The sequence below is a fragment of the Catenuloplanes indicus genome (assembly GCF_030813715.1).
GTDB lineage: Bacteria > Actinomycetota > Actinomycetes > Mycobacteriales > Micromonosporaceae > Catenuloplanes > Catenuloplanes indicus.
The window spans coordinates 6904889-7018289 of record NZ_JAUSUZ010000001.1; the positions used below are offsets into that span (position 1 = coordinate 6904889).

Below are 113401 nucleotides of genomic sequence, written 5' to 3' on the forward strand. Positions count from 1 at the left end.
GGAGCGCACCACGCCGGCGGCCGAGTCCAGCAGCGTGAACACGGTGATCTCGTCGCTGGCGACGAACGGCAGCGGCTCGCCGCCGGGCCCGGTCAGCGGCGCCACCGTCGGCAGCACCGGCTCCAGCCCGCCCGGGTCGCCCTGCAGCACGTAGTCCGGCCCGTCCGGCGCGATCCGGGTCCGGCCGGAAAGCTCGTGGTACGCGCCCCACGTGTTGCCCACGTTCGACGTCTCCAGCCAGTTGACGCCGGCGTCGTCACGGAACCGGGCCCACACGTGCGAGTGCCCGTTCAGCACCAGGTTCACGTAGTACGCGGAGAACACCGGCGCGAGATCCCGCAGGACGTAGTCGCCGGCCAGCGGATACTCGTATCGGATCCCGTCGTCCGTGATCACCCGCACCGGGTCGGTGTAGGCCGGTACCGAGTTGAAGCCCAGCCCGTGGCTAGGGTGGTGGAACATCACCACGCGGTGGCGCGCGTCCCGCGCCTCGGCCGAGGCCAGCGCGGAGACCAGGAACGCGTACTGCGGCGACCCCTTGCCGATCGGCGCGAAGATGAACCGCCCGTGCCCCCACCGCTCCGGCGCGTCCCGGTCCGCGGGCCGCTCGGCGTAGGTGCCGCGGGTGCCGGGCCGCTCCGGACGCCAGATCTCCGTGCCGAACAGCGACACCACGTAGACGTCGCCGATCGTCCGCGCCCACCAGCGCGGCCCGCCGGTCTCGCTGGCCGGGACCGGGAACATCGCCTCGTACGTGCTCACGTCCCAGTCGCCCGGCACCGCGTCGTGGAACTGCGCGTCCAGCGTCGGTGACGGCGTCCGGCGGATCACCTCGTGGTTGCCGATCGTCGGGTAGAGCGGCGCGGACGAGATGATCGGAGCGCCGGTGAACGTGCGCCCGCCCGCGGTCCACGACGCCCGCCCGCCGAACGCGGCGAAGAACGCGCGCCCGTTCGCGTGGTCGAACCAGTCGCTGGCCCGGTCCACCACGTTCACCATGTCGCCCGCGAAGAGCACGCCGTCCAGGTCGCCCGCGGTCTCCGCGGCCAGCTCCAGGTTCGCCGGGACCATCGGGGCGAGCTGGTGGTCGCTGGTGAGCAGCAGCCGCACCGGCGTCCCGGCCGGCACCGCGCCGCGCAGCGTGTGCACCGCCGAGAACGCGGCCTCGCCGCCGGGCCGGACCGACATCACCCGGTACGCCGTGCGCCGCTCCGGCAGCGCGTCCACCACCGCGAGCTGGCGGTGCACCGGCCGCTCGACCGGCCCGCCGGGCGTGTCCTCGCGCATCCGCTCCAGCCGGCTCGTGGCCGCCGGCACCACCCGCACGTCGTGCAGCGTCGCCGGGGTGACGGCCGCGAGCACGTCCGCCGGCCCGATCAGCACCGCGTTGACCGTGCCCGGCTCCGCGGTGTGCCAGACGACGGTGACGGACCCGGGCCGGGGATCGAGCAGGTACGGCTCGCAGAGCAGGTGCATGATCCCAGGCTATGAAGTCCGCGGCGCAGCACCGGTGAATGTGGCGTGTCCGCCCGGTGAGCAGCCGCACACGAGAAAAGGGTTGACCACCCACGGGGGAAGGTGGTCAACCCTTTATGCGCTCAGCGTACGACTCCTACGCCAGGAACGCCAGGCCCGATTTCGTCTTTCGCTTCACCGCCCGGCCATCCCCGCGTCTCCTAACGGCCGGACCGCACCACCCCGGCGGCGCCGACGCCCCGCCGGACCGGTTCCGCCACGGCCGTGAGCTGCCCGTTCGGCCCGAACTCGATCGCGGTCGCGGCACCGATCTCGGCCGTGGACGTGAACGCCGGATGCCCCAGCGCGGTCAGGTCCGCGCCGTACGCGGCGATGAACGCGGGCTCGGCCTGCGGCGTCGCGGAGTTGCGCTGCGACGCCCGCGGCGCGGCCACCGCCTCCGGCAGGGTCATGCCCAGGTCGATCCGGTTGACCAGGATCTGCAGCACCGTGGTGATGATGGTGGCGCCGCCCGGCGAGCCGACCGCCACGAACGGCTTGCCGTCCTTGAGCACGATCGTCGGCGACATCGAGCTGCGCGGCCGCTTGCCCGGCGCGGGCAGGTTCGGGTCGGCCGCGGTGCCCTGGGTCGGCGTGAAGTTGAAGTCGGTCAGCTCGTTGTTGAGCAGGATGCCGCGGCCCGGCACCACGATCCCGGCACCGCCGATCTGCTCGATGGTGAACGTGAACGACACCACGTTGCCCCACCGGTCGGCCACGGTCAGGTGCGTGGTGCTCCGGCTCGCGTCCGTGTCCGCGACGCCGGCACCGGCGGGGGAGCAGCCGGTGTACGACCCGTCCGGCGTGCCCGGCGCCACCGGCTTGGGCAGCGCCGAAGCGCCGATCACGCATCGCCGCTCGGCCGCGAACCGATCGCTGAGCAGTTCGTCCAGCACACCGCGGCGGGTGTTGTCGCCGACGTATCGGTTCCGGTCCGCGAACGCCAGCGCGGACGCCTCCAGGTACCGGTGCAGCGCGTCCGCGTCGTCCAGCGCGCCCAGGTCGTACCCCTCGAGGATGTTGAGCGCCTCGCCCACCGCGGTTCCGCCGCTGGACGGCGTGGCCATGCCGTAGACGTCCAGCCCGCGGTAGCCGGACCGGGTCGGTGCCGGGAACCGCGCCTGGTAGCGCGCGAGGTCGCGGACCGTCATGCCGCCGGGCCGGATCGGGTGCGTCCAGGTGCCGATCGGCGTGTCCGACACCGGCGGCGCCTGCACGGTCGCCGCGATGTCGCGCGCGATCGCCCCTTCGTAGAACACGTCCGGGCCGCGCTTCGCGATCAGCCGGTACGTGTCCGCCAGGTCCGGGTTGCGGAACGTGGAGCCGACCGCGGGCGGCGTGCCGCCGGGCAGGAACAGCTCGGTGGACGAGCCGAACTGCCCGAAGATCGCCGCGTTCGCCGTGACCTGCGCGTTGAACGTCGCGTCCACGGTGAAGCCGCGGTCCGCCACGTCCGCGGCCGGTCGCAGCAGCTCGCCGAGCGACCGGGAGCCCCACCGGTCCGCCGCCGCCGCCCAGATCGCGAGCGTGCCCGGCACGCCGACGGAGAGGCCGCTGACCCGGGCCGCGTTGAAGTCCAGCGCCGTACCGTCGGGGTTCTGGAACGAGTTCTCCCGCATCGACGCGGGTGCGGCTTCCCGGCCGTCGATCGTGTGCACCCGCCGGGTGCGCGCGTCGTAGTAGACGAAGAACCCGCCGCCGCCGATGCCGGCCGAGAACGGCTCGGTCACACCGATCGTCGCGGCGGCCGCGATCGCGGCGTCGACCGCGTTCCCGCCGCGCCGCAGCACCTCAAGACCGACCGCGGTGACGGTCGGGTCGACCGAGGACACCGCGCCGCCGTACCCGGTGGCGGTGGGGGAGATCGGGGGTCGATAGGAAGCGGCCGCCGGAGCGGCACTGATCATGGTCGCGGAAAGCGTGGCGGCGGTGAGCGCCGCGAGAAGCTTCACAGTGGCCCCTCCGAACGGGATCGACGGATGTCAGATCAAGGCCTACCGCCCACCATCGGCGGATGCAAGCGCACACGCGACCGCGGGTAGCACTTCGGTTGCCGTCCGGTTGTATGCGCCCGGCGGACCTTCCCCGGGAAGCACCCTGTTTCCTACCGTCGACACCATGCGCGACAACGAGAAGGTGCGGTTCGACCCCACCGCTCCGGACATCCGCCCGGTCGGCTGGCAGGTGCAGATGCGGATCGACTGGGTGGTGACCCAGGTGATGGCGACGCATCGCGGCCTGCCCGAGGACCAGGTCCGCATCGAGCTCGCCCAGCGGCTGCGCGGCATGGGCGCGGCGGCCGGCCAGCGTCAGGTGGACAACTACGCGCGGGCCATCTCCGCGCTGCCGTCGCTGCCCGCGACCGGAACCGCCACGGACACCGCCGGCCGGTAACCGTACGTTTACCGATCATGAAACGGCGGCACTTCTGCCGCCATGACGACGGCCACGGAGCCCCGCGAGCCCACCGAGCTGCGCCGCGTGATCAGCCGGCCGGTGCTGACCTTCTTCATCCTCGGCGACGTGCTGGGCGCCGGCATCTACTCGCTGACCGGCGAGGTCGGCGCGGACTCCGGCGGCGCGATCTGGGCCAGCTTCCTGATCGCGTTCGCGCTGGCGTTCCTCACCGCGTTCGCCTACCTCGAACTCGTCACGAAATATCCGCAGGCGGCCGGCGCCGCGCTCTACGTCGACCGCGCGTTCGGCATCCGGGCGCTGTCGTTCATGGTCACGTTCGCCGTGATGGCGTCCGGCGTCACGTCCGCCGCGTTCGCGGCCAGCCGGGTCGGCGGACGCTACTTCACCGGCCTCACCGGCGTCGAGAACCCACCGGCCGTGCTGATCGGCATCGCCGCGATCCTGCTGGTCGCGGCCGTGAACCTGTGGGGCGTCGCGGAGTCCATGCGGGTCAACGTGGCGATCACCTGTATCGAGCTGGCCGGTCTGCTGTTCATCATCGGTGTCGGCGGCTGGGTGCTGGCCACCGGCGGCGGCGACCCGGGCGCCGCGTTCGAGTTCTCCGGCACCGGCTTCGGCGTGGTCACCGGCCTGCTGGCCGGTGCCGCCACCGCGTTCTACGCGTTCATCGGCTTCGAGGACTCCGCGAACCTGGCCGAGGAGGTCACCGAACCGCGGAAATGCTTCCCGCCCGCGCTGGTCACCGGCCTGGTGCTGGCCGGCGTCGTCTACCTGCTGGTCGCGTTCACGGCCGCGATGACGGTGCCGCTGGACACGCTGGTCGAGTCCTCCGGCCCGCTGCTGGAGGTGGTCCGGACCGGCGTGCCGGACCTGCCCGCCGACCGGGTCTTCTCGGCCGTCTCGATCATCGCGGTCAGCAACACCATGCTGATCAACATGCTGATGGCGTCCCGGCTGCTCTACGGCATGGCCAACCGCGGCGTGCTCCCGCCGATGTTCGGCCGGCTCGGCGCGCGCCGCACGCCGTGGGTGGCGATCGCGTTCACCACGGCCGCCGCGATCCTGCTGCTGATCGCGGTGGACGACCTCGGCGACCTCTCCGACACCACGGTACTGCTGCTCACCGGCGTGTTCCTGGCCGTCAACGTGTCCGCGCTGGTGCTCCGCCGGGACACCGTCGCGCACGACCACTTCCGCGCGCCGACCGTGGTGCTGGTGCTCGGCGCGCTCGTCTCCGCGATCTTCCTGCTCCCGATGGTCCGCGACGCCGGCGTCTACCTGCTGGCGTTCTGGCTACTGCTCGGCGGCGCGGCGCTCTGGGCGATCAACTGGGCGGTCACCCGGTCGACCGCACGCTGATGTCGCTGACCCGCACGGTGTAGGGCGGCGGCGGGCCGTCCTGCGCGGTGCCGGACACGCCGAGCGTCACCTTCCCGGCCGGGAGCCGCCCGGCCAGCGGGATGATCGCGACCTGTTCCGTGCCACGCCACACCGTGACCCGCTCCGCACCGGCCCGCATGGTCAGCTCGACCGGCTCGCCGAGCGCGATCGGGCTGGTCAGCGCCTTCGCACCGATCTCGGTCTTGGTGCCGGTACCGGTCGGCTGCCGGTCCAGGCGCAGCGTGTCCTGGCAGACGTGCAGCACGTAACCGTCCGGGTCGTTCACGCTGAGCCAGAACGACGCGCACGCGCCCGGCGTGATCAGCGTGGCGGTGGCAGCGATCTCCAGGTCGCCGCCGAACGCGGTGGCCGGCCCGGTGCACCGGAACCAGCCGTCCGACTGCTTGGTGATCTCCAGGGAGTCGTTCGTGAACCCGCAGATACCACCGAACTCCGTGCTTGCCGTCCAGTTCGCGCCGCCGGTCAGCGGGTCGGTGACCGCCTTGCCGCCCGCGCCGGTCGGCAGCGGGTCGGGCAGCGCGTCGCCGGTGAAGGACTCGCCGTCGGGCGCCGTCGCGCCGGGCAGCACCCCGCCCGCGCCCGCGGGCGCCGGGCCGCTCGGGCGCGTGCCGGCCTGGTTCACCTCCCCGCCCGGATCGTCGCCGCGCGTCGCCAGCGGGATCGCGATCGCGGCCCCGATCGCCGCCGCGGCCAGCACGCCCGCCACGATCGCGACCAGCCGGGCTCGCTTCCCGCCCGTGCCGCCCCGGCCGGCCCCGAGGCCCCCGGCGGCTGCCAGGCCGGCGGCCGCTGCCGGGTCGCCGGCGGCCGGGGCACCGGCGGCCGGGGTACCGGACGCGCCCGAGGCGGACGGCACCGCGGCCACCGGCTCCGCGACCGCGTCGACGGCCGGCGTCACCACCGCGACCACCTCGGCCGGCGGGAGCTCGTCCGTGGCCTCGCCGCTGCCGTCCAGCAGCATGTCGAGCAGTTTGCGCGCGGTCGGCCGGTCCTCCGGCTTCTTCGACAGCGCCGCCGCCACCACCTTGCGCAGCTCCGGCGTCAGGCCCTCCAGGTCGGGCTCGGCCGAGATGATCCGCATCGCGGTCAGCGGCATCGACGCGTCCTGGAACGGCGTGCGCCCGGTCCCCGCGTACATCACCACGGCGCCCCACGCGAAGATGTCGGCCTTCGGCGTGGTCGGCGCCGCCTTGCCGGCCGTGTCCAGGCGCTCCGGCGGCATGTAGGCGACCGTGCCCAGCATCTCGTGCGTCTTGGTGACGTTGCTGGTCGCGTCCGTCGCCCGGGCGATGCCGAAGTCGATCACCTTGGGGCTGCCCGGTGGCAGCAGCACGTTGCGCGGCTTCAGGTCCCGGTGCACCACGCCGGCGCCGTGGATCGCGACCAGCGCGGTCGCCATGCCGATCGCCAGCCCGTGCAGGTTCGCCGGGGTGAGCGGCCCCTGCTCCTTGACCACGTCCGCCAGGCTCGGCCCGTCCACGAACTCGACCACGAGGTACGGGTGCTCGTGGTCCGGGTCCGCGTCCAGCACCTCCGCGGTGCAGAACGGCGGCACCTGCTTGGCCCGGTTCACCTCGCTGCGGAACCGCCGCCGGAAGTCCGGCTCGGCCGCCAGATCGGCCCGGATCACCTTGACCGCGACCTGCCGTCCCTCCGCGTCCTCCGCGAGGTAGACCGTGCCCATGCCACCCTCGCCGAGCCGCCCCTTGATCTGGTACTTACCCAGCTCAGTAGGGTCGAGCGAGTGCAACGGCGAGATCTTGGCACCGCGCGAGACGTCCGCCGCGCCCTCGTCCGGCGCAACTCGAGGCGATTTCACTCGGCACAAGTTACTAGGTGCGCCTGATCCGCAGGATGCGCCCACCGCCCCTTTCCGACCACTATCGACAGATGCGCCACACTCGGCAACCGAACGGGTGACGAGGCGTGTCTCATACCGCCGACTTCTCGATCCTCAGCATGAGAGCGCGCCCGGACGGGTAGCTTGACCGGCGGCGAAGATCCGGTACGGCACATGGGCGGGCGTCATGGAGACTGTGGTGGCGCTGCTGATCCTGGCGGCCGTTCTCGCGTTCGCGGTGCTCCGCCCGCGCGGCCTGCCCGAGGCGGCCGCGGCCGTGCCCGCCGCGCTGCTGGTCGTGCTCACCGGCCTGACCGGCGCGCGGGAGGCGTGGGACGAGGTGGTTGGCCTCGGGCCGACCGTGGCGTTCCTGGCCGCCGTGCTGGTGCTGTCCGCGCTCGCCGACGAGGCCGGCGTCTTCACCTGGGCCGGCCGGATCGCCACCGCCCGCGGCGCCGGCTCACCGCGTCGTCTTCTCGGCATCGTCTTCGTGCTCGCGTCGCTGGTCACGGCCGTGCTCAGCCTGGACGCGACGGTGGTGCTGCTGACCCCGGTGGTGCTGCGCGCGGCCCGGGCGATGCGCGCGCCGACCACGCCGCACGTCTACGCCTGCGCCCACCTGGCCAACTCCGCGTCGCTGCTGCTGCCGGTCTCCAACCTGACCAACCTGCTCGCGTTCGCCGCCAGCGGTCTCACCTTCATCGGCTTCGCCGCCCTGATGACGCTGCCCTGGCTCACCGTGATCGCGGCCGAGTACCTGATCTTCCGGCTCTTCTTCCGCCACGACCTGCGCACACCGTCGTCACCGGCCGTGCCGGACGCCACCGGGCCATCCGCGCCGGTTGCCGCGGGGACATCCGTGTCGAGCGCCGCCGGGGCATCCGGGGCGGGCGTTCCGGCCGCGTCCGTGCCGTCACCGGCCACGGTGCCGGGCGGTGGCACGGTCCCGGTCCCGGCGGCGAACCACGGCGTACCCCGGACCGCGCTCGTGGTCCTGGCCGCGACGCTGGCCGGTTTCCCGCTCGGCGAACTGGCCGGGGTGCACCCGGCGTGGGTGGCCGCGCTCGGCGCGCTGGTGCTGGCCGTGCCGCGACTCCGGCGGGCGCCCGCCGCGGAGTCCCGGCGACTGCTCACGGCCGTACACCCGGCGTTTCTGCTGTTCGTGCCCGCGCTCGGCGTGGTGGTGCTGGCCGTGCGGGACTCCGGCTTCGGCACGCTGGTCGCTCACCTGGCGCCGGACCGGGCCACGCTGCCCGGCCTGCTCGCCGCGGCCATGCTCGCCGCGGTGCTGGCCAATCTGCTCAACAACCTGCCGGCCACGCTGATGCTGGTGCCGCTGACCGCCGGCAACCCGGGCCTCACGCTGGCTGTGCTGCTCGGCGTGAACCTCGGGCCGAACCTGACCTACGTCGGCTCGCTCGCCACGCTGCTCTGGCGGCAGGTCCTGCACGCACACGACCACGCGCCCGGCAACCGCCGGTTCACCGCGCTCGGCGCGCTCACCGTGCCGGTCACGCTGGTGACCGGCACGCTCGCGCTGTGGCTGGCGCTCCGCCTGTCCGGCTGACGCCCAGGGCTCTAGCTTAGTTCTCCTTGCCGGTCCACTCGCAGCCGGCGACGCCGCCCGACTCCGCGCCGGCCTTCGCGGTGTCCACCGACGTACCGTCGATGAAGATCTCGCAGGACAGGTCGGCCGTCTCGTCCGAGGACATCGCGATCAGCGTGACGTGGAAGACCTCGTCGTCCGGTACGACCACCTTCTGCCACGGCAGCGTCGCGGTCTTCTCCTCGGTGTTCGTCTCGCCGATCACGTACGACACGTCCGCGATGCTCTCCGCGCCGGTCACCCGGAGCGTGATGCCCTTGTTCGCCGGGACGCCGGTGGCCGAGCCACCCGCGCCGCCGGCCGTGGCGGTCGCCACCGGAGCGGTGCTGGTCCTCGGGGTGGCGGAGGTCTCCGGTGCGGCGGTGGTGGTGCCCGTGCCGGACGAGCCGCAGGCGGCGGTGGCGAGCGCGAGCAGCGCGGCGGCGGCGACGAGGGGGAGACGACGGTTGCGGTTCACGCGAGTCGCTTTCTCTGGAGGGGTCTTCGGGGTTGCCCAAAGCGTGACCGATTCGCCGACTGAATCCACATTTCTACGTATGTGTTCCCGGCCATAGTGTCGGCCGGCCGATTGACCGCTCTCCCTACCCTGCGGGTCAGAACGCTCACACGACGGGAGGAGCTCGATGCGGCGAACGGTGGCGGTCGTCCTGGCGGCAGCGGTGGTCATGCCGGTGCTGGCCGGGTGCAGCACGGTGAGCACGGAGTCGGACCAGGTGGCACTGCACTACGACGCGGGCTCGTTCTCGAGCACCACGTACCAGGAGTGCGTGACCGAGAACAACCGCACCTGGGACGGTCCCGGGGAGAAGTACTACAAGTACCCGGCCGGCCAGCGGAACTTCGACTTCATGGGCGGCGACGACGCGGAGAGCAACCCGTTCACCGTCGTCTCCAAGGACAATCAGGAGCTCACCGTCTCCGGCGGACTCACCTTCCACCTGGACACGTCGTGCGACCCGGACGGCGGCATGCTGCGCGAGTTCCACGAGGAGATCGGCCTCAAGTTCCAGCCGACGATGGACGACGACGGCCAGACCACGGACAAGTGGCTGGAGCTGCTGAGGTTCTACATCGGACAGCCGCTGAACAAGGCGCTGGCCACCGAGGCGCAGAAGTACGACTGGCTCGCGCTCTACAACGACCCGGCCACCCGCGCGCAGTTCGAGACCGCGATCAACGCGAATCTCGGGAACGCGGTGATGGCAACCACCGGTGGCAAGGCATACTTCACCCAGTTCAACCTCACGCTGCAGAAACCGGCGCCGCGCAAGGAGCTGGTCGACGGGCTGGCCGCGGTCCAGGTGGCGATCACCGAACGGCAGGCGATCAAGGAGCAGAACGCGACCGTCGACGAGAAGCTCAAGCAGATCGAGAAGCTGGTCGAGGTGCTCGGCCCGGACGGTTACGTGCTCTACGACGCGATGCAGCGCTGTCTCACCGGCGAGGCGCCCAAGGGCTGCCCGCAGTTCCTGGCGCTGCCGCAGGGTGGCAGCGTCGACGTCCCCGCGCCGGCGGCCGACTGACCGCGTTTCCCTTGAGCCGGGCCCGCCGGCGCCGATACTGCTGACGCGCCGCTCACGGACGAGCGGCGGGGCGAGCCCGGGGATCCACGGGCTCGCCCGTTCACGTCCACGCACGGAGGCGAGACCCATGGCAGGGCGGTGGAGATCCAGGCTGGCCACGGCCGCACTGGCGGTGGTCGCCGCCGCCGTCCCGGTGGTCACGCCGAAGCTGACCAGCGTGGCCACGCCGCAGTCCGCGGCCGGTGCCCGGTCCATGTGGCTGTGGAGCCGGGCCGAGGCGGCCGAGGTCGTACCGTGGGCCGCCGCGCGTGGCGTCCGCGAGATCTTCGCGTACGTGGAGACGGACGTGGCCCGGACCCCGCAGCTGGCCCGTCTGAAGGAGATCAGGAAGCGGGCCGGCGCGGTCGGCATCAAGCTCGTCGCGCTGAACGGCGACCCGGCCTGGATCGCCGACCCGGCCCAGGCCGTCGCCTGGCGCAAGGCGGTCACCGCCACCGGCCTCTTCGCCGGCCTGCACGTCGACGTCGAGCCGCACGTGCTCCCCGGCTGGGCGGCGCACCGCGCCACGCTCGGCGCCCGCTATCTGTCCATGCTGGACAAGCTCCGCGCCGGTGCCACCCTGCCGATCGAGGCGGACGTGGCGTTCTGGTACGGCGAGGTGACCGTCACCGGCGGCCACAACCTGGCGGCCGAGACGCTCAAGCGCGTCGACGCGGTCACCGTGATGAGCTACCGCGACACCGCCACCGGCCCCAACTCGATGTACGAGATCAGCCGCGACTGGCTCACCCGCGGCACGAAGGCGGGCAAGAAGGTCCGCCTCGGCGCGGAGACCGCGGTGCTGACCGACTGCGCACACTGCAGTTTCGCGGAGGAGGGCGCGACCGTGCTGGGCACCGAGCTGTCCACCCTGGACCGCGCCGCATCCCGCGACAGGTCCTACAACGGCATCTCCGTCCAGCACTACTCCACCTGGCGAAACCTCCGCAGCTGACCGCCCACGGGGGTCGCGTCAGCCCTTCACCGCTCCCGCCGTGATCCCCGCGACGAACCAGCGCTGCAGGAACGCGTACAGCAGCACCATCGGCACCGATGCGATCACCACGCCGGTGAACAGCAGCGGATAGTCGGTCAGGTACTCGCCGGAGAAGTCGAGCAGCGCCAACGGCAGCGTGCGCTTCGCCGGGTCGTCGATGAACAGCAGCGGGTACAGCAGGTCGTTCCAGTGCATGACCAGCAGGAAGATCGCGGTCGCGGCCAGCGACGGCAGGGACAGCGGCACCGCGACCCGGCGGTACGCGGCCCACGGCCCGGCGCCGTCCAGCGCTGCGGCCTCGAACAGCTCGCGCGGCAGCGTGCGCATGAAGCCGGACAGGATGAACACCGCGACCGGCAGCGTCACCACCACGTTGATCAGCATCAGGCCGAGCAGGCTGTCGCGCAGGCCGAGCCGGTCGAACTGCACGTACTGCGGGATCATCATGGCCTGTGCCGGAACCGCGAGACCGGCGGCGAACACGCCGAACAGGATCCGGGACGGCCACCGGGGGAGCCGGGCGACCGCGTAACCGACCAGGCTGGCCAGCGCGAGCGTGGCCGGCACCGAGACGATCACCACGAGCGCGCTGTTGCCGAAGACGCGCAGCAGCCCGGCGTCGCCCAGGATGACGCGATAGTTGCCGAGCGTCGGGGCCGTCGGCGGGCCGAACGGCGACGCGAACAGATCCGGCGTGGTCTTGAGAGAACCGAAGAGCACCACCATCAGCGGTACGACGATCAGCAGTGCGTAGACCGCGAGGAGCGCGCGCCTGGTCATCGTCCGGCTCCGATCCGGGCGGCCCGGTTCTGCAGCCAGGTGACGACGCCGATCGCGAGCATGAACACGACGGACTCGGCGGCGGCGTACCCGAGCTGACTGTTGGTGAACGTGGTGTAGATCCGGGTGGACAGGATGTCCAGCGAGGACCGCGGCGGGTTGCCGGCCAGGCCGAGGATCAGGTCGAACGCCTTGAACGACTGGATCGTCGTGTACGCCACGACCAGCGCGGTCGCCGGGGCCAGCATCGGCCAGGTGACGAACCGGAACCGCTGCCAGCGCCCGGCGCCGTCGACGTGCGCGGCCTCGTGGAGCTCGGCCGGGATCTGGTGCAGGCCGGCGATGAACAGCACCATCATCTGCCCGGCGTGGAACCAGATCTGTGCCACCGCGACCCAGAGGATCGCGGTGTCCTCGTCGCCGAGGAACCTGCCCGGGACGCCGAGCGAGTGCAGCAGCCCCAGGTTCGGGTCGTAGACGAAGCGCCAGACGAACGCGACCGAGATCGAGGAGAGCACGGTCGGCAGGAAGAACAGCGCGCGCAGTACGGTCGACCCGCGGGTACGGGCGGCGAGCAGCACGGCCAGCCCGAGGGCCAGCACGGTCTGCCCGCTCACCACGGCCAGCAGGAAGGTCAGGTTGTTCCGCAAAGCGTTCGCGAACTGGTCGTCGTTCGTGACGATCCGCGCGAAATTGCCCGCACCGACCTGGTTGTAGGACGGGCTGAACCCGTCCCAGTCGGTGATCGCGTACTGCAGGCCCTGTGCCGCCGGCAGCACGAAGAAGGCCAGGTAGAGCGCGAGTGCCGGGATCGGGAACAGGTAGAGACCCCAGTGTCGCCTCACCGCTTCTGGTCCACCACCCGCTGCGCGGCCTCGGCCGCCTCCTCCGGCTTCGTGCCGCCGACGACCTTCACGGCCGCCTCCTCCACGGCCGTACGGACGTCCAGGTCGTTGAACTGGAACCGCGGCGCGAGCAGCGTCCTCCGGGTGAGCCAGGGCGCGAACGCCCTGAGGTCCGGGTTCGTGTACTCGACGCCCGCGACCGTCACGTGCTGGGACGTCCCGTTCGCGTAGACCGCGGCCACGGCCGGGTCGGAGAGGTGCCGCAGCCAGGCGAGCGCGGCCGCCTTCCGCGACGAGTTCGCGTTCACGCCGAGGATGAACGTGGCGTTGAAGACGCCCTCGTAGCGCGGGTTGGCGACCGTGATCGGCGCGTACAGCCCGAGCGGGAACCGCGCGCCGAGCTTGCGGACCGGGCCGGCCGCGTAGGAGCCGGTGGCCAGGAACGCGGCCTTGCCGGTGGCGAACAGCTGCATCGCGGCCTCGTTCGCGGTGCCGGTCGCGCCGCCCTGGAAGTACGGCTTGAGCTGCTCGTACTGCCGTAGCGTGGTGAGGAACCAGTCGTCGGTGACCTTCAGCGTGCCGGCTTCGACCTGGGCGAACGCGTCGTCGGCCGGCGCGTTGTTCAGCACCATCGAGTTGATCAGCTGGCCGCCGTTGCCGCTGTCGCCGCCCGGCCAGGCGATCGGCGTGACGCCCTTGGCCTTCAGCCCGTCCAGCACGCCGAGGAAGCCGTCCCAGGTCCGCGGCAGCTCCGCGTACCCGTGCCGGGCCAGCAGGTCCTGGTTCGTCACCGGCATGTTGAAGACCAGCTGGTACGGCAGGCCGAGCTGCCGGCCGCCCTGTGCCCCGGCCGTGATCAGTGCCGGTTCGTACGCGCCGATCAGTGACTGCCCGGTCAGGTCGGACCAGACGCCGGCGGACGCGATGTTCGTGAACTGCGCGCCGCGGAACGCGGTGAACGCGTCGCCCACGCCACCGCCGCGGATCTTGGTCAGCGCCGTGCTCTGGTAGTCCGCGGACGCGGATATGTCCTGCCGGACCGTGACCTTCGGGTTCTTCTGCACGAAGCTCGCGATCACCTGGTCGAAGACGTCCTTGTCCTCGGCACGCCAGTGCGCGAACGACAGCTCGCCCTCGACCGGGCCGTCGAAGCCGCCGCTGGTGACCGGCGCGGCCTCGCCGCCGGGGCCGGCGCAGGCCGCGAGCGCGGCGGCGCCACCGGCGAGACCGGCGGCCCGGAGCAGGCTGCGGCGGGAGAAGACAGGCTGGGACATGGTTGTGCGCCTCCGTGCGGTGGACATCGTGCGCCGAAACTTCCCACATTTCCTACCGGCTTGCAAGGTTTTTGCCTTGAGAAGGTGTGTTCACGTGCACGGCAACACCATCACGACCGCGACGGTACGCGCCGACCGTCCAAGATCGACAGAGGTCAGGCGGTGTCCACCACGCAGAAGCGGTTGCCCTCGGTGTCCGCGAGCACCGCGAAGTCCGGCTCGCCCGGGCGCCGGTCCCAGCCGACGAACGCGCCGCCGATCGTGACCAGCCGGGTGATCTCCGCGGCCTGCTCGGCCGGGCCGTCGGTGAACAGATCCAGGTGCACGCGCGGCCGCTCCTCGGCCGTCGACGAGTTCAGCGTGAGCACCAGCGGCGTGCCCGGCCCGTCCTCCGGCACCAGCACCACCCAGTCCGCGCGCTCCTCCGCCTCGCTGATCAGATAGCCGAGCGCCCCGGCCCAGAAGCGGACCGCCCGGGGCAGGTCGGAGACGCCGAGCACGATCGCACCAATCCGAAGCATGATCGGGATCGTTCCAGTCCCGCCCGGACAAGTCCTGCTCAGCGTCGTGTTTCGGTCAGCCCTCGAACGATGTGGTGTACGCCTCGTGCCGTGCGCGCTGCGCCTCCACGAGCGGTGACCCGTGCGCGTACACGTGGTCGAAGATCGCCGACGGGACCGGCGCCGGCAGGTGCAGCACGCGCTCGCGCACCTCCACCGCGAGCCGCTGGACCTCGTCCTCGATCTTCAGGAACAGGTCGTCGTCCGCGATCCCCGCGCGGCGCAGGAACGCGGCCAGCCGGGTGATCGGGTCGCGCGCCGCCCACGCCCGCTCCTCCGCGCTCGCCCGGTACCGGGTCGGGTCGTCCGAGGTGGTGTGCGCGCCCATCCGGTACGTGTACGCCTCGATCAGCATCGGGCCCTCGCCGCGCCTCGCCCGGTCCAGCGCGTACCGCGTCACCGCGTAGCTGGCCAGCACGTCGTTGCCGTCCACCCGTACGCCCGGGAAGCCGAAGCCGGCCGCGCGCCGGTAGAGCGGCGCCCGGGACTGCCGCGCCGGGGGCACGCTGATCGCGTACTGGTTGTTCTGGCAGAAGAAGACGACCGGGGCCTGGTGTACGCCGGCCCAGACGAACGCCTCGTTGACATCACCCTGCGAGGTTGCACCGTCACCGAAGTAGACGATCGCGGCCTCGCCGTCGTCGCCGAGCTTCCCGTCCAGCGTGATGCCCATCGCGTACCCGGTGGCGTGCAGCGTCTGGGCGCCGACGACCAGCGTGTACATCTGCGTCCGGTGCACCGCCGGGTCCCAGGCACCCTGATCGAGGCCGCGGAACAGGGAGAACGGGAGCAGCGGGTCCAGGCCGCGGGCGTGGAGCACGCCGTGCTCCCGGTAGCTCGGGAACATCATGTCCTGCGGCCGCAGCGCCCGTCCGGAACCGACCTGCGCCGCCTCCTGCCCGGCCAGGCTCGCCCACAGCGCCATCTCACCCTGCCGTTGCAGCGCCACGCCCTCGGCGTCCAGCCGCCGCGCCACGACCATGTCCCGGTAGAGGTTCAGTAACTCCTCGTCGCTCAGCTCGACGGAATACTCCACGCCGTCCTGGCCGGCCGACCGCGCGATCCGTTCGCCGTCCGGCGTCAAGAGCTGTACGAAGTCCGGTTGCTCCATGCTGATTCCCTCCGCTGGGAGGATCATCCTCCGCTGGATGTCTGAGGCGCCACAGATCGTCGCACCGGTGACCGTGCACACAACGAATTCACATGCCTGCGGATGCCGAACCGTGTCCTCCGGCGGGTACTCCGGTCGAGAAGACCGAACACCAGGAGGCGACCATGTCCGATACCGACCCCGGCAGACCGATTCCGCCCGGCCCGGCCGGTGCCGTGCCCGCACCGGCCGGCCCCGACACCGGCACCACCGTCACGGTGGCGAGCTTCCCCGACTACCCGTCCGCGCAGCGCGCGGTCGACTACCTCTCCGACAACCAGTTCCCGGTGGAACGGACCGCGATCATCGGCACCGACCTGCGCCTGGTGGAGAACGTACTCGGCCGGCTCACCGTCGGCCGCGCCGCACTCGCCGGCCTGGCCAGCGGCGCCTACTTCGGCTTCTTCATCGGCCTGCTGCTCGGCCTGTTCACCACCGGCTCCTGGCTCGGCATCATGCTCTCCGCCGTGCTGATCGGCGCGCTCTGGGGCGCGGTGTTCGGCGCGCTCGCGCACGCGCTCACCGGCGGACGCCGCGACTTCACCTCGCGCAGCTCGCTCCAGGCCGGTCAGTACGCGGTGACCGCCACGCCGGACGTCGCCGAGCAGGCCCGCCAGCTTCTCGTCCGCCTCAACTGGCAGGCCAGCGGCGCGTCCTGAATCACTCATGGTCGATTCCGTGGTTCGGCGCCACCCGATGGGTATGTCGGTGCGGGGAGCTGACATGCGAGGGAGGGGTACGGGCCACGGAATGACCAAGGACCAACACCACGAGGACGAGAAGAAACGGCGCGTCTGGTCGAAGATCGACCTGGTGAAGCTCGCGGCCGGCACGCTCGCCGCGATCTCCTCCGCCGTGTGCGCGTCCTGGCTGGGCGTCACCGGCACGATCGTCGGCGCCGCGCTGGCCAGCGTGATCGCCACGGTCGGCCAGGAACTCTACGCACACTCGCTCAAACACACCTACCAAAGACTTCGCGGGGTACGCCTGGAGCAGGCGCTCGCGGTCGTCGGCGCCACCTCGCGCCTGGCGGTCCCGGCCGGTGTCACCGCACCCGCACCGCGCGCGAGCGGCGACACCGCCCTCCCGGCCGACGCGCCCGGCACCCGGCCCGGCGAACGTCTCGCCCCGGACCACCCGGTCCCGGCCCGCACGGCCGCCGGGAACACGGACACCGCCTCCGGCGCCGGTCCGGCCGCGAACTCCGATGCGGCGCCCGGCGCCACCGCGGCTGCCGCTACCGGTTCGGCTTCCGGTTCGGGTTCGACTGCTGAGTCCGGTTCGTCCGCTGGGTCCGGATCCGCTGCCGGGCTCGGTGCGGCTGCCGGGGCCGCTGCGGCTTTCGCGTCCGGCGCGGCTTTCGGGGCCAGTGCGGCTTTCGGGGCCAGTGGGGCTTTCGGGGCCGGTGCGGCCTTCGCGTCCGGCGCGGACGGCGGCGGACGGGACTCCGCCGAACGCGACGACGAGGCACCGGCCCGGTCCCGGTTCACGGACCGGCCGGACCGGGACGACGACCGCGCCGGCCGCCGCGCGCACTGGGTGCGGCTCGGCCTGGCCACGGTCGCGATGTTCGTTTTCGCCATGCTCGCGATCACCGCGTTCGAGCTGATCGCCGGCAACTCCCTGGCCGGCCTCTTCGGCGACGGCTCGGCCGGTGCCACCACGGTGCCGTTCCTGCCCGGCGACGGCGACCCGGCCCCGGTCTACACTCCGGAGCCGCCCGTCCCCACCGTGCCGGCCGATCCGGCCACCACGGCCACCGCGCCCGCCGAGGTCCCGCAGACCACGGCCCCGGCGGACACCCCGGCCACGGCCGACCCGGCACCGACCTCCGGCACCGGCCCGCAGCCCGACCCGGCCACCGACCCGGTCACCCCGCCGGACACCGGCGGTACCGGCGACACCCCGGCCGGCGACACTCCGGCCGGGGAGGCCCCGGCCGCCGAGGGCTGATCCCGGCACACCACCCCGATCAGGGCGTCCCACCACGGGACGCCCTGATCGTCGTGCGTACGCCGGTCATCCGGCCTCGGCGGCCGGTCACCAGGTCAGGTCGGGAACCGTGGTGGTGACCGTGGCGTAGCGGCCGGAGCGGATGGCGCGGCCGAGCTCGACCAGCGCGCCGGCCACCGGCGGCGGGGTGCCACCGCCGATCAGATGGGCGCGGTAGCCGTCGTCCGGCGCGTCCGGAGCAGGTCCGCCAGCTGCGCCCGCTGGTCCGCGGTGAGCGCGGCAGCAGGCCGGACTCGCCCCGGTTCTCCGCGGCCGCATGCCGTTCGAACGCCGCCGCACCCGCCTCGGTCAGTCGGACGTGCACGCGACGCCGGCCGGCCGGCTCCGTGCTTCGGATGATCAAACCGGCTCCCTCCAGCGGGCGCGGCCGGGTGGAGAGGGCGCCCCGGGTGAGACCGGGCACTTCCACGCTCGTCGCAGCGTCAGCAGCACCGTGAACTTCCCCCTGCCGCAGCCCACCGGCGTCCAGCGCGTCCCGGCGGCCGCCGGCCAGCGGTGACCTGATGCTGACGGATCGTCACAACTGAACCCCTGGCCGCTGCGGTGCGTGATCGACGGTGATGACCGCCGCAGCGGTCCGGCGGGAGCGCCGCCGGCCGCCCGAACGATCAGGGGTGCGTGTGAGGCGTCGGAGCAGGAGGCAGCGCGGCTGGGGACGGCGGCGCGGCTGGGGTGGGCGGCGTACCCCGTGGGGCAAGATCCTCGCCGCCACGGCCGCGACCGCGCTGGTGCTGGGCGGCGGTGCGGTCGTCGGCGGCCGGATGCTGCTGACCGCCGCCACCGGCACCGTGACCCGCCAGGATCTGCTCGGCGACGCCGGCAAGGAGCGCGAGCGCGTCGACGTCGACGGCGCGAAGAACATCCTGCTGGTCGGCCTGGACACCCGTCCGGGCCAGGGCGGCGGGGAGCTGACCCGGTCCGATTCGATCATCGTGTTGCACATCCCGGCCACGCACGACCACGCCTACTTGGTGTCGCTGCCGCGGGACACGCTGGTGGAGATCCCGGAGTACGACAACGGCGCGGTGCCGTTCGCCGGTGGCCTTAACAAGATCAATGCGGCGTTCGCGTTCGGCAGTCAGGGGCTGACCGGCGCGGACGCGCTGTCCGGCGGATTCGAGCTGCTGGCCATGACGGTGCGGGACACCACCGGCATCACGCCGGACGCGGGCGCGATCATCGACTTCGACGGCTTCACCGAGGTGGTGGAGGCGCTCGGTGAGGTCTGCATGTACGTGGACGGCGAGGTCACCTCGATCCACGTCGGCACGAACGACCGCACCGGCGAACCGGCCCCACCGTTCATCGTGAACCCGGACGGCACGATCCGCAGCCGGGTGCCGGGCGTGACGCCGAACGTGTACGAGAAGGGCGACCGCTGCTTCACGCCGGACGAGGCGCTGGACTTCGTCCGGCAGCGCGACCTGCTGGAGACGAACGACTTCGACTACGGCCGGCAGCGGCACCAGCAGCAGTTCATGAAGGCGGTGCTGAGCGGCGTGCTGGAGGGCGAGGCGACCGAGTTGCCGTCCCTGCTGGCCGCCGTCGGCAGGACCATGACGGTTGACGACGGCGGCATTCCGCTGGAGGACTGGATCTTCGCGATGCGCGGGATCCGTTCCGGCGCGCTGACCACGCTCCGGGTGAACGACGGCGAATTCAACACCGAGACGATCGACGGGGTGGGCAGCGCGGAGATTCTCGACGAGACGTCGGTGGAAATGTTCGACGCGATGGCCGAGGACCGGATGAAAGAGTTTCTCACCGAGAATCCGGACGTCGTGAATAGCGATTAGGGGGCGGTGTACCACTGCTGGTTGAGATTGTCCGTACCGTTCCAGTCGTCCCAGAGCTGCACCTCGGTGCCGTTCTGGAACAGCACGTTGCGGTCCGCGTCCAGCCCGCGCCCGGTCGCCACGCTGCGGATCATGGTGTTGCCGTTCTCCATCGGTTCCATCCGCCACTCCTGCTGTTCGGTGCCGGAGCAGTCCCAGAGCCGCACGCGGGTGCCGGTCATGCCGGCGGTCTGGGTGTCCGCGTCCAGGCAGCGCCCGCTCGCCTTGTTGCGGATGGTGTCGCCGTCCGCGTACCAGAGCTGGTTCTCGCCGGTGTGGCAGTCCCACAACTGCAGCCGCGTGCCGTTCTTGACGATCATGCCCTTGTCCGCGTCCATGCACTTGTCGTTGTACACGTTCCGGATCTGGAAGTAGGCGGTGTCATCCGCGTACGCGGGTGAGGAGAGCGCGAGAGAGAGCCCGGCGAGCGAGACGGATGCGGCGATGAGAAGGGTAGAATTCGCAATTCTCGTCATGCCGGAAAGGCTACCGGCGATGGTGCGCACACAATTGCCGTATCGACGAACAAGTCTATGATGGACGCGCTAAACGGGGCAATTTCAGGAGCGGGTCAGCGGCCGCCACTCCAGCGGCGTGGAGAGGATCATCGTGCTGGACGGCGGCCCGTACCGCCCGAGCCGGTCGATCACCCGCTCGAACGCGACCATCGACGCGGCCGCGACGCGCAGCATGCAGCACGTGTCCCCGGTGACGCGGTGGATCTGCAGGATCTCCGGCCAGGTCGCCACGTCCGGGTCGCGCAGCACGCAGAGCGAGCCGTAGCAGGACATCCGGATCAGCGCGAGCACGCTGCGCCCGGCCCGTGCCGGGTCGATGTGCGCGTGGTAGCCGCTGATCACGCCGGACTCCTCGAGCCGCCGTACCCGCTCGGCCACGGCCGGTGCGGACAGGTGCACCCGCCGGGACAGCTCGGAGTAGGACAGCCGCGCGTCCGCCTGCAGCTCGCCGAGGATCGCCCAGTCCATGTCGTCCATGCACACTTTCCGTTCGGGAGGTCAAACCCAAGATCACGTCACGAACTCAAGGTAGACCGGCCCGAGACCCAGCGACAAGACATTCCGGAAAGGCGAAGCGCGGGGGAATCATGGACCGCGTGATCGAAACCCTGACCGCGGCCCAGCGTGACGCCAAAGCCACCGCGAACGCGGGCGAGCCGACGACCGCGTTCGCCGGCCGCGTCCCGTACGACACCTACGTGCATGCCACCACGCTGCACTCGTTGCAGCGCACGCTCAGCGGCGAGCCGGGCGAGATGTCGTTCCTGATGGTCAGCCAGATCATGGAGCTGTACTTCGGCCTCACCCGGTTCGAGCTGGCCGGTGCGCGCGAGCTGATCCGGCGGGACGACGCCTGGGGCGCACTCGCCCCGCTGCGCCGCGCCACGCTGGACCTGGAGGGCCTGAACGCGGCGTGGAAGGCGCTGAGCTGGATGACGCCGTCCGACTTCAACCGGTTCCGCGATCTGCTCGGCGAGGGTTCCGGCTTCCAGTCGGCCGCGTACCGGAAGCTGGAGTTCCTGCTCGGCCTCAAGAGCGAGTCGCTGATCCGGCCGTTCCGGCGCTCCGAGGCGTACCCCCGGCTGGCCGCGGCCCTGGCGGAGCCGAGCCTGTGGGACGAGGCGATGGCGTTGACCGGCCGGCACGGCAAGGGCTGGGTCGAGATCTACGCGGACGACGGCCCGCACAACCACCTGCGTATGCTCGGCGAGGCGCTGACCGGGGTGGCGGTCGCGTTCGGCGAGTGGCGGCACCAGCACCTGCTCGCGGTGCGGCGCACGATGGGCGCGAAATCCGGCTCCGGCGGCTCGGCCGGCATCGCCTGGCTGGAGCGCTCCGCGGCCCGCGTCGTCTTCCCCGAGCTGTGGGACGCCCGCACCCACATGTGACCCGGCACCCGGCAGGAGAGAAGAGATTCGATGAGCCTGGACGAGACCGGCGCGCGCCGCCGGGACGCCGAGGATCCTGGCCACCGGCCCATGTTCCTGGTCCCGCCCGCGTCCGGCGGCCGGTACCCGGAGTCGGCCTACCTGGTCGGCAACTCGCTCGGCCTGCAGCCGCGCGCGGCCCGCGACGCGCTGGCCGTGCACCTGGACGACTGGGCCACGCTCGGCGTCGAGGGCTTCTGGGAGGCGCGTGAGCCCTGGCTGACGCTGCCGCAGCGGCTGGCCGTGCCGTCCGCGCGGATCGTCGGCGCGCACCCGGAGGAGACGGTGGTGATGAACTCGCTCACCGTCAACCTGCACCTGCTGATGATCTCGTTCTACCGCCCGGCCGGTGCCCGGACCCGGATCGTGATCGAGGACGCCGCGTTCCCGTCGGACGGTTACGCGGTGCGCAGCCAGGCCGCGCTGCACGGTCTGGACCCGGACACCACCGTGGTACGCCTGCGCCCGCGCCCCGGCGAGGACGTGCTGCGCACCGAGGACGTCACCGCGTTCCTCCGCGACGAGGGCGACACCGTCGCGCTGCTACTGCTAGGCGGCGTCAACTACCTGACCGGCGAGCTGGCCGACATTCCGGCGCTGACCGAGGCCGGGCGCGCGGCCGGTGCGATCGTCGGCTGGGACCTGGCGCACGCGGCCGGCAGCGTGGAACTGCGGCTGCACGACTGGGGTGCCGACTTCGCGGCCTGGTGCAACTACAAGTACCTCAACTCCGGTCCGGGCGCGCCCGGCAGCGCGTTCGTGCACGCCCGGCACCTCGGCGACCCGGCGATCCGGCGGCTGGACGGCTGGTGGGGCAACGACGAGCGCACCCGGTTCGAGATGGCGCCGGTCAGCCGTCCACCGGCGAGCGCGGACGCGTGGCAGCTCTCCACGCCGCAGACGCTCGCGCTCGCGCCGATGACCAGCGCGCTCGCGCTGTTCGACGAGGTCGGCATGCCCGCGCTGCGGGCCCGCAGCCTCCGCCTGACCGGCTACCTGATGGACGCGCTGGACTCGGTCACGCCCGGCCGCCCGCTGGAGGTGATCACGCCCCGGGCCGCGGAGCGCCGCGGTGGTCAGGTCTCCGTGCGCGTCGCCGGGCAGGGCGCCGGTGAGCTGGCCAAACGCCTCAGGTTCGAGCACGGCGTGCTGGTCGACTCGCGGGAACCGGACGTGATCCGGCTGGCCCCGGCTGCGCTCTACTCCAGCTACCACGACTGCTGGCGTGCCGCGGTCGCGCTGGCCGCGCTCACCTGATGCCGGGCGAGGACGAGTCGGTGCTGTCCCGGCCCGCGCCGGAGCCGGACCGTACGGTCGCCTACGGCGACGACCAGGACCAGATCGCGGGGGTACGCCTCGGCGACGCGACCCGGCCGCTGCTGGTGATCCTGCACGGCGGCTTCTGGCGCCCCCGGTTCGACCGCACGCACACCGGCCCGATGGCCGAGGCGCTGCGCTCGGCCGGCTGGACCACGGCCGCGGTCGAGTACCGCCGGATTCCCGGCGACCCGGCCGCGACCACGTCCGACGTGCGGGCCGCGCTGGACGCGCTGCCGTCGCTGGTAACCGCGCACGACGGCCGCATGATCGTGATCGGTCACTCGGCCGGTGGTCACCTCGCGCTGCACGCGGCCGCACATGATCACTCGCTGTGGACGGTCGCGCTCTCCCCGGTCGCGGATCTGCGCCGGGCCGAGCGGCTGGGGCTCGGCGGCGGCGCGGTGCGCGCGTTCCTCGGCGCGCACGAGGGCGCGGCGCTCGATCCGATGCGGCTGCCACCCGTACCCGCGGAACGGGTGGTGCTCCTGCACGGCCGCCGGGACGAGACGGTGCCGGCCGAGATCTCCGCGGCGTACGCGGCACGCGGCGGCGGCGAGCTGATCGCGCCCGCGGACGCGCACCACTACTCGTTCATCGACCCGGACGACCCGCACTGGCCGCTGCTGACGGACACGCTCTCCGGCCTGAGCCGGAGAGCGTGACCCCTCACGCGCGGGTGCCGGAGACCTTCGACGTGCCGAACGCGCCGAGCTTGACGTCGCCGGACAGCTCGTCGCCGCTGGCGGTCACGTTGAACGCCAGCCTCACCGGGATCGGCTTGGTCAGGTCGAGCGTGAACGTGGCGTTGTCGCCGGACGCGGTGCCGTCCTGGATCGGGGCGGTCTCGCCGCCCTGCTTGGCGGTGCCGGTGAGCACGTCACCGTCCGTGGCCAGGTCGAGAATCGCCGTCTGCTTGCCCATCGGCGTGCTGATCTCTACGTTCCAGGTTCCCGAGATGCTCATGTTCGCGAGGCTACCCTACTGGTGGGTAGGTAAAAAGCGTTCACCTGTTTTCCGGTGACCGGAAGAGCGATAGCGTGCGATCCATGCGGACACAGGTCGGGATCATCGGCGCCGGCCCGGCCGGCCTGCTCCTGTCGCACCTGCTGCACCTCGAGGGCGTCGACTCCGTGGTCCTGGAGCTGCGCGACCGGGCGTACGTGGAGGCCCGCGTCCGGGCCGGCGTGCTGGAGCAGCCCACGGTCGACCTGCTGCGCGAGGCCGGCGTGGGGGAGCGGATGGACGCGCAGGGGCTGCCGCACGACGGCATCTCGCTGCGCTTCGACGGCGCGGACCACCGCATCGACTTCGCGGCGCTGACCGGGCGGCGGATCACCGTCTACGGCCAGCAGGAGGTGGTCAAGGACCTGATCGCGCGACGCCTCGCGGACGGCGGCGACCTGCGCTTCGGCGTGTCGGACGTGGCGGTGGACCCGCGCGGGACGATCACCTATGCCGACGCGGCCGGCGCGCGCCGGACGCTGGACTGCGACGTGATCGCCGGGTGCGACGGCTTCCACGGCATCACCCGCGACGCGATCCCGGCCGGTGCGCTGGCCGTGCACCAGCACACGTACCCGTTCGCCTGGCTCGGCGTGCTCGCCGAGGCGCCGCCGTCGCACCACGAGCTGATCTACACGTACCATCCGCGCGGTTTCGCGCTGCACAGCATGCGTTCGCCGCGCATCACCCGGCTCTACCTCCAGGTGCCGCCGGAGGAGCGGATCGAGGACTGGTCCGACCGGCGGATCTGGGACGAGCTGCACACCCGGCTCGCCGCGGACGGGTTCACGCTGGCCGAGGGGCCGATCCTGGAGAAGAGCGTGACCGGCATGCGCAGCTTCGTGGCCGCGCCGATGCGCCACGAGCGGCTGTTCCTGGCCGGCGACGCCGCGCACATCGTGCCGCCGACCGGCGCGAAGGGGATGAACCTGGCGATCGCGGACGTCCGCCGGCTCAGCGTCGCGCTCACCGCGCTGCTGCGGAACAAGGACCCGGAACCCGCCCGGCGGTACGGCGCGGAGTGCCTCAGCCGGGTCTGGCGCGCGCAGCACTTCTCCTGGTGGATGACCTCGATGCTGCATACGTTCCCGGACCACGACCCGTTCCAGCGCGAGCTGCAACTGGCCCAGCTGCGCTACACCGCGACCTCGCAGGCCGCTGCCACCTCGTTGGCCGAGAACTACGTCGGCCTGCCGTACGCGCGCTGATCCGACACAATGGATCGATGCTGGACGAGGCGTGGCTCACCGCGGCCGACGAGTTGTTGCGCATCCCGAGCACCGCGGACCGGCCGGGCGAGCTGGCCCGCGCGCTGGACTGGATGATCGACCGGGCCGGCCCCGGCTTCACGGCCGAGCGGTTCGAGTCGCGCGGCAAGCCCAGCGCGCTGATCTACCGCGGTGACGTGCGGCCCGGCCGGTTCCGGATCATCCTGAACGGCCATCTGGACGTGGTGCCGGCGCCGGACGAGCTGTTCACACCGCGCCGCTCCGGCGACCGGCTCTACGCCCGCGGCGCGCAGGACATGAAGCTCTCCGCGCTCGTCATGACGGACGTTTTCCGCGAACTCGCGCCGGTGCTGCCGTACCCGCTGGGCCTGCAGCTGGTGCTGGACGAGGAGGTCGGCGGCCGGGACGGCACCGGCCACCAGATCGAGGCCGGCGTGACCACGGACTTCGCGGTGATCGGCGAGATGAGCCGGCTGGACATCACGGTCGAGTCCAAGGGACTGATCGACGTCACACTCACCGCGGAGGGGCGGGCCGCGCACGGTGCCTACCCCTGGCTCGGCGACAACGCGCTGCTCACCGTGGTCGGCGCGGTCCGGGCGTTGCTGGACCGCTACCCGGTGCCGGATTCCGAGGTGTGGCGCACGACCATCAACGTTGCGAAGATCGACACGCCGAACATCGCGTTCAACCAGGTCCCCGCGGCCGCGTCGGCCTGGCTGAACCTGCGTTTCCCGCCCACCGACCCGGACTTCACCGGGCGGGGCGTCGCCGAGGTGACGACACACCTGTCCGAGATCGCCGGCCCGGGCGTCGCGGTCGGCGTCGCGCACGTCGACGCGCCGCACCTCGCCCAGCGGGACCATCCGGATGTGACCGCGCTCCGCCGCGCCGCGCGGGCCCAAGGGTACGACGGCGCGTTCCTGCGCCGGCACGGTGCGGGCGACGGCCGGTTCTACTTCCAGGCCGGGATGGCCGCGGTCGCGTTCGGCATCGGCGGCGACGGCCAGCACGGGCCGGACGAACACGCCGATCTGCGCACGATCATGCCGTACCGGGACGCGCTGCGGGAGTTCCTGCTGAGCGTGCGTTCGTAAAGTTCGCACCGCCACGGCCGATGGGACAGGCACGGCGGCCGGGGACGGTGGGGATGAACGGTAAGGCGGGGCACGGCGAAGTCGACGCCGGCTCGCTTCAGCAACGACGCACGGTCGAGCTGGTCTCGCTCGGCGTGCGCGTCTCCGGCGCCGTCGCCCTGCTGGCCGTCTTCGTGCTGATCGCGCCCGGCCCCGAGCTGCACGGCCTCCCGGAGATGACCTGGGTGCTGTCCGCCGTGCTGCTGTTCGCCGTCGGCGGCATGCTGTCGTTGATCGCGCTGCGCTGCCGGGCCGGGCGTGCCTACCGCGCGCTGAGTCTCGCGCAGATCCCGATCGACCTGATCAGCGTGCTGCTGCTGGTCTACGGCACGTCCGGCGACCCGCGCGCGGGCCAGGTCTGGGCGCTGCTGCTGGTGCCGATCCACGGCGCCGCCTACCGTGCCGACCTGCGCGGCGCGTTCGCCAGCGGCGCCGGTGCGATCGCCGGGCTGCTCGGCATCGTCTCGCTCCAGGAACCGGACTGGCTCTCGCCCGGCGACGGGCTCGGCCTTCCGGTCATCATCGGCGTGCTGCTAGCGCTGACGCTGCTCACCGGCCTGCCGGCCAGCAACGCCAACAAGCGCATCCAGGCCATGCGGGACGCCAAGGCCGCGCTCAGCTACCAGGTGCACCACGACGCGCTCACCGGTCTGGCGAACCGCACCCGGCTGCACGACTTCGCCCGGCAGGCGATGGCCGACCGGCGCGAGATGGCCGTGCTGGCGCTCGACCTGGACGGGTTCAAGCAGGTCAACGACACGCTCGGGCACGCGGCCGGCGACGAGCTGCTGAAGGTGGTCGCGGCCCGGCTGCTGGCCCAGGCCCGCGACGACGACATCGTGGCCCGGCTCGGCGGCGACGAGTTCGTGATCGTGCTCTCCGGCGCGGACGCGGGCGTGGCGGCCGAGGTGGCCCGGCGCTGCATGGACGCGGTCGCGCAGCCGATCCAGCTGATGGGCGAGACCGTCTACGTCGGCACCAGCATCGGCTTCGCGACCACGGTCGGCGACGGCATGGTCGGCGTGCCCGGCACCGCGAGCTTCGGCCGGCGCGACTTCGACGGCGTGCTGCGCGCGGCGGACGCGCACATGTACACGGTCAAGGCGAACCGGAAGCAGGATCCGGCCGCCCGCGCGATGCAGGCCCGCGCGTTGCCGGCCGGCCCGTCCGCGGAGTCCGAGGCCGCGCGTCGCGGCCGCCACCGCGCCTCCCCGCCGGCGTACCCGCCCGCGTACCCGCACTCGTGACGCGTGATCGAGGCGTCATCCGTGGCCCGGACGACGCCTCGATCGCGGGCATCAGGCCTTGAGTCCGGCGGCGACCGCGTCGGCCAGCGACGTGGTGGGCCGGCCGCTCAGCCGGGACAGGTCACCCGTGCCGGTGTGCAGCGCGCCGCGCGCGATGTTCGCGTCCACGTCCGCGAAGAGCGCGGCCACCGGGGCCGGCATGCCGAACCCGGCCAGCGTCTTCTCGAACTCCGCCACCGGCAGGTCCCGGTAGACGACCTGGGTGCCGGACTGCGCGGTCACCTCCGCGGCCAGCTCGGCCAGCGTGATCGCGACATCGCCGCCCAGCTCGTACGCGACGCCGGTCGGCCCGTCCGTGGTCAGCACCGCGGCGGCCGCCGCCGCGTAGTCGGCGCGCGAGGCCGCGGAGATCCGGCCCTCGCCGGCCGCGCCGAGGATCGCGCCGTTCTGCAGCGTCTGCGCGAACTGGCCGGTGTAGTTCTCGAAGTACCAGCTGTTCCGCAGGAACACGTACGGCAGCCCGGACTCCCTGATCGCGGACTCCGTCGCCTTGTGGTCCGCGGCCAGGTCCATCCGGGTGGTGTCCGCGTTCACGATGCTGGTGTAGGCGAACAAGCCCACGCCCGCGGCCTTCGCGGCGTCGACGACGGCCCGGTGCTGCGCGACGCGGTTGCCCGGCTCGCTGGAGACCAGCAGCGCCTTCGTCGCGCCGGCGAACGCGGTGGCCAGCGTCTCCGGCCGGTCGTAGTCCGCCTCGCGCACCTGCACGCCGCGCGCGGCCAGGTCCGCGGCCTTCGCCGGCGTGCGCGCGGCCGCGACGATCTCGCCGGCGGGCACGCCGCGCTCCAGCAGGTCCTCCACCACGAGTCGGCCCAGGTGTCCGGTGGCGCCGGTAACGACGATCATGTCTGCTCCCAGATGGTTGTCTCAGTGCTGTATCCGAGGTTGTACTAACTTTTCGAAAGTGCCAACGGATAGTGAGCACTGACACGAAACAGGGTGCCCCGGAACCGGATACCGTAGGCGGCGTGACCGACGTCGACCAGCTCTCCGCCAGCGTCTTCGCGCGCAACTGCACCTCCCGCGGCATCTTGGAGAACGTCGCCGGCAAGTGGGGCGTGCTCGCGCTCGCCGCGCTGCACGACGGCACGTACCGGTTCAACGCGCTGCGCCGCCGGGTCGACGGCGTCAGCGAGAAGATGCTGGCCCAGACGTTGCAGGCGCTGGAGCGCGACGGCCTGGTCCGCCGCGACGTGCAGGCCACCATCCCGCCGCGGGTGGAGTACAGCCTGACCCCGTTCGGCGCGACGGTCGCGGGAAAAGTGGTCGAGCTGGTCGAGCTGATCCAGGCCGAGGTCGATCAGCGGTCATAAGATCATCCAATGACCGTACGATTTGGCGTGTTCGTTCCCCAGGGCTGGCGGATGGATCTCACCGAGATCACCGACCCCGTCGAGCAGTTCGAGGCGATGACCGCGGTCGCGAAGACCGCCGACGCCGGCCCGTGGGACTCGATCTGGGTATACGACCACTTCCATACCACGCCCGAGCCGACCGTGAACACCACGTTCGAAGCCTGGACGATCACGGCCACGCTGGCCCGGGACACCTCGCGGATCAACGTCGGCCAGATGGTCGGCTGCAACGGCTACCGGCACCCGGCGCTCTACGCCAAGATGGCTTCCACCGTGGACGTGGCCAGCCACGGCCGCCTCTACGCCGGCCTCGGCGCCGGCTGGTACGAGCACGAGTGGAAGGCCTACGGCTACGAGTGGCCCGAGCTCAAGGACCGGATGGGCGCGTTCCGCGAGGCCGTCGAGATCGTCACGAAGATGTGGACCGAGGACGCCCCGGTCCTCAACGGCAAGTACTACTCGATCGACAAGCCGATCAACGAGCCCAAGGGCGTCCGCCGCCCCCACCCGTCCTTCTGGATCGGCGGCGGCGGCGAGAACGTGACGCTCAAGCTGGTCGCCAAGTACGCCGACGGCGCCAACTTCGGCAACGGCAACCCCGGCGTGATCCGCGAGAAGCTGGCCATCCTCCGCCGCCACTGCGACACGGTCGGCCGCGATTACGCCACCATCGCCAAGTCCACCTCGGTCAACGTCGACCTCGCCTGGTCCCGGACCGAACTCCAGTCCCGCATCGACGCCGTCCTCGAGGCCGGCGCCGACTACCCCATCCTCTACTTTCCGCGCGTCGCCTACGACCACACCCCACTGCTCAGCTTCGCCGCCGACATCATCCCGCAGTACTCCTGACCCACCGGTCCAGGGCGACCCCGTGGCACCTCGCCCTGGACCACCCGAACCCCTTCCAAGAGCAGATCTTCGGCCGGGAAGATCCGGGTTCGAGGCCGCCGCGGCGGGGCGGGAGAATAGGCGAATGGCGAAACGGAAGCGGCAGGGCGGCGGCGAGGTCTGCCCGTGTGGGAGCGGCGGGGCGTACGACGCGTGCTGCGGGCGGCTGCATCGTGGTGAGGCGGTGGCCGCGACCGCGGAGGAGTTGATGCGCTCGCGCTTCAGCGCGTTCGCCCGCGGGGATGCCGGTTACCTGCTCGAGACGTGGCACCCGAGCACCCGGCCGGGTGATCTGACGCTGGACGACGCGCAGCGCTGGCTGCGGCTGGATCTGGTGGACAGCACCGGCGGCTCGCTGTTCGAGGCGGCCGGTGAGGTGGAGTTCAAGGCGCATTACCGCGCCGGTGGGCGCACCGGGACCGTGCACGAGCGCAGCCGTTTCACGCGTGAGGGCGGGCGCTGGTTCTACGTCGCCGAGACGTGATCGAACGTATCTGTGTTGGAACGTCGTGCCCGGCCTGGCTAGCCTCCCTACAGGGGGTGAACGACCGTGCACGGTGCGATGTTCGGCGTCACGTTCGTGCTGGCGAGCGTGTCCGCGACCGTTTTCCTGCTGCTCCGCTGCGAGGGTAAGGGCAGGCCGTTCGGGCCGAGCGCGCGCCGCTGGGCGTTCGCGGTGATCGGGGTGACCAGCGCGCTCTCCACCGCGACCGCGGGGCTGGCCGTGCTGATCGTCGCGCAGTTACCCACCGCGCTGCTCGGGCTCGGCGTCGCCGCGCCCAGCATGCTGTGGCTCAGCGAGCTCGGCAAACGCACCGCCGACCGGCGGGACCTGCGCCGTGACCTGTCGTCGGTGTGGCTGACCCGGCTGCTCACCCGGTTGCAGGAGGGGATGGCGGACGACCGGCAGAACTGGTGCGAGGCGCGTGTCGACGACGAGTGGTCGACGGACGAGCTGAGCATGGCGGCGCGCTACTACCACGAGTACCTGATGGAACGGCTGACCGTGGAGGAACGCCGCCGCGGCCGCATCCACGCGCAGCTCAACGCGATCCAGTCGCGGCTGGACGTGGTGCATCTGATCGAGGCGAGCGCGAGCCGCGCCAAGGTCGTCGCCGCGATGCAGGGCAGCAGGATCACCAAGGAGCCACGGTACGCCAAAGCGGTCGACGATCTGGGCCGGATGGCCGGTATCCTGCGGCACGACGCGTACCGTGATCTGATCCGGCTTCTGGGTCTGGCCTACAACGCGGGGCACCACAAGATGGCGCCGTACCGGCCACCGATGTTGCTCGGCCCGGCGCCGGCGCCACGCGTGCGCACGGCCTAGGCCAGGGCCTCGTTCATCGGGCGGAGCGTGAACTCGACCTGTGCGCCGAGTGCCTCGATCACCGAGGCCAGCGTCCGGAGCGTGAGGTTCTCGTCGCCGGAGAGGATCTGGCTGACCCGTCCGGGCGATACGCCCATGGCCTGTGCGAGCTCACCGCGGGTCACCTTGTTCTCCCGCATGTACCACGTGACCTCGTCGACGACGGTGCGGCCGAGGTCGCCGCCGGCGGGCTCTGGATCGCGGAACGGGTGTCGCATGACGGCCTCCTCGGGGACTCGTTCCCTGCCTTCGATGTTAGGCAGAACTAAAACCTTTAGGCAAGACTAAACCGGTACGTCAAGAGTGCGCGGCCCGATCGGACCGCGCACTCGGTACTCAGGCGACCGTGGTGCAGCTCAGCAGCGGCGCGGTGTTCGTGCCGGTGGACGAGCCGATGAAGCCGAACGAGGCGCTGCCGTTCGCGGCCAGCGCACCGTTGTAGCCGGCGTTCCGGGCGACCGTGACGCCGTTGCCGAGCGTGGAGATCGTCGCTCCCCAGCTCTGCGTCACCTGCTGCCCGTTCTGCCAGGTCCACGCGACCGACCAGCCGCTGGCCGCGGAGCCGCCGTTGGTGACCCGCACGTCCGCCTGGAAGCCGCCGTTCCACTGGCTCGTCACGGCGTACGTCGCGGTGCACGCGCCACCCGGGTTCGGCGTGCTCGGCCCGGGGCTCGGCGTCGACGGTGGCGTCGGGTTCACGCTCGGGCTCAGCGTGATCGACGGCGTCGGTGCCGGGTTCGAACCGGTCCCGCCGAAGATCACGTCACTGCAGAAGTAGTAGACCTGGTCCGCGTGGCTGGCCTTCCAGATCGTGTAGAGCACGGCCCGGCCGGTGCGCCCCGGCGCGCTGACGTTCACCGTGTAGGTCTTGCCGTTCAGCGCCGGGTCGGACTCGGTCTGCCCGCCGCCGGGCGGGATCACCCCGGTCTGCCCGGCCAGTTGCAGGTCACCCCAGCCGAGCCGCTGGGTGAGCGGGTCGAACCCGGGCTTCGTCACGTAGGTCAGCAGGTAGTCCGCGCCGTGCTGCGCCTGGTCGTGCATGCGCAGCGTGAAGCTGGCCGGCACGGTCTGCGCGATCCAGGCGCCCGGCGTGTCCAGCGCGGAGTAGCGGGTGCCGCCGGTGTTGCCCGCGCTGCACAGCGTGCCGTCCGGGATCGCGGCTTGGTGGTTGCCCTGCACGTTCTCCCGGTAGAGGCCGTTCCAGTTCCACATCGCGGTGGAGTCGGCGTTCCAGGCCTGCCAGCACATCGGGTCCTGGGTGGCCATGGCCGGGTTCTGGAAGTCGCTGCCCCAGCGCTTCCAGCAGCCGTAGTTACGGGACGGCGGGTTGACGGCGGAGCCGTGCGCGGACGCGGGATCGACCAGTCCGGTGGTGAGCAGGAGGGTGGCCGCCGCGGTCGCCAGCAGCAGGCGGCGCAGCGTTCTGAGGTTGGGCATGAGGACTCCAAGCACTCTCGTCGAGGGTGGTTGCCGAAAGTGCCCGAGCGCAGGTCGCGTGGGTGGGCCGGAGCTGGTGAGCGCCGCACGTAATGCGCGCCGGGGCGGGCGCGGTGAGCTGCCCGGCTCGCCGCGCCGATGCTGCGTGGATCGTCGGCTCCCGCAGGAGCCGAGCGTCACACAGCCGAGAGATTGTTGTCAATGAATGCTTGTCGGTCCGGCGCGGTGGCCAGCTCGGACATCACCCGGGCGAGGTAGGCGGGTTCCACGTCGAGATGTTCGACCGGCACCGGAACCGGCCTGGCGCCGGTCGGTGACAGCGAAACCCGCACGACCGTGCCGGTGTCGATGAACGTCCCGTTTGCGGTCCGCACCGGCGCAGCGGGGTTCAGGTCGCCCCAGAGCATGCGGACCGGCCGCTGGAGGTACCAGGGCCGGATCGTGACGCCTGAGGCATCAAGGATCAGCCGCGGGCGCGGCCGGACGAAGATCGCGACGCCGAGCGCGAGGACGGCGGCGGCCAGCAGTGGTTGGAAGAAGTATCTGTCGTCGATCAGAATCGTGTGCACGGCCAGCCAGGCGCCTAGGATCAGCTGGAGGCCCGGCGTCAGCAGACGGGCCGGTGCGAGCAACGTCCCCGGCTGATCGCCGGCTCGTAGCGTCGCCGGTCGACGCCGCAGCCGTCCTGCTACGAACAGATAGCACGCGATCGGGGCCAGGAAGCTTACGAGCAGGGGCGCAGCGAACAGCACCCAGTCCATCGCCGACCTCGCGACGGTCGGCATGATCGGGGTGGCGGCGAGACGAAGGGCGGCAGCGACCAGCGCGGCCAGCACGGCGAGGATTCGTACCTGACGCTCGGACACGCCCGCATCGTAGGTCGCCTATGCCACCGCGATCGTCAGCAATCCCGCCGCGATCAGCACCCCGCCCACAGCCGGTCCAGGTTGAACCACGCCGTCCGCAGGCTCCGCAGCCCGGCCACCTCGTAGACGACCACCGCCACCACCCCCGCCGCCCCGGCCGCTCGGGCGGCGCGGTCGCGGCGTCGCGGGGCGAGGCGTAGAAGCTCGGGTCGGGTCTCCGCCATGGCCACCTCCAGGTCGGGAGTCAAGCCTAGTATTCATGTAGGAAATATGGGTAAGCTCCGTGCAGATTTCCGGCCGTAGAGTGAGGGTGCCGCATGACCGGGGCGCATGTCATCGCCGACGGGACCGAAGCGCTGGAGGTGGCACGGCGGCTCGCCGCGAAGTTCGCCAAGGAGGCGGCCGCGCGCGACGCCGAGCGCCGGCTGCCCCGCGCCGAGCTGGACCGGCTGTCCGCCGCCGGCCTGCTCGCGATCACGGTCCCGGCCACGCACGGCGGCGCCGACGTCGACGCGGTCACGCTGGCCGAGGTGCTGCGCCTCCTCGCGGCCGCGGACCCGAACATCGCGCAGATCCCGCAGAGCCACTTCGTGTACGTCAACGTGATCCGCGCCCAGGGCACGCCCGCACAGCAGGCGTTCTTCTACCGGGAGCTGCTGGCCGGCAAGCGGTTCGGCAACGCCCAGTCCGAGGCCGGCACCAAGCACGTGCAGGACTACCGCACCCGCCTGCAGCGGACCGGCGACGGTTTCCGGCTGGACGGGACGAAGCACTACAGCACCGGCGCGCTGTTCGCCCACTGGATCCCGGTGCTGGCCCGCGGCGACGACGAGAAGCTGTACGTCGCGTACGTCGCGGAGGACACGCCCGGCCTCACCGTGATCGACGACTGGGACGGCATGGGCCAGCGCACCACGGCCAGCGGCACGGTCCGGCTGGACGGCGTGCACGTGCCCGCGGACCGGGTGCTGCCGCACCACCTGACGTTCACCGGCCCGCAGTTGCACGGCGCGGTCGCCCAGCTGCTGCACGCCGCGATCGACGCCGGTATCGCGGACGGCGCGCTGGCCGAGGCGGTCGAGTTCGTCCGCACGAAGTCCCGGCCGTACTTCGAGAGCGGTTTCGCGCAGGCCTCCGACGACCCGCTGCTCATCCAGCGCTTCGGCGAGCTGGCGATCGAGGTCCGGGCCGCGCACGCGCTGCTCGCCGACGCCGCCCGCACCGTGGACGCAGCCCGCGCCGACCTCACCGACGACAGCGCGGCCGCGGCCTCGGTCGCGGTGGCGACCGCCAAGGCGTACGCGGACCGGGCCGCGCTCACGGTCACGAACGCGCTGTTCGAGGTGTCCGGCACCCGGTCCAGCCGCGACCCGCTCAACCTGCACCGGCACTGGCGCAACGCGCGCACGCACACGCTGCACGACCCGGTCCGCTGGAAGGTCCAGCACATCGGCCGGTACGTGCTCAACGGCACCCGGCCGCCCCGGCACGGGCTGCTCTGACCCGAGCGACACAGGGGAGTTCCACCATGAGCCTCACGTTCCACTGGTTCCTGCCGACCTCCGGCGACAGCCGGGACATCGTCGGCGGCGGGCACGGCGTCGCACCCGGCGGCGCCGCGCAGGCCCGGCCGGCCACCACTGCATACCTGGGCCAGATCGCGCGCTCGGCGGAGCAGCTCGGCTTCGAGGGCGTGCTCACCCCAACCGGTGCGTGGTGCGAGGACGCCTGGATCACCACCGCGATGCTCACCGAGGTCACCGAGCGGCTGAAGTTCCTGGTCGCCTTCCGGCCCGGCCTGCTCTCGCCGACGCTGGCCGCGCACATGGCGACCACCTACCAGCGCCTGTCCCAGGGCCGGGTGCTGCTCAACGTGGTCACCGGCGGGGAGAGCGCGGAGCAGCGCGCGTACGGCGACTTCCTGGACAAGGAGGCGCGGTACGCCCGTACCGACGAGTTCCTGCACGTGGTCCGGTCACTGTGGCGCGGCGAGAGCGTGACGTTCGACGGCGAGCACGTGCGCGTCGAGCGGGCGCGGCTCAACCGGCTGCCCGACCCGGTCCCGCAGGTCTACTTCGGCGGCTCCTCCGCGGCCGCCGGCCCGGTCTCCGCCCGCCACTCCGACGTCTACCTCACCTGGGGTGAACCGCCCGCGCAGGTCGCCCGGAAGCTGGAGTGGATCCGCGGGCTCACCGCCGCCGAGGGCCGCATCCAGCGGTACGGCATCCGCCTGCACACCATCACCCGGGACACCGCCGAGGAGGCGTGGGCCGAGGCCGGCCGTCTGCTGCGCGGCATCTCCGACGCCGAGATCGCGAAGGTCCAGGCCGGCCTGCACCGCAGCGAGTCCGAGGGCCAGCGCCGCATGCTCGCGCTCAACGGCGGCACTCGCGACGGCCTGGAGATCTCCCCGAACCTGTGGGCCGGCGTCGGCCTGATCCGCGGCGGCGCGGGCACGGCGCTGGTCGGCAGCCACACCGAGGTCGCCGACCGGATCGAGGAGTACGCGAACCTCGGCCTCAGCGAGTTCATCCTCTCCGGCTACCCGCACCTGGAGGAGGCCTACTGGTTCGGCGAGGGCGTCCTGCCCATCCTGCGCGAGCGCGGCCTGTGGCAGCACCCGGCCGGCGAGCCCACCCTGCGCGACACCGTGACCGTCCCGTTCACCCCCGAGCCGGTTCGATCCAGCTGACCGCCGTACCCGGCCATGGCTGATCGCGCCGGTTACGGCGTGGTGCTACTCCGTGCTGTTCATCGGGAGGCGGATCTGGAACGCGGTGCCGGAGTCCGGGTTGAGCAGCGCGATCGTGCCGTGGTGGCGTTCGATGATGGCACGGCTGATCGCCAGGCCGAGACCGCTGCCCGGGATCGCCCGGTCGCGCGTTCGGGAGCTGCGGTAGAAGCGGGAGAACAGCCGGTCGCGCTCGTCCGGTGGGATGCCGATCCCGCGGTCCGCCACGACCAGCTCGGCCACGTAGTCGCCGTCCGCGGCGAGCGTGACCGTGACCTCGCCGCCGTCCGGGCTGTACTTGATGCCGTTGCCGATCAGGTTGTCCAGCACGCGCCGCAGCCGCATCCGGTCGCCCGGCAGGACCAGCGACTCGGGTGCGTCCACGCGCAGCGTGATCGAGTCGCCGGTCAGCGAGGCGCGGGCCGCGTCGGCCGCCTCACGGACCACCTCGGCCAGGTCGCACGGGGTGAGCTGCACGGTGGCGTGGCCGGTGTCCAGCGCGGCCAGGTCCAGCAGGTCGTCGATGATGCCGCGGAGCAGCGTGGTGTTGCGGTCGATCACCTCCAGCAGCGCCGGGCCGTCCGCGGTCAGCTGCGCCGGTGTGGCCTCGCGGAGCAGGCTGGTGTACGCGCTGATCGAGGTCAGCGGCGTCCGCATCTCGTGCCCGATCAGCGCGAGATACTCGTCCTTGCTGCGGGCCAGCTGCAGCTCCAGGTCCTCGGCCCGGCGGCGCTCCAGGAACTGGCCGACGTGCGCGGCGATCCCGGCCAGCAGCGCGACCAGCGCGTCCTCCGGGTCCTCGACGACCTCGGCGAAGAACGCGAGCACGCCGAGCGTGTCGTCGCCGGACCGGACCGGGATGGCCAGGGCGGCGTGCAGTTGCGACGTCTCGATCGTGTCCGCGGGCAGCAGCGCCTCACCGTCGGCCAGGTCGCGGATCCAGACCGGCTCGCCGGTCAGCCACGCCTTGCCGGAGATCCCCTGGCCGTACGCGAGCTGATCCGGCACGTGCATCGCGGCCACGCTGCCCGGCGCGCTCCAGTGCGCGGCGGCCCGCAGCACGCCGCCGGGGCCGTCGACCAGCCACAGTTCCGCGTGCGCCCAGCCGAGCGTGCGGACCACGGCCTCGAGCACCCGTGGCCCGGCCTCGGTCGCGCTCGCGGCCTCGGCCAGCGCGGACGCGACCGCCAGCTCACAGTCGCGGAACCGTTCGGTGCGCTTCAGCTCGGTGACGTCCTGGAGCGCGATCACGGCGCCGAGCCGCTCACCGGACGCGTCCGCGATCGGCTGGCCGTCCACCAGCAGCACGCGCGGGCGCTGCATCGGCGAGTCCGCCAGCACCTCCAGCCCGTGCAGTTCCTCACCGGCGAACGCGCGGGACAGCGGCGTGTCGTCCGGCGCCATCGGCCGCCCGTCCGCGTGCCGGAGCCCGAAGTCGAGCGGGTGGCCGCCGGACGCGAACGGCTCCGGCGTACGCCCGGTGAACCGCAGCATCGGCGCGTTGATCAGCACCCGGCGGCCGGCCGCGTCGCAGGCGACCACGCCGTCGTGCAGGTTGTCCAGCACCGCGTCCAGGAAGCGCCGGTGCCGGTCCGCGTTCTCCAGCGCCTCCCGCTCGGCCACGAACGTGCCGCACACCTCGGCCGCGTGCCCGACCACGGACTGCTCCGCCGCGGTCCAGTCGCGCGGCGTGTAGTCGACCACCGCGCAGACGCCGACCACCGCGCCGGTCCGGGACCGGACCGGATAGCCGAGGTAGGCCCGCGCGTCCGCCTGCCGCACCGGCGCGTCCGGCGGTACCCGCGCGTCGTCGAGCACGTCGTGCACGACCAGCGGGCAGCCGGAGTCCAGGATCACCCCGGCGAGCGTGGACGCGGCCGGGATCGCGCCCAGGTCGGCCCAGGCGGCGGGCAGGTGGTAGCCGCCGCTCATCAGCATGCGGCGCCCTTCCAGCAGCTGGACCAGGCCGGTCGGCGCGCCGGTCGCCCGCGCGGCCAGTTCCGCGAGCCGGTCCGCGGCGTCCTGTGAGAGCGAGCGGCGCGAGACGTGCACCCAGTCCGCGTCCGTGCCGGTCACGGCGGTGCTGCCCGTCGTCGCCACCGGCCCGTTCCTCTCGTCGCGCCTGCTCTTCTCCTGTCAGGTTAAAGCGGCGAGCTGCCTCAAAACCGGCAAATCACGGACCGGCGCGTACGACGTCCGCGCCCCACCGCCCGATTCCGCACCGCTCGGCGCCATGCCGGAGCGGCACGCACGGCCGCCGCCCGGAGCAGCGGGCGGCGGCCTGGTGGGTCAAGCCGCGGTCGCGGCCACGTCCGGGCGGACCGCCCTCGGCGACCGTGGAGTGAGCAGCAGGCCCAGCGTGGCGCCCATCGTCGCCCACATCGCGGCCAGCTCGGCCAGCGACGCGACCCGGAAGTCCCAGATCAGCTGCGGCGGCACGTCCGCCGGGAGCTCTCCGCCGGTGGCCGGCCAGATCAGCATGAGCACCGTGTAGCCGGCGATCCCGGTCAGCACGCCGGCGGTCACCGCGAGTGGCGCCGACTGCCCGCGGGCCACCAGCACCTGCCGGACCAGCACGGCCAGCCAGGAGATCGCCGCCGCGGCCGCGATCAGTGACAGGTACTGCGCGGTGCGTGCGCCCACCGTGTCCGGGTCGCCGACCGCGGGCGGGTTCGCCGGGTACTTCAGCGCCGGGACCAGTGCGAACGACACGAACCCGAGGAACGCCAGCAGCGTCGCCCGGCCGAAGTCGGTGCGCCCGGGCAGCCGGTGCCGCACCCGCGCGAACACCACGGCCAGCACCAGCGCGAGGCAGACCGCGACCGCGAGCGCGGCCACCATGCCGCCGGCGATCTGCGTGGCGCGGCCGACGAGCGCCTCCTCCGCGGGCTCACCCGCGGTGCGCGCCTCCTCCACGGCGAGCGCGCGCTCGATGACCGGCTCGACGACGACGAAGGCGACCAGCGAGGCGGCCACCCCGGCCGCGACGCCGGCGAGCGCGCCCCGCCGCAGCACGCCGCCCAGCGTGACCGCGCCCATCAGTGACACGGAACGCCGAGCGCGTGCCGGCCGTCGTGGGTGAACTCGTGCAGGTACTCCGCGACCGCGCCGGTCGTGACCAGCCCGTTCTCCTGCAGCAGCAGGTAGAACACGACGAGCGCGACGACGGCCAGCAGCCAGGCGAGCAGCGGCACCCGGATCGGGGCGACGGCGGGGTCGACGGCCGGTGCGGAAACGTGGGACGGCATGATGAATGATCCTCTCGTCCATGCCTCGTGGCGATGTGATGCGTCGCCATGGCCGGTCTCCTGGCTCCCGGATCATCACGCCCGCCCCGGCCTTCCCAGACCCGCGAGGATCCGGTGGCGAGGGTGGAGCGGGCACTCCCCGGTCACAGTGGCGAGGACCGCGCCGGAATCACACCGGCTTCCCGAGCACCATGGCCCGCGCAGCGTACCGCCGCCCGAATTCCGCGGACAAGAGCTGGTGATCGATGCCCCACATGATCGAGGCGCCGTGCACAGCGTGCACGGCGCCTCGATGACCGGCTCTAGACCTGCTCGTCCTCGGTGGGGGAGCGGTGGAAGATCACGTCGTAGATGCGGCGGTGGGCCGCGATGCCACGGCGCTCGAACTTCGTCATCGGACGGTGCTCCGGCCGCGGCGCGAACCGGTCGAACGCGTTGGTCAGGCCCGGTTCCGCGGTCAGCGTCTCCAGCATGGCCTCCGCGTACTCCGCCCAGTCGGTGGCGCAGTGCAGCGTGCCGCCCGGGCGCAGCCGCGAGCGGAGCAGCCCGACGTGCGCGGGCTGGATCAGCCGGCGCTTGTGGTGCCGCGCCTTCGGCCACGGGTCCGGGAAGAAGACGTGGATCGCGTCCAGCGAGCCGGGCGCGAGCTGGTGACCGACCAGCGTCAGCGCGTCGCCGAGCGCGACCCGCACGTTCGTTAGGCCGCGGCGCTCGCTCATGCTCAGCAGGTTGCCGACGCCGGGCGTGTGCACCTCGACCGCCAGGTAATCGCGCTCCGGGTCGGCCGCGGCCATCGCCACGGTCGCCTCACCCATGCCGGAACCGATCTCCAGCACCGTGGGCGCCTCGCGGCCGAAGAGCGCGGCGAGGTCGAGCGGCAGCGCCGTGGCCGGGTCGAGCGGCACGTCGACGCCGTGGCTCTCCCACAGCCGCTCCATCGCGTCGTGGTGCTTCGGACTCATCCGCCCCCGGCGGGGATGGAACGTCCGCACCCGGGCGGGAGGCAGCGCGTTGATCTGATCGGCCAGCGCCTCCATGTCCGCGGACAGCTGGAGCGCTTCGTCAAGATCAGTGTTCGTCTCGATACTCATCAGACCCAAGACAATACCCAGCGGGTACGACAGAAGCGCAGCTCCCGCCGTACCCGTGCTGGGGTTTAGTGGTTGTTTGCGGGTGTTTATCCGAAAGTGCAGGTAGTGGCAGGAGTCGGATTACTCCCCGTCCACGACGCGATGAACCCGGCCGTGGTGGAGGCGCCCGGCGCGAGCACGCCGTTCCAGGACGCGTTGCTCACCGTGACATCGACACCCGATTGGGTGACATTCCCACCCCACGCCTGCGACACGGTCTGCCCGGCGCCGAACGCGAACCGCGCGGTCCACGACCGGCTGGCCGCGCTACCGCCGTTGGCGATCACCACCTCGCCCTGGAAGCCGCCCTGCCACTGACCGACGATCGTGTACGTGGCGGTGCAGCCCCCGCCGGAGCCGCCGGTGGGCGTGGGGCTGCCGGTCGGTCCGGGCGTCGGGCCGGCCGTCGGCGACGGGCTGCCGGTGCCGGTCGGCGTCGGCGTGGGCTGGGTGCCGTTGATGGCCGCGACCAGCGGCGCATACCACCTGTTCGCGATCTTCGCGTCGCCGGCCGCGTTCGGGTGCACGCCGTCGCCGGTGTCGGTCGCCGGTACGAAACCGGTCCACTGATCCACCACCGTGATCGGCGACGCGGCCGTGCTCCTCGACGCGGCCCACGCCGGGATCGCCGCGTTGAACGCCACGGTCCGCGCCGCGCACTCGGTGCAGCTCGGCGGGTCAACCGGGATGATCTGCGCGACCAGGATGCGCATGCCGGGATTACCGGCACGCATCTGGTCGACCAGCGTGGAGAACGCGGCCAGGATCGTGGCCGGTGCGATGTTGCTCCACACGTCGTTCGTGCCGAGGTGCATCATCACGACGTCCGGGTCGGTCGCGGCCAGCCAGCCCGGCAGCAGCGACTGGCCGGCGATGTTCGTGGCCAGGTAGCCGCCGTGGCCCTCGTTCTCGCCGTCGTAGGCGAAGCCGCAGCCCTGCGGCGGCAGCGTGCCCACGAAGTCGGTGTTCGTGACGCCGGCGGCCTGCAGCTTCTGCCAGAGCAGCGCGCGCCAGCAGCCGGGCGAGCCGGTGATCGAGTCGCCCAGCGCCATGATCCGTACCGGATCGGCCTGGGCCTCGAGGTCGTTGCCGGCCAGCGCGGGCCGGATGGTGATCAGCGCGAGGACGACCGCGGTGATCGTCACGATGGTGGCGAGGATGCCGGGAAGACGGGGGCGCCGTCGGCGGTTCACGGGCATGATTCATCTCCGAACGGGTTCGCTGCGGTGGAGAACTGCAGCGTGGCGAGGCTCCCGGCCGGCTGGTGAGGGGGAGGCTCTGCCCTGCCTCCCGCGCGGCGGGCCCGTACGGCTCCGCGGCTATCTTAGGTCAAAGTTCGTCTATGGACGGGGCTCCGGCTGCGATCCCTGGCGCAGCGCGGTCCGCGTGCTGCCGGACGTGTCCAGCTGGAAGATCCACGAGCGTCCGTCGCGCTCCCCGGTGAGGTACGCGGTGCGCGCGGTCCGGTAGCTCAGCTCCCGGTCACCGGGCACGCCGAGGGTGCGCTTGGCGCCGGTCGCCGGGTCGTACTCGATCACGGTCAACTTTGCGGACGTGCTCGCGGTCCAGGTCAGGCGTGCCCCGTCCGGCCGCCACGACGGCACGGTCGCGGACCCGCTCTTCTGGCCCCCACCGCCGAACGTGGCCACCGCGCGCTCACCCGCGTCCGCCACGGTCCCGATCGTCAGGCACGCGTCGTAGATCGACTCGCACATCCCGCCCCGGAAGGCGATCCGCTTGCCGTCCGGCGCCCAGGAGACCGTGTCGTCCACCGCGATCCGCTCACTCAGCGTGCCGCCGCGGGCGGGCTCCGGCTTCTCCGCTGGCAGCGGCTGCCCCTTGCACTCCGCCGGGAACAGCACCTCCGGCGTGGTCTTCCCGCTGGTCGCGACCCGGTAGACGACCGGACCGCCGGTGCACCCGGGCGCCGCGAACGCCAGCCACTTCCCGTCCGGCGACCAGTCCGCACCGCCGGACGCGTGCGCACCCAGATCGCGCCGCCCGCTGCCGTCCGCGTTCATGACCCAGATGCGGTTCTTCAACAGGTACGCGATGCGCTTGCCGTCCGGCGACCACCGCGGCCGCGCCGCGCCCCCACCGGTGGTGAGCCGCTTCTCCACGGCTCCCCGCAGCAGCATGACGTTCCCGTCCCGCACGAACACCAGCTCGTGCCCGGCCGCCTTGACGTTGACGGCTGCCTTGACGTTGACGGCCGCCTTGCCCGCGGCCGGTGCGGGCTGCGCGTGGGCGACGGCGGGCAGTGCGGTCAGAGCCGCGATCGAGAGTGCGGCCGTGAATCCGGCCCGGCCGGCCCTGCGTGCGGCGTGCCGGCAACGGCTGATGGTCCTGCGCATCACGGTCCCCCGAGCTCGTGATTCCGCGATCCTGCGGCGATCGCTGCCGTGCTTCACGGGACACGATCGTCGCAACCGAACGGCACCTGAGTGCTTCCCGGTCAGCACCTTAGACGGCTTCGCCCGCAAAAACCGGATTTACCGCAAATCGGGCGCGTCCGAGTGACGCGCGGCCCGGCAACCCGCAGCAAGCGGGCCGCCGGGCCGCGCGGTCGGCGGGCTCGTTCAGCCGGCGATGCCGTTCAGCCGGCGATGCCGGCCACGTGACAGGGTCGGCCAGGTGGCGCGATGTCGGCCAGGTGGCGCGATGTCGGCCAGGTGGCGCGATGTCGGCCAGGTGGCGCGATGTCGGCCAGACGGCCGGGGCGGCCAGCTGGCAGGGGGCGGGTGGCGGGGTCGGTCAGGCGGCGGGGGTGGTCGGGCCGGAGTGGTCAGGCAGCGGTGGACCACATCGCGGCGAACGCGGCGGCCTCGCCGGTGAGCCAGCGGTGGATGTCGGCGGGCTTGGTGGCCGGGTTGGCGCGGAAGACGTCGCCGCGGCGCACGTCGACCAGCACCGGCTCCGCGTGCGGCAGGATCTGGTCCATGTGGGCGGCCATCAGGTGCAGCGTGGCCACCACGGCCTCGTCACCGGGCGGCGCCTCGTCGAAGTGCAGGCGGACGGCCTCGGCGCGGCCCCCCTCGTACCGCAGGCCGAGGTGGGGGTTGATCTTGACGGGCAGTCCGCCGATCACCGCGAGCGCGTCCCGCGTCTGTGCGAGCCACACCTTGTCCAGGTCGCCGAGCGTCTCCACGTAACGCGTCGCACCCGCGGCCGACACCTCGTAGAGCGGTTGCCAGCGCGGCTTGACCGCCTTGACCACGGCCGCGAGATGCGTGCCCGGCGTGCGGAACTGGATGTCGGCCTTGAGCGCCTTGACGAGCTGACCGTGTGGGTTGAAGCCCGATTTGGCCTGCCGCGCCCGGCGGAGCCCGCTGACGAAGGAGGCCTTTTTCGGCCCGGTCCGGCCGACGTAGCGGGTGAACGAGAGCATCGTCGCGTACGGCGTGAGATCGGTCTCGAGAGTGGGCACGGTTGAAGATCCTCCCTGGTGGGGTGGTGTCTTTCGAACACACATACTAATCGACGGGTACGACATTTCCCACCCGCGGTGGCCGTACGGTGATGTCCCGTCCGTCGATAGATGGCCAGTCCGCTCGAAGTTGGCCATCGGCGTGGCCGCGTCCGCTTGAAGGTGGCCACTGACGCGGTGCCTGTTGGAGCCCCGCGCTTCCGGGGTGTCGGCGGCGAAGCTTACGATCATGCGCTCGGGGACGGGGGCAGACATGGACATCGACGGGTTTTGGGCGATCATCGAAGGCTCGGGGCGGGGTACCGAGCCCGTCGAGCGGGGAAAGTGGATCGAGAGGGCGCTGGCCGGGCTGAGCGTGGAGGATCTGGTCGACTTCCAGGATCACCTCGACGAGCAGATGAGCCGGGTATGCGGCGACTTGATGGGCGAGGCTGCCACCTTGATCCTGTGCGGCTGCGGCGACGACAGTTTCTGTCGGTTCCAAGCGTGGCTTGTCGGTCTGGGGCGGGAGACCCTGGACCGGGTGGCCGACGACCCGGACCTGCTCGCTGACGAGCCCGAGGTGCGACGGCTGGCTGAACGGCATCCGCGAGACTGGACGAACGAGGAGTACCCCTGGTTCGAGGAACTCGAGTTCGTCGCCGTTCACGAATACGAGCGGCGTGAACTCGATACGGACAGCATCTACGACGCACTCAGGGCCCGCGATGACGCAGACACCACGCCACGCCGAGACCGCGAGGCGGACGACCGCGACCCGGATGAGGCGCTGCCCAGGCTGACCGCCATGTTCGGGGGCCGGATGTGGGATTGACCCGGCTGTTGTCGGCACTCACTGACATCAACCAACCTGTCGGCAGTGGTCGGGGTATCGCGTCCCAGCCGTTCTAGCTGTTCCGGGACGAACAGGGTCGCCCCCGATCGCACGCTCCCGACTATTTCGCTCGTCTGATCGATGGCAGCGCGGTCGTGGTCGACTGCCGTCCCGCGAATCGGACAAGCCACGCGACGCTGCGGCTGTCGCGGCGACTCAGCGAGCCCGTGAGCTGGTCGGATGGGGATATCGGCTCACCGGCGAGCCTAATCCGGTTCTGAGAACCAACGTGCGATGGCCGGCAGGATATCGACATCCGCGTTACCGCGTTCCCGGCGTCTTCGCGGGGCCGCTCGCCGATACCTCGGAGCTATCCCTGGCCACGCTGCCAGTCTGTGACGCAACATCGCATCGAGCGCGATGACCGCCTCGGTCCGGTCCGGGTGGCGCCCGAGATCGAATGCCGTCCGCCCCGGCGTCGTCACCGGCACCCCCGCTCAGCACGACCATGTCCTCGGCCGGCAGCGTCGCGTGCGTGATCGTCAGTCTCGGCGACCCGCGGAGCCGGCTCGCGGGTGGAATCGTCACGTGCGCCGGCGGCCTCCCGAGCGGCAGCAGGTCCACCTTCCACAGCCAGGCCGCGGACACGCCACTGATCGCGCTCCCCGGCGGTACGAGCAGCGACGCCGCCTCGCACCACGCCCGATGACCTACGTCGCCGCCGCCGGCCGCACAACTCAGGACGCCGCCGCAGCGCGTTCCTCGGCGAGGACCTTGGAGAGTTCCTCCGGCGGGATCGGGCTGGAGAAGAAGAAGCCCTGGCCGAACGCGCACTGCAACCCTCGCAACCGGTCCAGCTGGTCGGGCGTCTCCACCCCTTCGGCGATCTGCGAGATCCCGAGCGTCTCCGCCAGGTTGACCAGTGCCTGCGTGACCGCCGAACTCGTCGAGTCGTCCCCGAGCCGCTGTACGAACGAGCGATCGATCTTGATCGCGTGGATCGGCAGGTTCTGCAGGTAACTGAGCGACGCGTACCCCGTGCCGAAGTCGTCCAGCGCCACCCGCACCCCCATCTCCGCCAGCTCGGTCAGTGTCACCGCGGCCCCCGCGAGGTCGTGCAGCAGCGACGTCTCGGTCAGCTCGAGCAGCAGCCGTTCCGCCGGCAGCCCGGACGCGAACAGCGCCTCCCGCACGTCGTGCACCAGCCGCCCGGACAGCACGTGCCCGGCCGTCACGTTGACGCTGACCGAGAACCCGCTCTCGCCCTGCCATTCGCACGCCTGCCGCGCCGCCTGGTGCAGCACCCAGCGGTCGATCTCCGGCAGCAGCCCGTTCGCCTCCGCCGCCGGCAGGAACATGGCCGGTGGGAGCAGTCCGCGCTGCGGGTGCTGCCAGCGCAGCAGTGCCTCCGCGCCGGTGACCCGGCCCGATTCCAGGTCCACCACCGGCTGGTAGTGGATCTTCAACTCGCCGCGGACCAGCGCGTTGCGCAGCTCGCCGTCCAGTTCGAGCCGGTTGAGCGACTCCGTGATCAGCGCGTCGTCGGCGAACCGGTAGCGGCCCTTGCCGTCCGCCTTCGCCGCGTAGAGCGCCAGGTCCGCGTCCCGCAGCATGCGGCCCGGGTCGTCCGGGTAGGCGTCGGCGCCGAGCGTGATCCCGATGCTGGCGCCGACCGCGGCGTCGCCGTTGGGCACGCGTACCGGCCTGGTCAGGTCGGCCAGCAGGCGTTCCGCGAGGCCGGCCGCGGCGGTCGCGTCCGCGTCCGCGAGCAGCACCGCGAACTCGTCGCCGCCGAGCCGCGCGACCGTGTCGCCGGTCCGGGTGAGCGCGGCGAGCCGGGCGGAGATCTCCATCAGCAACGTGTCGCCGGCGCCGTGCCCGAGCGTGTCGTTGACCGCCTTGAACCCGTCCAGGTCGACCATGAGCAGCGCCGGGTTCCCGGCCGCGCCGGGCATCAGCGCGGCCGCGAGCCGTTCGGCGAACACCGACCGGTTCGCCAGCCCGGTCAGCGGGTCGTGCGCGGCCTGGTGCGCGAGGCGCTGCCGCTGCTCGGTGAGTTCCGCGGTCAGCCGCGCGGTCATCCACAGGCTCAGCCCCTGCCGGGCCAGGATCGCGATCACCATCAGCCCGGCCAGCGCGAACACCATCAGATCGAGGTCGCGGGTACCGATCACGTGCACCGCGCTGATGACCAGACCGGTGACGGCCGGGAAGTACGGCATCAGCCAGCCGCCGACCAGTGGCCGCGGCGTCCAGGCCGTGCCGGTGCCCGCGCCGAGCGGCAGCCGGGTGGTGCCCGCGATCAGCAGGATCACCAGCAGTATCAGGCCGTCGAGGTACCGGTCGGTGGGCAGTGACGTGTTCATCGTCAGGTACGTGCCGGCCAGGTTGTACAGCGCGGCCAGCGCCATCGCGCCGCTGAGCACGCCGAGCGCGGGCTGTCCCTGCGCGCCGGAGAACAGCAGCAGCGCCACGGCCAGCACCGCGAGCGAGCCGACCGTGTACGAGATGCTGACCCACTGGAAGTCACCGCGGGGCCGCAGCGCCGGTTCGACCGCGAGGATCCAGCCCGGCAGCAGCAGCGCGGTGCTGATCTGCACGCCGTCCAGCGTCATCCGCAGCTTGCCGGCCCAGCCGTCCGGCGCGGTCGGCAGCATCAGCAGCGCGATCAGCGCGCAGCCGAACGTGATCAGCGTGGGCAGCGCGATCAGCGTGCCCGGCACCAGGTCCCGCCCGGTGATCTCGTTCGCGAGCATCACCAGGTTGGCGCCGCACCACAGCACCAGGCCGAGGCCGGCGATCGCCCACATCCAGAACCGGCCGTACCGGCGGGTGGCGGCGGCGCGCAGGTAGGCGACGACGGCATAGCCGAGCGCGCCGCACAGCGCGGCCTGGCTGATCGTGGTGGCCCAGGCGGACGGCCAGGCCAGCAGCAGTGTTTGGACGAACGCGGCGACGGCCACGGCCGTGACCGTGAACCGCGCACCGGGCCTATTGAGCAGCGACGTCACCGGAGCGCGCCTCCCAGACGAAGTCGACCTGTGCCGGCGTGGGCGTGGCCGCCTCCGCCTCGTACATGAAGCCGTACGGGTGCGACGTCTCGGCACCGGCCGGCCGCCAGGTGCCGACGCCGGTGCCGTACGCGGTCCGGGTCGCCGCGAAGTCCGCGACCGTGCCGGAGTAGACCGTGACCGCCTCGCCGAACGCGGTGCACGACGGCCCACTGCCCGCGGTGATGGTCAGCCGCACCTGGGCGTCGGCAGGGTCGTAGTTCGCGCCGTACAGCCGGACCGCCGCGCCGGCGTCGCCGGTGTAGTGCACGGTCGCGCAGTGCTCCCGGTCCGCGCCGGGCGTCATGCCGGTGATCTCCAGCCGGGCCGCGCCGGCCTGCCGCGCGGTGACCGAGACCGCGCCGCGCTGCCAGGCCGCGACCGGCTCCGGCATCGAGGACACGTGTCCGTGCCAGACCAGCCCGCCGGTGGCCAGCAGCCCGAGCACGAGCGTCGCGCCGATCAGGTTGAGCCGGGCACTGCCCTCGCTGCTGCCGGCCTCGGTCCGGGCCATCGTCGGTACTCCTCGCCGCCACCGGCGCGGCGGGGGAGGGCCGCGCTCGGCAGGTTGTATCGGCGTTGCGGACCGGTACCTGAGCGGTGCCGGAATCCCTCAGCTCGCCGGTGAGCGGGCCGAAGTTGCGGCCAGCCCGGCCCCCCGTGCCGTCGATCGGGGCCGGCCCCCGGAAGGAGCACGTGCATGCGCATCACTCGAAGGGCACTGCTGTTACTCACGGTGGCACTCGGCGTCACGGCCGTCCCGGTACCGGCGTCCGCCGCCACGGCCGGGACGCAGCGGCTCCCGCACGTGGCCGGCGGGTACGTGCAGAGCCCGCACCTGAAGAAGGCCGCGGCCCGCGCGAACGCGGCGGACCTGCCGGTCAGCGTCGACCTGCGCGGGTACGCACCGTCCCCGGGCGACCAGGGCCAGGTCGGCTCGTGCGTCTCCTGGTCGATCGCCTACCAGATCATGGGTTACTACGCACAGCGCCAGGGCGGTGCCGGTGCGCCGTACGCGCCGCTCTTCCTCTACATGCGCACGGTCGCGGCCGGCGGCGCCCCGAGCGCCGGCACGAACCCGGACTACGCGCTGTCCCGCGCGCAGGCCGGTGGAGTGGACACGCAGGCGCACTACTGGCAGGGCACGACCGGCTGGCAGACGCCGCCGACCGCGGACCAGATCGCGAACGCGGAGAACTACCGGATCACCGGCTGGCAGCGGCTCTGGGTCGGCCCGAACCAGGGCGTGAACGCGCAGGCGATGGTCAAGGCGGCGCTCGCCTCCGGCCAGCCGGTCGCGCTCGGCTTCCCGGTCTTCAAGGACTTCATGTACCTGCGGAGCCACACCAACTACACCACCACCAGCGGTACGAACCTGGGCGGCCACATGGTCGCGGCGCTCGGCTACGACGCGGCCGGTGTGTGGATCCGCAACTCCTGGGGCACCGGCTGGGGCAACGCCGGTGACGCGCACCTGTCCTGGTCGTTCGTGCAGTCCGCGGTGAACGGCGCCTACACGGTCAGCGGCATCGACACCCCGGCCGCCGAGGCCGAGCTGGCGCCGGCCGTGGCGTCGCTGTCCGCGAAGAGCGGCCCGGCCGCGGGCGGCAGCGCCGTCACCATCACCGGCTCCGGGCTGGCCACCGCGACCGGGGTCCGGTTCGGTGACGCGTCCGCGGCGTTCTCGGCCACCACCTCGGGTGGCGTGACGAAGCTGGTCGCGACCGCACCGGCCGGCACGTCCGGGTCCACGGTGGACGTCACCGTCACCAACGGCGCCGGGACCAGCGCGGCCGGCACCGGCACGAAGTTCACCTACACGCCGAACGGGCCGGCCGTCACCGCGATCTCACCGTCCTCGGCCGTGCTCTACGGCGGCACCACGGTCACGCTGACCGGCACCGATCTGACCGGCGTCAAGTCGGTCACCGTCGGCACCCGGACCGTCGGCTTCAAAGCGGTCCCGGGTGGCGTCTCGCTCACGTTCGTCACGCCGGCGCTGGCCGCGGGCAGCTACCCGGTGACGGTCACCACGGCGTACGGCAAGAGCACCCCGGTCACGCTCATCGTCACGCCGCCGGGCGTGCCGTCCGTCGCCGTGGCGTCGGCCACCGGGTCCACGGTCAAGGCCACGCCGCTCGTCATCGCCGGCACGAACCTGCTGAAGGCGACCATGACGCTGGGCGGGAAGACGGTCGGCGGCAGCGTCACCGACACGAAGATCACGCTGACGCTGCCGGCCCGCCCGGCCGGTGACCTGCCGCTGGTGATCAAGACGCCGGGCGGCACCACCACGGTCACGGTCACCTACGTGGCGCCGCCCCGGCCGGTTCTCGCGCAGCTGAGCGTGACCAGCGGCCCGGCGGGCAAGGCCAACTCGGTGATCATCACGGGTACGTCACTGGGCGACCTGACCGCGCTCACGGTCGCTGGCACACGGGTGGGGTTCACGAAGGTCTCCGCCACGCAGATCAAGGCGACGTTGCCGGCCCGGGCCGCGGGCGTCTACGAGGTGCGGGTGACCGGGCCGGGCGGCGTCAGCGACGCGCTGTCCTTCACCTACACGAAGTGACCTGCCTGACGAGGGTGAGGTAGCGAAGCGGGGCCGTGCCACGGATGGCACGGCCCCGCTTCCCGGTGCGCGTCCTACTTCTCGTCGTCGCGAGCCTGCTCGGCCAGGTAGCGCTCCAGCTCGGCGCCCAGCTCGTCCGCGGTGGGCAGCTCCACGGCCGGGCTGGCCAGCAGGCTGTTCGAGGCGCGGCCGCGGACGAACGCGTCGTACTGCTGCTCCAGCGCGCCGACCAGGTTGCGCCCCTGGTCGTCCTCCGCGATCTGCTGGTCGACCGCGGCCCGCACCTCGGCCGCGGACGCGCGCAGGCCGTCCAGCGGCAGCAGCAGGCCGGTCGAGTGCGACACGGAGCTGAGCAGCGTCTCGGCCGCGGCCGGGTACTCCGTCTGCGCCAGGTAGTGCGGTACGTGCACCGCGTACCCCATGGCGTCCTTGCCCTGCTCGCCCAGGCGCAGCTCGAGCAGGTTGCCGATCGCCGCCGGCACCTGCACCTTCTGCATGAACGACTCCTGGTCGCCGAGCAGCGCGGGCCGGGTGGCGTGCCCGGTGACGCTGGCCGGGCGGGTGTGCGGCACCGCCATCGGGATCGCGGTCATCCCGATCGTCAGCCGCACCCGGAACCGGTCGATGAGCTGGATCACCGCCGCGATGTACCGCTCCCACTGCAGGTCCGGCTCCGGGCCCGCGAGCAGCAGGAACGGCGCGGACACCGTGTCGTGCACCAGGTGCAGCGCGAGCTTCGGCGTCTCGTAGCTGACCCAGTGGTCACGGTCGAAGATCATCGAGGGCCGGCGCGAGCGGTAGTCCATCAGCTGGTCGACGTCGAACGTCGCCAGTTCGGTGCTGTCCAGCGTGCTGAGCAGGTGGTCCACCGCGAGCTGGCTGGCGCTGCCCGCGTCCACGAAGCCCGTCATCGCGTGCACCAGCACCGGTTCGTCGAGCTCGGCGAGCGTCGGCAGGTCGTCGGTGAGCCGGTAGAGCCCCTCCGGATCGAGCACGGGTCTCTCCCCCTCCTGGAAAGAACAAACCGCTTCGGCCAACATCCCGGTTCCGCGGCTCATTCCCGCGTCACCGGGTGTTCCCGGTGAAATTCTCTCAAATTCCCCCTGTGACGTGTACGGCAGGCACCTCATCTCCCCGGCCGCGCCGCCGATGGGACACGAGTCGGAATCACCGACGGCAGGAGGACCATGCGACGGTCGACGGCGGCGTTCTACGGCGTGACGGGCGGTGCGGTGGCGACCGCCGCCGCGCTGGCACTGGCCGCGCCACTGCCGGCCGGGGTCCGTACGGTCGTCGTCCCGCAGACCGCGATGCTGCTGGCGGACCTGCTGGCGATCGGGTTCGCGGTGCGGGCGGCCCGGCGCCCCGGTACGGATCCCGCGGTGCGCCGTGCCTGGAAGCTGCTGGCCGGTGCGCTGATCGCGCTGTGCGCCGCGTCCGTGCTGTTCGCCGCGTTCCCGAACTCGACCGCGTTCCCGGTCCCGGGTCACTGGATGCGCCTCGGCGTGTTCCTGCCGCTGATGCTGGCCGGGCTGCTCTCGATGCCGCAGCGCGCCGGGGGACAGTACACGCGCTGGAAGACGGCCCTGGACGTGAGCGCCGTGGTGGCCGGTGGCGCGATGCTGTTGTGGTACCTGGTCACCGGTCCGGCGCTGGAGGCCGGTGCGTCGCTGGGCCGGAACACGGTCGCGTTCGCGCTGGCGTACCCGATCGCCGACCTGGTTCTGCTCTTCGGCGTGACGCTGGTGCTGGTCCGCGGCGTGGACACCGCCACCCGGCTGCCGATGGTGCTGCTCGGCACCGCGCTGCTGTTCGAGATCGTCGGCAACACGTACCTGGGTTACCTCGCCGTGCACCCGGGCGGCCCGGCCGTGGTCCAGTGGCTGTTCTTCGCCTGGATGGCCGCGCACGCGCTGATCGCGGCCGCCGCGTTCGAGGCGTCCCGTGCGGCCGGCACCTCGCTGGCCCGCGAGCCGGGCGCCGCGGTGAGCCGGCTGCCGTACCTGGGTATCGCGGCCGGGCTGGCGCTGCTGGTGGTGGCCGCGCTGCGGGAGGGCCGGATCTACCCGTGGACCGGGCTGGTGCTCGGCGCGCTGCTGCTGGTCGGCATCGTGGTGCTGCGCCAGGTCGCCACGCTGCGGGAGAACCACGAGCTGGCGATCACGGACGGGCTGACCGGCCTGGCGAACCGGTCCCGGCTGCACGACGCGCTCGGCCGCGCGCTGGTCCGCGCGCAGCGCTCCGGGCAGTCGACCGCGGTGCTGCTCGCCGACCTGAACGGGTTCAAGCAGATCAACGACGGTCTCGGGCACGCGGCCGGCGACCGGATGCTGGTCGAGTTCGCCGGCATGCTGCGCCGTGCCGTGCTCGGCTCGGACGTGGTCGGCCGGCTCGGCGGAGACGAGTTCGCGGTGGTGCTGCACGACATCGGCTCGGCGGAGAACGCGCAGGCGGTGGTGCGGCGGCTGCGCCAGGAGATGGAACTGCCGATCCTGATCGGCGACGTGGTGGTGCAGGTGCGGGCCGCGATCGGTTGCGCGGTGACCGGCCCCGGCGAGCACGACGCGGACACGCTGCTGCGGCTGGCCGACGAGTCGATGTACCGGGCGAAACGCGCGCAGCGCGACGGCACCGACCCGGAGATGGAGTCGCTGGCCGCGGACCTCGGCGACGCGGTCCGCAAGGATCAGCTGCGCGTGCACTACCAGCCGATCGCGACGCTGCCGGACGGCAAGATCGTGGGCGTGGAGGCGCTGGTCCGCTGGGAGCACCCGGAGCGCGGCACGGTGCCGCCGCTGTCGTTCGTGCCGCTCGCGGAGGAGTCCGGCGCGATCCGGCAGATCGGCGCGTGGGTGCTGGAGCAGGCGTGCCGGCAGGTGGCGGCCTGGCACGGCGAGGGCCACCGGCTGCACCTGGCCGTGAACGTGTCGCCGCGCCAGCTCGAACCGGGGCTCGCCGAGCGGGTGTTCGCGGTGCTGGACGCGGCCGGCCTGCCGTACCGGGACCTGATCGTCGAGGTGACCGAGAGCGTGCCGGTGGAGGACCCGGTCGCCGTCGAGCAGCTGCGCAAGCTGCATGAACGCGGCGTTCGGATCGCGCTGGACGACTTCGGCACCGGCTATTCCACGCTGCGCTACCTGACCGCGCTGCCGGTGGACATCCTGAAGATCGACCGCTCGTTCGTGGCGAAGCTGGACGGTACGCCGGAGGGCGCGGCCGTGGCCGAGACCGTGCTGCGGCTGAGCCGGATGATGCACCTGGAGACGGTCGCGGAAGGCGTCGAGTCGTCCGGGCAGGCCGCGGAACTGGCCGGACTCGGGTGCGTGAACGCGCAGGGCTTCCACTTCGCCCGCCCGATGCCCGCGGCCGCGGTCTCCGATCTCCTCGCCGAACAGGACCCGGCCAGCGTCTAATTTCCCCGTTTATCTGGTTATTCCCAGCATATCGTGTGGGAGTGACGAGGGCGGCGAGCGTGGGCGTGCCGGTCGGCGATCTGCTGGTGGAGGCCGGGTTGCTGACCCGGCAGCAGATGTCCGACGCGGTGAAGACCCGGGTGCGCACCGGCGCGCGTCTGGAGACGATCCTGATCAACTCCGGCGTGGTGCGCCGGCTGGACATCTACCGGGTGCTGGCGCGCGGCTGGGACATCCCGTACATGGAGGACCTCGACCAGTACCCGGTCGACGACCGGCTGCTGGCCGGGCTGGAGCCGACCGAACTGGTGGCCGGCGCGTGGTTCCCGGTGCAGCGTCGCGACGACGGCACGGTGCTGGTCGCGACCGCGGAGGCGCCGAGCGAGCGCCGCCGCACCGAGATCTCCCGGCGGCTCGGCGACGCGCCGGTCGAGTTCGCCGCGGTCACCGGTCTGGACATCGACGTGGCCGTGATGCGCGGCTTCCGCGGCCTGGTGCTGGAGGAGGCGAGCCTCGGCCTGTGGCGCCGCGACGAGAACCGCTCCGCGCGCACCGTGCTCAGCCGCGGTCAGCGCTGGTTCTTCGGCATCACCGCGGTCGTGCTGGTGGCGCTCTCCGTCCTGTTCCCGCGCTCGGTTCTGGTCGCACTGTCCGCCACCGTCGGCGCCGCGTTCCTGGTCAGCGTGTGGTTCAAGTTCGCCATCTGCCTGTCCGGCGCGCGGTTCGAGCGGTTCGAGACCGTCACCGCGGCGGACGTGGCCGCGCTGCGCGACGTGGACCTGCCGGTCTACACCGTCCTGGTCCCGGTCTACCGCGAGGCGAACGTGGTCGGCGACCTGGTGGCGAACCTCGGCGCGCTCGACTACCCGCCGTCCAAGCTGCAGATCCTGCTGTTGCTGGAGGAGGAGGACGACGAGACCCGGGACGCGGCCAAGGCGGCCCGGCCACCGCAGACCATCACGTTCGTCACCATCCCGGCCGGGCAGCCGCAGACCAAGCCGAAAGCGTGCAACGTCGGGCTGTTCCTGGCGAAGGGCGAGTTCCTGGTCATCTACGACGCGGAGGACAAGCCGGACCCGGACCAGCTGAAGAAGGCCGTGGTCGCGTTCCGCCGGGGCGGGCGCAGCCTGGCCTGCGTGCAGGCGGCGCTGAACTACTGGAACGCGGACGAGAACGCGCTCACCCGGATGTTCACCCTCGAATACTCGTTCTGGTTCGACTACATGCTGCCCGGGCTGGACGCGAGCCGGATGCCGATCCCGCTCGGCGGCACGTCCAACCACTTCCGGACGGACGCGCTGCGCCGGCTCGGCGGCTGGGACCCGTTCAACGTCACCGAGGACGCGGACATCGGCATCCGCGCGGCCGCGCTCGGGCGCACGGTCAGCGTGATCAACTCGACCACGTTCGAGGAGGCGAACCGGGCGTACGGCAACTTCATCCGCCAGCGGTCCCGGTGGATCAAGGGGTACCTCCAGACCACGCTCGTGCACCTGCGGCAGCCGGTCACGCTGCTGCGGATGATCGGCCCGCGGTCCGCGTTCGGGTTCGCGCTGCTGGTCGGCGGCACCCCGCTGATGTTCCTGTGCGTACCGCCGCTGTACGTGCTGTTCGCCGTCTCGCTGTTGTTGCCGCCGGACGCGCTCTCCCCGTACTTCCCCGGCTGGGTGCTGTGGAGCGGCCTGGTCAACCTGCTGCTCGGCAACTCTCTGATGATCTACGTGTCGATGATGGGGGCGTTCAAACGACGCCGGTACCGGCTCGTCGCCTGGGGCCTGGTGAACCCGCTCTACTGGCTGATGCACTCGATCTCCGCGTACAAGGCGCTCTGGCAGCTGATCACCCGACCGCACTACTGGGAGAAGACCACCCATGGCCTCAGTACCGTCGCGGGGCACACACCCGCAGACGGCCCCGTTCACGCCTGAGTGGCCGCCCCGGGCGCCGTCCACCACCACGCAGCGGCCGCAGCGGGCCAGAACGGCACAGAGCGAGAGACGCGCGGGGACGGTCCGGCACTGGGCGTTCCGGTTCCTGCTCAGCGTGCCGTACCTCGCGCTGGCCGTGCTGTGGACCGGCGACGTCTCCGCGAACGAGGCGATCGAGCGGGACGGCGCGATCATCGACTGGGGTTCCGACCGGCTGAACTTCGTCAGCGAGCTGTTCCCGCCGCTGCCCGCGGCCGTGGCCGGGCTGGCGCCGTACGGCACCCGCGGCCTCGGCGTGGCCGGTGCGCTGCTGGCCGGGGTGACGCTCGGCGTGCTGTGGGACCGCCTGCGCCGCTACGGGCTGCCGGTCTGGCTGGTCGTCGTGCTGCTGGCCGGACTCGGCGCGATGCCCGGCTTCGGCGCGCTCGCGGTCAGCGATTTCCGCGGCTTCGCCATGGTGGCGCTGTTCGCCGTGGCGCTGGCCGGGATGGTCCGGTTCGCGGCGGACGGTGACACCGGCGGCGGCTTCACCTGCGGGCTGGCCATGGGCGCGGCCGTGATGTGCGACGTCTCGGCCGTGCTGTTCACCGTGATGCTGGCCGTCACCTGCGCGGTGATCATCCGCCGGCGTGGCTTCGGCGGCACCGCGGCGGCGCCCGGGCTGCTCGGCGCGACCGCGCTGGTGATCACGTTCCCGGCCGCGTCCGCGCTGTGCGGCTGGGCGTTCCTGGAGTGGCGGTTCGCCGGCACGGTCTTCCAGGGGCTGCGCGAGGCCGGCTGGGGGCCCGACATCATCACCGGCGGGTGGGCCGCGCTGGCCGGGCAACCGTGGCGCGAGCTGGGCGAGGCGGTGCTGCGTACCCCCGTGTTCGTGGCGGTTCTGGTTCTGGCCCTCGGCACCGGGCGCTGGCTGCTGGCGCTGCTGCTGGTCGGGCTGGCCGTCGCGCTCGGCATGCCGCTCACGCCCGGCGAGGCGCTGCTCGTGCTCGGCGCGGCCGCGCTGGTCACCCCGATGCCGTCCGGGAGGGTCGCGGTCGCGGTGCTGACGGTCGCGGCTTTATGTCAAGTGGGCCTCGGATGGCTTTGGTGAGGTGGCACGTGGGTATCACCATATGAACCGTCAACAGGAGGCAGTCATGGCACGCATCGTCGACCGGATCCAGCACTTCCTGCGCTCGCCCGCGGGCCGTAAGGCCACCGAGCGGGTCCAGCGTGAGCTCGCGAAGCCGCAGACCCAGCAGAAGCTGCGCGGCCTCGTGACCCGCCTGTCCGGCAAGCGCCGATAATCTCACCCCGTCCCACCACCGCACCTCTCCCGGAGCGCACACGTGACCGTACCGCCGGATGAATTCGACAGCCCCGCCGCCGACGACCCGATCGCCGAGGACGAGACGGTCGCCGCGCCGCCCGGCACGCTGTGGGACCGGATGAAGAGCGACCCGCAGTACGCGCCGGAGCACCTCGCGCTGGAGGCGGTGCGCCGCCTCGGCCCGCAGGCGCGCGACTGGGCCGAGCGGTCGCGCGCGTTCCAGCCGGACGTCCCGGCGGACGTGCTGGCGCAGCGCGCCGTCAAGCGCTTCCGCAACCACGCCCGGCTGTCCGGCGCGGTGTCCGGCGCGGCCGGCCTGCCCGGCGCGGTGGTCGACGTGGGCGTGCTCGCCTGGACCCAGGCGCGGATGGTGCTGCACATCGCGGCCGCGTACGGCATCGACCCCACGCACCCGGACCGCGCGACCGACCTGCTGGTCCTGCAGAAGGTGCACAAGGTCGCGGAGACCGCGCGGATCGCGCTCGGCGTGGCCGCCGGCCGGGAGCGGGCCAGTGCGCTGTTCGCCCGCTCCGGCGGCAAGCCGCTGGCCGGTGTGATGCTTCGGCTCGGCGTCCGGCTGGCGCAGATGGCCGGCGTCCGCGCGGCCAAGCGGATGGTCGCCAAGGTCATCCCGGGCGCGTCGATCGCGCTCGGCACCTGGGCCAACTCCAGCGCCACCACCGCGCTCGCCCGGCGCGCAGTGGAGATCTTCCGCGACACGCCGAGCTCGCTGCCGTCCGCCTCCTAGAAGGCGTAGGTCTCCTCCGCGATAGCGGCCTGACCGGCCACGTTCGGGTGGAAGAAGTCGAGGTGATTGACGAGGTCGAGGGTGAACCGGACCCGGTGCACGGCGCCCTCGTCATCCCGGCAGCGCTCGCCGAACTCGCGGCAGGCCCGGCGCAGCTCCCGGTTGTAGTCCTCGATCCGCCCGTCCACCGCGCGGCGGCGGTCCTGGTCCGCGTCCGCGAGCGACGTGGGGTTGCCCAGCATGCTCTGGCAGATACCCCGGTTCCAGACCGCGACCGCCCGCTCGTCGGTGTGCCCGAGTTCCCACAGCCGGTAGACGTCCGGCACGCTCGCGACCAGCACCTCCGCCTCCGGCAGCCCGTCTGCGATGGTGGCGAGCGCGGCGTCGACCTGGGCGCGGAAGTCGTCCACCGGCGTCATCGCCCCCGGGTTCGCGCGGCAGGCGTCGTTCGCCCCGATCATGATCGTTACGTACGCCGCGCCGGTCCGTACGGCCGCGTCCGCCTGGCCCGCCAGGTCGGCCGCGCGCGCCCCCGCCTTGGCGAAGTTGTGCGCCCGATCGGTGATCTTCGGGTTGCCCGCGCGAATCCGCAGATAGTGGCTGTCCACGTCCGGGTCGAAACCGGTCGACCAGGAGTTCCGGACGCAGACGACGAGCGTGGCGCAGGTGCCGTAGCCCGCGGTGATCGAATCGCCGAGCGCGGCCATCGACGCGGGGAGGTCGTCGTTCGTCGGTGGGTCCGCCCCGGGCGTGCCGCCTCCGCCGGCCTCTCCCTCGCAGGCGAGCGCGAGCACGCTGAGTGCGGTCAGAACCGCGACCTGCCAGCGTCGTACGACCATCAACTTCCTCCGATGCAGTGGACGGCGACGGTCTTGTGACTCTACGTTGTTGGGGTGCCGGGAAGCATGCCACGTTATCGTTCAGGTGACCCCTGAAAACCGAGCGATCGGCTGTTATTTTGAGCCCTCACCCGCCGGATCGGAGGGCCGTCCATGATTGATCGCGGGCGTCTCGCCACGCTGCTGGCTCGCGAACGCGCCACCTACGCCGACCGCAACCCACGCTCCGCGGCTGCCTACGCCCGCGCCGAGCACCTCTTCGGCCGCACGCCGATGACCTGGACGAACCGCACCGCCGCCGGCTTCCCGCTCTACCTGGCCACCGCCCGCGGCGCGCACGTCACCGACCTCGACGGCCATGACCACGCCGACTTCAGCCTCGGCGACACCGCCGCCATGGCCGGTCACTCACCCGCGCCGGTCGTCGACGCCGTACGCCGCCGGACCGCCGACCTCGGCGGCCTGACCGCGATGCTCCCGACCGAGGACGCGGAAGTGGTCGGCGCCGAACTCTCCCGCCGGTTCGGACTCCCGCTGTGGAGCTTCGCGCTCACCGCGACCGACGCGAACCGGTGGGCGATCCGCCTGCTCCGCGCCGTCACCGGCCGCCCACGCATCCTGGTCAACAGCCACTGCTACCACGGCTCGGTCGACGAGACCCTGATCGTGATCGGCCCGGACGGCCGCCCGCGCCACCGCGCCGGCAACGTCGGCGCGCCGGCCGACGTGCTCACCACCAGCCGCGTCGCCGAATTCAACGACGTGGACGGTCTCGCCCGCGAACTCGCGCACGGGGACGTGGCGGCCGTGCTGATGGAACCCGCGCTCACCCATGCCGGCATCGTCACACCCGAGATCGGCTACCTGGCCAAGGTGCGCGAACTGACCCAGCGGCACGGCACCTACCTGATCAACGACGAGACGCACACGTTCTCCGAGGGCCCCGGCGGCGCCACCCGCGCCTGGGAACTCCAGCCCGACGTGGTCACCATCGGCAAATCGATCGGCGGCGGCGTCCCGGCCGCCGCGTACGGCATCACCACCGAACTCGCGGACGCGCTCGCCACCCGCTCCGACCTCGACCTCTCCGACGCCGGCGGCATCGGCGGCACGCTCGCCGGCGGCGCCCTCTCCATGGCCGCGACCCGCGCCACACTGACGTCGGTGCTGACCGACGCGGCCTTCGAGCACATGATCTCCATGGCCCGGGCGTTCGCGGCCGGCGTCCGGCTCGTGCTGGACCGGCACGGGCTGTCCTGGTCGGTGTGCCAGCTGGGCGCACGCGTGGACTACCGCTTCACCTCACCGGCACCCCGGAACGGCACGCAGTCAGTCGCGGCGGCCGACCCGGAGCTGGAGGAGTACCTGCACGTGTACCTGGCGAACCGGGGGGTGCTGTTGACGCCGGGCCAGAACATGGCGCTGATGTGCCCGGACACGACGCTGGACGACGTGGCGCGGCACCAGGAAGCCTTCCACGCGGCCATCAAGGAACTGGTCGATTAGCGCCGCGGGTCGCGTGGAGGGGTGATCGGGCCACTGCGCGCCCGATATTTCATCGAGCAGCGGCTCCTCAGGACCAGGACTGCTTCGGCAGCACCACGATCTGCCCGAAGAACTCGTCGATGTTGCGCACCACGTTCTCGAACTCGTCCAGGTCGATCGGCTTGGTCACGTACGCGTTGGCCTGGAGCGTGTAGCTGGACAGGATGTCCGTGTCCGCCTTCGACGTGGTCAGGACCACGATCGGGATCAGGCGGAGCCGTTCGTCGGACTTGACCTCGGCCAGCACCTGGCGGCCGTCGACGCGGGGCATGTTCAGATCGAGCAGGATCAGGTCGGGGCGGGTTGCCTCGGCGTGCTTGCCCTCGCGGCGGAGGAACTGGAGCGCCTCCTGGCCGTCGCTGACCACGTCGACGTGCTTGGGGCTGCCGGAGGCCTCCAGGGCCTCTTCGATCATGAGCACGTCGCCCGGGTCGTCGTCCACCACGAGGATGCGGACCGGCTGGGTGGAGGTGGACATCATCACCGGGGATTCCTCGATTCGGGGTGGCGTGCGGGAGAGCAGTCTACGGCACCACCCGGGTGCCTACCGGGATCCGGGGCGGCCGGAACCGCGTGAAAAAAACGTGAAAAGCGCATGAAAAAGCGCGCCGGCCAGGCACGGGGGAACCTGGCCGGCGCGCGGTCCGGTGTGTTGCGGTGAAGTCAGTAGCCGTCCGGGCCGAAGTGGCCGCGGAGCTTGGTGAGCGCACGGGCCAGCAGGCGGGAGACGTGCATCTGCGAGACGCCGATCTGGTCCGCGATCTGCGACTGGGTGAGGTTGCCGTAGAAGCGGAGCGTCAGGATCTTCTGCTCGCGCTCGTCCAGCGTCGCCAGCGCCGGGCCCAGGGCCACGCGCAGCTCGGCCAGCTCGTACTCCCGGTCGACGCCGCCGAGCGTGTCGCCCAGTTCGGTCGAGCCGTCCGCGGTGGCCGGGGTGGAGAGCGAGGTGGCCGTGTAGGCGCGGGCGCCCTCGAGGCCCTCCAGCACCTCCTCCTCGGTGACCTTCAGGTGCGCGGCGATGTCCGCGACCGTCGGCGAGCGGCCCAGCGACTGCAGCAGCGTGCTGTTCGCCTCGGAGATGGCCAGCCGCAGCTCCTGCAGCCGGCGCGGGACCCGCACGTCCCAGGTCCGGTCGCGGAAGTAGCGCTTGATCTCGCCGATGATGGTCGGGATCGCGTAGCCGGCGAAGTCGACGCCACGCTCGGGGTCGAACTTGTCGATCGCCTTGATCAGGCCGATCGTCGCGGTCTGCTCCAGGTCGTCCATCGGCTCGCCGCGGCCGGAGAAGCGCAGCGCCAGGTGACGGGCGAGCGGCAGCCACGCCTCGATCGCCCTGTCGCGGAGCGCCTCGCGGGACGGATGCCCGGCCGGCATCGCGCACAGCGTCTGAAGAAGCTCGGTCGCCTTGTCCGCCTGGGCGGCACGGGCGATCGGCTGCGGCTTGACGTCGGCCGCTGCCGTGTCCTGCGTCGTCGTCGTGGTCATGGTGGTCCTCCCGGCACCTCGATGTCCTCCGTGCCCCGGGGGCGCGAGTCGATGGTTGGTGCACGACATCGACCGGGGGCTCGGCGCACCCTTGATAGCCGCTGGCTCTCCGGCTCAAACCACTTTTCTTCAAGAATATTTGCCGTCCACCAATCGAGTTCGCGTACCATGTCGCTCCGTAGTGAATCAACTACCTTAAGTGACGCACTTCCGACTCCACGGTGGAGCGATGGTTGTCTATGATGTGGACCGTGGCACGGATACTTCTCGTACCCGGGCGCAGCGCCGCCGCACCCGACCACTGGCAGTCCCGCTGGGCCGCCGCCAACCCCGACTACCAGTGGGTGCCCCGTCCCAGCGGCCCGCTCTTCGACCTCGAGCTGCGCGTCGCCGCGCTGCACCGGGCGATCACCGCCGCGCGCACGCCGGCGGTACTGGTCGCGCACAGCGCCGGCTGCATCACCACCGTCGTCTGGGCCAGCCGGCACGCCGGGCCGGTGCGCGGCGCACTGCTGGTCGCCCCGCCGTACATCGATCCCGAGTGGCGGCCCGGCCCGGACGATCCCGACGAGCCGGCCATCGACGTGCCGCGCACCGCGCTGCCGTTCCCGGCGATCGTGGTCGCCAGCCGCACCGACCCCTACGCGGAGTTCGAGGAGTCCCGCGACTACGCGCTGGACTGGGGTGCCCAGCTGATCGACGCGGGTGACGCCGGGCACCTGCACAGCGCGGCCGGTTACGGTCCCTGGCCGGCCGGCGAACAACTGCTGAAAAACCTTCTATGACATGTACCCGCTTCCGGCGCCGGCACGTTCCGCATGCTCCCGCGGGCACCGGTCGGCCGCGGGCGGCCTCCCTGCACGATCCGAGGGTGGTGGCGAAAACCCGTCGGCGTCTCCTTGGCCGTCCGTGACCTCGGTTGGCTAGGGTCGGTGAATGATCACGGTACGGCGGGCGGGCCCATCGGACGCGGCGGAACTGGTGCGGCTGCGGGCCGTGATGATCCGGGACGCGTTCGACGGCGAGGAGCCGCCGCCGGGGGAGTGGCGGGAGATCGCGGAGCGGCAGTTCCGCGCCCGGCTCGCCGACTCGGCCGGGCTGCTGGCCGCGTTCGTGGTCGACCGGCCGGACGACCCGCAGCGGCTGGCCGCGTGCGCGGTCGGCAGCGTGGACACCCGGATCGCCAGCCCGCACTCACTGAGCGGCGAGTCCGGCTACATCTTCAACGTGGCGACCGATCCGGCGTACCGGCGCCGGGGTTTCTCCCGCGCGTGCATGGAGGACCTGATCGAGTGGTTCGCCAAGCGGGGCGTGGCCCGGGTCACGCTGCACGCGTCGCCGGACGGCGAGCCCGGCTACCGCGCGCTCGGCTTCACCGCGCCCCGGCACACCGCACTCCAGCTCGACCTGTGGGACCGTTCGGCTCAGGACGGCTGAGGCCCGGCCGATCCGTGAGTCACGACCGCCACGGACGGCGGTGTGCCGACCACGGAAGGGCCGGACGATGAACCTCACCCCACGCGCCACCGGCCTCGGCATCGCCGGGATCGCGCTGCTGCTGGCGCTGTCCGGCTGCAGTCTGCTCGGGCTCACCACGGAGAGCACCACGTCCGGCTCGGGTGCGGACTCCGGCGCGGCCGCGGGCGAGTGGACCACGCGCGTGCTGGACGGGCCGCGCGCCGCCAGCCCGACCCCGGGCGCGCCGATCACCAGTCCCACGCCGTCCGGCGTGCTCACGCTCGACCCGCTGCCGTCGGTGTCGGTCAGCCCGCTCCCGCCGGAGTGCCGGGGCAACCTGCGGCCGAACGTACTGAACGGGCTCACCGTCACGCCCGGCGCCGGGCAGGCCACGGTCACCTGGGTCAACGTGGGCGACCCGGCCGTGCAGTCGTACCGGCTGGCCGCGATCCCGCAGACCATCTACTACGGCGAGCAGGCGCCGGCGAACTGGATGGACGTCCCGGCCGGCGACGGATGCACCACCATCACCCGGACCGTGACCGGGCTGACGAAGGGCGAGCCGTACATCTTCTGGCTGGATGCGATCGTCAACTCGTACGAGTACGGCCAGGGCCGCGACATCCAGATCGCCCGCTCCACGCCGATCATCATTCGGTGACCGGCGCCGCCACGGTCGTCGTGCGGGTCCGCGGTACCCGCTGACCGGGCACCAGAACCAGCAGCGCCGCGTTCGCCGCCGCGTGCGCCAGTGCGAACTCGGGCTCGCCCAGGATCAGCTCGCGCATGACCGGAGGCCGGGACGGCAGGCCGCGCACGGCCCGTTCGATCGCGTCCGCCTGGGCGCGCTGCAGCCGCTCCCGTTCGGCCGGCAGTGTCCCGGCCGCCCGCGCCGCGTCCCGGTCCCGGGCCGGCCAGGCGGTCACCACCCGCAGTGCGCCGCGCTGCCGGGCCGCCGTCCGCGCCGCCCACCGCAGCGCCGCCTCCGACTCCGGTGTGCCGTCGTAACCGATCGCGATCCGTTCCATCGCAGCCTCCTCGGGCTCGAACCGAGTCTTGCAACCGCGCGTGTCTGGGTAACAGGGCCGTTGGTCCCGGGACGGACCTGGACCGCCGGCAAAACCGCTGGCAAGGTGAGGAACGGGGCGCCGCCGCGCGGGTCGACGGTCCGGAGGAGGGTGGTGCCGATGGCGGCGGACGACGACTTCGGTGCGCTGCTGCGGGCGACCGCCCCGGACCGCCTGGTCGAGGCCGCCGACGCATACCTCCGCGAGTGGTACGGCGTCGAGCGCGTGGACGTGCTGCTGGCCGACTACCGCATCTCCGGGCTCTGGCCGGTGCTGGACGGTCACCAGGACCCGGTGGGCGGCGTGCTGCGCGACCGCGGCGCCTCCGCCCGCTGCTTCGCCGGCCAGCAGCTGATCATCGAGGACGGCCGGGTGTTCCTGCCGCTCACGGTCTGGGGCGAGCGGGTCGGCGTGCTCGTGCTGGACGGTGACGACCTCGATCTGGACCGGCTCGCCGAGACCGCGGACGAGCTGGCGATCGCGATCCGTGCCGCGGACCGGGACACCGACCGCTACCGCCTGGCCCGCCGCCGGGACCGGCTCACCATGGCCGCGGAGATGCAGTGGGACCTGCTGCCCGGCCGCAGCCTCAGCCACCCGCGCTTCGAGCTGGCCGGCCAGCTGGAACCGGCCTACCAGGTGGCCGGCGACCACTTCGACTGGGCGGTCACCGGCGAGAAGCTGACGATCACGGTCCTCAACGGGTACGGCGGCGGCCTGGCCGCGTCCGCGCTGTCCGGGCTCGCGATCAACGCGATGCGCAACGCGCGCCGGTCCGGTGGCGACATCGTCGAGCAGGCCGAGCTGGCCTCGGACACGGTCTTCGCACACCACGGCGGCGAGAAGCACGTGGCCACGCTGCTGCTCGAGGCCGACCTCAACACCGGGCGGGTCCGGGCCGTCGACGCCGGGTCACCGCGCGCGTTCCGGATCCGCGGCCCGAAGCTGTCCCCGATCACGCTGGACCAGCAGCTGCCGCTCGGCATGTTCGGCGAGGCGCGCTACGCCACCCAGTCGTTCCTGCTGGAGCCCGGCGACCGGCTGTTCATCGTCAGCGACGGCGTGCACGCGGCCGCGCCCGGCGAGCGGGAGCCGTTCGGCGAGGCGGCGATGCTGGCCGCGGTGCGCGCCACCCGGCTGCAGCCACCGGCCGAGGCGGTCGGCTCCGTGATGCGCGGACTGCAGGACTACCACGACGACGCGGACCCGGACGACGACGCCGTGATCGTCTGTCTTGATTGGCACGGTACGGACTGATTCGTTTTCACCGGGTTGAATCCGTGGGACCTGGGTATGCGCTCGGGTTATGAAGAGCGTGGCTGACTTGGCCGTCGCCGTGGAGGCGGCCGTGGGGCCGTTGCTCGACGTGCTCGACTCCGCCCGGAACGACCCGCGGCTGCCGGTCTCGGCCACCCAGTTCCGGGTGCTGACCATTCTCGCCCGGCACCCCGGTCTCAACCTCGGCGGGCTCGCCGAGGCGCTGGACGTGGTGCCGTCCTCGGCCAGCCGGCTGTGCGACCGGCTCGCCGCGACCGGCCTGCTCACCCGCGCGCCCGACCGGCACGACCGGCGTGAGGTGCATCTTACGCTGACGTCCACCGCGGTGAACCTGCTGGAGGAGTTGCGGCAGCAGCGGGTGGTGGCGATAGAGGCGGTGCTGACCAGGATGCCGGCCGGTTCCCGGCGTGCGCTGCTGCGCTCGCTCACCGCGTTCGCGCTGGCCTCCGAGGGCATGATGGCCGAGGCCGCGAAGGCGATCGAGGCCATCCCCCAGGAACCCGCACCGACCTCGGCGGACGGTCTCGGCGTCGCGTAGTCCCGCGGGCGGCCGTCAGCGTGGACCGGCGCCGGCCCCGCCCAGGAAGTCGCCGAGGTGGCGTGCCGGCTCCCAGCCGCGTGCCCGCGCCCGTCCGATGTCCAGCACCAGGCCGTGGGCCAGTTGTTCCACCGCGTAGCGGGTGACGCCGCGGGCCCGAAGCGCCGCCGCGGCCAGCGCGACCGGCAGCGGGATCTCGTGCACCCGTACGCCGGGCAGCACGCGGGCGACCGTCTCGTTCCGCGGGTACGGACGCGAGTCCGCGATGTTGTACGGCCCGGCCGGCCACGCGTGCGCCCGCAGGCACGCGTCCGCCAGGTTCTCCACCGCGGTGAGGCTCAGCAGCGTGTCCGGTCCGGGCAGCCGGATCACGCCCCGCCGGACCGCGCGCCGCAGCCGGGGCAGCAGATGCGGGTCGCCGTGCCCGTAGACCGCCCGCGGCCGCAGCACCACCGCGCCCGCGTTCAGCGCCAGCCGCTCACCGGCCGCCTTCGTCCGGCCGTACGCGGTGCGCTGCCCGTCCACCGGATGGTCCTCGGTGACCACGCCGTCGTGCGCCCGGTAGACGCTGCCGCTGCTCACCCACACCACCGGCCGCGCTCCGGCCGCGTCCAGCAGCCACCGCGTACCGTCCACGTTGACCGCGTGGAACGCCCGCTCGGCCCGCCGCCCGGGCGCCGGATCGCCGACCGCAGCCGCGAGGTGGACGACGAGGTCGGCGCCGCTCAGGTCGGGCGGCCCGGCCGCCGCGTCCCACCGCACGTGCCGGGTCCCGTCCGGCCCGGGCCGGCGCCCGAGGCACACCACGTCGGCACCCAGCGCCCGCGCGCCCCGCGCCACGTAGCCACCGCAGAACCCGCTGGCCCCGGTCACCGCGACCCGCACACCTGGCCCGATCACGCGCCGGCCTCGGGGGTGGCGCCGCTTGCACCGGGCGGGTGGCTTGCACCGGTCCGAATGGTCGCGGCGGGCACGCCGCGGGTGGTCGCCTCGATCGTGAGGACACGCCAGCCGGGGAGGGCGGCGCCGCGGTCCGGGCGGGCGGTGACGACCGCCGGGTGCAGCGGGGCGAGGGCCGCGAGCACGTCGCGCAGTTGTGCGCGGGCCAGCGCGGCGCCCGGGCAGGCGTGCGGGCCGGTGCCGAAGACCAGCTGCGCCACGTGCGGTGGCGCCGGGTCCGCCGGGTCCGGGTCGCGGTGGTGCGCGCCGGTGGCGTGCCGGGTCACCAGGATCAGGCGGTCGCCGTGCGCCACCGGGCAGCCGCCGATCACCCCGTCGCCGCCCGCGGCCCGGGGCAGCAGCGGCGTCGGTACGACGACCCGCAGCAGCTCCGAGACCAGCGCGTCCAGCCGCTCCCCGCCCGCGGCGGCGTGCTCCCACAGCCGGTCGTCGGCACACCAGGCCACCGCCCGCGGTATCGCCGCGACCGTCGTGTTGATCGCCGCCACCGCCAGCATCGAGGCCAGCCCGGTCCCCGTCTCCGGCCCGGCGTCCGCGCGCGCCACCGGACATCCGCTCCCCGGCCGGCCGGCGCCCGGCCGCGCCACCCGGGGTGCGTTCGCGAGCAGCGTGGTGAGCGCCCGCGCCGCGGTGGCCGGGTCGTGGCCGCGCCGGGCCGGCAGCCGGATTCCCGGCAGGTGCGCCCGGGCCGCCGCCGCGGCCGCGGTGCGCGCGGCCCGGGACAGCTCTCGGGGGTCGGCGTCGATGCCGAGCAGCGCTGCCGCCGTGCTGCCGGCCAGTTCCGCGGTCATGTCGACCAGGTCGGCCCGCCCGCCGTCGCGCAGCGCGCCGAGCCGCCGGTCCAGCACGGATCGCCACACCGGCCGGAGCCGCTCCACCCCCGCGCTGCTCAGCCGCGCTGCGAGGTCGCGCCGCGCGTTCCGGTGTGCCGCGCCGTCCTGGTCGAAGAGCAGGTCCGCGTCGGCCAGGTCGCGGGCGATCGCGCCGGTCGTGCCGTCCGCCCGCCGGTCGAGTGGCACCCGCGTCATCGCCTCGACGAACGCGTCGGTGCCGTTGACCAGCAGCGTACCGCCGAGCCGTGTCACCGCACGGTGGCGCACCGCCGCCAGCAGCGCGAACAGCACCGGATGCCCGCTCAGGTACACCCGGCGGTCCCGGGCCCGCGCCCTCATCGGGGTGACAGCGCGCGGGCCGCCAGCGCGGACGCGGCGGCACGGTCGGGTTTGCGGGAGCGCCCGGAGACCGGGACCGGGGCGAAGACCAGGTGGTCCGGGCGGGCCGCGCCCATCCGGGCGAGCGGGCCGCGCAGCGCGACCCGGACCGCGGACTCGGACGCGCCCGGCTCCAGCTCGATGACCGCGGCCACGGTCTCGTCCTCGTCGAACGCCGGTACGCCGACGATCAGCGCCAGTGCCACGCCCGGCACGTGCAGCGACGGTTCGTACAGGCCGGGGTAGATGTTCTCGGCCGCGCGCAGGATCATGTCCTTCGCCCGCCCGGAGAGCACCACCCGCCCGGCCTCCAGTCGCGCGAGGTCGCCGGTGGAGACCCAGCCGTGCGGAGGCTGCCCGAGGTAGCGATGGCACATCTGTGGCCCCCGCAGCTCCAGCACGCCGCCCGCGTCCTTGCGCGCGGAGATCCCCGGCAGCAGCGCGCCGACCAGATCACCGCCGTCCGCCGAAGCGGACGCGAAGGGGATCTTCTCCCGGGACTCGACCGCCGCGGCCGGGAAGACCTCGGTCAGCGCGTACACCCCCCACGCCTCGTCCGCGCCCGCCTGCCGGACCCGGGACATCAGCGCGGCCGACACCGGCGCGGAGCCGCTGTAGACCCGCCCGGTGAACCGCGCGCCCGCGTTCAGCGCCGCCCGCAGCTCCGGCGGCGTCAGGTAGGTGGCCTGCGGCGCCAGCCGGGCGAGCTGCCGGGCCAGCGTGGCCGGCCGGCCCGCGGGCATGGCGACCGGTGCGCCCTCGGCCAGCGCCGGTGCGAGCACGAAGAACGTGCCACCGGCGACCGGCGTGCCCGGCACCGGCCGGACCAGCTCGGTGACCGCGCGCATGCCCGCGTCCAGGCCGGCCCGGCCGTGCACGACCGCGCGCGGGCTGCTGGTGGTGCCGGACGTGAACACGATGACCGCGTCGCCGTCCCCGTCGAAGACCGGCGGCGTACCCCCGGCTGGTATCTCCAGGGACGGTGCGGAGCCGGGCCAGCGGCGGCCGAGCGTGACCACCGGTGCCAGATCGCCGAGCGTGGGCAGCGCCAGCCGGGCGCGGCGGGCCAGCGGCGCGGCCCAGGACGCGAGCGCCTGCGCGGCGCCGTCCGCCACGATCAGCGCAGGTGCCGCGAGCCGGAGGCGGGCGAGCAGCACGTCCGGCCCGGCGGCCGGGTCGAGGATCGCGGTGCACACGCCGAGGCGGTGCGCGGCCAGCATCAGCGCGAGCGCGGCCGGGCCGGGGATGACGGCGACGCCGAGCGTGTCACCGGCGCGCAGGCCGCGGTGGTGCAGCGCCCGCGCGTACCCCTCGGTCAGGTCGTGCAGGTGCCCGCGCGTGGCCCGGACGCGGGGCCGGCCGGTGACCGTGGTGCCGAGCACGGCCGGGCAGTCGGTGTCGCGGGCCAGCGCGACGCGCAGCCGGTCCAGCATCAGGCCTTCTCCCAGACCATGGTCATCATGCTGATGCCGCCGCCGAGACCGGCCAGCAGCACCCGGTCGCCGGTGCGAAGACCGGGAAAGACCCGGGTCAGCTGTACGCCGAGGCTGGCGCTGGCCAGGTTGCCCAGGGTCGGCAGCGTCGGCACCAGCTTCGCCTCGGGTACGCCGGTGATCTCCACGAACCGCTCCAGGTACGGCCCGGTGACCTGGTGCACGAGCACGTGCCGGTAGTCGTCCCAGTCCAGCCCGGTGCGGGCGGCCACCCGCTCGAAGATGCCGGCGCCGACCTTCTCGAAGACCGCGCGCAGCGTGTGCCCCTCGCCGCTGAAGTACGTGTGCTCGTCGCCGCGCGGCAGCCGGGAGCCGCCGCCCGGGATGCCGCCGACCTGCCAGTGCTCGGAGTGCGTCTCCGTGTCGACGTCCAGGATGCCGCCGCGCGGCACCGCCTCGACCAGCACCGCCGCGCCGCCGTCGCCGAACGTGTACCCGGCGAACGCGTCCCGCAGCTCCTGCATGCCGGTGAGCGCGGGCCGCATCGCGCGGGTCGGCGTCTCGCCGGTGGCCACCAGCACGCGCCCGGCCCGCCCCGCGATGATCAGTGACCGGGCCAGGTCGATGCCGTTGATGAAGCTGTTGCATGCGTTCGTCACGTCCAGCGCGTGCGCCCGCGAGCCGAGCGCGGCCTGCACGATGTGCGCGGTGGCCGGCTCGGCCATGTCCCGGCTGGCGGACGCGAAGAGCAGCACGTCGACGTCGAGCGGGTCGAGGCCGGCGTCGTCCAGCACGCGCCGGGCGGCCGCGGCCGCGAGCGTGGAAGCGTACTCGCCGTCGCCCGCGATCCGGCGTCGCCGTACGCCGGTGAGCTGCTCGAACATGCCGTCCGGCAGGCGCAGTCCGCTGGCCTCGGAGACCTGCCGCTGCAGGTCGGCGGTTTCCACCTCGCGCTCCGGCAGCGCGGCGGCCGCGGCCGTGATGCCCACCCGAGTCATGATCATGCGCCGTAGCCTCTCGCAGCCCGCGCCCCCGCCGGATGAGTAGGGGCACTCAAATATCGGCCGCCGGGCCACGCCGCGAAACCGGGGATCGGACAGATCGAGGCGCCGTCCGGCTGACCGGACGGCGCCCCGTGAGCGCAGGTCAGAGACGGTGGCGAATGCGGTTCAGCTCGGCGACCGAGCGGGCCGAGAACGGGCAGCCGGTGGCCGCGTGCGGTGCGTCACCCTCCGCGGTCTCGCTGACCGACCCGAGCCCCCACTCGCCCAGGTGCGCCTCCAGGCCGGTGAGCACGCCGTCGGTGGGCAGCCCGGCCGCGATGCACGCGTCCAGGTAGGGGCCGACCAGCCAGGGCCAGACCACACCCTGGTGGTACGCGGCGTCCCGGACGATCCGGTTGCCCCGGTGGGTGCCCATGTACCCGTACTCGGACGGCGCCAGCGAACGCACGCCCATCGGGGTGAGCAGCGCGGACCCGGCCACGTTGATCGGCCGGGGCTCTGCCTCGCCGCGCAGCGGCGCGTGCGGCAGGCTGAACGCGAGCAGCTGGTTGGGCCGCAAGCAGACGTCGTCGTGCGCGGTGCCGCCGAGCGGGTAGAGCGCGGGCGGCGCGTCCACCACGTCGTACAGCCAGCCCTCCTCCGCGACGAACCGCCGCTGGAACGAGGCCAGCGCGGTCTCGTGCGCCTTCGTCAGGTCCGGGTTCTCCCGGCCGGCCGCGCGCAGCAGCCCGGTCAGGCCGGCCAGCGCGTTGATCCAGAGCGCGTTTACCTCGACCGGCTTGCCGGTGCGCGGCGTCACCGCGACGCCGTTCAGCCGCGCGTTCATCCAGGTCAGGGCGTTGCGCTCGGAGTCGTGCCGGAGCAGGCCGTCGCTTTCGTTGACCAGCAGCACCGGTGCCTGCCGCTGGGCCGGCGTTATCGGCGTGAGCGCCTGGGTCGGCGTCTGCAGCATCGCGGCCAGCGCGGACCGCGCCTCCGCCGGCTTCTGCTCGCGCGGTGCCGGCCGGGTGGCCTGGCCCAGGCCGACGTGCCGGAGCAGCAGGTCGGTGAGCGGGTCGGCGAGCGCGGCGGCCAGGTCGGTGTCACCGAGCCGGGTCACGTGCCGCTCGACCGCGTGCACCAGCCAGAGCGGCCCGTCCACCGGGTCGTGCAGCAGGCCGGCGTCCGCGGCCTCGACCGCGGCGTTGACCCGCGCCTGGAGCAGCGCGGCGCCCTCCGAGCCGCGGCCGGTGTCCAGGAACAGTCCCTCGTACGCGGTCATGGTGTCGCCGAGGTAGGCGGTGAACCAGGGGTAGCCGGCGACCACGTCCGGCCCGCTCGCGGTGTCCACGATGAACGCGTCCGCGGCGAGCGCGAGCGTGGCCGCGGTGGAGTCGGCCGGGTCCGCGCCGGTGACCAGCTTGTGCGCGCGGTCGTGCGCGGCCGCGACGATGGTGGCCGCCGGCGGCGGGCGCTCGCCGAGGTCACCGGCCCAGGCCGACACCTCCAGCGCCCGGCCGACCTCGAGCGTGGCGGTGAACGAGCCGGCGTGCCAGAGGTCCTCGACCGGGTTCAGCCCGCGCTCCGCCTCGGCGCGCGCGAACGCGTCCAGGTGCCACTGGCCCGCGGCCGTCCACCCGGGACCGGCCAGCCGGTACGCGTTCTCCACCACGACGCCGTCCGCGACCGTCTCCACGGTCAGCGGCGTGCCGTCCGCCCGGCGCTCGCCGTGCGCGTCGCGCCAGGTGCACATCGCGGCCAGCGAGAGGTGCACCGGGCCGGGCGCGGAGATCAGGCGGTGCACCACGCCGAGCGACGGCTGGCCGTGCGCCATCGCCAGCTCGCGCTCCAGCACCACGTCGCCGATCCGCCAGCGCCAGCGCGGCAGCCCGTCGGCGAGCTCGAACAGCTCCAGGTACGCGTGGCCGTCCGGCGCGACCGCGCCGGACGCCCACTCGTGCGTGTAGAGCTGGACCCGGGCTCCGGAGGGGAGCGTCACGGTGGCGTCCAGCGAGGCCAGTGCGACGTGGCGTTCGGTGAGCGCGGCGTCGGCCACCGCCAGCAGGGCGTGGTATCGCCGGGTGCGCAGGCCGGATACGGTGCCCATGGCGTAACCCCCGACGCCGTCCGGCACCAGCCATTCGCGGGACGCGCCGGCTCCCTCCGACAGGGAGGCGCACACCTGGGGACCGAAGATCAGCGGTGCGTTCAACAGCACGAGCCCTCTGTGATCGATTGGATCGCGACACGACCCATCGGGGTCTTCACTGGCAGGTGAGGACCCAACGTTGGCAGGCGATGCGCTCGACGTTATCAGCTTCTCGGCAAGATTTTGGCTCCCGTCCATGAGGAACTTCAGGGGTACGGCGAGCGAAATCCACTCGTTGCAACTGGGTGGATTAGCGCGGTGACTCTCGGGGCATAAGCGCCTCGCCCTTCGGCATGCGCACACGTGCGACCCGGGGGTACGGGTGTCCGGGATCACCGTCGCGTGGCGTGGCGGCGGTGCGGGTCCGATCCGGCGAGGATGGGTTCGCGGGCGTCCGCGACGGCGAGGGGGAGCAGCACACATGCAGACATGGCCAGGACGTCGTTATCCCCTGGGTGCGACGTACGACGGCACCGGGACCAACTTCGCGATCTTCTCGGAGGTCGCGGAGTCGGTGGAGCTGTGCCTGTTCGACGAGTGGGACATCGGGGCGGAGCAGCGGATCGAGCTGCAGGAGGTGGACGCGTTCGTCTGGCACGCCTACCTGCCGGGCGTGCAGCCGGGCCAGCGGTACGGCTACCGCGTCTACGGCCCCTACGACCCGTCCGGCAGCGGCGCCCGCTGCAACCCGCACAAGCTGCTGCTCGACCCGTACGCGAAGGCGGTCGACGGCGACGTGCAGTGGCACCCGGCGCTGTACGGCTACCAGCTGGACGACCCGAGCCGGATGTCGGAGATCAACTCGGCGCCGTACATGCCCAAGGGCGTCGTGGTGAACCCGTACTTCGACTGGGGCAACGACCGGCCGCCGCGCACGCCGTACCACCACTCGGTGATCTACGAGGCGCACGTGAAGGGCCTGACCAAGCGGCACCCGGACATCCCGGTGGAGTTGCGCGGCACGTACGCCGGCATCGCGCACCCGGCCATGATCGACCACCTGCAGAAGCTCGGCATCACCGCGATCGAGCTGATGCCGGTGCACCAGTTCGTGCACGACCACCGGCTGCACGACCTGAACCTGCGCAACTACTGGGGCTACAACACGATCAGCTTCTTCGCCCCGTACCACGGGTACTCCGCCCTGGGCTATCTCGGCCAGCAGGTGCAGGAGTTCCGCGGCATGGTCAAGGCGCTGCACACCGCGGGCATCGAGGTCATCCTGGACGTGGTCTACAACCACACCGCGGAGGGCAACCACCTCGGCCCGACCATGTCCATGAAGGGCGTGGACAACGCGGCCTACTACCGGCTCTCCGAGGAGGACCGGCAGTACTACGTCGACTTCACCGGCACCGGCAACAGCATGAACATGCGCGGCCCGCAGACGCTGCAACTGATCATGGACTCACTGCGCTACTGGGTGCAGGAGATGCACGTGGACGGCTTCCGCTTCGACCTCGCGGCCACGCTCGCCCGCGAGTTCTACGAGGTGGACCGGCTCTCCACGTTCTTCGAGGTGGTGCAGCAGGACCCGATCATCAGCCAGGTCAAGCTGATCGCCGAGCCATGGGACGTCGGCCCGGGCGGCTATCAGGTGGGCAACTTCCCGCCGGTGTGGACCGAGTGGAACGGCAAGTTCCGGGACACCGCGCGCGACTTCTGGCGCGGTGAGCCCGCCACGCTGGCCGAGTTCGCGTCCCGGCTGTCCGGCTCCGCCGACCTCTACCAGGACGACGGCCGCCGTCCGTTCCACAGCATCAACTTCGTCACCTGCCACGACGGGTTCACGCTGAACGACCTGGTGTCGTACAACGACAAGCACAACGAGGCGAACGGCGAGGACAACCGGGACGGCGAGAGCCACAACCGGTCGTGGAACTGCGGCACCGAGGGCCCGACCGACGACCCGGGCGTGCTGGAGCTGCGCGCGAAGCAGCGGCGTAACTTCCTGGCCACGCTGATGCTGTCGCAGGGCGTGCCGATGATCGGGCACGGCGACGAGCTGGGCCGCACCCAGCAGGGCAACAACAACGCGTACTGCCAGGACAGCGAGATCGCCTGGATCGACTGGGAGAACGTCGACGAGCAACTGCTCGACTTCACCCGTACGCTGGTCGCCTTCCGGAAGAAGCACCAGGTCTTCCGGCGCCGGCGGTTCTTCACCGGCCTGCCGGTCGGCGGCCGTGGCAGCGGTGAGGCGCTGCCGGACCTGGCCTGGTTCACGCCGGACGGGCGCGAGATGAACGACGGCGACTGGGGCAACGACTTCGGCCGCGCGGTCGCGCTGTTCGTCAACGGCGAGGGCATCAAGGAACGCGGCCAGTACGGCCAGCGGCACTCCGACCAGTCCTTCCTCCTCTGCTTCAACGCGCACGACGCACCCCTGGAATTCACGCTTCCGCCCACCGAGTACGGGCAGAAGTGGGAGAAGGTCATAGAGACCGCCGACCCGTCACCCGACAACCCCGTCGTCGCCGAGGCCGGCGGCCGGTTCTGGGTGCCGGATCGTTCGATCGTCGTGCTGGACAGGACGGTGTGAGATGACGACGCCCGCAGCCACGTACCGGGTCCAGGTCAGACCCGGATTCGACCTTTACGCCACCGCTGACATCGCCGGTTACCTCGCCGATCTCGGGGTTACGCACTGCTACACCGCGCCGCTGCTGGCCGCCGTGCCCGGCTCGGCGCACGGCTACGACGTCGCCGACCACACCCGGGTCAACCCGGAGCTGGGCGGCGAGGAGGGCCGGCGGCGGCTGGTCGGCGCGCTGCGCGAGGCCGGTCTCGGGCTGGTCGTCGACATCGTCCCGAACCACGCCGGCATCGCCGACCCGCCGAGCAACCCGGCCTGGTGGGACGTGCTCCGGCTGGGCCGCGACTCGCCGTACGCGAGCTGGTTCGACATCGACTGGACCCGCGGCCGCCTGGTCGTGCCGGTGCTGGCCGACCACGGCGAGCCGCTGGACGACCTGGAGTTCAAGGACGGCGACCTGCACTACTTCGAGCACCGGTTCCCGGTCGCGCCGGGCACCGGCGAGGGCACGCCGCGGGAGATCCACGACCGGCAGCACTACGAGCTGGTCGACTGGCGGCGCGGCGACACCGACCTGAACTACCGCCGGTTCTTCGCGATCACCACGCTGGCCGGGCTGCGCGTGGAGGAGCCGGCCGTCTTCGACGCCACGCACGCGGAGATCCTGCGCTGGTACAACGACGGCGAGCTGGACGGCATCCGGGTCGACCACCCGGACGGCCTGCGCGACCCGGCCGACTACCTGCGCCGCCTGCGCCGGGCCGCGCCGGACGCGTGGATCGTGATCGAGAAGATCCTGGAGACCGGCGAGAAGCTGCCCGGCTGGCCGATCGGCGGCACCACCGGCTACGACGCGATGCGCGAGGTCTGCGGCCTGTTCATCGACACGGCCGCCGCGCCCGCGTTCACCGGCCTGGACCACCACCTGACCGGCAAGCGCATCTCCTGGGCCGAGCTGACCCACGCCACCAAGTACGCGGCCGCGACCAGGATGCTCGCGGCGGAGCTGAACCGGCTGACCCGGCTGGCCGGTGAGGTGGCCGGTGCCCGCGAGGGCCTGGCCGAGCTGGCCGCGGACTTCCCGGTCTACCGCTCCTACCTGCCGGACGGTGCCCGGCACCTGGCCAAGGCGCGCTCCGAGGCCGGCCGCCGCCGCCCCGGCATGGGCCGGAGCCTGGACGCGCTCACCGCGCGGCTGCGCAACCCGGTGGACGAGCTGGCCGTGCGGTTCCAGCAGTTCACCGGCGCGGTGATGGCGAAGGGCGTGGAGGACACCGCGTACTACCGGTGGACCCGGTTCGTCGCGCTGAACGAGGTCGGCGGCGACCCGGAGCGGTTCGGCGTACGCCCGTCGGAGTTCCACGCGGCCGCGGCGGCGCGCGCGCCGGAGAGCATGACGTCGCTCTCCACGCACGACACCAAGCGCTCCGAGGACGTACGTGCGCGGCTGGCCGTGCTGTCCGAGGTGCCGCGCGAGTGGACCGCGATGGCGACGCGGTGGACCGAGGCGTCCGGGTTCGGCGACCCCTCGCTGGCGCACCTGCTGTGGCAGACCGCGGTCGGCGCGTGGCCGATCGAGCGGGAACGACTGAAGGCGTACGTGGAGAAGGCGGCCCGTGAGGCTGGAACTTCCACGAGCTGGACCGATCCGAACGCCGATTTCGAACGCGCACTGGCGAATCTGGTCGACCGGGTGTACGACGATTCCGAACTGTGCCGGGAGATCTCCGAGTTCGCCGAATCGATCACATTCTCCGGATGGGTCAACTCGCTCGGCCAGAAGGTCGTGCAGCTGGCGATGCCCGGGATTCCCGACGTCTACCAGGGCACCGAGCTGTGGGACAACTCGCTGGTCGATCCGGACAACCGCCGGCCGGTCGACTTCGCGGCCCGGCGCGCGATGCTGGAGCGCATCGACGGCGGCGAACTGCCCGGAATCGACCCGTCAGGCGCCGCGAAACTGCTGGTCACCAGCCGTACGCTGCGCGCCCGCCGGGACCGCCCCGAACTGTTCACCGGCTACACCCCGCTGCACGTGGAGGGCCCGGCCGCGGCACACGCGATCGCGTTCGACCGCGGCGGAGCATGCGTCGTCGCGACCCGGCTCCCGATGGGACTCGCGCGTCAAGGCGGCTGGGGTGAAACATCGCTGAAACTTCCGGACCGCGAATACATCGATTCGTTCACGGGACGCGACTACAGTGGTTCTCGGCTGACGCTCGCCGAGGTGCTGGACACATATCCCGTGGCTCTCCTGATCAGGCGCGGATAAGCGGCCGGAAAGCGTGTTGATTCGATGACGAATTTCGCCGTGTGGGCCCCTGACTCACGCGTCCGGCTCCGCCTCGGCGGCAGCGACGTCCGGGAGATGAAGCGCTCCGACGACGGCTGGTGGCAGCTCGAGGTGCCGGAGGCCGGGCCCGGCACCGACTACACGTTCCTGCTCGACGACAACGACGACCAGCCGCTGCCCGACCCGCGCTCGGAGTGGCAGCCGGCCGGTGTGCACGGCCCCAGCCGGGTCTACGATCAGGCCGCGTTCGGCTGGACCGACCGCACCTGGACCGGCCGGCAGCTGCCCGGCAGCATCCTCTACGAGCTGCACGTCGGCACGTTCACGCCGGAGGGCACGTTCGACGCCGCGATCGCCCGCCTCGACCACCTGGTCGAGCTGGGCGTCGACATGGTCGAGCTGCTCCCGGTGGCCGCGTTCAACGGCGATCACAACTGGGGTTACGACGGCGTCTGCTGGTTCGCCCCGCAGGAGAGCTACGGCGGGCCGGACGGTCTGAAGCGGTTCGTCGACGCCGCCCACGCACGCGGTCTGGGGGTGGTCCTGGACGTCGTGTACAACCATTTCGGCCCGTCCGGGGCGTACGCGCCGATGTTCGCGCCGTACCTGCTGGAGGGCACGCAGACGCCGTGGGGCAGCTCGGTCAACATCGACGGCCCGCGCTCCGGCGAGGTCCGACGCTACATCATCGACAGCGTGCTGATGTGGCTGCGCGACTACCACGTCGACGGCCTGCGGCTGGACGCCGTGCACGCGCTCGCCGACCGCGGCGCCGTGCACCTGCTGGAGGAGATGGCCACCGAGGTGGAGGCGCTCGCCACCCACCTCGGCCGCCCGCTCTCGCTGATCGCCGAGTCCGACCTCAACGACCCGCGCCTGATCACACCGCGCGAGGCCGGGGGCTACGGGCTGCACGCCCAGTGGGACGACGACGTGCACCACGCGCTGCACACGCTGCTCACCGGCGAGCGGCAGGGCTACTACGCGGACTTCGGCTCGCTGGACTGTCTGGCCACCGTGCTCACCGGCGCGTTCTTCCACGCGGGCACGTTCTCCAGCTTCCGGCAGCGGCGGCACGGGCGGCAGATCGACCGCTCGCTCGTGCCCGGTCACCGGTTCGTGGCGTACCTGCAGAACCACGACCAGATCGGCAACCGGGCGATCGGCGACCGGCTCTCCAGCACGCTCTCACCGGGGCTGCTCAAGGTCGGCGCGACGCTGTTGCTCACCTCGCCGTACACGCCGATGCTCTTCATGGGTGAGGAGTGGGCCGCGACCGCGCCCTGGCAGTACTTCACCAGCCACCCCGAGCCGGAGCTGGCCGCGGCGGTGAAGAACGGCCGGCGGCGGGAGTTCGCCAGTCACGGCTGGGCGGAGAGCGACGTGCCGGACCCGCAGGACCCGGAGACGTTCCAGCGCTCCAAGCTCGACTGGGCCGAGCCGGGCAAGCCCGCGCACGCGGCCATGCTGGAGACCTACCGCAAGCTGATCGCGCTGCGGAAGTCGCGGGCCGACCTGTCCGAGCCGCGGCTCGACCGGGTGCAGGTGTGGCACGGCAACCAGTACGTCGTGATGCGCCGCGGCGACTGCGTGGTCGCGGCCAACCTGGCGCCGGTCCAGCAGCGGATCAGCCTGCGGGCAGTGCCCCGGTCCGTGCTGCTGGCGACCGAGCCGGGCACGGTCCTCACCCGCGACGTGGTCGAGCTGCCGCCGGAGAGCGCGGTCGTCGTCTCGATGTGAGCACCCCGTACGACAGAACGGCCGCCCGGATGTCCCGGGCGGCCGTTCTCGTCGTGTGCTCCGATCCGGATGGCCTCAGCGTGATGCCAGCACGGTGACCGTGCTGTTCGTCGGGTCGTCGTCGTCCGCATCGGAGCCGGCGGCCGGCTCGTCCTTCTGGCTCGCGCCGACCACCGCGACCACGCGCGGCGTGACCACGGCGGCGCGGCCGGCCACGACCGCGCCCGGCGCGGTCACCGCGGCCCGCGCGGACACGGTCGGTGCGTCGCCGGTGCGCTCGTCCGCGGTGCGAGGCACCGGGATGCCCGGCACCGTGCGCAGCGGCACCCGGGCGATGCCCATCACCGGCAGCGACGCCGGCGCGAGCGCGGCCGCGTCCTCCGGCGAGGCGTCCTCGGTGCGGGACGCGGCCGCTTCGATCTCGGCCTGCGCGGCCGCGACGACCGCGCTCGCCTCGATCTCCCACTCCACGGTCGCGTCCAGGTCCGGGGTGGTGGCGGACACGGCCTCCGCCTTCTCCGCGCCGGCCCCGGTCTCCGCGGCAGCCGTCGCGTCCGCGACCGCCGTGGCCGGGCTGGTCTCCACGACCTCCGTGACGTCCGTCGTGGACGACACGGACGTGGTGGACGCGGCCACCTCGGCCGCGATCGCGGTCAGGTCGCCGGTCGCCTCGACGTCCTCGCCGGACCGCGCCGCGCCGGTGAGCGCCGACAGGTCCGTGGTCGACTCGACGTCCTCGGCCACCACCGGCTGCGCGGCCGGCAGTACGGTCTCCACCGTCTCCACGGTCTTCACCGGCTCGGCCGGGATCACCATGCGGCGGATCCGGCCGTCGCCACCCGGCCGCGGCAGGCGCACCGCGCCGACCTTGGCCAGCATTGCCGCGAGCCCCTTGGGCGCGGCGGCCTCGGCGGCGGCCAGCGACGCGGTCAGCTCCGCCTCCGTCGCCTCCTGCGCCAGGCTGGTCTTGGCGGCGGACGCGGTCGCGGCCACCTCCCACGCGCGGCGCTCGACCCGGGTCGCCTCCTGGTAGGCCGCGGACAGCCGCTCCTGCGCGAGGCGCAGCAGCGACCGCTCGTGCTCCAGGGGGGACAGACTCGGCGACCACTCACCCTCGAACGAGAGCACCGCGCTCAGCTGGTCGTAGCGGATCTCTCCACGGTGGAACGCCCGGGTCGCCGCGCGCCGTAGGTGCCGGCGGCGCTCCTCCAGCTCGTCCGCGCTCGGTTCCGCACTGGACTGTTCGATCTCGTCCACCACGGACGGGAACATCGACGCCTTGTTCGCCCGCTCGGCCGCCTCGGTGGCCAGCTGGAGCGCACGCCAGGCCGACTGCTGGATGCGCTCGGCCGCCTCCCACTCGGTGCGGCAGCGGGCCGCGGTCTGCTCCGCGTGCAGCGCCGCGGTGGCGACCTCGTTCGCGTACCGCTGGAGTTCTGCGAGCGTCGACACCCGCGTCTCGCCGGGCAGCGGCTTGGAGACCACGGCCTCGGTCGGGACACCGGTGCGCGCCGCGACGGCACGCGCGGCACGCAGACGCTGGCGGTGCCGGCGGCGGTGCCGCCGGTACGCGCGTTGTTCCGCGACCGCTTCCCGGTCGCGGCTGAGCAGGGACAGGCCGAAGAGCGCGAGCATCGCGAACGCGAAGAAGGCCAGCCAGGTCAGCGAGGCCGTGCGACCGAGCCCGAGGACCTCGTCGATGTTGGCCTGCTGGAAGAAGCCGTCCATGTCATGAACCTCATCAGTGAGGAATGGCGGTGGAGCCCGGGGGGACCGGGAAGGCAGGGTGGCATCACCGCACGGCGGCGACACAGTCATGTGAGAGTGCAGAGCTGATCACGCGGGGTGACCTCAGCGAGGGGTCAAGCCAGACACAACGGAGGCGCCCGGTCGCCGCGCGGCCCGTCGAGGGCGGTGCGGGCGGCGGTGCCGCGACACTCCGGAAGCGTGACCAGCAGCAGTGCCGCGACCGCGAACAGCGGTAACGAGCCCGGCAGTGCCGGTTGCCGGTCGGCCGGCAGCGGTGCCTGAACGAGGTCGACGGCGGAGCCGGCCGGGGTGATGCCCCCGGTCCTGACGGCTCCGGCCGGCACCAGGTCGATGCCGCCCGCCGGGGCGGTGGCGGCGACCCGAGGGGCCGCGGATGCATCCGTGGTACTGGATGGCCACCCGCCGGCGAAGGCGAGCACGAACAGTGCGAACGCCCCGGCCAGACGCAGCGTGCGCCGGGTCACCCAGGTGAGGCGTCCGGAGCGGCTGGCAACTGGCACGAAACAACGGTACCGCCGGTTCCCGCCGCTCGCAGAGTTCGTGACCGCCGGGGTGACGACCAGCACTCCGGCGTGTTGCTCTTGGCACCCCGCCGGGCGGCTGATAAGGGCGAAACGCACAAGCATGATCAAAAACCTTCGCGGGTACGGAGGGGAGCGTGACGGTATACGGCATCCACAACTCGCACGAGCAGATCGGCCCGGCCGCGCTGCTCGACTTCGTGACCAGGGCGGAGTCCGCCGGTTTCGCGGCCGCCATGTCCTCCGACCATTTCTCCCCGTGGAGCGCCCGCCAAGGGCAATCCGCGTTCGCCTGGACGTGGCTCGGCGCCGCGATGCAGGCCACCTCGCTGCCGTTCGGCATCGTGAACGCGCCCGGCCAGCGCTACCACCCGGCGATCATCGCGCAGGCGATCGGCACGCTGGGCGCGATGTACCCCGGCCGGTTCTGGGCCGCGCTGGGCAGTGGCGAGGCCAGCAACGAGCACATCACCGGCGACCCGTGGCCGCGCAAGGACGTGCGTACCGCCCGGCTGCGCGAGTGCGTGGACGTGATCCGCGCGCTGCTGGCCGGCGAGGAGGTCAGCCACGACGGCCTGGTCAAGGTGGACCGGGCCCGGCTGTGGTCGCGCCCGGAGATCACGCCGCAGCTGGTGGGCGCCGCGGTCAGCGTGGAGACCGCGCGCTGGTGCGCCGAGTGGGCGGACGGCCTGATCACCGTGAACGCGCCGGCTGAGCACCTGCGCCGCATGATCGACGCCTACCGGGAGGCCGGTGGCCGCGGGAAACTGCACCTGCAGGTGCACCTCTCCTGGGACCCGTCGCTGGAGAAGGCCGAGGCGATCGCGCTCGACCAGTGGCGCAGCAACGTGTTCCAGCCGCCGGTCTGCTGGGACCTGGACACCGCGGAGGCGTTCGACGTCGTCTCCGAGAAGGTCGGCATCGGCCAGGTGCGCGAGGTGGTCAACGTCTCCGCCGACCTCGGCGAACACCTCGACCTCATCCGGGGGTACGCGGACCTGGGCTTCGACGAGATCTACCTGCACCACGTGGGGCAGGATCTGCGCGAGTTCATCGATACGTTCGGCGCGAAGGTGCTGCCCCAGCTCGATTAGTCGCGTTTGCGACTTCGGATTCACCGGTATGGGGCTACTTGGCGATATGCCCCGATGTGTCGGTTGCATGGTGCTTTCCCATTGGTTAGGAATACCGGGCGCAATGACGCGACTCCACTCCGCGTCTTCCCCTCATGCGAAGGAACCCGCCGATGAGCCGCTCCGACTCGCCAGCCACCGACCCGGCCGGGGTGCCGCCGCCCCGCCGGATCGGTGGCGCCTACGCGCTGCAGGAGGAGATCGGCGGCGGCGCCACCGGCACGGTCTGGCGTGCCCTCGACTCCTCCACCGGCGAACAGGTCGCGATCAAGCTGCTGCGCGACGACCTGGCCGGCGAGCCGAAGATCGTCATGCGGTTCGTGCAGGAACGCGCGATCCTGCGCATGCTCCGCCACCCGCACATCGTCGGCGTCCGCGAGCTGCTCACCGTCGGCTCCTCGCTCGGCCTGGTGATGGACCTGATCCCGGGCGGCAGCCTGCGCCGTCGGCTCCGCGCCGCCGGCACGCTCCCACCCGCGGAGGCCGCCGTCATCCTCGGCCAGACCGCCGCCGCGCTCAGCCACGCGCACCGCCGCGGCGTCGTCCACCGCGACCTGAAGCCGGACAACATCCTGCTCACCAGCCCCGGCGCGGCCGACCCGACGGTCCGGCTCACCGACTTCGGCGTGGCCCGGGTGCTCGACGGCGCCCGGCTCACGACGACCGGCGCCGTGATCGGCACGGCCGGATACCTCGCCCCCGAGGTGATCGCGGGCGGACGCCCGATGCCGGCCGCCGACGTCTACGCGCTCGGCATCGTGCTGTTCGAACTCCTGCTGGGCCGGCCCCCGTTCGCCGGCGCCACCCCGTACGCCGCCCTCCACGGCTTCACGCTCCCGCGCCCCGCACCGGTCCCGCTCCCGGCCTGGCAGATCATCGAATCCTGCCTCGCCTCCGACCCAACCCACCGCCCCACCGCCGCCGAATTGATCGACCGCCTCCGCGCACTCGCCGACGCCACCGCCGGCCTCCCCGCCCTCGACCCGCTCCACGACTCCCTCACCGACAGCCCTCTCCCCGTCCTGCCTCGCCAGAAGCCCGTCCCGCCGCTTCCGGGCGGGGCCACCGGCCATCCGGCCACGCCGGGTCACGACGCGGTGATCTCCTCCGCGGCGCCGGGTGAGGAGGCCGCGTTCGCGGCTCTGCCGGGTCAGGGTGCCACGGTCCCGGCCGCGCTCGCGGCCCTACCCGGCCAGGATGCCGTGGTCCGGGCCGCGCCGGATCAGGACGCGGTGGTCGCCTCCGCGGCGCCGGGCCAGGAGGCCGCGCTTGCGGCCCTGCCCGGCCAGGATGCCGCGATCCCGGCCGCGCCGGGCCGGATCGCCGAGCCGCCGGTCTCGCCGGGTGCCGGGGGGAGGACGGTCGGCGGGGGAGATGCCGAGATTCCGCTGCGCGGCGGAAGTCCCCATTCACCCGAGCCGCAACCGGCCGCTGTCGCGTCGGCCTCGGACACGAGAGCCGATCCGTCTCGTGCCGGCGGTGACGGCGAGGGCCGTGTCGGTGGCGACGGCCACGGTGACAGCGGCGAGGGCCGCGTCGGTGGCGGTGCCGGTGGCGATGGCGGTGCGGGTGGCGATGGCGGTGCGGGTGGCGATGGCGGTGCCGGTGGCGATGGCGGTGCGGGTGGCGATGGCGGTGCCGGTGGAGACGGCCGGAACGGCGACGGTGGCAGCACACCGCGCCGGGCGCGTGGGCGTCGCCGAAGCACGACGTCCGGGGCCGGCGGGACGCTGCGGCGGCGGGTGGCGACGCCGCTGGCCGGGCTGGCCGCGATCGCGGTGATGGGTGGTGCGGTCGCGCTCGCGATCCGGCACAACGCCGCCGAGCACCACGCGGCCGCGGCGCCGCACTCGACCACGCCCGCACCGGTCCCGGTCATCGTGCCGGAGCGCAGCTCGGCACCGGCCGTGCACGCACCGAAACCGCAGCCCGCCACGGCCGGCGCGTCCCCCGCGCCGACCGGTGCGCCGACCAGCGTGCCGGCCCGGCCGATCGCGCGCACCTCCGCGCCGCCCGTCGCCACCAGTGCGGCCGCCACGCCGGAGGCGGTCAGTTACACCTGGGGCCCGACCCGCTGCGACTCCGTGATGCAGTGGGCGACCAGCCGCCCGGCCGTGATCCAGACCTGTTACGCGGTCGGCCCGGCCGTCCGCCTCAGCGGCGTGATCTCCGCGCTCCCGGGCACGTCCGTCGTCGCCTCGCTGCACCTGGTGGAGGAGTCCTCCGGTCGTACCGTGGCCGGTCCCTTCACCTGCCCGACGGCGACCTTCAGCCGTGAGGACATCCAGCAGGCGTGCGGCGGTTTCGACGCGACCGTGCCACGCGGCCGCCGCTACGCGGTGGTCCAGACCTGGCGTCCGACCTCGCAGTCCCCGTCCCAGCTCGCCCCCGGCACCGCCCGCACTCAGTTCTTCACCGTGCCGGGCTGATCCGGCCGCGCGGCCGGCCGCTGTCTCGCGCATGTTCGGGCGCGCAGCGCCCGTGCCCGGGATCGGGGTGGATGACCGGCCCGATCAGGCGGAGTCGCGGATGATCAGGCTGGGCTGGAAGATGACCGAGCGGGGAAGACGGCCGGGGTCGTCGATCGTGGCGAGCAGCAGGCGAGCCATCTCCGCGGACATCTCCTCGACCGGCTGCCGGACCGTGGTCAGGCGCGGGCGGCAGGCCAGGGCCGCGCTGCTGTCGTCGAAGCCGACCACCGCGATGTCGTCCGGCACCCGGCGCCCGTGCTCGTGCAGCGTGGCCAGCACACCCTCGGCCATCACGTCGCTGGCCACGAACAGGCCGTCCAGGTCCGGGTGCCCGGCCAGCAGGTCGTGCGTGACGCGTTCGGCCTGGGCGCGGGTGAAGTCGCCCTCCACGAACGGCGCGCCCGGTCCGGCCGCGGCCAGGAAGCCGTCGTGCCGGTCGTGGCCGGCCTGCGTGTCGAGCGGGCCGCTGACCGTGCCGATCCGGGTCCGGCCGAGCGACCGCAGGTGCGCGACCGCGAGCCGCGCCCCGGCCCGCTGATCGACGTCGGTGTGGCTGAGCGGCACCGGGTAGCCCGGCCGGGCGGACATCACGGTCGGGATGGACAGGTCGGAGAGCTGCCGCGGGATGGGGTCCTCGCTGTGACTGGAGATCAGCAGGACGCCGTCCACGTGGCCCTGCCGCAGGTAGCGCACGACCAGGTGATGCGCGGGCGGGTCAGCCGGGATGATCACCAGGTGGATGCCACGCGGGCGGAGCACCTCCTGCGCGCCCGCGGTCACCCGGCCGAAGAACGGGTCCGTGAAGACCCGGTTCAGGAACGGCGCCTCGTACTCCCGGTCCGGCTCGGAGATGACCAGCGCGATCGAGTTCGTGCTGCGGGTGACCAGCGAGCGCGCGGCCAGGTTCGGCACGTACCCGATCTCGTTGATCGCGCGCTCGACCGCGGCCCGGATCCGCGGGTCGACCGTGGGCACCGCGTTGATCACCCGCGACACCGTGGCCCGGGAGACACCGGCGACCTCGGCTACCTCCTCCAGTGTGGGCGGACGGGACTCGGGCGAGGACCGGCGCGACATGAACGTCTTTATACACCGGGCGAGCGCTCCGCTCCGTACCGTCGAAGGTCTTTCAAAAGATCTTCCGACGGTACGGAGCGGAGCGCGGAACGACCGTCAGGGACGCCCGTCGGCACCGCACTTGATGATCGGGCGGATGCAGTCGTTGACCCGCCGGGCCATCTCCGCCTCCGGCCAGGCGTTGAAGAAGTCGCCGTGCATCGTGAACCCGCCGCCGGACGCGAGCCGCAGCCGCGCCGGGTCACCGTTCACCGGGTAGCGCAGCACCTGCCGCAGCTTCGGCACCGCGACCGGGTGCGTCGCCGGGCAGGCCTGGTTCACCGGGTACGCCATGTGCGACTTGTGGTCCGGCGAGTCCAGGTCCCGGCCGTTCCAGCACTGCGGGAAGTCCAGGTAGGACTCCAGCATCGTGCCGGACGGGCAGTTCACGAAGTCGTGCGACGCGCCCACGTGCCCGGCGTGCAGGCAGGACCAGCGCGAGATCGTGTTGTCGCCCGGCCCGGTCGCGCGCGCGTTCCCGGCCACGATCCGCAGGCCCAGCGGGATCGGCTGGGTGTTCGCGATGATGTCGTCCCGGACGCCCTCGCCCAGGTAGTAGAACGTGACGATGGTCGGCTCGACCGGCACGTCGTCCTGGTACAGCGTCGGCACCCAGTACGAGCTCTTGTCCTCCCGCGGGTTGCAGGTGGTCTGCGAGTTGAGCAGGTCGGCCAGGTTCGTCATCGCGTTCGTGACCGTGGCGCCGAAGAAGCTGTGCATGTGCGACGCGCCGGGCAGCCCGGGGAAGATGATCGGGTCGTCCGGCAGCCGGTGCGAGTACGGGCAGTCGGCCAGGAACTCCGCGACCCGCACCACGTTCGGCGGCAGCGACGTGGCCGGTGCCCCGCCCGCGCCGAAGACCTCGAACTCCCAGAGCGAGACGCCGTACGCGGTGCCCCGCGCGGTGGTGTACACCCGCACGTACCGCCCGGTGCCGTTGATCGTGATGTTCTGGCTGCCGCCGGTCGCGTTCGCGGCCGTGTGCACCGTGGTCCAGGCGTTGCCGTCGTTCGACACCTGGAGCTGGAAGCCGCGCGCGTACGCCGCCTCCCAGCTCAGCGCGACCCGGGTGATCGTGGCGGACGCGCCCAGGTCGACGCGCAGCCACTGCGGGTCGGCCGCGGCGGACGACCAGCGGGTGCCGCCGTTGCCGTCCACGGCCGCGCTCGCCGGGAACGCCCCGGACTCGACGGACGAGGCCGCCGCGGTACGCCCCCGGGAGAGCAGCGCCTCGGCCGCGCTCGCGGTGGCGGAGGTGACGATCAGGTAGGTGCTCAGCAGGCCCAGCAGCGCGACCCCGAGCGTGAGCAGACGTTTCATGTGCGGTGCCCTCCCTTACTGGTAGACGCGGACGTAGTCGACGTACATCCGGGACGGGAACGGCGTGGTGGCGTCCACCGGGCCGGGGAAGTCACCGCCGACCGCGAGGTTGAGGATCAGGTAGAACTGGTGGTCGAAGACCCACGGGCCACGCGTGGACTCGACCGTCGCCTTGTCGGCCGTGAAGACCAGCCGTCCGTCCAGGAAGAAGCGGATGCCCTTGCTGTCCCACTCCGCGGCCCAGACGTGGAAGTCCTGCGACAGGTCCACGGTGGCGTATTTCTGCCCGTACCCGGCGGCACCGTTGTAGGCCGGTGCGTGCAGCGTGGAGTACGCCTCGGAGGTGTTGCGGCCGAGGACCTCCATGATGTCGATCTCGCCGTTGTACGGCCACGGCCGCCCGGTGAGGAAGTCCGCGCCCATCATCCAGAACGCCGGCCACAGCCCGTTGCCCTTCGGCACCTTGACCCGCGCCTCGATCCGGCCGTACTGCACATGGAACGTGTTGCTGGTGTTCATCCGGTGCGAGGTGTAGTCACGGCCGCCCGCGGTCTGCCGCCGCGCCTCCAGGACCAGCACGCCGGTGCCGTCCAGCGACGCGTTCTCGTTGTTCGTGTAGAACTGGACCTCGTTGTTCTGCCCGGTGCCCGGGTCGATCGTCCACTTCGCCGGGTCCGGCTTGCCGCCCGCGGCGCCGGTGAACTCGTCCGACCAGACCAGCCGGGTCGCCGGGAAGACCGGGTCGGCCGGCTGCGGCGGGAGCGGTACCGGGTCGCCGCCGGTGCCGTACACCTGGAACTCGTGGAGCGAGTAGCCGTAACCGTTCGACCGCGCGGTGCCGTAGACCCGCACGTACCGCCCGGTGCCGCTGACGGTCAGCGTCTCCTTGAAGCCGCGCCCGGCCGTGGTCGAGTAGACGCTGGTCCACGCGGTGCCGTCGGCGCTGGTCTGGATCTGGTACGCGGTGGCGTACGCCGGGTCCCACTGCAGCACCACCCGCTGGATCTGCGCGGTGGCACCCAGGTCGACCGCGATCCAGCCCGGGTCGACCCAGCCGTTCGCCGCGCTGGTCGCCCACCGGCTCGCCGGGTCGTTGTCGAAGGCCTTGTCCGGCGTGCACTCCCAGCAGCTGCCGTCGCTCTGGCTGGTCGACGCGGTGCCCGGCTTCCGGTACGACAGCAGCGTGGACGTGCCCGCCGTGCCGCCGTCGCCGAACGCCTGGAACTCCCACAGCGAGACGCCCCACTGCGTGGCCCGGGCCGTGGCGAGCAGCCGCAGGTAACGTCCGGTGCCGGTGACCGCGATGCTCTGATCCCCGCCGGCCTGCTGACTCGCGCCGTGGATCGTGGTCCAGGCGTTGCCGTCCGCGCTGGTCTGGAGCTGGAACGCGGACGCGTACGCCGCCTCCCAGCGCAGCGCGACCCGGCTGATCGTGACGGACGCGCCCAGGTCGACGCGCAGCCATTGCGGGTCCGCGGCCGCGGACGACCAGCGGGTGCCGGCGTCCCCGTCCACGGCCGCACTCGCCGGGAACGCGCCGGACTCGGTGGACGAGGCGGTGACCGGCCGGCCCTGGGACAGCAGCGTCTCCGCTCGGGCGGGCACGCCGGCCCGGGCGGCCGGGCCGGCGACGACGAGGTAGCCGCCGAGCAGGGCGGCGACGGCAGCGGCGATCCCGGCCGCGCGCCATCGGGGTGGGGGCATGAGAACTCCTCCGGGGTGCGGATGTCGGCGGTGTTTCTGGGATGTGTCGGAGAGCGCTCTCTTGTCCAGTACTGTGACGGTGCGCACCGGGCATGTCAATAGCTATGAGTCGATATCGGGGAGCGCTCTCCTGGGTGCCTGATCCGGATCCCGCTGCCGCCGGCCCGCCGGGCGGGCATGATTGCGGGCATGGCTACCGAGTCGCAGCAGGGCGTCTACGTCAACCCCACCGGCGAGTTCGACCGCGACCAGCGGTACATCACCACCCGGATCACCCGCGACGGCGCCGAGGGCTGGCCGGTCGAACCCGGTCGTTACCGCCTGATCGTCAGCCGCGCGTGCCCGTGGGCCAACCGGTCGATCATCGTCCGCCGCCTCCTCGGTCTCGAGGACGTCATCTCGATGGGCATCGCCGGCCCGACCCACGACGCCCGCAGCTGGACGTTCGACCTCGACCCCGGCGGCGTCGACCCGGTCCTCAAGATCGAGCGCCTCCAGGAGGCGTTCTTCAAGCGCGTCCCGGACTACCCCCGCGGCATCACGGTGCCGGCCATCGTCGACGTCCCCACCGGCCAGGTCGTGACGAACGACTTCCCCCAGATCACGCTGGACATGTCGCTGGAGTGGGCGCAGTTCCACCGCCCCGGCGCACCGATGCTCTACCCCGAGGACCTGCGCACCGAGATCGACGAGGTCAATCGCCGGGTGTTCAAGGAGGTGAACAACGGCGTCTACCGCTGCGGTTTCGCCGGCACCCAGGAGGCCTACGAGTCCGCCTACACCCGTCTCTTCGACACGCTGGACTGGCTGTCGTCCCGGCTGGAGTCACAGCGCTACCTGGTCGGCGACACCATCACCGAGGCCGACGTGCGCCTGTTCACCACGCTGGCCCGCTTCGACGCGGTCTACCACGGTCACTTCAAGTGCAACCGCAGCAAACTCTCCGAGATGCCGGTGCTGTGGGCCTATGCCCGCGACCTCTTCCAGACCCCCGGCTTCGGCGACACCACCGACTTCGTCCACATCAAGCGCCACTACTACGAGGTCCACCGCGACATCAACCCCACCGGCATCGTCCCGGCCGGTCCCGACCTCTCCAACTGGCTCACCCCGCACGGCCGCGAGTCACTCGGCGGCCGCCCCTTCGGCGACGGCACCCCTCCCGGGCCGCCCTCGGCCGCGGAGACCGTCCCCGCCGGACACAACCCACTGTCCGCCTGACGGTCCCGGACACCCGTGGTTCCCTTGCCGCTGCCCGGCCGGCAAGGGAACCACCCTCCACGCCGGATCCAGCGGGGGAGGAGCGACCCGGCGACGACCGGTGCCCACAGGAGCGACTCTGCTGCGCGTTCCGCGGCTCACCCTCGCCGTTCTGGCTGACCCTTGCCGTTCTCCGCCTAGCCCTTGCCGTTCTGCGGCTGACCCTTGCCGTTCCGCGGCTCACCCTCGCCGTTCCGGCTCACCCTCGCCGTTCCGCGGGTGACCCTTGCCGTTCCGCCGCTCACCCTTGCGCGCCTGACCTTGCTGGCCGTGGTCGTGCTGCCCGTGGTTGTGCTGCCCGCGGTTGTGCTTGCCGCACTCGTGCTGCCCGCGGTCGTGTTGCCCGTGGTCGTGCTGCCCGTGGTCGTGCTGCCCGTGGTCGTGCTGGTCGCGGTCGTGCTGCGGCCATCGGGCGCTCCGCGCCCGAAATTTCGCGATATCTCACCCGGGTCGGGGGCGCCACCGCCCACGAACGACGCCGCTCAGCCCTGTGTGATCAATCAGTGGAGCGATAGGGATATCAACTTCGCTAGATGACCTCCGTTTCGCTCCACTGATTGATCACACAGGCTGCGAACCCACGGCGGATGCGATCACCAGGGGCGGCGCTGAGGACTTTATCCGGAAAATTCGGGCGGGTAGCGCACACGGCCGCTACGCGGGCCGGGCCGGCACCGCCGGATGCGCGGCCCACGCGCGCCGCGCATCCGGCGATGCGCGGCCGGCGCCTCAGCGGGAATGGGCGGCAGGGGTCGGAACTTGCGGAAACCCGGACGCCGGCTCCGGTCCTGGCTCCGCGACGCCCCCCACGAACGTCACGCCGGACGCGGGAAACGGTCCCCGGCGCTCACAGCCGGGCCATCAGCAACGCCGAGACCAGCAGGCAGGCCCAGTGCAGCGACTGGTCGGCGACGTACATCCCGCACACCGGCGTGGTCTGGTCGGCGAACTCGCGGGAGCCGGTGTGCTGCAGGACCAGCCGGACCACCGCCCGTCGATCGAGAACCGCGTGCGTGACCAGGCTGAACAGCAGCCCCGCGGTGACCCCGAGCCAGGTGAGCTGGAGGTGCAGCGCCCACGCGGTCACGAACAGCACCGTGCCGACCGTGACGTGGTACGCGGCCAGGTGGCCGAGCATGGCCGTGACCGCGGCCCGCCCCCGGCCCGCCTTGTTGGACGCCTGGTGATCGGTCTGCATCACGTGATCGCCGAGCTGGTGACCCACGATCAGCGCCAGCAACGTGACCACGAACGTCAGCTGCTGCGCGGCTAGCGGGTACTCGATCATGAAAGGGGGCCTTTCCGCCGGGTCAGCACATCGTCCGCGCTCCGGCTCGGTAGCGCTGCGCACCATCCGACACTCGTGACAAATGTGGCGAACATCGCGTAATGCCCGAGATCAAGACACCGCTGCGTTTCGGCCGGATTTCGTCGAGGGTATAGAGGGCGACCCATTCCCGCAGCGCGAAAGGGACCGCCGTGACCCAGACCGCAGCCGATCGTTTCCCGGCTCGCCACCTGCCCCCGGTCGTCGTCAGGGAGCTGCCGCCACCACCCTCGTCGGCCCGGCGGGTGATCGGGCCCGGTGTGGTGGCCGCGGGCGTCGGCCTCGCCTCGGGCGAGTTCGTGCTCTTCCCATATATAGCCTCGCAGGTCGGGCTCGTGTTCCTGTGGGCCGCCGCTGTCGGCATCGTGACGCAGTGGTTCCTCAACATGGAGATCGAGCGGTACACGCTGGCTACCGGCGAGACCGCCCTCACCGGATTCTCCCGCTTCTGGCGGCACTGGGGCCTGGTCTTCGCGATCATGGTGTACTTCGCGAACCTCTGGCCCGGCTGGGCGACCAGCTCCGCCACGATGATCACGTACCTGTTCGGCGGCCGGGCCAGCTGGATCGCGATCGGCATGCTGGTGCTGATCGGCGTCACGCTCACACTCGCCCCGGTCATCTACACGGTGCTGGAGCGGATCGAAGGCGTCAAGGTCATCCTGGTCGGACTGTTCATCGTGGTCGCGATCGGGTTCGCGATCACCGCGGACGCCTGGGCCGAGCTGCCGTCCACCGTCACCGCCCCGGAGTTCCCGACCGAGCTGGGCTTCGCGCTGATGCTGTCCGCGCTGGTCTTCGCCGGTGCCGGTGGCGGCCAGAACCTGTGCCAGTCGAACTGGATCCGGGACAAGCGCTACGGCATGGGCTCCTACGTCCCGCGCCTGGTCAGCCCGGTCACCGGCGCCGAGGAGGCCGCGCCGTCCACCGGGTTCATCTTCGAGCCCACCGGCGAGAACATGACCCGCTGGCGCCGCTGGTGGAAGCTGGCCAACCAGGAGCAGGCGCTCACGTTCGGCCTCATCTCGTTCGTCACGATCACGCTGATGTCGCTGCTGGCGTACTCGACCGTCTACGGCACGCCCGGCCTCGCCAACAGCGTCGAGTTCCTCCGGATCGAGGGCGAGGCGCTCAAGTCCACGGTCGGCGGCTGGTTCGGCACGCTGTTCTGGGCGATCGGCGCGCTGTCACTGTTCGCCGCGGCCCTGGGCATCGTCGACTACACCAGCCGGCTCGCCGCCGACGTGCTGAAGACCTCCTACCTGCGCGGCCGGTCGGAGAACCGGATCTACTTCGCGCTGGTCTGGGGCCTGGTAGCGATCGGCGTCATCATCCTGCTCGCCGGCCTCGACCAGCCGCTGCCGCTCCTGGTGATCGCCGCGTGCGTCGGCGGCCTGATGATGTTCATCTACTCGATCCTGCTGCTCCTGCTCAACCGCCGTGTCCTGCCGCCGGAGATCCGCCCCCGTGCGGTGCGCATCGCGGCACTGATCTGGTCGGTCCTGCTCTTCGGCATCTTCTCCGCGTTGACGCTCTGGCAGCAGGGCAGCCGCCTCATCGCGTGGCTCTCCTGAAACCAATTCACCCACCCGCTCCCGGCGGCCCCGGTCCCGCATGCTCCCGCGGGCCCCGGTCGTCGCTGGCGCTCCTCCCTTCCGGTCCCGGCGTGGCCCGCGGTCCCCTTGCCGCCCTCGAACAGCGGCAAGGGTGCCGCGCGCCGAACACTCCTGCTTCTCCACACGCGACATCCGCCGTGGCCCCCGTTCCCTGAACCACCCCGGACAGCGGCGAAGCCCAGAAAGCGCGACCGTCGCGGTCCGCGGTGTGCCATCCGCCGGGCCCGCTCTCCTCACCGCCCATGCGGCGAAAGCGCGCCCGGCCGGGTGTCGCCGCCTTCCGCGGCGCGGCCTCCGCCGTGAATCCCGCTTACCCTCGCCGACCGGTTCAGCGGCGAGGAAGCGGGCCGGGTGCGGTCGCATTCCGCGGTGCGGCGTTTGCTGTGAATCCTGCCTTCCCTGCCGGCCGGGCAGCGCCAAAGGCCGGAACACGCGTGTCGCGGCGGGGCCCGCCGCGCTTCGCGCTCGACAAGCGGTCCACGGGCGTGACGTGCTCGCGCTTCGCTCACGGGCGGGTGAGGGGCGTGCAGCGGGCGCGCTTCGCGCGCAACGGGCCGGCCAAGCACGTCAAGCGCCCGCGCTTCGTGCGCGACGGGCGCGTCAAGGGCGTGAAACGCCCGTGCTTCGCGCTCGACGGCCGGGCCGGGCATGAAAAGGGCCCGGGGCGGAGCTGGGGCTCCGCCCCGGGCTTACCCAACCCCGGGGAACGACTGTCAGATGATCGCCTGGAGCAGGACGACGACGGCGAAGACCACGATGAAGGACAGGTCGATGCCGACGGCGCCGAAGCGGACCGGCGGGAGGAGCTTGCGAACCGGGGCCAGGACCGGTTCGGTGACCGCGTGCGCGACGCGGGTGGCGCGGTCGCGGAAGGAACCAGGCATCGACGGTCCGGCCAGCACGGCGCTCCAGTCGAGCAGGGCCCGTGCGATGAGCAGGAACTGGAACAGCAGCAGGACGGCGCTGATCAGGGCGAGCATGGTGACCTCCTGGGTACGTCACCCAAGAGTGCGGTAATTTCCTGAACGTCGGCTGTGCGCGGGACTGAAGAAGTGCTGTGAGCCGCTCAGCCCCAGTTGTACGTGTGCCGGAGCACGCCGGCGATCCGGTCGAAGCGCTGCCGGTCCAGGACCGCGCCCTCACGCCGGATGCCGTCCTCGCGGACCTGGATCACCCGGTCCAGGCGCACGAAGCTGGGCCGCCGGTCGCGGTCCCACTCGCCGGGGCCGAGCGCGAGCCAGTGCCGCTGGCCCTGACGCTCGCTCTGGCTGGAGAGCATCAGCCCGAGCAGCACCCGGCCGTCCCGCCCGACGACCAGCACCGGGCGGTCCTTGCCCTGCGACGCGTCCTCCTCGTAGGCGACCCAGGTCCAGACGATCTCGCCCGGGTCGGCCTGGCCGTCCAGCTCCGGCGCGTACGCGAGCTGGCGGCCGCGGCGGATGCGCGCGGTGGCGGGCGTGGGCCGGGCGGGGCGGCCCGCACTGCCGGTGCCGGGCCGCGCGGTCGGCCGGCCGGTGAGGCGCCGGCCCAGGTGCGCCGCGCCCTCCCGCAGGCCGCCGGTGCGCTGCGCCGGTACGGGCGTGGACGACCGGCCGGTGAGCTTGTCCGCGATGCCCCTCAGGATTCCCGCCATGCCGGGCACACTACGGCCCGCTGGCAAGATCCGCGCGGCGCGGTCCGGCCTACTTCGCGGAGTAACCGGTGACGGACGGCGTGTAGGTGGCGATCGAGGTCTGCCCGTACGCGTCGGTGACCCGGTACCGGATCGGCGGCACCGGCCCGGTCGCGGCGCCGCGCGCGGGCGTGAAGATCACGAAGCCGGCCGCGGAGATCAGCGTCGGGTCGAACGGCCGGCCCTCCTCGGCCGCCACGCCGGAGATCGCGGCCATCGAGAACTCGCCCTGCGGGACCACCGCGCCCGGCGGCAGCTCGGTGCCGTCCGGGGCCACGTAGCCGATCCCGCCCCCGGCCGGCAGCGGCACCTGTACGCGCTGCTCCTCACCCGCGCGCCCGGAGCTGTGCAGGTCGTCGACGGCCGGTGGCGCCGGGCGGGTCACGGTCGGCGTGTACGTGGTGGTGTGCCTCTCCCCGGCCGGGTCGGTGAGCTCGATCGTGACCGGGTCCGCGGTGCCGAGGAAGCCGAGCGTGGGCGTGTAGCTGATCGTGGTCGCGGACTCGCGCGCGTAGAAGCCGTTCGGCACGACCACGCAGTCGGTGTAGTCCGGGTGCCGGTTCGCCAGCTGCATCGACCAGCCGGCCGGGAGCGCCAGCGTGACCTGCTGTTTGACCAGGCCGGCCGCGGAGGAGGTGAGCGGTGCCCAGACCGGTGCCAGCTCGGGGGCCTCGGCGGTCCCGGCGGCCGGTGCGGCGGCCGCGGGGGAGGCGGCGAGCAGCGGCAGCGCGAGTGCGGGCGCGGCGAGCACGGCGGCGGTGGCGAACGTCAGCGATCTTGGAGTCGGCACAGGCCCAGGATAAACGCCCATAAGCCGCCTACCCGGGCAAACACCAGGGGAGCAGGCCCATAAAACCCGTCCGGGGGTACGCCGTAGCACGGCGTACCCCCGGACGGGTCGTGATCTTCGAAGTTGTCAGCGCGGGCGGTTGTTGTTGTTCCCGCGCCCGCTGCCCGGCCGGGCCGACGACTGCGGCGCCGGTGCCTGCTCGGGGCGCGCGGCCGACCCGGAGCGGAACGCGATCTTCTCGCTCGGTGCCGGGAAGTTGGCGACCTTCTGGCCCTTGAGCGTGTCGCGCAGCGTGCGGGCGACCGCGGCGATGATCTCCTTCTGCACCGGCTCGCCGACCGCGTCGCGCGGGTTGTCCGGGTTCACCGCGATGCCGGCGATGGCCAGCTTCGTGGTCACACCGATGAACGACTCGGTCTCGTTGCCGGAGGAGCTACCGGTCTTGCCGGTCACCGGGATGTTGCCGACGATGTCGGCCACCTGGATCGACGTGCCGTTGCTGCAGGTGCCCTGCTGCGGGCGCTGGCCGACCGGGCAGCGGCCCGCGTCCGCGGCGGCCCGGGCCACGTCCTTGTCGATCGCCTGGGTGCAGTCCGGCTGGGAGACCTTCGCGGCCGCCTCGCTGGACGTGCCGGTGGTGTCCGTGATCGAGACGACCGGCGTGGGCTTGCAGAACTTGCCGTCGGCCGCGATGGTCGCGTACGCGTTCGCCATGTCCAGCGGCGTGGTGCTGGTGACGCCGAGCGTGAACGTGCCCCAGCTCTTCGCCGCCTCGGGCTCCGCGTACTGCGCGTCGTTGCCGCGGAACTTGATGCCGAGCCGCTTCGCCATCTCCACGGCCTTGTCCGCGCCGACCGTCTCCTCCAGCTTCACGAAGTACGTGTTGGAGGACTTGCCGAAGCCGGTCCACATGTTCTGGTAGCCGTCCTGGTAGCTCGGCGCCGCGTTGACCGGGCACCAGAAGCCGCCGCAGTTCGGCGTGCCGCTGATCGGGTAGATCGACTTGTACGGCGTCTTCGTGGTGAAGCCCCGGTCCAGCGCGATGCCGTTCTCCAGCGCGGCCAGCATGACGAACATCTTGAACGTCGAGCCGAACTGGTAGCCGGCCGAGTCCTCGCTGCCCGCGATCAGCTGGTTCACCGTGTTCGGGTACTTCCTGCCGCCCGGGTTGTCCTCGATGCTGTAGTGCCGGTTGATCGCCAGCGCCTTGACCTTGCCGGTGCCCGGCTCGATCGCGGCGAACGGCGCCGCCTTCGGGTTGTCGAAGCCGTAGATGTTCTTCGACTCGTCGGCCAGCTTGTTCTGCACGGCCGGGTCCATCGAGGTGACGATCCGGAAGCCGCCGGTCTTCAGCGCGGCCAGGCGAGCGGACGGCGTGGAGCCGAACTCCTCCTGCTCGGACCACCACTGCGTGAAGTAGTCGCAGAAGAAGCCCCAGCTGTTGTGCGCCTCGGAGACCGCGGTGCAGTTGCCCGGCGCCCGGCTCGGCTTGAGACCGAGCGGTTCGGCCATCGTCTTGTCCGCGTCCGCCTGGGTGATCGCGCCGGTGCCGACCATCGCGCCGAGCACGTAGTTGCGCCGGTTGATCGCCTCGGTCTCGTCGTTGTTGACCGGGTCGTACAGGTCCGGCGACTGCACCAGACCGGCGATCATGGCGGCCTGGCCGAGCGTCAGCTTGTCCGCCGTGGTGGAGAAGTACGCGTTCGCGGCCGCGGAGATGCCGTACGCCTGGTTGCCGAAGTATGCGATGTTCAGGTAACGGCGGAGGATCTCCTCCTTGTCCAGCGAGTCCTCGATCGTGACCGCGTACCGGATCTCCTGGAGCTTGCGGCCGGTGGTCTGCTCGGTCGCGGCGAGGCGCTCCTCCTGGGTGATCGTCGGGTCGTTCTTCAGCACGTTCCGGACGTACTGCATGGTCAGCGTGGACGCGCCCTGGGAGACCTCACCGCCCTGCGCGTTGGACACGAACGCGCGCACCAGGCCCTTGACGTCGACGCCGCCGTGCACGTAGAACCGCGTGTCCTCGGCCGCGACGATCGCGTCCTTCATCGTCTTGGCGATGTCCTCGCTCTCGACGTCGGTCCGGTTCTCCTCGTAGAACTGGGTGATCTGCGTCTTGCCGTCGTTCGCGTACAGGTACGACGTCTGCGCGGTCGGGGGCGTCTGCAACGCGCTCGGCAGGTCCTCGAACGAGTCGCTGGCCAGCTTCGCCGCGAGACCGGCCGTGGCGCTGGCCGGCAGCGCCGCACCCGCGACCACGGCGCCACCCACCAGGCCGAGCATGCCGAGGGTGAGGACCTTGCGGGCTATGGAGAGCGTCGTGCGCACCTTGCCGGGGCCCGTGGTGGTTATCGCCACGGTCTCCTCGCCGGGGGCGGGCGTTCTTGCCGGTACCTGCATTGCGGGAAGGATCCCCTCGTACGTCGAAGTGGGCCGTCTTCAAGAGTCGCGCCGTGAAGCGTAGAAGGCCACTCCACGGGCGGAAGTCACAGGCTGCTACCGGTGACTGATCGCTTCACGGCACGTACATTCCTGTATGCGTGCCGTGATCATTCCTGTCCTTGGTGATCCGGTGCGGGGACACTCGTCCGAATTGTGGTCTGTCCTCGTGCGGTGTCTTAGGAGAACATGAACGCTCCCGTGATTCAGCACGGGGATCGGTGCTCTGCGGGGGTGGGGTTGCGTGCCGGACGAGGAAGACTCCGGGGAGATCGCCGAGGTTCCGGTGCCCGCTGACGGCAAGCCGACAGTGACCTCGCATCCGTTCTGGATGCGTTTTCGTTTCGTGACGCTGGTGGGACTGTGCGTACTCGCGGTGGTCATCGCGGTGAGTCTGGTCTTCTTCGGTCGTACCCCGTCCGTGGACGAATTACGCGAGCAGGCCGGCCTCAACGGCAAACAGTCCCTCCGGATCGGCGTGAAGTTCGACCAGCCCGGGATCGCCGAGCACGAGTCGGACGGCACGTTCAGCGGATTCGACATCGAGATCGCATACATGGTGGCGGAAGATCTCGGATTCCGCCGCAATGAGATCGAGTTCTACCAGATACAGAGTGAAGATCGCGAGCGCATGCAGGCGGCGACGCCCGACGGGGCGACCGTGGTCATCGTCGACCTGGTGATCGCCAGCTTCAGCATCACCGAGGAACGGCGGAAGACACCCGGCGTCGCGTTCTCCGCGCCGTACCTGTTCACCGAGCAGTCCGTGCTCACCCGCGGTGATCACCCGCCGGTCGCCACGCTGGAGGACCTGCGCGGCAAGCGGGTGTGCAGCCTGGCCACGGCCACCAGCGCGACCGCCGCCGCGGCGGCCGGCAACATCGTGCAGTCCGAGCTGACCATCAGCAGCTGCGTCGAGGCGCTGCGCGCCGGCCGGGTCGAGGCGATCAGCACGGACGCGGCGATCCTCGGCGGCATCAAGGCGCGCAACCCGGACCTGCTGCACTGGGACATCGGCCTGACCGCCACCGAGGCGTACGGGATCAACGTCGGCGAGAACGAGGCGCTGCTCAAGCTGGTCAACCTCAGCCTCTGGCACTCCCTCGAGGACCCGGACGACGCCCGCTGGGAGGACGCGTTCGACCGCAACATCCGGGTGAACGAGCCGGCGAACCGCGGCGTGCCGCTGGCCCGGCCGGACCAGCCGCACGTGGACAAGCCGGAGGTCCGCGAGTGGTTCTCCGGGGGCCTCGGGTGACCGTACCGGCGGCCGGCTCGGTGCGGCTGCCGGCCGGCACGCGCGCGCAACAGCAGTGGCTGCTGACGCTGCTGCCCGCGTTCCCGCTGGTGCTCCTCGTGCTGCGGCTGTGGTACCTCAGCCGGCAGGACCTGGCCACCATGCTGCTGCTGGTGCAGTACGTCAGCCCGCTCGGCCTGCTCACCTCGCTGACCATCACGCTGGTCTGGGTGCTGCCCGCGGTGGTGCTGCTGATCCGGCTGTTCGGCACGCTGCTGCTGATCAGCGCGCCCAGCCAGGACGACGCCTGCCGCTCGCTGCTCGCCGTCGTCACGCTGCGCATGCCGGACTGGACCGTGGTGATCGCGGTGCTGCTCGCCGCGATCACCTGGCAGATGCGTTTCCTGCCCACGCTGCTGATGCTGACCCTGATGATCGTCGGGCTGACCACCTGGCTGCGCCGCGGCGACGACCGCGCCGTGCTGATCATCATGGGCGTGGCCGTGCCGGTCGCGGTGGGCGTCCTGGCGTACCTGTGGCTCGGCCCGGCGATCATGGCGGCGCTCCGGGCCGGCGAGACGGTCAACGCGCTGCTGCTCGCCGTGCCGCCCGCGGTCGCGCCGGTGCTGACCGGCCCGATCCCGGCCGGCGTCGCGCGGCTCGGCACGCACTGGGTCGCGGTCGCGGTGTCGATCGTGGCGCCGTTCGCGGTCGGCGTGCTCTTCATGCGCGCGCCGATCCTGCCGGACACCGCGATCGAGGCGAAGGCCGGCGCGGTGTTCGTCCCGGACCCGGAGGAGCCGGCCGGGGAGATCGACGTGTGGCGTGGCCGGCTGATCACGGTCGACGACAGCATGGTCACGCTGATGGACGCGGACGGCCGGGTGCGCTTCATCCCGTCGTCGGAAGTGCTGTCCCGTACGCTGTGTCCCGAGGCGGAGCAGGTGCCATCCAGCGTGGTCTACGTGCAGGGGTGGTACGCCGAGGACACCGCGCTGGAGTGGATGGCACCGAAACAGCGACTGACCGAGCCCGACCCGCGGTGTCAGGGGAGACCCGTGCGGGCCGAGTGATTCTCCCGCCGAACCCGGCGCACGACGTGACCGGTTGGCGGACCATGATGGGATACCACCGCCTGGAGACAGGCCGACGACGATTTGGCAGGCTTCCGCCATGACCTTGCAGCTGCGATCCGCGGCCATGACCGACCGCGGCCTCATCCGGAGCGGTAACCAGGACTGTGCCTACGCCGGGCGCTACCTGGCGGCCGTCGCCGACGGCATGGGTGGCATGGCCGCCGGCGAGGTGGCCAGCCAGCTGACCATCGAGGCAGTGCAACCCTTCGACGCGCTCATCGCCGACGAGCAGCAGGTCGAGGCGCTGCACGCGATGGTGGAGGCGGCGAACGCGCGCATCCACGAGCACGTCTCGGCGAACCCGACGCTCCAGGGCATGGGCACCACGCTCACCGCGCTGCTCTTCTCCGGCACCCAGTTCGCGCTGGTGCACGTCGGTGACTCCCGGGCGTACCTGCTGCGCGACGGCAAGCTGGTGCAGCTCACCCGCGACGACACGTACGTGCAGATGCTGGTGGACGAGGGCGTGATCACCGAGGACGAGGCGACCGTGCACCCGCGCCGGTCCGTCGTCACCCAGGCGCTGCAGGGCGAGGCGGTCGCACCGGCGTACGCGAAGATCCCGCCGCAGGCCGGCGACCGCTGGCTGCTCTGCTCCGACGGCCTGTCCGGCGTGGTGTCCGCGGAGACCATGGCGCAGACCATGTCCGACTACCCGGACATGCAGGAGTGCGCGAAGCGGCTCATCGATCTCGCGCTGCGCGCCGGCGGGCCGGACAACATCACCGTGGTACTGGCCGAACTGGTCGACGACACGGCCGACCCGGACCCGCAGGGAGCCACCTGCGCGTCCGAGCCGGCGACCCCCGCGGAAGCGGTGAGCTGAGACAACCCCGGCCGAATCGCGCGGGCGCGCGACCTGCGGTAGGTTCTGACCGGTCGCGGAAAACCCCGCGCTGCCCCCGGTGAGTGGTGATGACCTCTACGCGCCTCGCGACGGCGATGCTGCCCCTCGGCGACGCCGCACCCACCCGCCCCCGGGCCCGGTTCGGCGCCGTCGCCGCCGGCACGCTCCTCGCCGTCGCGCTCGTCGTCGCGGTGAACAGTCTCGGCGTGCTGCCCGGCCGGGCCGGCGTCGCGCTGGACAATCTGGCGCAGCTCGCGGCCGGTACCGCCGCCGCGTTCTGCTGCCTGATCACCGCGCGCGGCCTGACCGGACCCGGCCGCGCCTGGCGCCGGCTGATCGGCGCCGGCATGATCGGCTGGTCGCTCGGCCAGGTCGTCTGGACCGTGCACCAGCTCTTCGGCGGCGCCTACCTGCCCGGCCCGGCCCCGGCCGAGCTCGGCTACATGGCGCTGCCGGTCTTCGCGCTCTGGGCGCTGCTGACCGTCACCGCGGTCTCACCGCGCCGCGTGCTCGGCCACTCCCGGCACACCCGCGTGGTCGCGATGCTGGACGTGGTGGTCGTGCTCGGGTCCGTGGTCATGCTGTCCTGGGCGCCGATCCGCGCGGTGCTGCAGGGTGAGGGCCCGCCCGGCGCGATGGTCGCCGGCGTCGCCCACCTGGTGGTGGACGCGCTGCTCGGCGCGCTGCTCGGCCTGCTCCTGGTGCTTCGCCGGCCACCCCGCGCGCTGCGGGCACAACTGCTGCTGCTCGGCGGCGGCCTGCTCGCGCTGACCGTCTCGGACGGCTTCTACGCCTACCTGGTGGCCACGGACGCGCACCGGATGACGCCGCTGCACAGCGCGGGCTGGGTGCTCGGCCCGGCGCTGATCGCACTGGCCGCGCTGGCCCGCGCACCCGAGGAACCGGCGGCCGAACAGGACGACCTCGACCCGGTCCTGCTGCTGCTGCCGATCCTGCCGGTGGTCGCGACCGGCGTGACCATCGCGATCCGCACGCTGATCGGCCACCCGCTGACCTGGCCGGAGGTGGCGCTCGGCTGGCTCGGGCTGTTCCTGGTGATCGTTCGCCAGCTGGTGACCATCGTGGACAACCGCGCGCTGCTGCTGTCCGTCGCGGAGGCCCGGCGCCGGCTCGCCCACCAGGCCACGCACGACCCGCTGACCGGCCTGGCCAACCGCGAGCTGTTCGGCCGGCGGCTGAGCGCGGCCGTGGACGCGCACCGAGAGGAGGGCCGCCCGGTCGCGCTGCTCTTCGTCGACCTGGACGACTTCAAGTTCGTCAACGACAGCTTCGGGCACGCGGCCGGCGACCGGATGCTGCAGGAGATCGCGGCCCGGCTGCAGCGCTGCGTGCGCTGCGACGACATGGTGGCCCGGCTCGGCGGCGACGAGTTCGCGGTGCTGCTGGAGGCCGACCCGGGCGCGCCCGGCCTGGTCGGGGAGCGGATCCTGGCCGCCGTCCGGGAACCGGTGCTGATCGACGGCAAGCCGGTGTCGGTCGCGGCCAGCGTCGGCGTGGTCGCGCCCGAACCGTACGACATCGGCCTCACCGGCGACGCGCTGCTGCGACGTGCCGACGCGGCCATGTACGCCGGCAAGCGACGCGGCAAGAACATCATGGTCCGGTACGCCGGCACGCGCGACGGCGGCGGCGACGCCGACCTGCCCGGCCTGCTCGCCGAGGCGCTGGCCGCCGGTCCCGCCGCCTCCGGTTTCACGGTCCACTACCAGCCGATCGTGGACCTGCACGGCGACGCCGTCCTGGCCGTCGAGGCACTCGCCCGCTGGACCCACCCCGACCTCGGCGTGATCGGCCCGGACGTCTTCGTCGCGGTCGCCGAACGCGCCGGCCTGGTCGCCGCGCTGGACGACTTCGTCCTCGACACCGCCGCCCGCGACGCCCGCGCTCTGGCCGCGCTGCACGGCCGCGACGTCGCCCTGCACGTGAACGTCTCCGCCGGCCGCCTCGGCCGCCCCGAGCTGGAGATCGCGGTCGCGGACGCGCTCCGCCGCCACCGGCTCCCCCCGGAACTGCTCATCCTGGAGATCACCGAAACCCGCCGGATCGCCGACCTGGACGCCGCCGTAGCCGCCGCCGCCCGCCTGGCCGCGATGGGCGTCCGCCTCGCCCTCGACGACTTCGGCACCGGCTTCAACTCCCTCGCCCAGCTGCACGCCCTCCCGATCGCCATCGTCAAACTCGACGCCACCCTGACGACCGCGGACGACCGCTCCCGCGCCCTGGTCAGCTCCGTCCTGTCGATCTGCCGCGACATGGGCGCCTCGGTGATAGCCGAGGGCATCGAGGACACCCCCCAGGCCGCCACGCTGGCCGCCCTCGGCTGCCCCCTCGGCCAGGGCTACCTCTACGGCGCCCCGGCCCCCCTCCCGGCCTAGGTCCTGTATCGAAGTGGATGGCCGGGCTGCGGCGAGGCCCGGGCGCCGCCTGGCCGCACGTCGCAAAAGCCCACATACAACACCGGTATGAGGGCTTCCGCGCCGCACACCCGGACGACACCTGGACCACGCCTCGCTCCGACCCCACGTGCCACGCCACCGTCACTTCCGCGGCCGCCGGCCTTCCGGCGAAGGGATCTGCGCGGAGCGGCCCGCTGCGCGGAAAAGTCCGCTGTGCGCAAAGGCCCGCTGCGCGGGAAGATCCGCGCTGCATCGAAAAATGTTCGCTGCGCGTTGAAGCGTCCGGCGACGATGCCACCGGGGCCGCGGAAGAGCCCGTCACCGGGCACGTCGTGCCCGAGATATCACGATGAAGAACGCGGGGAAAGCCGCGTGTCAGACGTGGATGATCTCGACCGGGATGTTGCCGCGGACTGCGTTGGAGTAGGGGCAGACCTGCTCGGCGGCGTCGGTGAGGGCCTTGGCGGCGGTGGCGTCGAGCGTGGGCAGCGAGACCTCGAGCGTGACCGTCAGGTTCAGGGCCGGGCGGTCGGTCGCGCGGACCAGGCCGACCTTCGCGTTGACCGTGGATGCGCCCAGGTCGAGCTTGTCCTTGCGGGCGACCGTCCGCATCGCGGAGTGGAAGCAGGCCGCGAAACCGGCCGCGAACAGCTGCTCCGGGTTGGTCGCGCCGCCGGCGCCGCCGAGTTCCTTCGGGGCGGCGACCGGGAAGTCGATCAGGCCGTCGCTGGACGCGACCGCGCCGTTGCGCCCGTCGCCGGACGACGTCACCTCGGCGGTGTAGATGGCCGACATGTGCCTCACTCCTTCGTACCGTTGATGGTGTTGGTGATTTTTTCCAGGGTTCGGTGCAGCTGGACGTATTCGTCGAGCGAGATGCCGAGGCCGCCGGCGATCGTCATCGGGACGGCCGCGCACTCGGTGCGCAGCTCGCGGCCCGCGTCGGTGAGCCGGATCTCGACCACGCGCTCGTCGGACGCGCGCCGCGCCCGGTGGATCAGCCCGGCCGTCTCGACGCGCTTGAGCATCGGCGAGAGCGTGCCGGAGTCGAGCCGCAGCGCCTCGCCCAGCTCCTTGACCGTGACGGCGTCGTCCGGCCGCTCCCAGAGCACCAGCAGCACCAGGTATTGCGGGTAGGTCAGGCCGACGCGGTCGAGCAGTGGCCGGTAGAGGTCGGTCACCGCGCGCGACGCCGAATAGAGCGCGAAGCAGAGCTGGTAGCGCAGGCCCATGCCGATCGCCGGATCATCCGTCACCGGACAGAGGCTAGTGCCCAATTAAATTGTGCACAACCTAAAACCCCTTCGCGGGTACGCTGAGGCGGGTGAGCCACGTCGCAGGACTCCTGCTCGCCGCCGGCGCCGGCCGCCGCTACGGCATGCCGAAGGCGCTCGTCCCGCTGGACGGCGAGCTGCTGGTCGATCGCGCCGCTCGCACGCTCACCGCCGGCGGCTGCGACTCCGTGCTGGTCGTGCTCGGTGCGGCCGCGGCCGAGGTGCGCGCCCGGGCCGCGCTGACCGGCGCGGACGTGGTCGTCAACGACGACTGGCCGTCCGGCATGGGCTCGTCGCTGCGCGCCGGCCTGTCCGCGCTGGCCACCCGGCCCGAGGTGGACGCGGCGCTGGTGCTGCTGGTCGACCTGCCCGGCATGACCGCGGCCGGCGTGGCCCGGCTGGTCGCCGCGGGCGGCCGGGACGCGCTGGCGATGGGCGGCTACGGCGATCGGCGCGGCCACCCGGTGCTGCTCGGCCGTGACCACTGGGCCGGTGTGGCCGCGCTCGCGGACGGCGACGTCGGCGCCCGGCCCTACCTGCGCGCGCACCGGGACGCCGTGCGCGTGGTGCCGGTCGGCGACGTGGCGTCCGACGAGGACCTGGACGTCCCGGCGGTTTCCGGCACGCAAAATGAGGATCAAAGTGCTTCATGATCGATGCCCGGGCTGATTGACTGTCCCGGTGACGCTCGCCGAACTCAACGCACTGCCGGAGGACCGGGCGCGCGCGGAGCTGCGCACCTGCTGCGCCTCGACCCGGTGGGCGACCGAGGTGGCCGCGCGCCGCCCGTACCCGCGGCTCGAGGATCTCTTGAAGGTCGGCGACGCCGCGCTGGCCGTGCTGAGCTGGGACGACGTGCTGGAGGCGCTGGCCGCGCACCCGCGGATCGGGCAGCGCGTGACCGGTGCCGGCCGGGAGAGCGCCTGGTCGCGGCGGGAGCAGTCCGGCATGGACGCCGCGACCGACGACGTGCGCGCCGCGCTGGCCGAGGCGAACGCGGCGTACGAGGAACGGTTCGGGCACGTGTTCCTGATCTTCGCGAGCGGGCGGTCCGACGTGGAGATGCTGGCCGCGGCGCGGGAACGGCTCGGCAACGACGAGGCGGCCGAGCGGCGCGTGGTGCACGGCGAACTCACGAAGATCGTGCGGCTGCGGCTGGAGAGGCTGTTCGGATGATCGAGTACGCGAGCATCTCCACGCACATCCTGGACACCGTCTCCGGTGAGCCGGCCCGCGGCGTCTACGTGCGGCTGGAGCGGCGCGACGCGGACGGCTGGTCGATGATCGCGGAGGGGCACACCGACGACGACGGGCGGCTGCGCGAGTGGGCGCCGATCAACGCGTGGCAGGCGGGCGGCTACCGGCTGGTCTTCTACGTGGAGCCGTACCTGGGCGGGAACGCGTTCTTCCCGGAGATCACGGTCGCGTTCCACGTCCACGACCCGAAGCGGCACTACCACGTACCACTGCTGCTCAGCCCGTACGGATACACCACCTATCGAGGGAGCTGACGTGGGGATCGTGCTCGGGCCGAACCGATACGGCAAGGCGGAGACCCGGGTGGTGCGGGTGTCCCGGGGCGCGGACGGCACGCACGCGCTCACCGACCTGAACGTGAGCGTGGCGCTCTCCGGCGACCTCGAGGACACGCACCTGACCGGCGACAACGCGCACGTGCTGCCGACCGACACGCAGAAGAACACGGTGTACGCGTTCGCGAAGCAGCACGGCATCGCGTCGCCGGAGGCGTTCGGGCTGCTGCTGGCGCGGCACTTCACGGCGTCCCAGGAGACGATCACGGGCGCGCGGGTGGAGATCGAGGAGTACCCGTGGAACCGGCTCGGGCCGCACTCGTTCTCCCGGGACGGTTCGCTGGTCCGTACCGCGTCGGTGGAGGTCTCGGGTGCCACGGAAACCGTCTTCGGCGGGCTGGCCGGACTGACGCTGCTCAACTCGACGGACTCGGAGTTCTCCGGCTTCATCCGGGACGGCTACACCACGCTGGCCGAGACGTCGGACCGGATCCTGGCTACGGCGGTGGACGCGCGGTGGCGGTTCGCCGCTCCCGAGGCCGAGTTCAACGCGGTCTTCTCCGCTGCCCGGGACGCCATGATCGACGCGTTCACCGGGACCTACAGCTACTCGCTGCAACAGACGCTGTTCGCGATGGGCGAGGCCGTGCTGGAGGCCTGCCCGGATCTCACCGAGGTGCGGCTGCGGCTGCCGAACAAGCACCACTTCGTGGTCGACTGCACGCCGTTCGGGCTGGACGCCACGCCCGAGGTGTTCCACGCGGACGACCGCCCGTACGGCCTGATCGAGGGCACCGTCGTCCGGGAGGACTGATCCGGGGTCTCCCTGAGTCTGCGTCGGGGCCGGGCGGTGCGACGTGCGTCGCGTCCGGTGCCGTACAGCGGTGATATGACGCTCATGTGATGCGTTTTCCCTGTTCAGAGCGGGAATGAGCAGCATCTGAGGAATCGACGCGAGACTATTGCGTGCCGGGCGGGGTGTGGGGAGCCTCGCGGGAGCGCCCGCCGGATCACGGCGGGCGGCCCGCGTTCCCGACACCCCCGGGGAGATCCTCTTGCTGCACCTTCGACGAAGCCGGCGGCGCACCACGCTCGCGAGCCTCGCCGCTACGCTGCTGGTCCTGCCGATCACGGCCTCGGCCCACGCCGCACCGCCGGCCACCGGCGCGGCCCGGCCGGCCGCGCACGGCGCCGCGGACCGCGTCCTGGCCGCGCCGGACATCAGCGTCGCCGCCGTGAAGGCCCACCTGGCCCAGCTGCAGTCGATCGCGACCGCGAACGGCGGGAATCGCGCGCACGGCCGGCCGGGCTACCTGGCCTCGGTCAACTACGTACGGGGCCACCTGGACGCGGCCGGGTTCAGCACGACCGTGCAGTCGTTCACCTACGGCGGTGCCACCGGGTACAACCTGATCGCGGACTGGCCCGGCGGCGACGCGAACGACGTGCTGATGGTCGGCGCGCACCTGGACAGCGTGACCGCGGGCGCGGGCATCAACGACAACGGCAGCGGCTCGGCCGCGATCCTGGAGACCGCGCTGGCGGTTGCGCGGACCGGCCTCGTACCCGATCGGCATCTGCGTTTTGCCTGGTGGGGCGCTGAGGAGCAGGGATTGCGCGGCTCGACGTACTACGTGAACAACCTGTCCGCGGCGGCCCGCGCGCAGATCACCGGCCACCTCAACTTCGACATGGTGGGCTCGCCGAACGCGGGCTACTTCGTCTACGACGGCGACAACTCGGACGGTACCGGCGCCGGCCCCGGCCCGGCCGGCAGCGCGGAGATCGAGTCGGTGATCGAGGACTACTTCGCCGGCATCGGCGTGCCGACCCGCGGCACGGACTTCGACGGGCGCAGCGACTACGGGCCGTTCATCGCGCGCGGCATTCCCGCCGGCGGCACGTTCACCGGCGCGGAGGGGACGAAGACCAGCGCGCAGGCCACGCTCTGGGGCGGCACGGCCGGTGCCCGCTTCGACCCGTGCTACCACGCGGCCTGCGACACCACCGGCAACATCAACGACACCGCGCTGGACCGGAACTCGGACGCGATCGCGTACGCGGTCTGGACGCTCGCCGCCGCGCCGGCCCCGGGCACGCCGGTCTGGTCGGACGGCTTCGAGACCGCGACCGGGTGGACCCCGAACCCGTCCACGGCCGACACCGCCACGTCCGGCGCGTGGGAGCGCGGCACGCCCGGCGCGACCAGCTCCGGCGTCGCCACCCAGCTGACCGCGCGGACCGGCGCGTACGACCTGGTCACCGGCGCGGCCGCGGGCAGCAGCGCGGGCGCGGGCGACGTGGACGGCGGCATCACCAGCGTCCGGTCACCGGCGATCGCGCTGCCCTCCTCCGGCACGCTCACGCTGTCGTTCGCGTACTACCTGGCGCACCTGAACAACGCGTCCAGCGCCGACTACCTGCGGGTCCGCGTCGTGGGCAGCACGACCAGCACGGTGCTGACCGTGACCGGCACCGCCGCGAACCGGGCCGCGTCCTGGGCCGTGACCAGCGCGGACGTCTCCGCGTTCGCCGGGCAGTCGGTGCGCATCCTGGTCGACGCCGCGGACGCGTCCACCGCCAGCCTGGTCGAGGCCGCCATCGACGATGTGCTGATCACGCAAAGTTGAGGCGATTTCCCGGTACGGTCGGAAGTCGTGCACGACCTCGTGGACTGGCTCTCGACGCTGCCGCCGCTCGCCGTCGCCGCCGTCGTCATGCTCATCATCGGCGGGGAGAGCATGGGCATCCCGCTGCCCGGCGAGATCGCCATGGTCTCCGCCGCGCTCCTGTCCGTCAGCGCCGGTTTCAGCCCCTGGTACATCGCGGTCGGCGCCGCGGTCGGCGCGATCGTCGGCGACTCCATCGGATACGCCATCGGCCGTCGCGGCGGCCGGCCGCTGCTGATCCGGCTCGGCCGCCGCTTCCCCCGGCATCTCGGCCCGCCCCACCTGGCTCGCGCGGAAAGCGTGTTCGCCACGTGGGGCGTCTGGGCCGTCTTCTTCGGCCGCTTCGTCGCGCTGCTGCGCATCCTGGCCGGCCCACTCGCCGGCGCGCTGCACGTCCCGTACGGCAAATTCCTGGTCGCCAACGCCGCCGGCGGCCTCCTCTGGGCCTTCGGCACGGTATTTCTCATCGTCTGGATCGGCGAGGCCGCCGAACGCTACCTCCAGGACTTCGCCTGGGCCGCCCTCCTCTCGGGCCTGATCATCACGCTCGCCACCACAGCGTGGATCCGCCACCGCACCGAACGCGAACCCGCCTGACCCTTTGTCTCACCCGCCACCCCGGCCTCGCTCCGGCACTTGATCTCGGTGCCTGGTTCTTGGTTCCGGCGCCTGGCCCTGGCCGACGACGACAATATGGTGAAATCTCGGGCACGGAGTGCCCGCTTCGCGGAGCAGGCAGCACCGAGCCGGTACGCGCAGCCGTGCGACACGGTTTCCGCGCATCATCGGCGCCGATTCGCGGTCGCGACGCTACGCGAACGTGTAGCGCGTCTGGGAATACGGTGCCTTCGTGAAGGCGAGAATCTTGGTCGGCGTGAGTTCGTAGACCGGGGCGGTGTTGCCGTGGCCGGGGTCGGTGAAGGCGCCGTCGCGGACGATGAAGGTCCAGTCCAGTTTCGACTGCCAGAGCGTGGTCAGGTGGGTGAGGAGGGGCTCGTCGCGGGTGACGGTGGCGGTGCCCTCGATGATGACGTCGATGCCGGAGCGGTAGAGGCTGGTGCCGGTGGTGAGGGCGCACGCGGGGTTCGCGGCCAGGTTGACGGCCTTCTGTTCGCGGGCGCCGGTGCAGAAGTAGGCGCGGCCGTGCAGCCACATCGCGGGGAGCGGGGCCACGTGCGGGCGGCCGTCGGTACGGACCGTGGAGAGCCAGAACATCTCGGCGCCGGTGAGCACGCGCTCGGCGTCGGGCCAGGGGAGCGGGGCGGAGCCGGGCTCGCTGAATTCCGTGATGTGAGTGCCGGTGAGCGTCATGCCTACCGTCCTACCGCCCGGGTACGACATTCTCGCGCCGAAAGGGTGGTTGCGACGCCAAGATCGGGGTAGACAGGACGCAGCCGAGCGAACCGGGAGGTGAGTGCCGTGGGCGTGAAGACCTTCATCGAGGGCTGGCCCGTGTGGCGGCAGCTCACCGGCACCGACCCGCTCGGGCGCGGGCTCGCGGCACAGTCGCGGCGGTCCAGGGAGCTGACCGCGCGCACCGAGACCGCAGACTCCGTGGCCAAGTCGGTCTGTCCCTACTGCGCGGTCGGTTGCGGCCAGCGCGTGTTCGTCAAGGACGGCCGGGTCACCCAGATCGAGGGCGACCCGGACAGCCCGATCTCCCGCGGCCGCCTCTGCCCGAAGGGGTCGGCCAGCAAGAGCCTGGTCACGAACCCGGACCGGCAGCGCACCGTGCTCTACCGCCGGCCGTTCGGCACGGACTGGGAAGAGCTGAGCCTGGACACGGCGATGGAGATGATCGCCGACCGGGTGGTGGCCGCGCGCGAGCAGACCTGGGAGGACCGGGACTCCGACGGCCGCCCGCTGAACCGCACGCTCGGCATCGCGAGCCTGGGCGGCGCCACGCTGGACAACGAAGAGAACTATCTGATCAAGAAGCTCTTCACCGCGATGGGCGCGATCCAGATCGAGAACCAGGCGCGCATTTGACACTCCGCCACCGTTCCCGGTCTGGGAACTTCTTTCGGCCGTGGCGGGGCCACCGGGTTCCAGCAGGACCTGGCCAACGCTGACTGCATCGTCATCCAGGGTTCGAACATGGCCGAGGCACACCCGGTCGGGTTCCAGTGGGTGATGGAGGCGAAGAAGCGCGGTGCGACGATCATCCACGTCGACCCGCGGTTCACCCGGACCAGCGCGATGGCGCACAAGCACGTGCCGATCCGGGCCGGTGCGGACATCGCGTTCCTCGGCGGCGTCGTGCGCTACATCCTGGACAACGAGCTCGACTTCCGGGAGTACGTGCTGGCGTACACGAACGCGGCCACCATCGTGTCCGGCGACTTCCAGGACACCGAGGACCTGGACGGGTTCTTCTCCGGTTACGACCCGGAGCACAACGTCTACGACCAGACCAGCTGGGCGTACGAGGGGCAGCGCGGCCAGGCGGACAGCGAGCACGAGGAGCACACGGAGCGGGAGACCGCGTCCGGGCTGCAGCAGGAGTCGCACGGCGATCCGATCCCGGGTGGGACGCGCCGGGACGAGACGCTGCAGGACCCGCGGTGCGTCTACCAGATCCTGAAGCGGCACTTCGCGCGCTACACGCCGGAGGTGGTGGAGAGCCTCACCGGCGTACCCCGGGCTGATTTCCTGAAGGTCTGCGAGGCGTGGACCCGGAACTCCGGCCGGGAGCGGACCACGGCGCTGGTCTACTCGGTCGGCTGGACGCAGCACAGCGTGGGCGTGCAGTACATCCGGACCGGCGCGATCATCCAGCTGCTGCTCGGCAACATGGGCCGGCCCGGCGGCGGGATCATGGCGCTCCGTGGGCACGCCAGCATCCAGGGGTCGACCGACATCCCGACGCTGTTCAACCTACTGCCCGGCTACCTGCCGATGCCGGTCGCGGGCAAGCACGACACGTTCGACGAGTGGATCGACAGCATCCGGCACCCGGGGCAGAAGGGCTTCTGGGCGAACGCGCGCGCGTACGCGGTCAACCTGCTCAAGGCGTACTGGGGCGACGCGGCCACCGCGGAGAACGACTACGGGTTCGGCTGGATGCCCCGGCTGACCGGCGATCACGGTACGTACCAGCAGGTCCTGAACATGATCGACGGCAAGGTGAAGGGCTACTTCCTGCTCGGGCAGAACCCGGCGGTCGGCTCCGCGCACGGCAAGGCGCAGCGGCTCGGCATGGCGAACCTGGACTGGCTGGTCGTCCGCGACCTGTACGAGATCGAGAGCGCAACGTTCTGGAAGAACGGGCCCGAGGCCGAGACCGGGGAGATCACGCCGGAGACCTGCCGGACCGAGGTGTTTCTCATGCCGGCCGCCAGCCACGTGGAGAAGGAGGGCACGTTCACCCAGACGCAGCGCCTGCTCCAGTGGCGGGAGAAGGCGGTCGACCCACCGCAGGACTGCCGCTCCGAGCTGTGGTTCTTCTACCACCTGGGCCGGCTGGTCCGCTCACGCCTGGCGGGTTCCACGTTGCCCAGGGACCGCGGTCTGCTGGAGATGGCCTGGGACTACCCGGTGCACGGCGACGAGGCCGAGCCGAGCGCGGCCGACGTGCTCAAGGAGATCAACGGGTACGAGGTGGCGAGCGGCCGC

At 72.2% G+C, this 113401-nt stretch carries 101 protein-coding genes, 1 pseudogene and 1 riboswitch (2 of these 103 cut by a window edge); of the genes and pseudogenes, 53 read left to right on the top strand and 49 right to left on the bottom strand.

Translation table 11 applies throughout. From position 1 onward, the window contains the following. Positions 1–1476, bottom strand: partial view of a metallophosphoesterase family protein gene (locus J2S42_RS31360; RefSeq protein WP_307244934.1) — the 5' portion only. 60 nt of this gene lie to the left of the window's left edge; the window shows 1476 of its 1536 coding nt (coding positions 1–1476); its start codon is at positions 1474–1476; its stop codon lies off the left edge, out of view. 200 nt (positions 1477–1676) lie between these two features. After that, entirely contained in the window at positions 1677–3422 is a 1746-nt protein-coding gene (gene ggt / locus J2S42_RS31365; RefSeq protein ID WP_307249144.1) for a gamma-glutamyltransferase, read from the bottom strand. Between the two features lie 211 nt (positions 3423–3633). On the opposite strand from ggt, the gene J2S42_RS31370 reads away from it, so the two are divergent. Further along, entirely contained in the window at positions 3634–3909 is a 276-nt protein-coding gene (locus tag J2S42_RS31370; RefSeq protein WP_307244935.1) for a hypothetical protein, read from the top strand. Positions 3910–3951: 42 nt separating this feature from the next. Continuing rightward, complete coding sequence (locus J2S42_RS31375; protein ID WP_307244937.1) at positions 3952–5292, top strand: APC family permease; 1341 nt, start codon at positions 3952–3954, stop codon at positions 5290–5292. On the opposite strand, the gene J2S42_RS31380 is transcribed toward J2S42_RS31375, so the two are convergent. Next, on the bottom strand, positions 5270–7153 hold the full coding sequence (locus J2S42_RS31380) for a serine/threonine protein kinase (protein WP_307244939.1): 1884 nt from the start codon (positions 7151–7153) through the stop codon (positions 5270–5272). The genes J2S42_RS31375 and J2S42_RS31380 overlap by 23 nt on opposite strands. 208 nt (positions 7154–7361) lie before the next feature. Between J2S42_RS31380 and J2S42_RS31385 the strand changes: the two genes are divergently transcribed. After that, positions 7362–8741, top strand: a complete 1380-nt coding sequence (locus J2S42_RS31385) for an SLC13 family permease (protein ID WP_307244941.1) — start codon at positions 7362–7364, stop codon at positions 8739–8741. A 16-nt stretch (positions 8742–8757) separates the two neighbouring features. On the opposite strand, the gene J2S42_RS31390 is transcribed toward J2S42_RS31385, so the two are convergent. After that, positions 8758–9237 carry a hypothetical protein gene (locus J2S42_RS31390; RefSeq protein ID WP_307244942.1) on the bottom strand — a complete coding sequence of 160 codons (480 nt, stop codon included), beginning with the start codon at positions 9235–9237 and terminating at the stop codon, positions 8758–8760. 166 nt (positions 9238–9403) lie between these two features. Between J2S42_RS31390 and J2S42_RS31395 the strand changes: the two genes are divergently transcribed. Beyond that, a complete protein-coding gene (locus tag J2S42_RS31395) occupies positions 9404–10303 on the top strand; it encodes an SPFH domain-containing protein (RefSeq protein WP_307244944.1) in 900 nt (299 codons plus the stop codon). A 127-nt stretch (positions 10304–10430) separates the two neighbouring features. Then, positions 10431–11297 (top strand): hypothetical protein, encoded by an 867-nt coding sequence (locus J2S42_RS31400; RefSeq protein ID WP_307244946.1) that lies wholly within the window; start codon positions 10431–10433, stop codon positions 11295–11297. Positions 11298–11315: 18 nt separating this feature from the next. Here the strand turns inward: J2S42_RS31400 and J2S42_RS31405 are convergent, their stop codons facing one another. The 5 genes from J2S42_RS31405 to pdhA all read right to left on the bottom strand — a co-directional run bounded on the left by J2S42_RS31405 (position 11316) and on the right by pdhA (position 15909). Continuing rightward, entirely contained in the window at positions 11316–12119 is an 804-nt protein-coding gene (locus tag J2S42_RS31405) for a carbohydrate ABC transporter permease (protein WP_307244949.1), read from the bottom strand. Beyond that, on the bottom strand, positions 12116–12964 hold the full coding sequence (locus J2S42_RS31410; protein ID WP_307244951.1) for a carbohydrate ABC transporter permease: 849 nt from the start codon (positions 12962–12964) through the stop codon (positions 12116–12118). The genes J2S42_RS31405 and J2S42_RS31410 overlap by 4 nt, the downstream gene beginning before the upstream one ends. Continuing rightward, entirely contained in the window at positions 12961–14238 is a 1278-nt protein-coding gene (locus J2S42_RS31415) for an ABC transporter substrate-binding protein (RefSeq protein ID WP_307244953.1), read from the bottom strand. The genes J2S42_RS31410 and J2S42_RS31415 overlap by 4 nt, the downstream gene beginning before the upstream one ends. A 155-nt stretch (positions 14239–14393) precedes the next feature. Further along, complete coding sequence (locus J2S42_RS31420) at positions 14394–14759, bottom strand: VOC family protein (protein WP_307244955.1); 366 nt, start codon at positions 14757–14759, stop codon at positions 14394–14396. Positions 14760–14814: 55 nt separating this feature from the next. Continuing rightward, entirely contained in the window at positions 14815–15909 is a 1095-nt protein-coding gene (gene pdhA, locus J2S42_RS31425; RefSeq protein ID WP_307244957.1) for a pyruvate dehydrogenase (acetyl-transferring) E1 component subunit alpha, read from the bottom strand. Positions 15910–16073: 164 nt separating this feature from the next. On the opposite strand from pdhA, the gene J2S42_RS31430 reads away from it, so the two are divergent. The 3 genes from J2S42_RS31430 to J2S42_RS31440 all read left to right on the top strand — a co-directional run bounded on the left by J2S42_RS31430 (position 16074) and on the right by J2S42_RS31440 (position 19757). Next, positions 16074–16607 (top strand): YflT domain-containing protein, encoded by a 534-nt coding sequence (locus J2S42_RS31430; RefSeq protein ID WP_307244959.1) that lies wholly within the window; start codon positions 16074–16076, stop codon positions 16605–16607. A gap of 91 nt (positions 16608–16698) precedes the next feature. Next, a complete protein-coding gene (locus J2S42_RS31435) occupies positions 16699–17901 on the top strand; it encodes a hypothetical protein (protein WP_307244960.1) in 1203 nt (400 codons plus the stop codon). 680 nt (positions 17902–18581) lie between these two features. Then, positions 18582–19757, top strand: a complete 1176-nt coding sequence (locus J2S42_RS31440; protein WP_307244962.1) for an LCP family protein — start codon at positions 18582–18584, stop codon at positions 19755–19757. Here J2S42_RS31440 and J2S42_RS31445 read toward each other — a convergent pair. Continuing rightward, a complete protein-coding gene (locus J2S42_RS31445; RefSeq protein WP_307244964.1) occupies positions 19754–20272 on the bottom strand; it encodes an RICIN domain-containing protein in 519 nt (172 codons plus the stop codon). The two genes, J2S42_RS31440 and J2S42_RS31445, sit on opposite strands and share 4 nt — an antisense overlap. A gap of 84 nt (positions 20273–20356) precedes the next feature. Continuing rightward, the gene (locus tag J2S42_RS31450) at positions 20357–20791 is read right to left on the bottom strand and encodes an Lrp/AsnC family transcriptional regulator (RefSeq protein ID WP_307244966.1); all 435 of its coding nucleotides are present in this window, start codon (positions 20789–20791) and stop codon (positions 20357–20359) included. Between the two features lie 110 nt (positions 20792–20901). Between J2S42_RS31450 and J2S42_RS31455 the strand changes: the two genes are divergently transcribed. The 3 genes from J2S42_RS31455 to J2S42_RS31465 are packed head-to-tail and all read left to right on the top strand — an operon-like array spanning position 20902 to position 23723. Next, positions 20902–21702 (top strand): tryptophan 2,3-dioxygenase, encoded by an 801-nt coding sequence (locus J2S42_RS31455; protein ID WP_307244968.1) that lies wholly within the window; start codon positions 20902–20904, stop codon positions 21700–21702. Positions 21703–21732: 30 nt separating this feature from the next. Next, positions 21733–22998, top strand: coding sequence for a kynureninase (gene kynU / locus J2S42_RS31460; RefSeq protein ID WP_307244970.1), 1266 nt, complete (start codon positions 21733–21735; stop codon positions 22996–22998). Continuing rightward, positions 22998–23723: an alpha/beta hydrolase family protein gene (locus J2S42_RS31465; protein WP_307244972.1), complete on the top strand. Its 726-nt coding sequence runs from the start codon at positions 22998–23000 to the stop codon at positions 23721–23723. Before kynU ends, J2S42_RS31465 begins: the two co-directional genes overlap by 1 nt. Before the next feature lie 4 nt (positions 23724–23727). On the opposite strand, the gene J2S42_RS31470 is transcribed toward J2S42_RS31465, so the two are convergent. Beyond that, positions 23728–24024 carry a hypothetical protein gene (locus J2S42_RS31470; protein WP_307244975.1) on the bottom strand — a complete coding sequence of 99 codons (297 nt, stop codon included), beginning with the start codon at positions 24022–24024 and terminating at the stop codon, positions 23728–23730. An 83-nt stretch (positions 24025–24107) separates the two neighbouring features. Between J2S42_RS31470 and J2S42_RS31475 the strand changes: the two genes are divergently transcribed. Genes J2S42_RS31475 through J2S42_RS31485 form a run of 3 tightly spaced genes read left to right on the top strand, consistent with a single transcriptional unit; the run spans position 24108 to position 27675 of the window. Next, a complete protein-coding gene (locus J2S42_RS31475) occupies positions 24108–25271 on the top strand; it encodes a 4-hydroxybenzoate 3-monooxygenase (protein ID WP_307244977.1) in 1164 nt (387 codons plus the stop codon). Positions 25272–25288: 17 nt separating this feature from the next. After that, positions 25289–26389: a M20 family metallopeptidase gene (locus J2S42_RS31480; RefSeq protein WP_307244978.1), complete on the top strand. Its 1101-nt coding sequence runs from the start codon at positions 25289–25291 to the stop codon at positions 26387–26389. Positions 26390–26442: 53 nt separating this feature from the next. Then, positions 26443–27675, top strand: coding sequence for a GGDEF domain-containing protein (locus J2S42_RS31485; RefSeq protein WP_307244980.1), 1233 nt, complete (start codon positions 26443–26445; stop codon positions 27673–27675). A gap of 51 nt (positions 27676–27726) precedes the next feature. On the opposite strand, the gene J2S42_RS31490 is transcribed toward J2S42_RS31485, so the two are convergent. Next, entirely contained in the window at positions 27727–28581 is an 855-nt protein-coding gene (locus J2S42_RS31490; protein WP_307244981.1) for an SDR family oxidoreductase, read from the bottom strand. A gap of 122 nt (positions 28582–28703) precedes the next feature. Between J2S42_RS31490 and J2S42_RS31495 the strand changes: the two genes are divergently transcribed. The 4 genes from J2S42_RS31495 to J2S42_RS31510 all read left to right on the top strand — a co-directional run bounded on the left by J2S42_RS31495 (position 28704) and on the right by J2S42_RS31510 (position 31308). Then, positions 28704–29048, top strand: coding sequence for a winged helix-turn-helix transcriptional regulator (locus tag J2S42_RS31495; RefSeq protein ID WP_307244983.1), 345 nt, complete (start codon positions 28704–28706; stop codon positions 29046–29048). 9 nt (positions 29049–29057) lie between these two features. Then, on the top strand, positions 29058–29939 hold the full coding sequence (locus J2S42_RS31500; protein WP_307244985.1) for an LLM class F420-dependent oxidoreductase: 882 nt from the start codon (positions 29058–29060) through the stop codon (positions 29937–29939). 124 nt (positions 29940–30063) lie between these two features. Continuing rightward, complete coding sequence (locus J2S42_RS31505) at positions 30064–30462, top strand: YchJ family protein (protein ID WP_307244987.1); 399 nt, start codon at positions 30064–30066, stop codon at positions 30460–30462. A gap of 66 nt (positions 30463–30528) precedes the next feature. Next, a complete protein-coding gene (locus J2S42_RS31510) occupies positions 30529–31308 on the top strand; it encodes a hypothetical protein (protein ID WP_307244989.1) in 780 nt (259 codons plus the stop codon). Here the strand turns inward: J2S42_RS31510 and J2S42_RS31515 are convergent. The 4 genes from J2S42_RS31515 to J2S42_RS31530 form a co-directional block, all read right to left on the bottom strand. Next, positions 31305–31565: a helix-turn-helix domain-containing protein gene (locus tag J2S42_RS31515; protein WP_307244991.1), complete on the bottom strand. Its 261-nt coding sequence runs from the start codon at positions 31563–31565 to the stop codon at positions 31305–31307. The genes J2S42_RS31510 and J2S42_RS31515 overlap by 4 nt on opposite strands. A 118-nt stretch (positions 31566–31683) precedes the next feature. Continuing rightward, complete coding sequence (locus J2S42_RS31520) at positions 31684–32784, bottom strand: lytic polysaccharide monooxygenase auxiliary activity family 9 protein (RefSeq protein ID WP_307244992.1); 1101 nt, start codon at positions 32782–32784, stop codon at positions 31684–31686. 176 nt (positions 32785–32960) lie between these two features. Next, positions 32961–33650 carry a hypothetical protein gene (locus J2S42_RS31525; protein ID WP_307244994.1) on the bottom strand — a complete coding sequence of 230 codons (690 nt, stop codon included), beginning with the start codon at positions 33648–33650 and terminating at the stop codon, positions 32961–32963. Between the two features lie 53 nt (positions 33651–33703). Beyond that, complete coding sequence (locus J2S42_RS31530; protein WP_307244996.1) at positions 33704–33874, bottom strand: hypothetical protein; 171 nt, start codon at positions 33872–33874, stop codon at positions 33704–33706. Positions 33875–33967: 93 nt separating this feature from the next. Between J2S42_RS31530 and J2S42_RS31535 the strand changes: the two genes are divergently transcribed. Beyond that, entirely contained in the window at positions 33968–35152 is a 1185-nt protein-coding gene (locus J2S42_RS31535; protein WP_307244998.1) for an SfnB family sulfur acquisition oxidoreductase, read from the top strand. Positions 35153–35178: 26 nt separating this feature from the next. Beyond that, positions 35179–36342, top strand: coding sequence for an LLM class flavin-dependent oxidoreductase (locus tag J2S42_RS31540; RefSeq protein WP_307244999.1), 1164 nt, complete (start codon positions 35179–35181; stop codon positions 36340–36342). 45 nt (positions 36343–36387) lie between these two features. Here the strand turns inward: J2S42_RS31540 and J2S42_RS31545 are convergent, their stop codons facing one another. The 7 genes from J2S42_RS31545 to J2S42_RS31575 form a co-directional block, all read right to left on the bottom strand. Continuing rightward, the gene (locus J2S42_RS31545) at positions 36388–38481 is read right to left on the bottom strand and encodes a sensor histidine kinase (protein WP_307245001.1); all 2094 of its coding nucleotides are present in this window, start codon (positions 38479–38481) and stop codon (positions 36388–36390) included. Between the two features lie 189 nt (positions 38482–38670). Beyond that, positions 38671–39420 (bottom strand): CbtA family protein, encoded by a 750-nt coding sequence (locus tag J2S42_RS31550; RefSeq protein ID WP_307245003.1) that lies wholly within the window; start codon positions 39418–39420, stop codon positions 38671–38673. Continuing rightward, positions 39420–39629, bottom strand: coding sequence for a CbtB domain-containing protein (locus J2S42_RS31555; protein WP_307245005.1), 210 nt, complete (start codon positions 39627–39629; stop codon positions 39420–39422). The genes J2S42_RS31550 and J2S42_RS31555 overlap by 1 nt, the downstream gene beginning before the upstream one ends. A gap of 33 nt (positions 39630–39662) precedes the next feature. Beyond that, positions 39663–39837, bottom strand: a riboswitch (cobalamin riboswitch). A gap of 94 nt (positions 39838–39931) precedes the next feature. Then, complete coding sequence (gene trmB, locus J2S42_RS31560; RefSeq protein ID WP_307249147.1) at positions 39932–40666, bottom strand: tRNA (guanosine(46)-N7)-methyltransferase TrmB; 735 nt, start codon at positions 40664–40666, stop codon at positions 39932–39934. A gap of 140 nt (positions 40667–40806) precedes the next feature. Further along, positions 40807–41958 carry a cellulose binding domain-containing protein gene (locus J2S42_RS31565; protein ID WP_307245007.1) on the bottom strand — a complete coding sequence of 384 codons (1152 nt, stop codon included), beginning with the start codon at positions 41956–41958 and terminating at the stop codon, positions 40807–40809. Positions 41959–42099: 141 nt separating this feature from the next. Further along, the gene (locus J2S42_RS31570; protein ID WP_307245009.1) at positions 42100–43113 is read right to left on the bottom strand and encodes a TolB family protein; all 1014 of its coding nucleotides are present in this window, start codon (positions 43111–43113) and stop codon (positions 42100–42102) included. Between the two features lie 431 nt (positions 43114–43544). Continuing rightward, positions 43545–44231, bottom strand: coding sequence for a hypothetical protein (locus tag J2S42_RS31575; RefSeq protein WP_307245011.1), 687 nt, complete (start codon positions 44229–44231; stop codon positions 43545–43547). A gap of 208 nt (positions 44232–44439) precedes the next feature. Here J2S42_RS31575 and J2S42_RS31580 point away from each other — a divergent pair, with 208 nt between their 5' ends. Both J2S42_RS31580 and J2S42_RS31585 read left to right on the top strand, forming a co-directional pair. Then, complete coding sequence (locus J2S42_RS31580) at positions 44440–45000, top strand: DUF4240 domain-containing protein (RefSeq protein WP_307245012.1); 561 nt, start codon at positions 44440–44442, stop codon at positions 44998–45000. Between the two features lie 535 nt (positions 45001–45535). Next, positions 45536–45709: a hypothetical protein gene (locus tag J2S42_RS31585; protein WP_307245014.1), complete on the top strand. Its 174-nt coding sequence runs from the start codon at positions 45536–45538 to the stop codon at positions 45707–45709. A 28-nt stretch (positions 45710–45737) separates the two neighbouring features. On the opposite strand, the gene J2S42_RS31590 is transcribed toward J2S42_RS31585, so the two are convergent. Together J2S42_RS31590 and J2S42_RS31595 are read right to left on the bottom strand one after the other, a co-directional pair. Beyond that, the gene (locus J2S42_RS31590) at positions 45738–48011 is read right to left on the bottom strand and encodes a putative bifunctional diguanylate cyclase/phosphodiesterase (RefSeq protein WP_307245016.1); all 2274 of its coding nucleotides are present in this window, start codon (positions 48009–48011) and stop codon (positions 45738–45740) included. Further along, the gene (locus J2S42_RS31595; RefSeq protein WP_307245017.1) at positions 47992–48564 is read right to left on the bottom strand and encodes a hypothetical protein; all 573 of its coding nucleotides are present in this window, start codon (positions 48562–48564) and stop codon (positions 47992–47994) included. The genes J2S42_RS31590 and J2S42_RS31595 overlap by 20 nt, the downstream gene beginning before the upstream one ends. 186 nt (positions 48565–48750) lie before the next feature. Here J2S42_RS31595 and J2S42_RS31600 point away from each other — a divergent pair, with 186 nt between their 5' ends. Beyond that, positions 48751–50622: an IPT/TIG domain-containing protein gene (locus J2S42_RS31600; protein WP_307245019.1), complete on the top strand. Its 1872-nt coding sequence runs from the start codon at positions 48751–48753 to the stop codon at positions 50620–50622. 74 nt (positions 50623–50696) lie between these two features. On the opposite strand, the gene J2S42_RS31605 is transcribed toward J2S42_RS31600, so the two are convergent. Beyond that, a complete protein-coding gene (locus J2S42_RS31605; protein WP_307245021.1) occupies positions 50697–51617 on the bottom strand; it encodes a proteasome assembly chaperone family protein in 921 nt (306 codons plus the stop codon). A gap of 192 nt (positions 51618–51809) precedes the next feature. Here J2S42_RS31605 and J2S42_RS31610 point away from each other — a divergent pair, with 192 nt between their 5' ends. The 5 genes from J2S42_RS31610 to J2S42_RS31630 all read left to right on the top strand — a co-directional run bounded on the left by J2S42_RS31610 (position 51810) and on the right by J2S42_RS31630 (position 58020). Beyond that, the gene (locus tag J2S42_RS31610; protein ID WP_307245023.1) at positions 51810–54035 is read left to right on the top strand and encodes a putative bifunctional diguanylate cyclase/phosphodiesterase; all 2226 of its coding nucleotides are present in this window, start codon (positions 51810–51812) and stop codon (positions 54033–54035) included. Positions 54036–54076: 41 nt separating this feature from the next. Beyond that, the gene (locus J2S42_RS31615; RefSeq protein ID WP_307245024.1) at positions 54077–55963 is read left to right on the top strand and encodes a glycosyltransferase; all 1887 of its coding nucleotides are present in this window, start codon (positions 54077–54079) and stop codon (positions 55961–55963) included. Then, positions 55908–57053, top strand: a complete 1146-nt coding sequence (locus tag J2S42_RS31620; protein WP_307245025.1) for a hypothetical protein — start codon at positions 55908–55910, stop codon at positions 57051–57053. The genes J2S42_RS31615 and J2S42_RS31620 overlap by 56 nt, the downstream gene beginning before the upstream one ends. A 46-nt stretch (positions 57054–57099) precedes the next feature. Next, a complete protein-coding gene (locus tag J2S42_RS31625; protein ID WP_307245027.1) occupies positions 57100–57249 on the top strand; it encodes a hypothetical protein in 150 nt (49 codons plus the stop codon). A gap of 90 nt (positions 57250–57339) precedes the next feature. Next, the gene (locus tag J2S42_RS31630) at positions 57340–58020 is read left to right on the top strand and encodes an EcsC family protein (RefSeq protein WP_307249149.1); all 681 of its coding nucleotides are present in this window, start codon (positions 57340–57342) and stop codon (positions 58018–58020) included. Here J2S42_RS31630 and J2S42_RS31635 read toward each other — a convergent pair. Continuing rightward, positions 58017–58859, bottom strand: a complete 843-nt coding sequence (locus J2S42_RS31635; protein WP_307245029.1) for an SGNH/GDSL hydrolase family protein — start codon at positions 58857–58859, stop codon at positions 58017–58019. The two genes, J2S42_RS31630 and J2S42_RS31635, sit on opposite strands and share 4 nt — an antisense overlap. A 153-nt stretch (positions 58860–59012) precedes the next feature. On the opposite strand from J2S42_RS31635, the gene J2S42_RS31640 reads away from it, so the two are divergent. Next, positions 59013–60365 (top strand): transaminase, encoded by a 1353-nt coding sequence (locus J2S42_RS31640; protein ID WP_307245031.1) that lies wholly within the window; start codon positions 59013–59015, stop codon positions 60363–60365. Positions 60366–60432: 67 nt separating this feature from the next. Here J2S42_RS31640 and J2S42_RS31645 read toward each other — a convergent pair whose 3' ends face one another. Then, positions 60433–60885, bottom strand: coding sequence for a response regulator (locus tag J2S42_RS31645; RefSeq protein ID WP_307249151.1), 453 nt, complete (start codon positions 60883–60885; stop codon positions 60433–60435). A gap of 182 nt (positions 60886–61067) precedes the next feature. After that, a complete protein-coding gene (locus tag J2S42_RS31650; protein WP_370879447.1) occupies positions 61068–61778 on the bottom strand; it encodes a SigB/SigF/SigG family RNA polymerase sigma factor in 711 nt (236 codons plus the stop codon). 362 nt (positions 61779–62140) lie between these two features. Here J2S42_RS31650 and J2S42_RS31655 point away from each other — a divergent pair, with 362 nt between their 5' ends. The 3 genes from J2S42_RS31655 (at position 62141) to J2S42_RS31665 (ending at position 64008) form a co-directional block, all read left to right on the top strand. Beyond that, positions 62141–62674 carry an RBBP9/YdeN family alpha/beta hydrolase gene (locus J2S42_RS31655; RefSeq protein WP_307245035.1) on the top strand — a complete coding sequence of 178 codons (534 nt, stop codon included), beginning with the start codon at positions 62141–62143 and terminating at the stop codon, positions 62672–62674. A gap of 151 nt (positions 62675–62825) precedes the next feature. Beyond that, the gene (locus J2S42_RS31660) at positions 62826–63326 is read left to right on the top strand and encodes a GNAT family N-acetyltransferase (RefSeq protein WP_307245036.1); all 501 of its coding nucleotides are present in this window, start codon (positions 62826–62828) and stop codon (positions 63324–63326) included. Between the two features lie 67 nt (positions 63327–63393). After that, positions 63394–64008 (top strand): fibronectin type III domain-containing protein, encoded by a 615-nt coding sequence (locus J2S42_RS31665; protein WP_307245038.1) that lies wholly within the window; start codon positions 63394–63396, stop codon positions 64006–64008. On the opposite strand, the gene J2S42_RS31670 is transcribed toward J2S42_RS31665, so the two are convergent. Further along, positions 63998–64375 carry a universal stress protein gene (locus J2S42_RS31670; protein ID WP_307245039.1) on the bottom strand — a complete coding sequence of 126 codons (378 nt, stop codon included), beginning with the start codon at positions 64373–64375 and terminating at the stop codon, positions 63998–64000. The genes J2S42_RS31665 and J2S42_RS31670 overlap by 11 nt on opposite strands. A gap of 159 nt (positions 64376–64534) precedes the next feature. Here J2S42_RS31670 and J2S42_RS31675 point away from each other — a divergent pair, with 159 nt between their 5' ends. Both J2S42_RS31675 and J2S42_RS31680 read left to right on the top strand, forming a co-directional pair. Continuing rightward, on the top strand, positions 64535–65671 hold the full coding sequence (locus J2S42_RS31675) for a PP2C family protein-serine/threonine phosphatase (RefSeq protein WP_307245041.1): 1137 nt from the start codon (positions 64535–64537) through the stop codon (positions 65669–65671). 49 nt (positions 65672–65720) lie between these two features. After that, a complete protein-coding gene (locus J2S42_RS31680; RefSeq protein ID WP_307245043.1) occupies positions 65721–66230 on the top strand; it encodes a MarR family transcriptional regulator in 510 nt (169 codons plus the stop codon). Between the two features lie 15 nt (positions 66231–66245). Here the strand turns inward: J2S42_RS31680 and J2S42_RS31685 are convergent, their stop codons facing one another. The 5 genes from J2S42_RS31685 to J2S42_RS31705 all read right to left on the bottom strand — a co-directional run bounded on the left by J2S42_RS31685 (position 66246) and on the right by J2S42_RS31705 (position 73035). Then, the gene (locus tag J2S42_RS31685; protein WP_307245045.1) at positions 66246–67103 is read right to left on the bottom strand and encodes an NAD-dependent epimerase/dehydratase family protein; all 858 of its coding nucleotides are present in this window, start codon (positions 67101–67103) and stop codon (positions 66246–66248) included. A 23-nt stretch (positions 67104–67126) separates the two neighbouring features. Then, entirely contained in the window at positions 67127–68362 is a 1236-nt protein-coding gene (locus J2S42_RS31690) for a cytochrome P450 (RefSeq protein WP_307245047.1), read from the bottom strand. Further along, positions 68359–69834, bottom strand: coding sequence for an AMP-binding protein (locus tag J2S42_RS31695; protein ID WP_307245049.1), 1476 nt, complete (start codon positions 69832–69834; stop codon positions 68359–68361). The genes J2S42_RS31690 and J2S42_RS31695 overlap by 4 nt, the downstream gene beginning before the upstream one ends. After that, a complete protein-coding gene (locus tag J2S42_RS31700) occupies positions 69834–70838 on the bottom strand; it encodes a 3-oxoacyl-ACP synthase III family protein (RefSeq protein ID WP_307245051.1) in 1005 nt (334 codons plus the stop codon). Before J2S42_RS31700 ends, J2S42_RS31695 begins: the two co-directional genes overlap by 1 nt. Positions 70839–70980: 142 nt before the next feature. Then, complete coding sequence (locus tag J2S42_RS31705; RefSeq protein ID WP_307245053.1) at positions 70981–73035, bottom strand: amylo-alpha-1,6-glucosidase; 2055 nt, start codon at positions 73033–73035, stop codon at positions 70981–70983. A gap of 352 nt (positions 73036–73387) precedes the next feature. Here J2S42_RS31705 and glgX point away from each other — a divergent pair, with 352 nt between their 5' ends. Genes glgX through treZ form a run of 3 tightly spaced genes read left to right on the top strand, consistent with a single transcriptional unit; the run spans position 73388 to position 79535 of the window. Continuing rightward, positions 73388–75508, top strand: coding sequence for a glycogen debranching protein GlgX (gene glgX / locus J2S42_RS31710; RefSeq protein WP_307245054.1), 2121 nt, complete (start codon positions 73388–73390; stop codon positions 75506–75508). 1 nt (position 75509) lies between these two features. Beyond that, positions 75510–77774 (top strand): malto-oligosyltrehalose synthase, encoded by a 2265-nt coding sequence (gene treY, locus J2S42_RS31715; RefSeq protein WP_307245056.1) that lies wholly within the window; start codon positions 75510–75512, stop codon positions 77772–77774. Positions 77775–77798: 24 nt separating this feature from the next. Beyond that, a complete protein-coding gene (gene treZ, locus J2S42_RS31720; protein ID WP_307245058.1) occupies positions 77799–79535 on the top strand; it encodes a malto-oligosyltrehalose trehalohydrolase in 1737 nt (578 codons plus the stop codon). A 75-nt stretch (positions 79536–79610) separates the two neighbouring features. Here treZ and J2S42_RS31725 read toward each other — a convergent pair whose 3' ends face one another. Both J2S42_RS31725 and J2S42_RS31730 read right to left on the bottom strand, forming a co-directional pair. Then, on the bottom strand, positions 79611–81263 hold the full coding sequence (locus tag J2S42_RS31725; RefSeq protein WP_307245060.1) for a hypothetical protein: 1653 nt from the start codon (positions 81261–81263) through the stop codon (positions 79611–79613). A gap of 134 nt (positions 81264–81397) precedes the next feature. Continuing rightward, positions 81398–81805 (bottom strand): hypothetical protein, encoded by a 408-nt coding sequence (locus tag J2S42_RS31730; protein WP_307245062.1) that lies wholly within the window; start codon positions 81803–81805, stop codon positions 81398–81400. Positions 81806–81963: 158 nt separating this feature from the next. Here J2S42_RS31730 and J2S42_RS31735 point away from each other — a divergent pair, with 158 nt between their 5' ends. Together J2S42_RS31735 and J2S42_RS31740 are read left to right on the top strand one after the other, a co-directional pair. Next, positions 81964–82920 (top strand): TIGR03885 family FMN-dependent LLM class oxidoreductase, encoded by a 957-nt coding sequence (locus J2S42_RS31735; RefSeq protein ID WP_307245064.1) that lies wholly within the window; start codon positions 81964–81966, stop codon positions 82918–82920. A gap of 152 nt (positions 82921–83072) precedes the next feature. Continuing rightward, positions 83073–85388 (top strand): serine/threonine-protein kinase, encoded by a 2316-nt coding sequence (locus tag J2S42_RS31740; protein ID WP_307245066.1) that lies wholly within the window; start codon positions 83073–83075, stop codon positions 85386–85388. 84 nt (positions 85389–85472) lie between these two features. Here J2S42_RS31740 and J2S42_RS31745 read toward each other — a convergent pair whose 3' ends face one another. From J2S42_RS31745 to J2S42_RS31755, 3 genes are all read right to left on the bottom strand, one after another. Continuing rightward, positions 85473–86507 (bottom strand): LacI family DNA-binding transcriptional regulator, encoded by a 1035-nt coding sequence (locus J2S42_RS31745; RefSeq protein ID WP_307245068.1) that lies wholly within the window; start codon positions 86505–86507, stop codon positions 85473–85475. 96 nt (positions 86508–86603) lie between these two features. Beyond that, positions 86604–87866 carry a DUF1996 domain-containing protein gene (locus tag J2S42_RS31750; protein WP_307245070.1) on the bottom strand — a complete coding sequence of 421 codons (1263 nt, stop codon included), beginning with the start codon at positions 87864–87866 and terminating at the stop codon, positions 86604–86606. Positions 87867–87881: 15 nt separating this feature from the next. Then, the gene (locus J2S42_RS31755) at positions 87882–89570 is read right to left on the bottom strand and encodes a discoidin domain-containing protein (protein ID WP_307245072.1); all 1689 of its coding nucleotides are present in this window, start codon (positions 89568–89570) and stop codon (positions 87882–87884) included. Positions 89571–89759: 189 nt separating this feature from the next. On the opposite strand from J2S42_RS31755, the gene J2S42_RS31760 reads away from it, so the two are divergent. After that, on the top strand, positions 89760–90791 hold the full coding sequence (locus J2S42_RS31760) for a glutathione S-transferase family protein (protein ID WP_307245074.1): 1032 nt from the start codon (positions 89760–89762) through the stop codon (positions 90789–90791). A gap of 258 nt (positions 90792–91049) precedes the next feature. Beyond that, positions 91050–91367 carry a hypothetical protein gene (locus J2S42_RS31765; protein WP_307245075.1) on the top strand — a complete coding sequence of 106 codons (318 nt, stop codon included), beginning with the start codon at positions 91050–91052 and terminating at the stop codon, positions 91365–91367. 310 nt (positions 91368–91677) lie between these two features. On the opposite strand, the gene J2S42_RS31770 is transcribed toward J2S42_RS31765, so the two are convergent. Next, positions 91678–92118: a DUF3307 domain-containing protein gene (locus J2S42_RS31770; protein WP_307245077.1), complete on the bottom strand. Its 441-nt coding sequence runs from the start codon at positions 92116–92118 to the stop codon at positions 91678–91680. A gap of 191 nt (positions 92119–92309) precedes the next feature. Here J2S42_RS31770 and J2S42_RS31775 point away from each other — a divergent pair, with 191 nt between their 5' ends. Further along, on the top strand, positions 92310–93731 hold the full coding sequence (locus tag J2S42_RS31775; RefSeq protein ID WP_307245079.1) for an Nramp family divalent metal transporter: 1422 nt from the start codon (positions 92310–92312) through the stop codon (positions 93729–93731). A gap of 755 nt (positions 93732–94486) precedes the next feature. Here J2S42_RS31775 and J2S42_RS31780 read toward each other — a convergent pair. From J2S42_RS31780 to J2S42_RS31795, 4 genes are all read right to left on the bottom strand, one after another. Next, the gene (locus J2S42_RS31780) at positions 94487–94753 is read right to left on the bottom strand and encodes a YggT family protein (protein ID WP_307245081.1); all 267 of its coding nucleotides are present in this window, start codon (positions 94751–94753) and stop codon (positions 94487–94489) included. A gap of 86 nt (positions 94754–94839) precedes the next feature. Continuing rightward, positions 94840–95406 carry a type II toxin-antitoxin system PemK/MazF family toxin gene (locus tag J2S42_RS31785; RefSeq protein ID WP_307245083.1) on the bottom strand — a complete coding sequence of 189 codons (567 nt, stop codon included), beginning with the start codon at positions 95404–95406 and terminating at the stop codon, positions 94840–94842. A 49-nt stretch (positions 95407–95455) separates the two neighbouring features. Beyond that, on the bottom strand, positions 95456–96235 hold the full coding sequence (locus tag J2S42_RS31790; RefSeq protein WP_307245085.1) for a hypothetical protein: 780 nt from the start codon (positions 96233–96235) through the stop codon (positions 95456–95458). Positions 96236–96361: 126 nt separating this feature from the next. After that, positions 96362–98635 carry a transglycosylase domain-containing protein gene (locus J2S42_RS31795; RefSeq protein ID WP_307245087.1) on the bottom strand — a complete coding sequence of 758 codons (2274 nt, stop codon included), beginning with the start codon at positions 98633–98635 and terminating at the stop codon, positions 96362–96364. Between the two features lie 283 nt (positions 98636–98918). On the opposite strand from J2S42_RS31795, the gene J2S42_RS31800 reads away from it, so the two are divergent. The 4 genes and pseudogenes from J2S42_RS31800 to J2S42_RS31815 all read left to right on the top strand — a co-directional run bounded on the left by J2S42_RS31800 (position 98919) and on the right by J2S42_RS31815 (position 104290). Further along, the gene (locus J2S42_RS31800; RefSeq protein ID WP_307245089.1) at positions 98919–99932 is read left to right on the top strand and encodes a transporter substrate-binding domain-containing protein; all 1014 of its coding nucleotides are present in this window, start codon (positions 98919–98921) and stop codon (positions 99930–99932) included. Beyond that, the gene (locus J2S42_RS31805) at positions 99929–100984 is read left to right on the top strand and encodes a hypothetical protein (RefSeq protein WP_307245090.1); all 1056 of its coding nucleotides are present in this window, start codon (positions 99929–99931) and stop codon (positions 100982–100984) included. The genes J2S42_RS31800 and J2S42_RS31805 overlap by 4 nt, the downstream gene beginning before the upstream one ends. Before the next feature lie 100 nt (positions 100985–101084). Continuing rightward, positions 101085–101798: pseudogene (locus J2S42_RS31810) on the top strand (PP2C family protein-serine/threonine phosphatase); the annotation flags it as partial. Positions 101799–101962: 164 nt separating this feature from the next. Beyond that, positions 101963–104290 carry a putative bifunctional diguanylate cyclase/phosphodiesterase gene (locus J2S42_RS31815; protein WP_307245092.1) on the top strand — a complete coding sequence of 776 codons (2328 nt, stop codon included), beginning with the start codon at positions 101963–101965 and terminating at the stop codon, positions 104288–104290. 396 nt (positions 104291–104686) lie between these two features. Here the strand turns inward: J2S42_RS31815 and J2S42_RS31820 are convergent, their stop codons facing one another. Continuing rightward, on the bottom strand, positions 104687–105106 hold the full coding sequence (locus tag J2S42_RS31820; protein WP_307245094.1) for an organic hydroperoxide resistance protein: 420 nt from the start codon (positions 105104–105106) through the stop codon (positions 104687–104689). A 5-nt stretch (positions 105107–105111) separates the two neighbouring features. After that, complete coding sequence (locus J2S42_RS31825) at positions 105112–105543, bottom strand: MarR family winged helix-turn-helix transcriptional regulator (protein WP_370879448.1); 432 nt, start codon at positions 105541–105543, stop codon at positions 105112–105114. A 92-nt stretch (positions 105544–105635) separates the two neighbouring features. On the opposite strand from J2S42_RS31825, the gene J2S42_RS31830 reads away from it, so the two are divergent. The 6 genes from J2S42_RS31830 to J2S42_RS31855 all read left to right on the top strand — a co-directional run bounded on the left by J2S42_RS31830 (position 105636) and on the right by J2S42_RS31855 (position 110383). Beyond that, positions 105636–106238, top strand: a complete 603-nt coding sequence (locus J2S42_RS31830) for a nucleotidyltransferase family protein (protein WP_307245098.1) — start codon at positions 105636–105638, stop codon at positions 106236–106238. Between the two features lie 28 nt (positions 106239–106266). Beyond that, positions 106267–106761 carry a 2-oxo-4-hydroxy-4-carboxy-5-ureidoimidazoline decarboxylase gene (gene uraD / locus J2S42_RS31835; RefSeq protein WP_307245101.1) on the top strand — a complete coding sequence of 165 codons (495 nt, stop codon included), beginning with the start codon at positions 106267–106269 and terminating at the stop codon, positions 106759–106761. Further along, positions 106758–107096 (top strand): hydroxyisourate hydrolase, encoded by a 339-nt coding sequence (gene uraH / locus J2S42_RS31840; RefSeq protein WP_307245103.1) that lies wholly within the window; start codon positions 106758–106760, stop codon positions 107094–107096. The genes uraD and uraH overlap by 4 nt, the downstream gene beginning before the upstream one ends. Position 107097: 1 nt before the next feature. Then, positions 107098–107931: a factor-independent urate hydroxylase gene (pucL, locus tag J2S42_RS31845; RefSeq protein ID WP_307245105.1), complete on the top strand. Its 834-nt coding sequence runs from the start codon at positions 107098–107100 to the stop codon at positions 107929–107931. A 241-nt stretch (positions 107932–108172) separates the two neighbouring features. Continuing rightward, positions 108173–109747: a M28 family metallopeptidase gene (locus tag J2S42_RS31850; protein WP_307245107.1), complete on the top strand. Its 1575-nt coding sequence runs from the start codon at positions 108173–108175 to the stop codon at positions 109745–109747. Positions 109748–109774: 27 nt separating this feature from the next. Then, on the top strand, positions 109775–110383 hold the full coding sequence (locus tag J2S42_RS31855) for a DedA family protein (protein WP_307245109.1): 609 nt from the start codon (positions 109775–109777) through the stop codon (positions 110381–110383). A gap of 213 nt (positions 110384–110596) precedes the next feature. On the opposite strand, the gene J2S42_RS31860 is transcribed toward J2S42_RS31855, so the two are convergent. Beyond that, positions 110597–111097 carry a pyridoxamine 5'-phosphate oxidase family protein gene (locus tag J2S42_RS31860; RefSeq protein WP_307245110.1) on the bottom strand — a complete coding sequence of 167 codons (501 nt, stop codon included), beginning with the start codon at positions 111095–111097 and terminating at the stop codon, positions 110597–110599. 108 nt (positions 111098–111205) lie between these two features. On the opposite strand from J2S42_RS31860, the gene fdh reads away from it, so the two are divergent. Then, on the top strand, positions 111206–113401 hold the 5' portion of the coding sequence (fdh, locus tag J2S42_RS31865; protein WP_307245112.1) for a formate dehydrogenase. Its footprint extends 1065 nt past the window's final position; the window shows 2196 of its 3261 coding nt (coding positions 1–2196); its start codon is at positions 111206–111208; the stop codon falls past the right edge of the window.

Bases quoted from the DNA above. Each gene is read 5' to 3' on its own strand.
- J2S42_RS31475 (WP_307244977.1), top strand. From the start codon at position 24,108: ATGCGGACACAGGTCGGGATCATCGGCGCCGGCCCGGCCGGCCTGCTC.
- J2S42_RS31395 (WP_307244944.1), top strand. From the start codon at position 9,404: ATGCGGCGAACGGTGGCGGTCGTCCTGGCGGCAGCGGTGGTCATGCCG.
- J2S42_RS31665 (WP_307245038.1), top strand. From the start codon at position 63,394: ATGAACCTCACCCCACGCGCCACCGGCCTCGGCATCGCCGGGATCGCG.
- J2S42_RS31815 (WP_307245092.1), top strand. From the start codon at position 101,963: ATGACCTCTACGCGCCTCGCGACGGCGATGCTGCCCCTCGGCGACGCC.
- J2S42_RS31580 (WP_307245012.1), top strand. From the start codon at position 44,440: ATGGACATCGACGGGTTTTGGGCGATCATCGAAGGCTCGGGGCGGGGT.
- J2S42_RS31515 (WP_307244991.1), bottom strand. From the start codon at position 31,565: ATGCGACACCCGTTCCGCGATCCAGAGCCCGCCGGCGGCGACCTCGGC.
- J2S42_RS31575 (WP_307245011.1), bottom strand. From the start codon at position 44,231: ATGTGTGTTCGAAAGACACCACCCCACCAGGGAGGATCTTCAACCGTG.
- J2S42_RS31540 (WP_307244999.1), top strand. From the start codon at position 35,179: ATGAGCCTCACGTTCCACTGGTTCCTGCCGACCTCCGGCGACAGCCGG.
- treY (WP_307245056.1), top strand. From the start codon at position 75,510: ATGACGACGCCCGCAGCCACGTACCGGGTCCAGGTCAGACCCGGATTC.
- J2S42_RS31675 (WP_307245041.1), top strand. From the start codon at position 64,535: ATGGCGGCGGACGACGACTTCGGTGCGCTGCTGCGGGCGACCGCCCCG.
- ggt (WP_307249144.1), bottom strand. From the start codon at position 3,422: ATGATCAGTGCCGCTCCGGCGGCCGCTTCCTATCGACCCCCGATCTCC.
- J2S42_RS31635 (WP_307245029.1), bottom strand. From the start codon at position 58,859: ATGGTCGTACGACGCTGGCAGGTCGCGGTTCTGACCGCACTCAGCGTG.
- J2S42_RS31860 (WP_307245110.1), bottom strand. From the start codon at position 111,097: ATGACGCTCACCGGCACTCACATCACGGAATTCAGCGAGCCCGGCTCC.
- J2S42_RS31645 (WP_307249151.1), bottom strand. From the start codon at position 60,885: ATGATGTCCACCTCCACCCAGCCGGTCCGCATCCTCGTGGTGGACGAC.
- trmB (WP_307249147.1), bottom strand. From the start codon at position 40,666: ATGGAGGCGCTGGCCGATCAGATCAACGCGCTGCCTCCCGCCCGGGTG.
- J2S42_RS31625 (WP_307245027.1), top strand. From the start codon at position 57,100: ATGGCACGCATCGTCGACCGGATCCAGCACTTCCTGCGCTCGCCCGCG.
- J2S42_RS31385 (WP_307244941.1), top strand. From the start codon at position 7,362: ATGGAGACTGTGGTGGCGCTGCTGATCCTGGCGGCCGTTCTCGCGTTC.
- J2S42_RS31610 (WP_307245023.1), top strand. From the start codon at position 51,810: ATGCGACGGTCGACGGCGGCGTTCTACGGCGTGACGGGCGGTGCGGTG.
- J2S42_RS31405 (WP_307244949.1), bottom strand. From the start codon at position 12,119: ATGACCAGGCGCGCGCTCCTCGCGGTCTACGCACTGCTGATCGTCGTA.
- J2S42_RS31570 (WP_307245009.1), bottom strand. From the start codon at position 43,113: ATGCGCAGGACCATCAGCCGTTGCCGGCACGCCGCACGCAGGGCCGGC.
- J2S42_RS31760 (WP_307245074.1), top strand. From the start codon at position 89,760: ATGGCTACCGAGTCGCAGCAGGGCGTCTACGTCAACCCCACCGGCGAG.
- J2S42_RS31470 (WP_307244975.1), bottom strand. From the start codon at position 24,024: ATGAGCATCTCGGGAACCTGGAACGTAGAGATCAGCACGCCGATGGGC.
- pdhA (WP_307244957.1), bottom strand. From the start codon at position 15,909: ATGGAGCAACCGGACTTCGTACAGCTCTTGACGCCGGACGGCGAACGG.
- J2S42_RS31695 (WP_307245049.1), bottom strand. From the start codon at position 69,834: ATGCTGGACCGGCTGCGCGTCGCGCTGGCCCGCGACACCGACTGCCCG.
- J2S42_RS31755 (WP_307245072.1), bottom strand. From the start codon at position 89,570: ATGCCCCCACCCCGATGGCGCGCGGCCGGGATCGCCGCTGCCGTCGCC.
- J2S42_RS31370 (WP_307244935.1), top strand. From the start codon at position 3,634: ATGCGCGACAACGAGAAGGTGCGGTTCGACCCCACCGCTCCGGACATC.
- J2S42_RS31565 (WP_307245007.1), bottom strand. From the start codon at position 41,958: ATGCCCGTGAACCGCCGACGGCGCCCCCGTCTTCCCGGCATCCTCGCC.
- J2S42_RS31530 (WP_307244996.1), bottom strand. From the start codon at position 33,874: ATGGCGGAGACCCGACCCGAGCTTCTACGCCTCGCCCCGCGACGCCGC.
- J2S42_RS31520 (WP_307244992.1), bottom strand. From the start codon at position 32,784: ATGCCCAACCTCAGAACGCTGCGCCGCCTGCTGCTGGCGACCGCGGCG.
- J2S42_RS31785 (WP_307245083.1), bottom strand. From the start codon at position 95,406: ATGGCGGGAATCCTGAGGGGCATCGCGGACAAGCTCACCGGCCGGTCG.
- J2S42_RS31430 (WP_307244959.1), top strand. From the start codon at position 16,074: ATGTCCGATACCGACCCCGGCAGACCGATTCCGCCCGGCCCGGCCGGT.
- J2S42_RS31505 (WP_307244987.1), top strand. From the start codon at position 30,064: ATGGCGAAACGGAAGCGGCAGGGCGGCGGCGAGGTCTGCCCGTGTGGG.
- J2S42_RS31490 (WP_307244981.1), bottom strand. From the start codon at position 28,581: ATGATCGTCGTTACCGGCGCCACCGGACACCTGGGCCGACTCGTGGTG.
- J2S42_RS31620 (WP_307245025.1), top strand. From the start codon at position 55,908: ATGGCCTCAGTACCGTCGCGGGGCACACACCCGCAGACGGCCCCGTTC.
- J2S42_RS31600 (WP_307245019.1), top strand. From the start codon at position 48,751: ATGCGCATCACTCGAAGGGCACTGCTGTTACTCACGGTGGCACTCGGC.
- J2S42_RS31825 (WP_370879448.1), bottom strand. From the start codon at position 105,543: ATGGGCCTGCGCTACCAGCTCTGCTTCGCGCTCTATTCGGCGTCGCGC.
- J2S42_RS31690 (WP_307245047.1), bottom strand. From the start codon at position 68,362: ATGAGGGCGCGGGCCCGGGACCGCCGGGTGTACCTGAGCGGGCATCCG.
- J2S42_RS31550 (WP_307245003.1), bottom strand. From the start codon at position 39,420: ATGGGCGCGGTCACGCTGGGCGGCGTGCTGCGGCGGGGCGCGCTCGCC.
- J2S42_RS31700 (WP_307245051.1), bottom strand. From the start codon at position 70,838: ATGATCATGACTCGGGTGGGCATCACGGCCGCGGCCGCCGCGCTGCCG.
- J2S42_RS31435 (WP_307244960.1), top strand. From the start codon at position 16,699: ATGACCAAGGACCAACACCACGAGGACGAGAAGAAACGGCGCGTCTGG.
- J2S42_RS31595 (WP_307245017.1), bottom strand. From the start codon at position 48,564: ATGGCCCGGACCGAGGCCGGCAGCAGCGAGGGCAGTGCCCGGCTCAAC.
- J2S42_RS31375 (WP_307244937.1), top strand. From the start codon at position 3,952: ATGACGACGGCCACGGAGCCCCGCGAGCCCACCGAGCTGCGCCGCGTG.
- J2S42_RS31445 (WP_307244964.1), bottom strand. From the start codon at position 20,272: ATGACGAGAATTGCGAATTCTACCCTTCTCATCGCCGCATCCGTCTCG.
- J2S42_RS31415 (WP_307244953.1), bottom strand. From the start codon at position 14,238: ATGTCCCAGCCTGTCTTCTCCCGCCGCAGCCTGCTCCGGGCCGCCGGT.
- kynU (WP_307244970.1), top strand. From the start codon at position 21,733: ATGAGCCTGGACGAGACCGGCGCGCGCCGCCGGGACGCCGAGGATCCT.
- J2S42_RS31555 (WP_307245005.1), bottom strand. From the start codon at position 39,629: ATGCCGTCCCACGTTTCCGCACCGGCCGTCGACCCCGCCGTCGCCCCG.
- J2S42_RS31535 (WP_307244998.1), top strand. From the start codon at position 33,968: ATGACCGGGGCGCATGTCATCGCCGACGGGACCGAAGCGCTGGAGGTG.
- J2S42_RS31740 (WP_307245066.1), top strand. From the start codon at position 83,073: ATGAGCCGCTCCGACTCGCCAGCCACCGACCCGGCCGGGGTGCCGCCG.
- J2S42_RS31770 (WP_307245077.1), bottom strand. From the start codon at position 92,118: ATGATCGAGTACCCGCTAGCCGCGCAGCAGCTGACGTTCGTGGTCACG.
- J2S42_RS31680 (WP_307245043.1), top strand. From the start codon at position 65,721: ATGAAGAGCGTGGCTGACTTGGCCGTCGCCGTGGAGGCGGCCGTGGGG.
- treZ (WP_307245058.1), top strand. From the start codon at position 77,799: ATGACGAATTTCGCCGTGTGGGCCCCTGACTCACGCGTCCGGCTCCGC.
- J2S42_RS31780 (WP_307245081.1), bottom strand. From the start codon at position 94,753: ATGCTCGCCCTGATCAGCGCCGTCCTGCTGCTGTTCCAGTTCCTGCTC.
- J2S42_RS31745 (WP_307245068.1), bottom strand. From the start codon at position 86,507: ATGTCGCGCCGGTCCTCGCCCGAGTCCCGTCCGCCCACACTGGAGGAG.
- J2S42_RS31670 (WP_307245039.1), bottom strand. From the start codon at position 64,375: ATGGAACGGATCGCGATCGGTTACGACGGCACACCGGAGTCGGAGGCG.
- J2S42_RS31650 (WP_370879447.1), bottom strand. From the start codon at position 61,778: ATGCCGGCCGGGCATCCGTCCCGCGAGGCGCTCCGCGACAGGGCGATC.
- J2S42_RS31455 (WP_307244968.1), top strand. From the start codon at position 20,902: ATGGACCGCGTGATCGAAACCCTGACCGCGGCCCAGCGTGACGCCAAA.
- J2S42_RS31640 (WP_307245031.1), top strand. From the start codon at position 59,013: ATGATTGATCGCGGGCGTCTCGCCACGCTGCTGGCTCGCGAACGCGCC.
- J2S42_RS31480 (WP_307244978.1), top strand. From the start codon at position 25,289: ATGCTGGACGAGGCGTGGCTCACCGCGGCCGACGAGTTGTTGCGCATC.
- J2S42_RS31500 (WP_307244985.1), top strand. From the start codon at position 29,058: ATGACCGTACGATTTGGCGTGTTCGTTCCCCAGGGCTGGCGGATGGAT.
- J2S42_RS31450 (WP_307244966.1), bottom strand. From the start codon at position 20,791: ATGGACGACATGGACTGGGCGATCCTCGGCGAGCTGCAGGCGGACGCG.
- J2S42_RS31660 (WP_307245036.1), top strand. From the start codon at position 62,826: ATGATCACGGTACGGCGGGCGGGCCCATCGGACGCGGCGGAACTGGTG.
- J2S42_RS31820 (WP_307245094.1), bottom strand. From the start codon at position 105,106: ATGTCGGCCATCTACACCGCCGAGGTGACGTCGTCCGGCGACGGGCGC.
- J2S42_RS31485 (WP_307244980.1), top strand. From the start codon at position 26,443: ATGAACGGTAAGGCGGGGCACGGCGAAGTCGACGCCGGCTCGCTTCAG.
- J2S42_RS31400 (WP_307244946.1), top strand. From the start codon at position 10,431: ATGGCAGGGCGGTGGAGATCCAGGCTGGCCACGGCCGCACTGGCGGTG.
- J2S42_RS31795 (WP_307245087.1), bottom strand. From the start codon at position 98,635: ATGCAGGTACCGGCAAGAACGCCCGCCCCCGGCGAGGAGACCGTGGCG.
- J2S42_RS31725 (WP_307245060.1), bottom strand. From the start codon at position 81,263: ATGGACGGCTTCTTCCAGCAGGCCAACATCGACGAGGTCCTCGGGCTC.
- uraH (WP_307245103.1), top strand. From the start codon at position 106,758: ATGATCGAGTACGCGAGCATCTCCACGCACATCCTGGACACCGTCTCC.
- J2S42_RS31750 (WP_307245070.1), bottom strand. From the start codon at position 87,866: ATGAAACGTCTGCTCACGCTCGGGGTCGCGCTGCTGGGCCTGCTGAGC.
- glgX (WP_307245054.1), top strand. From the start codon at position 73,388: ATGCAGACATGGCCAGGACGTCGTTATCCCCTGGGTGCGACGTACGAC.
- J2S42_RS31420 (WP_307244955.1), bottom strand. From the start codon at position 14,759: ATGCTTCGGATTGGTGCGATCGTGCTCGGCGTCTCCGACCTGCCCCGG.
- J2S42_RS31465 (WP_307244972.1), top strand. From the start codon at position 22,998: ATGCCGGGCGAGGACGAGTCGGTGCTGTCCCGGCCCGCGCCGGAGCCG.